General features: G+C 69.4%; 119 protein-coding genes, 2 tRNA genes and 1 other RNA gene (2 of these 122 cut by a window edge). 55 read left to right on the top strand and 67 right to left on the bottom strand.

The window, feature by feature from the left end:
- Nucleotides 1–97 carry the end of an MFS transporter gene (locus ESP70_RS18490; protein WP_149690752.1) on the top strand. Its footprint begins 1,136 nt before the window's first position, so 97 of the gene's 1,233 nt are visible here — the last part of the coding sequence; the start codon falls outside the window, past its left edge; it ends in the stop codon at nucleotides 95–97.
- Here ESP70_RS18490 and ESP70_RS18485 read toward each other — a convergent pair.
- On the bottom strand, nucleotides 58–630 hold the full coding sequence (locus ESP70_RS18485) for a helix-turn-helix domain-containing protein (protein WP_149690751.1): 573 nt from the start codon (nucleotides 628–630) through the stop codon (nucleotides 58–60). The two genes, ESP70_RS18490 and ESP70_RS18485, sit on opposite strands and share 40 nt — an antisense overlap.
- A 23-nt stretch (nucleotides 631–653) precedes the next feature.
- Here ESP70_RS18485 and ESP70_RS18480 point away from each other — a divergent pair, with 23 nt between their 5' ends.
- Nucleotides 654–1,151, top strand: coding sequence for a GNAT family N-acetyltransferase (locus ESP70_RS18480; protein WP_149690750.1), 498 nt, complete (start codon nucleotides 654–656; stop codon nucleotides 1,149–1,151).
- Between the two features lie 21 nt (nucleotides 1,152–1,172).
- Here the strand turns inward: ESP70_RS18480 and ESP70_RS18475 are convergent, their stop codons facing one another.
- The 3 genes from ESP70_RS18475 to ESP70_RS18465 form a co-directional block, all read right to left on the bottom strand.
- Nucleotides 1,173–2,639, bottom strand: a complete 1,467-nt coding sequence (locus ESP70_RS18475; protein ID WP_149690749.1) for a N5-glutamine methyltransferase family protein — start codon at nucleotides 2,637–2,639, stop codon at nucleotides 1,173–1,175.
- Nucleotides 2,640–2,715: 76 nt separating this feature from the next.
- Nucleotides 2,716–5,121, bottom strand: coding sequence for a sodium-translocating pyrophosphatase (locus tag ESP70_RS18470; protein WP_149690748.1), 2,406 nt, complete (start codon nucleotides 5,119–5,121; stop codon nucleotides 2,716–2,718).
- Between the two features lie 101 nt (nucleotides 5,122–5,222).
- Nucleotides 5,223–5,567: an STAS domain-containing protein gene (locus tag ESP70_RS18465; RefSeq protein ID WP_149690747.1), complete on the bottom strand. Its 345-nt coding sequence runs from the start codon at nucleotides 5,565–5,567 to the stop codon at nucleotides 5,223–5,225.
- A gap of 91 nt (nucleotides 5,568–5,658) precedes the next feature.
- Here ESP70_RS18465 and ESP70_RS18460 point away from each other — a divergent pair, with 91 nt between their 5' ends.
- From ESP70_RS18460 to ESP70_RS18450, 3 genes are read left to right on the top strand one after another with little or no spacing between them, the layout of a single operon-like run.
- On the top strand, nucleotides 5,659–7,971 hold the full coding sequence (locus tag ESP70_RS18460; protein ID WP_246162082.1) for a DEAD/DEAH box helicase: 2,313 nt from the start codon (nucleotides 5,659–5,661) through the stop codon (nucleotides 7,969–7,971).
- Between the two features lie 54 nt (nucleotides 7,972–8,025).
- On the top strand, nucleotides 8,026–8,610 hold the full coding sequence (locus tag ESP70_RS18455; RefSeq protein ID WP_149690745.1) for an ArsR/SmtB family transcription factor: 585 nt from the start codon (nucleotides 8,026–8,028) through the stop codon (nucleotides 8,608–8,610).
- Nucleotides 8,607–9,878, top strand: coding sequence for an MFS transporter (locus tag ESP70_RS18450; RefSeq protein ID WP_188110699.1), 1,272 nt, complete (start codon nucleotides 8,607–8,609; stop codon nucleotides 9,876–9,878). Before ESP70_RS18455 ends, ESP70_RS18450 begins: the two co-directional genes overlap by 4 nt.
- Here ESP70_RS18450 and ESP70_RS18445 read toward each other — a convergent pair.
- From ESP70_RS18445 to ssd, 8 genes are all read right to left on the bottom strand, one after another.
- Entirely contained in the window at nucleotides 9,863–10,222 is a 360-nt protein-coding gene (locus tag ESP70_RS18445) for an Rv3654c family TadE-like protein (RefSeq protein ID WP_149690743.1), read from the bottom strand. The genes ESP70_RS18450 and ESP70_RS18445 overlap by 16 nt on opposite strands.
- Entirely contained in the window at nucleotides 10,219–10,569 is a 351-nt protein-coding gene (locus ESP70_RS18440) for a TadE family type IV pilus minor pilin (RefSeq protein WP_149690742.1), read from the bottom strand. Before ESP70_RS18440 ends, ESP70_RS18445 begins: the two co-directional genes overlap by 4 nt.
- A complete protein-coding gene (locus ESP70_RS18435; protein WP_149690741.1) occupies nucleotides 10,569–10,781 on the bottom strand; it encodes a DUF4244 domain-containing protein in 213 nt (70 codons plus the stop codon). The genes ESP70_RS18440 and ESP70_RS18435 overlap by 1 nt, the downstream gene beginning before the upstream one ends.
- Before the next feature lie 58 nt (nucleotides 10,782–10,839).
- Complete coding sequence (locus ESP70_RS18430) at nucleotides 10,840–11,016, bottom strand: DUF4244 domain-containing protein (protein ID WP_149690740.1); 177 nt, start codon at nucleotides 11,014–11,016, stop codon at nucleotides 10,840–10,842.
- Nucleotides 11,017–11,131: 115 nt separating this feature from the next.
- On the bottom strand, nucleotides 11,132–11,710 hold the full coding sequence (locus ESP70_RS18425) for a type II secretion system F family protein (protein WP_188110698.1): 579 nt from the start codon (nucleotides 11,708–11,710) through the stop codon (nucleotides 11,132–11,134).
- Between the two features lie 116 nt (nucleotides 11,711–11,826).
- Nucleotides 11,827–12,627, bottom strand: coding sequence for a type II secretion system F family protein (locus tag ESP70_RS18420; RefSeq protein WP_149690738.1), 801 nt, complete (start codon nucleotides 12,625–12,627; stop codon nucleotides 11,827–11,829).
- Nucleotides 12,624–13,766, bottom strand: coding sequence for a TadA family conjugal transfer-associated ATPase (locus ESP70_RS18415; protein WP_149690737.1), 1,143 nt, complete (start codon nucleotides 13,764–13,766; stop codon nucleotides 12,624–12,626). Before ESP70_RS18415 ends, ESP70_RS18420 begins: the two co-directional genes overlap by 4 nt.
- Nucleotides 13,763–14,803 (bottom strand): septum site-determining protein Ssd, encoded by a 1,041-nt coding sequence (gene ssd, locus ESP70_RS18410; protein ID WP_149690736.1) that lies wholly within the window; start codon nucleotides 14,801–14,803, stop codon nucleotides 13,763–13,765. Before ssd ends, ESP70_RS18415 begins: the two co-directional genes overlap by 4 nt.
- 105 nt (nucleotides 14,804–14,908) lie before the next feature.
- Between ssd and ESP70_RS18405 the strand changes: the two genes are divergently transcribed.
- The gene (locus ESP70_RS18405; protein WP_149690735.1) at nucleotides 14,909–15,718 is read left to right on the top strand and encodes an HAD family hydrolase; all 810 of its coding nucleotides are present in this window, start codon (nucleotides 14,909–14,911) and stop codon (nucleotides 15,716–15,718) included.
- 275 nt (nucleotides 15,719–15,993) lie between these two features.
- Here ESP70_RS18405 and ESP70_RS18400 read toward each other — a convergent pair whose 3' ends face one another.
- Nucleotides 15,994–16,926 (bottom strand): lysophospholipid acyltransferase family protein, encoded by a 933-nt coding sequence (locus ESP70_RS18400; protein WP_149690734.1) that lies wholly within the window; start codon nucleotides 16,924–16,926, stop codon nucleotides 15,994–15,996.
- 111 nt (nucleotides 16,927–17,037) lie between these two features.
- Here ESP70_RS18400 and ESP70_RS18395 point away from each other — a divergent pair, with 111 nt between their 5' ends.
- Entirely contained in the window at nucleotides 17,038–17,895 is an 858-nt protein-coding gene (locus tag ESP70_RS18395; protein ID WP_223148770.1) for a TylF/MycF/NovP-related O-methyltransferase, read from the top strand.
- 9 nt (nucleotides 17,896–17,904) lie between these two features.
- On the opposite strand, the gene ESP70_RS18390 is transcribed toward ESP70_RS18395, so the two are convergent.
- From ESP70_RS18390 to ESP70_RS18380, 3 genes are all read right to left on the bottom strand, one after another.
- On the bottom strand, nucleotides 17,905–18,537 hold the full coding sequence (locus tag ESP70_RS18390) for a CatB-related O-acetyltransferase (RefSeq protein ID WP_149690733.1): 633 nt from the start codon (nucleotides 18,535–18,537) through the stop codon (nucleotides 17,905–17,907).
- 14 nt (nucleotides 18,538–18,551) lie between these two features.
- A complete protein-coding gene (locus ESP70_RS18385; RefSeq protein WP_149690732.1) occupies nucleotides 18,552–19,847 on the bottom strand; it encodes an MATE family efflux transporter in 1,296 nt (431 codons plus the stop codon).
- Between the two features lie 70 nt (nucleotides 19,848–19,917).
- A complete protein-coding gene (locus tag ESP70_RS18380; RefSeq protein ID WP_149690731.1) occupies nucleotides 19,918–21,111 on the bottom strand; it encodes a hypothetical protein in 1,194 nt (397 codons plus the stop codon).
- A gap of 131 nt (nucleotides 21,112–21,242) precedes the next feature.
- On the opposite strand from ESP70_RS18380, the gene ESP70_RS18375 reads away from it, so the two are divergent.
- Nucleotides 21,243–22,214, top strand: a complete 972-nt coding sequence (locus ESP70_RS18375; protein ID WP_149690730.1) for a glycosyltransferase family protein — start codon at nucleotides 21,243–21,245, stop codon at nucleotides 22,212–22,214.
- Between the two features lie 8 nt (nucleotides 22,215–22,222).
- On the opposite strand, the gene ESP70_RS18370 is transcribed toward ESP70_RS18375, so the two are convergent.
- Nucleotides 22,223–22,939, bottom strand: a complete 717-nt coding sequence (locus ESP70_RS18370; protein WP_149690729.1) for a Fic family protein — start codon at nucleotides 22,937–22,939, stop codon at nucleotides 22,223–22,225.
- A gap of 49 nt (nucleotides 22,940–22,988) precedes the next feature.
- On the opposite strand from ESP70_RS18370, the gene ESP70_RS18365 reads away from it, so the two are divergent.
- The 3 genes from ESP70_RS18365 (at nucleotide 22,989) to ESP70_RS18360 (ending at nucleotide 25,397) form a co-directional block, all read left to right on the top strand.
- A complete protein-coding gene (locus ESP70_RS18365; protein WP_188110697.1) occupies nucleotides 22,989–23,669 on the top strand; it encodes a class I SAM-dependent methyltransferase in 681 nt (226 codons plus the stop codon).
- A 71-nt stretch (nucleotides 23,670–23,740) separates the two neighbouring features.
- Nucleotides 23,741–23,905 carry a hypothetical protein gene (locus tag ESP70_RS20230; RefSeq protein WP_188110696.1) on the top strand — a complete coding sequence of 55 codons (165 nt, stop codon included), beginning with the start codon at nucleotides 23,741–23,743 and terminating at the stop codon, nucleotides 23,903–23,905.
- Between the two features lie 34 nt (nucleotides 23,906–23,939).
- Complete coding sequence (locus ESP70_RS18360) at nucleotides 23,940–25,397, top strand: GuaB1 family IMP dehydrogenase-related protein (protein WP_149690727.1); 1,458 nt, start codon at nucleotides 23,940–23,942, stop codon at nucleotides 25,395–25,397.
- 43 nt (nucleotides 25,398–25,440) lie between these two features.
- Here the strand turns inward: ESP70_RS18360 and ESP70_RS18355 are convergent, their stop codons facing one another.
- The 3 genes from ESP70_RS18355 to ESP70_RS18345 form a co-directional block, all read right to left on the bottom strand.
- Complete coding sequence (locus tag ESP70_RS18355; protein ID WP_188110695.1) at nucleotides 25,441–26,277, bottom strand: FkbM family methyltransferase; 837 nt, start codon at nucleotides 26,275–26,277, stop codon at nucleotides 25,441–25,443.
- 138 nt (nucleotides 26,278–26,415) lie between these two features.
- The gene (locus ESP70_RS18350) at nucleotides 26,416–27,774 is read right to left on the bottom strand and encodes an O-antigen ligase family protein (protein WP_149690725.1); all 1,359 of its coding nucleotides are present in this window, start codon (nucleotides 27,772–27,774) and stop codon (nucleotides 26,416–26,418) included.
- Nucleotides 27,775–27,829: 55 nt separating this feature from the next.
- Entirely contained in the window at nucleotides 27,830–29,302 is a 1,473-nt protein-coding gene (locus ESP70_RS18345; RefSeq protein WP_149690724.1) for a tyrosine-protein kinase domain-containing protein, read from the bottom strand.
- Nucleotides 29,303–29,547: 245 nt separating this feature from the next.
- On the opposite strand from ESP70_RS18345, the gene ESP70_RS18340 reads away from it, so the two are divergent.
- Nucleotides 29,548–30,225 carry a class I SAM-dependent methyltransferase gene (locus ESP70_RS18340; RefSeq protein ID WP_149690723.1) on the top strand — a complete coding sequence of 226 codons (678 nt, stop codon included), beginning with the start codon at nucleotides 29,548–29,550 and terminating at the stop codon, nucleotides 30,223–30,225.
- 2 nt (nucleotides 30,226–30,227) lie between these two features.
- Here ESP70_RS18340 and ESP70_RS18335 read toward each other — a convergent pair whose 3' ends face one another.
- Both ESP70_RS18335 and ESP70_RS18330 read right to left on the bottom strand, forming a co-directional pair.
- The gene (locus ESP70_RS18335; RefSeq protein WP_149690722.1) at nucleotides 30,228–31,298 is read right to left on the bottom strand and encodes a glycosyltransferase family 4 protein; all 1,071 of its coding nucleotides are present in this window, start codon (nucleotides 31,296–31,298) and stop codon (nucleotides 30,228–30,230) included.
- Complete coding sequence (locus ESP70_RS18330) at nucleotides 31,295–31,990, bottom strand: class I SAM-dependent methyltransferase (protein ID WP_223148769.1); 696 nt, start codon at nucleotides 31,988–31,990, stop codon at nucleotides 31,295–31,297. The genes ESP70_RS18335 and ESP70_RS18330 overlap by 4 nt, the downstream gene beginning before the upstream one ends.
- 343 nt (nucleotides 31,991–32,333) lie before the next feature.
- On the opposite strand from ESP70_RS18330, the gene ESP70_RS18325 reads away from it, so the two are divergent.
- Nucleotides 32,334–33,299 (top strand): NAD-dependent epimerase/dehydratase family protein, encoded by a 966-nt coding sequence (locus tag ESP70_RS18325; protein WP_149690720.1) that lies wholly within the window; start codon nucleotides 32,334–32,336, stop codon nucleotides 33,297–33,299.
- 8 nt (nucleotides 33,300–33,307) lie between these two features.
- Nucleotides 33,308–34,534 (top strand): glycosyltransferase family 4 protein, encoded by a 1,227-nt coding sequence (locus tag ESP70_RS18320; RefSeq protein ID WP_149690719.1) that lies wholly within the window; start codon nucleotides 33,308–33,310, stop codon nucleotides 34,532–34,534.
- Here ESP70_RS18320 and ESP70_RS18315 read toward each other — a convergent pair whose 3' ends face one another.
- Together ESP70_RS18315 and gmd are read right to left on the bottom strand one after the other, a co-directional pair.
- Nucleotides 34,535–35,542 (bottom strand): GDP-mannose 4,6-dehydratase, encoded by a 1,008-nt coding sequence (locus tag ESP70_RS18315; RefSeq protein WP_149690718.1) that lies wholly within the window; start codon nucleotides 35,540–35,542, stop codon nucleotides 34,535–34,537.
- On the bottom strand, nucleotides 35,542–36,528 hold the full coding sequence (gene gmd / locus ESP70_RS18310) for a GDP-mannose 4,6-dehydratase (RefSeq protein ID WP_149690717.1): 987 nt from the start codon (nucleotides 36,526–36,528) through the stop codon (nucleotides 35,542–35,544). The genes ESP70_RS18315 and gmd overlap by 1 nt, the downstream gene beginning before the upstream one ends.
- A gap of 155 nt (nucleotides 36,529–36,683) precedes the next feature.
- Here gmd and ESP70_RS18305 point away from each other — a divergent pair, with 155 nt between their 5' ends.
- On the top strand, nucleotides 36,684–37,181 hold the full coding sequence (locus tag ESP70_RS18305; protein ID WP_188110694.1) for an acyltransferase: 498 nt from the start codon (nucleotides 36,684–36,686) through the stop codon (nucleotides 37,179–37,181).
- A 7-nt stretch (nucleotides 37,182–37,188) separates the two neighbouring features.
- On the opposite strand, the gene ESP70_RS18300 is transcribed toward ESP70_RS18305, so the two are convergent.
- Nucleotides 37,189–37,761, bottom strand: a complete 573-nt coding sequence (locus tag ESP70_RS18300) for a TetR/AcrR family transcriptional regulator C-terminal domain-containing protein (RefSeq protein WP_149690715.1) — start codon at nucleotides 37,759–37,761, stop codon at nucleotides 37,189–37,191.
- A gap of 95 nt (nucleotides 37,762–37,856) precedes the next feature.
- Here ESP70_RS18300 and ESP70_RS18295 point away from each other — a divergent pair, with 95 nt between their 5' ends.
- From ESP70_RS18295 to ESP70_RS18285, 3 genes are read left to right on the top strand one after another with little or no spacing between them, the layout of a single operon-like run.
- Nucleotides 37,857–38,447 carry a biotin transporter BioY gene (locus ESP70_RS18295; protein WP_149690714.1) on the top strand — a complete coding sequence of 197 codons (591 nt, stop codon included), beginning with the start codon at nucleotides 37,857–37,859 and terminating at the stop codon, nucleotides 38,445–38,447.
- Between the two features lie 9 nt (nucleotides 38,448–38,456).
- On the top strand, nucleotides 38,457–39,155 hold the full coding sequence (locus tag ESP70_RS18290; protein ID WP_246162081.1) for an energy-coupling factor ABC transporter ATP-binding protein: 699 nt from the start codon (nucleotides 38,457–38,459) through the stop codon (nucleotides 39,153–39,155).
- Nucleotides 39,152–39,766, top strand: coding sequence for an energy-coupling factor transporter transmembrane component T family protein (locus ESP70_RS18285; protein ID WP_149690713.1), 615 nt, complete (start codon nucleotides 39,152–39,154; stop codon nucleotides 39,764–39,766). The genes ESP70_RS18290 and ESP70_RS18285 overlap by 4 nt, the downstream gene beginning before the upstream one ends.
- Here the strand turns inward: ESP70_RS18285 and bsaP are convergent.
- Together bsaP and bioB are read right to left on the bottom strand one after the other, a co-directional pair.
- The gene (gene bsaP / locus ESP70_RS20720) at nucleotides 39,763–39,942 is read right to left on the bottom strand and encodes a biotin synthase auxiliary protein BsaP (protein ID WP_149690712.1); all 180 of its coding nucleotides are present in this window, start codon (nucleotides 39,940–39,942) and stop codon (nucleotides 39,763–39,765) included. The genes ESP70_RS18285 and bsaP overlap by 4 nt on opposite strands.
- Nucleotides 39,942–40,937: a biotin synthase BioB gene (gene bioB, locus ESP70_RS18275; protein WP_149690711.1), complete on the bottom strand. Its 996-nt coding sequence runs from the start codon at nucleotides 40,935–40,937 to the stop codon at nucleotides 39,942–39,944. The genes bsaP and bioB overlap by 1 nt, the downstream gene beginning before the upstream one ends.
- 67 nt (nucleotides 40,938–41,004) lie before the next feature.
- On the opposite strand from bioB, the gene ESP70_RS18270 reads away from it, so the two are divergent.
- The 10 genes from ESP70_RS18270 (at nucleotide 41,005) to acs (ending at nucleotide 52,203) form a co-directional block, all read left to right on the top strand.
- Nucleotides 41,005–42,279, top strand: coding sequence for an adenosylmethionine--8-amino-7-oxononanoate transaminase (locus ESP70_RS18270; protein ID WP_149690710.1), 1,275 nt, complete (start codon nucleotides 41,005–41,007; stop codon nucleotides 42,277–42,279).
- The gene (locus ESP70_RS18265; protein ID WP_149690709.1) at nucleotides 42,276–43,391 is read left to right on the top strand and encodes an 8-amino-7-oxononanoate synthase; all 1,116 of its coding nucleotides are present in this window, start codon (nucleotides 42,276–42,278) and stop codon (nucleotides 43,389–43,391) included. Before ESP70_RS18270 ends, ESP70_RS18265 begins: the two co-directional genes overlap by 4 nt.
- On the top strand, nucleotides 43,388–44,062 hold the full coding sequence (gene bioD, locus ESP70_RS18260) for a dethiobiotin synthase (RefSeq protein ID WP_188110693.1): 675 nt from the start codon (nucleotides 43,388–43,390) through the stop codon (nucleotides 44,060–44,062). The genes ESP70_RS18265 and bioD overlap by 4 nt, the downstream gene beginning before the upstream one ends.
- A gap of 16 nt (nucleotides 44,063–44,078) precedes the next feature.
- On the top strand, nucleotides 44,079–45,203 hold the full coding sequence (locus tag ESP70_RS18255) for a sensor histidine kinase (RefSeq protein WP_149690708.1): 1,125 nt from the start codon (nucleotides 44,079–44,081) through the stop codon (nucleotides 45,201–45,203).
- A 46-nt stretch (nucleotides 45,204–45,249) separates the two neighbouring features.
- Nucleotides 45,250–45,984 carry a LytR/AlgR family response regulator transcription factor gene (locus ESP70_RS18250; protein WP_149690707.1) on the top strand — a complete coding sequence of 245 codons (735 nt, stop codon included), beginning with the start codon at nucleotides 45,250–45,252 and terminating at the stop codon, nucleotides 45,982–45,984.
- Nucleotides 45,981–46,373 carry a DUF485 domain-containing protein gene (locus ESP70_RS18245; protein WP_149690706.1) on the top strand — a complete coding sequence of 131 codons (393 nt, stop codon included), beginning with the start codon at nucleotides 45,981–45,983 and terminating at the stop codon, nucleotides 46,371–46,373. Before ESP70_RS18250 ends, ESP70_RS18245 begins: the two co-directional genes overlap by 4 nt.
- Nucleotides 46,370–47,860: a sodium/solute symporter gene (locus ESP70_RS18240; RefSeq protein ID WP_149690705.1), complete on the top strand. Its 1,491-nt coding sequence runs from the start codon at nucleotides 46,370–46,372 to the stop codon at nucleotides 47,858–47,860. The genes ESP70_RS18245 and ESP70_RS18240 overlap by 4 nt, the downstream gene beginning before the upstream one ends.
- 180 nt (nucleotides 47,861–48,040) lie before the next feature.
- Nucleotides 48,041–48,379, top strand: coding sequence for a DUF485 domain-containing protein (locus ESP70_RS18235; RefSeq protein WP_223148768.1), 339 nt, complete (start codon nucleotides 48,041–48,043; stop codon nucleotides 48,377–48,379).
- Nucleotides 48,376–50,034, top strand: a complete 1,659-nt coding sequence (locus tag ESP70_RS18230) for a solute symporter family protein (protein WP_149690704.1) — start codon at nucleotides 48,376–48,378, stop codon at nucleotides 50,032–50,034. The genes ESP70_RS18235 and ESP70_RS18230 overlap by 4 nt, the downstream gene beginning before the upstream one ends.
- Nucleotides 50,035–50,244: 210 nt before the next feature.
- Entirely contained in the window at nucleotides 50,245–52,203 is a 1,959-nt protein-coding gene (gene acs, locus ESP70_RS18225; protein ID WP_149690703.1) for an acetate--CoA ligase, read from the top strand.
- On the opposite strand, the gene ESP70_RS18220 is transcribed toward acs, so the two are convergent.
- Genes ESP70_RS18220 through ESP70_RS18185 form a run of 8 tightly spaced genes read right to left on the bottom strand, consistent with a single transcriptional unit; the run spans nucleotide 52,200 to nucleotide 60,596 of the window.
- Complete coding sequence (locus tag ESP70_RS18220) at nucleotides 52,200–52,853, bottom strand: class II aldolase/adducin family protein (RefSeq protein ID WP_149690702.1); 654 nt, start codon at nucleotides 52,851–52,853, stop codon at nucleotides 52,200–52,202. The two genes, acs and ESP70_RS18220, sit on opposite strands and share 4 nt — an antisense overlap.
- Nucleotides 52,850–54,121, bottom strand: coding sequence for a 3-oxo-tetronate kinase (gene otnK, locus ESP70_RS18215; RefSeq protein WP_149690701.1), 1,272 nt, complete (start codon nucleotides 54,119–54,121; stop codon nucleotides 52,850–52,852). The genes ESP70_RS18220 and otnK overlap by 4 nt, the downstream gene beginning before the upstream one ends.
- Nucleotides 54,108–55,049: a cyclase family protein gene (locus tag ESP70_RS18210; RefSeq protein WP_149690700.1), complete on the bottom strand. Its 942-nt coding sequence runs from the start codon at nucleotides 55,047–55,049 to the stop codon at nucleotides 54,108–54,110. The genes otnK and ESP70_RS18210 overlap by 14 nt, the downstream gene beginning before the upstream one ends.
- On the bottom strand, nucleotides 55,046–55,843 hold the full coding sequence (locus ESP70_RS18205) for a FadR/GntR family transcriptional regulator (protein WP_149690699.1): 798 nt from the start codon (nucleotides 55,841–55,843) through the stop codon (nucleotides 55,046–55,048). Before ESP70_RS18205 ends, ESP70_RS18210 begins: the two co-directional genes overlap by 4 nt.
- Nucleotides 55,844–55,867: 24 nt before the next feature.
- On the bottom strand, nucleotides 55,868–56,803 hold the full coding sequence (locus ESP70_RS18200; protein WP_188110692.1) for a 3-hydroxyacyl-CoA dehydrogenase family protein: 936 nt from the start codon (nucleotides 56,801–56,803) through the stop codon (nucleotides 55,868–55,870).
- A 48-nt stretch (nucleotides 56,804–56,851) separates the two neighbouring features.
- Complete coding sequence (locus ESP70_RS18195; protein ID WP_188110691.1) at nucleotides 56,852–57,847, bottom strand: ABC transporter permease; 996 nt, start codon at nucleotides 57,845–57,847, stop codon at nucleotides 56,852–56,854.
- Entirely contained in the window at nucleotides 57,831–59,381 is a 1,551-nt protein-coding gene (locus ESP70_RS18190) for a sugar ABC transporter ATP-binding protein (RefSeq protein WP_149690696.1), read from the bottom strand. Before ESP70_RS18190 ends, ESP70_RS18195 begins: the two co-directional genes overlap by 17 nt.
- 15 nt (nucleotides 59,382–59,396) lie before the next feature.
- The gene (locus ESP70_RS18185; protein WP_188110690.1) at nucleotides 59,397–60,596 is read right to left on the bottom strand and encodes a substrate-binding domain-containing protein; all 1,200 of its coding nucleotides are present in this window, start codon (nucleotides 60,594–60,596) and stop codon (nucleotides 59,397–59,399) included.
- Between the two features lie 285 nt (nucleotides 60,597–60,881).
- Between ESP70_RS18185 and ESP70_RS20225 the strand changes: the two genes are divergently transcribed.
- Nucleotides 60,882–61,040, top strand: coding sequence for a hypothetical protein (locus ESP70_RS20225; RefSeq protein ID WP_188110689.1), 159 nt, complete (start codon nucleotides 60,882–60,884; stop codon nucleotides 61,038–61,040).
- A gap of 38 nt (nucleotides 61,041–61,078) precedes the next feature.
- Nucleotides 61,079–61,468 (top strand): phage holin family protein, encoded by a 390-nt coding sequence (locus ESP70_RS18180; protein WP_056210146.1) that lies wholly within the window; start codon nucleotides 61,079–61,081, stop codon nucleotides 61,466–61,468.
- Here the strand turns inward: ESP70_RS18180 and ESP70_RS18175 are convergent.
- From ESP70_RS18175 to nth, 5 genes are read right to left on the bottom strand one after another with little or no spacing between them, the layout of a single operon-like run.
- Nucleotides 61,465–62,292 carry a hypothetical protein gene (locus ESP70_RS18175; RefSeq protein WP_149690694.1) on the bottom strand — a complete coding sequence of 276 codons (828 nt, stop codon included), beginning with the start codon at nucleotides 62,290–62,292 and terminating at the stop codon, nucleotides 61,465–61,467. The genes ESP70_RS18180 and ESP70_RS18175 overlap by 4 nt on opposite strands.
- A complete protein-coding gene (locus ESP70_RS18170) occupies nucleotides 62,292–63,464 on the bottom strand; it encodes a MarP family serine protease (protein ID WP_149690693.1) in 1,173 nt (390 codons plus the stop codon). Before ESP70_RS18170 ends, ESP70_RS18175 begins: the two co-directional genes overlap by 1 nt.
- Before the next feature lie 2 nt (nucleotides 63,465–63,466).
- The gene (locus tag ESP70_RS18165) at nucleotides 63,467–64,108 is read right to left on the bottom strand and encodes an NUDIX hydrolase (RefSeq protein WP_149690692.1); all 642 of its coding nucleotides are present in this window, start codon (nucleotides 64,106–64,108) and stop codon (nucleotides 63,467–63,469) included.
- Nucleotides 64,105–64,719: a TlpA family protein disulfide reductase gene (locus tag ESP70_RS18160; RefSeq protein WP_188110688.1), complete on the bottom strand. Its 615-nt coding sequence runs from the start codon at nucleotides 64,717–64,719 to the stop codon at nucleotides 64,105–64,107. Before ESP70_RS18160 ends, ESP70_RS18165 begins: the two co-directional genes overlap by 4 nt.
- Nucleotides 64,716–65,435 (bottom strand): endonuclease III, encoded by a 720-nt coding sequence (gene nth, locus ESP70_RS18155; protein ID WP_342780196.1) that lies wholly within the window; start codon nucleotides 65,433–65,435, stop codon nucleotides 64,716–64,718. The genes ESP70_RS18160 and nth overlap by 4 nt, the downstream gene beginning before the upstream one ends.
- 179 nt (nucleotides 65,436–65,614) lie before the next feature.
- Here nth and ESP70_RS18150 point away from each other — a divergent pair, with 179 nt between their 5' ends.
- A complete protein-coding gene (locus tag ESP70_RS18150; RefSeq protein ID WP_056210156.1) occupies nucleotides 65,615–66,292 on the top strand; it encodes a Crp/Fnr family transcriptional regulator in 678 nt (225 codons plus the stop codon).
- A 72-nt stretch (nucleotides 66,293–66,364) separates the two neighbouring features.
- Here ESP70_RS18150 and ESP70_RS18145 read toward each other — a convergent pair whose 3' ends face one another.
- From ESP70_RS18145 to sp36, 5 genes are all read right to left on the bottom strand, one after another.
- Nucleotides 66,365–67,138 (bottom strand): DUF559 domain-containing protein, encoded by a 774-nt coding sequence (locus ESP70_RS18145; protein WP_246162093.1) that lies wholly within the window; start codon nucleotides 67,136–67,138, stop codon nucleotides 66,365–66,367.
- Nucleotides 67,139–67,434: 296 nt separating this feature from the next.
- A complete protein-coding gene (locus tag ESP70_RS18140; RefSeq protein WP_149690688.1) occupies nucleotides 67,435–68,196 on the bottom strand; it encodes an MBL fold metallo-hydrolase in 762 nt (253 codons plus the stop codon).
- Nucleotides 68,193–69,011 (bottom strand): NUDIX hydrolase, encoded by an 819-nt coding sequence (locus ESP70_RS18135; protein WP_149690687.1) that lies wholly within the window; start codon nucleotides 69,009–69,011, stop codon nucleotides 68,193–68,195. The genes ESP70_RS18140 and ESP70_RS18135 overlap by 4 nt, the downstream gene beginning before the upstream one ends.
- 3 nt (nucleotides 69,012–69,014) lie before the next feature.
- On the bottom strand, nucleotides 69,015–69,473 hold the full coding sequence (locus ESP70_RS18130; RefSeq protein ID WP_149690686.1) for a RidA family protein: 459 nt from the start codon (nucleotides 69,471–69,473) through the stop codon (nucleotides 69,015–69,017).
- A 76-nt stretch (nucleotides 69,474–69,549) separates the two neighbouring features.
- The gene (sp36, locus tag ESP70_RS18125) at nucleotides 69,550–69,705 is read right to left on the bottom strand and encodes a Sp36 family protein (RefSeq protein WP_149690685.1); all 156 of its coding nucleotides are present in this window, start codon (nucleotides 69,703–69,705) and stop codon (nucleotides 69,550–69,552) included.
- Nucleotides 69,706–69,760: 55 nt separating this feature from the next.
- On the opposite strand from sp36, the gene bagA reads away from it, so the two are divergent.
- Together bagA and bagB are read left to right on the top strand one after the other, a co-directional pair.
- On the top strand, nucleotides 69,761–70,720 hold the full coding sequence (bagA, locus tag ESP70_RS18120) for an ATPase BagA (RefSeq protein WP_149690684.1): 960 nt from the start codon (nucleotides 69,761–69,763) through the stop codon (nucleotides 70,718–70,720).
- Complete coding sequence (bagB, locus tag ESP70_RS18115; protein WP_149690683.1) at nucleotides 70,717–71,937, top strand: ArsA family ATPase; 1,221 nt, start codon at nucleotides 70,717–70,719, stop codon at nucleotides 71,935–71,937. The genes bagA and bagB overlap by 4 nt, the downstream gene beginning before the upstream one ends.
- On the opposite strand, the gene ESP70_RS18110 is transcribed toward bagB, so the two are convergent.
- The gene (locus ESP70_RS18110; RefSeq protein ID WP_056210166.1) at nucleotides 71,934–72,191 is read right to left on the bottom strand and encodes a WhiB family transcriptional regulator; all 258 of its coding nucleotides are present in this window, start codon (nucleotides 72,189–72,191) and stop codon (nucleotides 71,934–71,936) included. The genes bagB and ESP70_RS18110 overlap by 4 nt on opposite strands.
- Nucleotides 72,192–72,369: 178 nt before the next feature.
- On the opposite strand from ESP70_RS18110, the gene ESP70_RS18105 reads away from it, so the two are divergent.
- Nucleotides 72,370–74,586, top strand: a complete 2,217-nt coding sequence (locus ESP70_RS18105) for a transglycosylase domain-containing protein (protein ID WP_149690682.1) — start codon at nucleotides 72,370–72,372, stop codon at nucleotides 74,584–74,586.
- Between the two features lie 3 nt (nucleotides 74,587–74,589).
- Here the strand turns inward: ESP70_RS18105 and ESP70_RS18100 are convergent, their stop codons facing one another.
- Nucleotides 74,590–75,051 carry a GatB/YqeY domain-containing protein gene (locus ESP70_RS18100; RefSeq protein ID WP_149690681.1) on the bottom strand — a complete coding sequence of 154 codons (462 nt, stop codon included), beginning with the start codon at nucleotides 75,049–75,051 and terminating at the stop codon, nucleotides 74,590–74,592.
- Between the two features lie 43 nt (nucleotides 75,052–75,094).
- Here ESP70_RS18100 and ESP70_RS18095 point away from each other — a divergent pair, with 43 nt between their 5' ends.
- From ESP70_RS18095 to ESP70_RS18085, 3 genes are all read left to right on the top strand, one after another.
- Nucleotides 75,095–76,507, top strand: a complete 1,413-nt coding sequence (locus tag ESP70_RS18095; protein ID WP_149690680.1) for an FUSC family protein — start codon at nucleotides 75,095–75,097, stop codon at nucleotides 76,505–76,507.
- Nucleotides 76,508–76,521: 14 nt separating this feature from the next.
- Nucleotides 76,522–77,427, top strand: coding sequence for a metallophosphoesterase (locus ESP70_RS18090; protein ID WP_149690679.1), 906 nt, complete (start codon nucleotides 76,522–76,524; stop codon nucleotides 77,425–77,427).
- Nucleotides 77,428–77,435: 8 nt separating this feature from the next.
- Nucleotides 77,436–77,512, top strand: a tRNA-Pro gene (locus ESP70_RS18085).
- A 43-nt stretch (nucleotides 77,513–77,555) separates the two neighbouring features.
- Here the strand turns inward: ESP70_RS18085 and ESP70_RS20600 are convergent.
- The gene (locus ESP70_RS20600; protein WP_281287346.1) at nucleotides 77,556–77,684 is read right to left on the bottom strand and encodes a hypothetical protein; all 129 of its coding nucleotides are present in this window, start codon (nucleotides 77,682–77,684) and stop codon (nucleotides 77,556–77,558) included.
- A 172-nt stretch (nucleotides 77,685–77,856) separates the two neighbouring features.
- Between ESP70_RS20600 and ESP70_RS18080 the strand changes: the two genes are divergently transcribed.
- Together ESP70_RS18080 and ESP70_RS18075 are read left to right on the top strand one after the other, a co-directional pair.
- Nucleotides 77,857–78,591, top strand: a complete 735-nt coding sequence (locus ESP70_RS18080; protein WP_149690678.1) for a hypothetical protein — start codon at nucleotides 77,857–77,859, stop codon at nucleotides 78,589–78,591.
- Nucleotides 78,588–80,528 carry an acetoacetate--CoA ligase gene (locus tag ESP70_RS18075; RefSeq protein WP_149690677.1) on the top strand — a complete coding sequence of 647 codons (1,941 nt, stop codon included), beginning with the start codon at nucleotides 78,588–78,590 and terminating at the stop codon, nucleotides 80,526–80,528. The genes ESP70_RS18080 and ESP70_RS18075 overlap by 4 nt, the downstream gene beginning before the upstream one ends.
- Before the next feature lie 98 nt (nucleotides 80,529–80,626).
- On the opposite strand, the gene ESP70_RS18070 is transcribed toward ESP70_RS18075, so the two are convergent.
- From ESP70_RS18070 to ESP70_RS18045, 6 genes are all read right to left on the bottom strand, one after another.
- Entirely contained in the window at nucleotides 80,627–81,649 is a 1,023-nt protein-coding gene (locus tag ESP70_RS18070; RefSeq protein WP_149690676.1) for an aspartate-semialdehyde dehydrogenase, read from the bottom strand.
- Nucleotides 81,646–82,926 (bottom strand): aspartate kinase, encoded by a 1,281-nt coding sequence (locus ESP70_RS18065; RefSeq protein ID WP_149690675.1) that lies wholly within the window; start codon nucleotides 82,924–82,926, stop codon nucleotides 81,646–81,648. The genes ESP70_RS18070 and ESP70_RS18065 overlap by 4 nt, the downstream gene beginning before the upstream one ends.
- Before the next feature lie 115 nt (nucleotides 82,927–83,041).
- Complete coding sequence (gene recR / locus ESP70_RS18060) at nucleotides 83,042–83,656, bottom strand: recombination mediator RecR (protein ID WP_149690674.1); 615 nt, start codon at nucleotides 83,654–83,656, stop codon at nucleotides 83,042–83,044.
- 6 nt (nucleotides 83,657–83,662) lie between these two features.
- Nucleotides 83,663–86,359: a chorismate-binding protein gene (locus tag ESP70_RS20710; RefSeq protein ID WP_188110686.1), complete on the bottom strand. Its 2,697-nt coding sequence runs from the start codon at nucleotides 86,357–86,359 to the stop codon at nucleotides 83,663–83,665.
- The gene (locus tag ESP70_RS18050; protein WP_149690673.1) at nucleotides 86,337–88,304 is read right to left on the bottom strand and encodes a DNA polymerase III subunit gamma and tau; all 1,968 of its coding nucleotides are present in this window, start codon (nucleotides 88,302–88,304) and stop codon (nucleotides 86,337–86,339) included. The genes ESP70_RS20710 and ESP70_RS18050 overlap by 23 nt, the downstream gene beginning before the upstream one ends.
- 77 nt (nucleotides 88,305–88,381) lie before the next feature.
- Nucleotides 88,382–89,365: an alpha/beta hydrolase gene (locus ESP70_RS18045; protein WP_149690672.1), complete on the bottom strand. Its 984-nt coding sequence runs from the start codon at nucleotides 89,363–89,365 to the stop codon at nucleotides 88,382–88,384.
- A gap of 49 nt (nucleotides 89,366–89,414) precedes the next feature.
- On the opposite strand from ESP70_RS18045, the gene ESP70_RS18040 reads away from it, so the two are divergent.
- The 3 genes from ESP70_RS18040 (at nucleotide 89,415) to ESP70_RS18030 (ending at nucleotide 93,151) form a co-directional block, all read left to right on the top strand.
- Nucleotides 89,415–90,749 carry a threonine/serine exporter family protein gene (locus ESP70_RS18040; RefSeq protein ID WP_149690671.1) on the top strand — a complete coding sequence of 445 codons (1,335 nt, stop codon included), beginning with the start codon at nucleotides 89,415–89,417 and terminating at the stop codon, nucleotides 90,747–90,749.
- A 64-nt stretch (nucleotides 90,750–90,813) separates the two neighbouring features.
- Nucleotides 90,814–91,992, top strand: a complete 1,179-nt coding sequence (locus ESP70_RS18035) for an acyl-CoA dehydrogenase family protein (protein WP_149690670.1) — start codon at nucleotides 90,814–90,816, stop codon at nucleotides 91,990–91,992.
- Nucleotide 91,993: 1 nt separating this feature from the next.
- The gene (locus ESP70_RS18030; protein WP_149690669.1) at nucleotides 91,994–93,151 is read left to right on the top strand and encodes an acyl-CoA dehydrogenase family protein; all 1,158 of its coding nucleotides are present in this window, start codon (nucleotides 91,994–91,996) and stop codon (nucleotides 93,149–93,151) included.
- A gap of 89 nt (nucleotides 93,152–93,240) precedes the next feature.
- Here the strand turns inward: ESP70_RS18030 and ESP70_RS18025 are convergent, their stop codons facing one another.
- The gene (locus tag ESP70_RS18025) at nucleotides 93,241–93,906 is read right to left on the bottom strand and encodes a TetR family transcriptional regulator (protein ID WP_188110685.1); all 666 of its coding nucleotides are present in this window, start codon (nucleotides 93,904–93,906) and stop codon (nucleotides 93,241–93,243) included.
- Nucleotides 93,907–93,971: 65 nt separating this feature from the next.
- On the opposite strand from ESP70_RS18025, the gene ESP70_RS18020 reads away from it, so the two are divergent.
- Nucleotides 93,972–95,393, top strand: a complete 1,422-nt coding sequence (locus ESP70_RS18020; RefSeq protein ID WP_149690667.1) for an MFS transporter — start codon at nucleotides 93,972–93,974, stop codon at nucleotides 95,391–95,393.
- Between the two features lie 59 nt (nucleotides 95,394–95,452).
- Here the strand turns inward: ESP70_RS18020 and ffs are convergent.
- Nucleotides 95,453–95,549, bottom strand: an RNA gene (gene ffs, locus ESP70_RS18015) — signal recognition particle sRNA small type.
- A 157-nt stretch (nucleotides 95,550–95,706) separates the two neighbouring features.
- On the opposite strand from ffs, the gene ESP70_RS18010 reads away from it, so the two are divergent.
- The 6 genes from ESP70_RS18010 (at nucleotide 95,707) to ESP70_RS17985 (ending at nucleotide 99,017) form a co-directional block, all read left to right on the top strand.
- Nucleotides 95,707–95,791 (top strand) — tRNA-Ser (locus tag ESP70_RS18010).
- A 251-nt stretch (nucleotides 95,792–96,042) separates the two neighbouring features.
- A complete protein-coding gene (locus ESP70_RS18005) occupies nucleotides 96,043–96,390 on the top strand; it encodes a YciI family protein (protein WP_149690666.1) in 348 nt (115 codons plus the stop codon).
- Between the two features lie 91 nt (nucleotides 96,391–96,481).
- Entirely contained in the window at nucleotides 96,482–96,829 is a 348-nt protein-coding gene (locus ESP70_RS18000) for a YciI family protein (RefSeq protein ID WP_149690665.1), read from the top strand.
- Complete coding sequence (locus ESP70_RS17995; RefSeq protein WP_149690664.1) at nucleotides 96,826–98,073, top strand: RNA polymerase sigma factor; 1,248 nt, start codon at nucleotides 96,826–96,828, stop codon at nucleotides 98,071–98,073. The genes ESP70_RS18000 and ESP70_RS17995 overlap by 4 nt, the downstream gene beginning before the upstream one ends.
- A 99-nt stretch (nucleotides 98,074–98,172) precedes the next feature.
- On the top strand, nucleotides 98,173–98,601 hold the full coding sequence (locus ESP70_RS17990; RefSeq protein ID WP_149690663.1) for a DUF6069 family protein: 429 nt from the start codon (nucleotides 98,173–98,175) through the stop codon (nucleotides 98,599–98,601).
- A 77-nt stretch (nucleotides 98,602–98,678) separates the two neighbouring features.
- Nucleotides 98,679–99,017 (top strand): helix-turn-helix domain-containing protein, encoded by a 339-nt coding sequence (locus ESP70_RS17985; protein ID WP_149690662.1) that lies wholly within the window; start codon nucleotides 98,679–98,681, stop codon nucleotides 99,015–99,017.
- Here ESP70_RS17985 and ESP70_RS17980 read toward each other — a convergent pair.
- On the bottom strand, nucleotides 99,014–99,445 hold the full coding sequence (locus ESP70_RS17980; protein ID WP_149690661.1) for a MarR family winged helix-turn-helix transcriptional regulator: 432 nt from the start codon (nucleotides 99,443–99,445) through the stop codon (nucleotides 99,014–99,016). The genes ESP70_RS17985 and ESP70_RS17980 overlap by 4 nt on opposite strands.
- A 68-nt stretch (nucleotides 99,446–99,513) precedes the next feature.
- Here ESP70_RS17980 and ESP70_RS17975 point away from each other — a divergent pair, with 68 nt between their 5' ends.
- Nucleotides 99,514–99,957: a DUF1579 domain-containing protein gene (locus tag ESP70_RS17975; RefSeq protein ID WP_149690660.1), complete on the top strand. Its 444-nt coding sequence runs from the start codon at nucleotides 99,514–99,516 to the stop codon at nucleotides 99,955–99,957.
- Here ESP70_RS17975 and ESP70_RS17970 read toward each other — a convergent pair.
- The 4 genes from ESP70_RS17970 to ESP70_RS17955 all read right to left on the bottom strand — a co-directional run bounded on the left by ESP70_RS17970 (nucleotide 99,954) and on the right by ESP70_RS17955 (nucleotide 102,894).
- Nucleotides 99,954–100,556: a ClpP family protease gene (locus ESP70_RS17970; protein ID WP_149690659.1), complete on the bottom strand. Its 603-nt coding sequence runs from the start codon at nucleotides 100,554–100,556 to the stop codon at nucleotides 99,954–99,956. The genes ESP70_RS17975 and ESP70_RS17970 overlap by 4 nt on opposite strands.
- Nucleotides 100,557–100,635: 79 nt before the next feature.
- Nucleotides 100,636–101,247, bottom strand: a complete 612-nt coding sequence (locus ESP70_RS17965) for a ClpP family protease (RefSeq protein ID WP_149690658.1) — start codon at nucleotides 101,245–101,247, stop codon at nucleotides 100,636–100,638.
- Nucleotides 101,248–101,318: 71 nt separating this feature from the next.
- Nucleotides 101,319–102,077, bottom strand: coding sequence for a 2-phosphosulfolactate phosphatase (locus tag ESP70_RS17960; protein ID WP_149690657.1), 759 nt, complete (start codon nucleotides 102,075–102,077; stop codon nucleotides 101,319–101,321).
- 13 nt (nucleotides 102,078–102,090) lie between these two features.
- The gene (locus tag ESP70_RS17955; RefSeq protein WP_149690656.1) at nucleotides 102,091–102,894 is read right to left on the bottom strand and encodes a phosphatase PAP2 family protein; all 804 of its coding nucleotides are present in this window, start codon (nucleotides 102,892–102,894) and stop codon (nucleotides 102,091–102,093) included.
- A gap of 336 nt (nucleotides 102,895–103,230) precedes the next feature.
- Between ESP70_RS17955 and ESP70_RS17950 the strand changes: the two genes are divergently transcribed.
- The gene (locus ESP70_RS17950; protein ID WP_056210233.1) at nucleotides 103,231–103,533 is read left to right on the top strand and encodes a type II toxin-antitoxin system VapB family antitoxin; all 303 of its coding nucleotides are present in this window, start codon (nucleotides 103,231–103,233) and stop codon (nucleotides 103,531–103,533) included.
- Nucleotides 103,530–104,045, top strand: a complete 516-nt coding sequence (locus ESP70_RS17945; RefSeq protein ID WP_149690655.1) for a LytR C-terminal domain-containing protein — start codon at nucleotides 103,530–103,532, stop codon at nucleotides 104,043–104,045. Before ESP70_RS17950 ends, ESP70_RS17945 begins: the two co-directional genes overlap by 4 nt.
- 3 nt (nucleotides 104,046–104,048) lie before the next feature.
- On the opposite strand, the gene ESP70_RS17940 is transcribed toward ESP70_RS17945, so the two are convergent.
- Nucleotides 104,049–105,536 carry a potassium/proton antiporter gene (locus ESP70_RS17940; RefSeq protein ID WP_149690654.1) on the bottom strand — a complete coding sequence of 496 codons (1,488 nt, stop codon included), beginning with the start codon at nucleotides 105,534–105,536 and terminating at the stop codon, nucleotides 104,049–104,051.
- Between the two features lie 98 nt (nucleotides 105,537–105,634).
- Between ESP70_RS17940 and ESP70_RS17935 the strand changes: the two genes are divergently transcribed.
- On the top strand, nucleotides 105,635–106,369 hold the full coding sequence (locus tag ESP70_RS17935; protein ID WP_246162080.1) for an alpha/beta hydrolase family protein: 735 nt from the start codon (nucleotides 105,635–105,637) through the stop codon (nucleotides 106,367–106,369).
- 135 nt (nucleotides 106,370–106,504) lie between these two features.
- Here the strand turns inward: ESP70_RS17935 and ESP70_RS17930 are convergent, their stop codons facing one another.
- From ESP70_RS17930 to ESP70_RS17915, 4 genes are read right to left on the bottom strand one after another with little or no spacing between them, the layout of a single operon-like run.
- The gene (locus ESP70_RS17930) at nucleotides 106,505–106,678 is read right to left on the bottom strand and encodes a CsbD family protein (RefSeq protein ID WP_149690652.1); all 174 of its coding nucleotides are present in this window, start codon (nucleotides 106,676–106,678) and stop codon (nucleotides 106,505–106,507) included.
- 59 nt (nucleotides 106,679–106,737) lie between these two features.
- A complete protein-coding gene (locus tag ESP70_RS17925; protein ID WP_149690651.1) occupies nucleotides 106,738–107,169 on the bottom strand; it encodes a hypothetical protein in 432 nt (143 codons plus the stop codon).
- A gap of 52 nt (nucleotides 107,170–107,221) precedes the next feature.
- A complete protein-coding gene (locus ESP70_RS17920; protein WP_149690650.1) occupies nucleotides 107,222–108,352 on the bottom strand; it encodes a MalY/PatB family protein in 1,131 nt (376 codons plus the stop codon).
- 32 nt (nucleotides 108,353–108,384) lie between these two features.
- Nucleotides 108,385–109,248 carry an aldo/keto reductase gene (locus tag ESP70_RS17915; RefSeq protein ID WP_149690649.1) on the bottom strand — a complete coding sequence of 288 codons (864 nt, stop codon included), beginning with the start codon at nucleotides 109,246–109,248 and terminating at the stop codon, nucleotides 108,385–108,387.
- 86 nt (nucleotides 109,249–109,334) lie between these two features.
- Here ESP70_RS17915 and ESP70_RS17910 point away from each other — a divergent pair, with 86 nt between their 5' ends.
- Entirely contained in the window at nucleotides 109,335–110,129 is a 795-nt protein-coding gene (locus ESP70_RS17910; RefSeq protein ID WP_149690648.1) for an SDR family NAD(P)-dependent oxidoreductase, read from the top strand.
- A 10-nt stretch (nucleotides 110,130–110,139) separates the two neighbouring features.
- On the opposite strand, the gene ESP70_RS17905 is transcribed toward ESP70_RS17910, so the two are convergent.
- Nucleotides 110,140–110,577, bottom strand: coding sequence for a nitroreductase family deazaflavin-dependent oxidoreductase (locus ESP70_RS17905; protein ID WP_149690647.1), 438 nt, complete (start codon nucleotides 110,575–110,577; stop codon nucleotides 110,140–110,142).
- Between the two features lie 56 nt (nucleotides 110,578–110,633).
- Between ESP70_RS17905 and ESP70_RS17900 the strand changes: the two genes are divergently transcribed.
- Nucleotides 110,634–110,774, top strand: partial view of an aldo/keto reductase gene (locus ESP70_RS17900; protein WP_149690646.1) — the 5' end (the start) only. Its footprint extends 837 nt past the window's final position; 141 of the gene's 978 nt are visible here — the first part of the coding sequence; it begins with the start codon at nucleotides 110,634–110,636; its stop codon lies beyond the right edge, outside the window.

The raw sequence follows: 110,774 nt of genomic DNA, 5'->3' as shown, positions 1-110,774 counted from the left end.
GGTCATCGCGCTCGCCTGCTGGGGCGGTCAGCTGATCCCGGCGTTCCGGCCGGTCAACTACGTGTCGGTCGACGACGAGAACACCGTCACCACATAACGCACGTCGTGCGGTGAGGCGTTGCGATAGACGACCGGGGCGGGATCACCCATCCGCAACCGGTCCCCGGCCGCGAGCTCGTGGGTCGTGTCGCCCACGACGAACGTCAGGACACCCTCGACGACCCACACGACGTGCATCCCGAAGTCGTACGACTCGGCCGGCACCGCGACCTCCTTGCCGGGCGGCATGACGATCTCGGTGATGTCGCCGGCAGGCGTCGTGATGACCTGCCGGCGGCGATAGCCGGTGTCCGGGTCGACCCACAGCTCCTGGTCGTCGCGCGCCAGGACCCTCGTGCCCCGAGGCTCGCCCCGGGCGATCAGGGTCGACACCGTGAGGCCGAACGCGCCCGAGAGCTTGCCGAGCAGCGTCGCGGTCGGGCTGCTCTCACCGCGTTCAACCTTGTGGATCATGGCGCGCGACACCCCGGAGCGCTCCGCCAGCTCGCTGAGCGACCAGCCCCTCAGCTCCCGCTCGAGGGCGACCCGCTTGCCGATCCGCGCGCTGATGTCGTCTACTATGATGGACATATCGCCACTATAAGGGAGACTCGATGATCATCCGCGACGCCGTGCACGACGACCTCCCGGCGATCCTCGAGATCCACAACGACGCGATCCGCACGACCACGGCGATCTGGGACGAGACGGAGGTCGGCCTCGACGACCGGCGCGCCTGGTTCGACGGACGACGTGCAGCGGGGCTGCCGGTCCTGGTCGCCGAGCGCGACGGCGGGGTCGCCGGCTTCGCGACGTACGGGCCGTGGCGGCCCAAGACCGGCTACCGGTTCACCGTCGAGAACTCGGTCTACGTCCACCCGGACCACCGCCGTCGTGGCATCGCCAACGCGCTGATGCCGGAGCTGATCGACCGGGCCCGGGCCGGCGACGTGCACTCGATCGTCGCCGGCATCGAGGCCACCAACGCCGGGTCGATCGCCCTGCACGAGCGGTTCGGCTTCCGCCGGGTCGCGCTGCTGCCCGAGGTCGGCTTCAAGTTCGGTCGCTGGCTCGACCTGACCTATCTCCAGCTCTCGCTCCAGTCCCGCTGAGCGTGTCCCTCGCAAACGGGTTCAGGTCAGGAAGCCCTCGGCGACGAGGTCGCGCACTGAGCCGGCATACGTACGCCTGAGGTCGGCGGCGTCCCGGTCGAGCAGCGACGCAAGGGCGTCGAGGATCTGCCCGGCGGACAGGTCACCCTCGCTGGCGCTGACCAGCCCGGCCTCGACGGTGTCGACCTGGCGCGCGCGGCGTACGCCCTGCTGGAGGCGCAGCACGATCGACTCCGGATGCTCCGCGCCGGCCGGTCCTCGCGTCTCCTCGACCAGGTCGGGGGCGTGCCGGAACGCGTGCCCGAGCAGCGCCTCGTCGTCGAGCCCGCGCAGCAGCTCGGTGCGCCGTCCCCACGCCGCCACGGCCGGACCCACCGGCGGAGCGACCTCGCCGGTCCACTCCTCGAGGCGGCGGACCGGCGTCTCGGGGGTCTTGCGCATGCTCAGCCAGCCGAAGCCGACCGCCTCGATGCCGACCTCGGCGAACCAGTCGAGCCACGCGTCGTAGCGGCTCACGTAGTCAGGGGTCGACGCGAGGCCGGCATCCGCGAGCCACATCTCGACGTACTCCGAGGGGTCGACGAGCTCGCGCTGCACGACCCAGGCGTCGAGCGGCTGTCCGGCGAACCACTCCTCGAGACCGTCCTGCCACACAGTGCCCTTGCGGTGCGCCCAGTTGGCGAGGATCTGGCACCAGCCGCCGTCGTAGAGGTGCGCCGCGGCGTTCTCGACGAGGTGGCGCACGACGTTGTCGCCGGGCATGCCCGAGTCGCGGTAGACCAGGACCTCGCTGCCGGGCGGCGAGATGACGAACGGCGGGTTCGTCGCGATGAGATCGAAGGTCTCGCCCGCGACCGGGTCGAAGAGGCTGCCGTCGCGGACGTCCATGTCGACCTCGTTGAGCTCGGCCGTGAGGCGGGCCATCGCCAGCGCCCGCGGGTTGACGTCGGTGGCCACGACCTCGCGGGCGTGCTGCGCCAGGTGCAGCGCCTGCACGCCACACCCCGTGCCCAGGTCGAGGGCCCGGCCGACGGGTTCACGGATCGTCAGCTGCGCCAACGACGACGACGCCTCGCTGATGCCGAGGACGTACTCAGGGCTCATCGGCGCCTGGCGGACGTCGAGGCCCGGGGTCGGGTCGCACACGACCCACCAGTCGTGGGCCTCGTCGCCGTACGGGCGCACGTCGACCAGGGCGCGCACCTCACCACCGGAAGCCTGGAGCATCCCCGCGGCGAGAAGGGGATCGACGAGTCCTGGCAGCGCGGCGTCGGCGCGTTCGCGGTCGACGGCGACCTGCAGGGCAAAGAGCCGCACCAGCGTGGCGAGGTCACCGCGGCCGGCAGTGGCCCGCCTGGCCGGCACCGTCTGGTTGCGGCCGAGCGCCCGATGGGCGTCCTCACCCAGCAGCGCGAACACCGCGTCGACCGTGAAGTCGGCCCGGGTCAGTGCCCGGCGGAGGTCCTGGACGTACGCGCCTTCGATCATCCGCCCAGCCTGTCAGACGCCCCGGGACGCACGAACGGCGCAGACCCGGAGGTCTGCGCCGTTCGAGGTGGTGCGACTAGACGACCGGAACGTTCTCCGGCTCGGGCTCGTCGACGATGCCTGCCTCGAGCGCGATCGGGCGACGCTTCGAGATGTAGACCGCGAGCGCGATGATCACCGCAGCGGCGCCGGCGATCGAGTAGCGGACCCACTCGTTCGCGTCGTTGCCGTAGGTGTACTTGATGACCAACGGCACGATCAGCAGCGCCACGAGGTTCATGACCTTGAGGAGCGGGTTGATCGCCGGTCCGGCGGTGTCCTTGAACGGGTCACCGACGGTGTCGCCGATGATCGTCGCCTCGTGGGCCGGCGATCCCTTGCCACCGTGGTTGCCGTCCTCGACGAGCTTCTTCGCGTTGTCCCACGCGCCACCGGAGTTGGCGAGGAACACCGCCATCAGCGTGCCGGTCGCGATCGCGCCGGCGAGGTAGGCGCCGAGCGGACCGACGCCGAGGCCGAAGCCGACGGCGATCGGGGCGAAGATCGCGAGGATGCCCGGCGTCGCGAGCTCGCGCAACGAGTCGCGCGTGCAGATGTCGACGACCTTGCCGTACTCGGGACGACCGGTGCCCTCCATGATGCCCGGGATCTCCTTGAACTGGCGGCGCACCTCGTAGACCACAGCGCCGGCCGCCCGACCGACGGCGTTGATCGCCAGACCGGAGAACAGGAACACGACAGCGGAGCCGATGAGCAGACCGACGAGGTTCTGCGGGTTGGCGACGTTGAGCACGCCCTGCAGGACCTGCGAATCACTGAGCGACAGGTTCTGGAGGAACTCCCCCTTGCCGGCGTTGCCCGAGATGTCGTTGAGGACCACGACGAGCTGGTCCCTGATGTTGTCGGTGAAGGCACCGAACAGCGCGGTCGCGGCCAGGACGGCCGTGGCGATCGCGATGCCCTTGGTGATGGCCTTCGTGGTGTTGCCGACGGCGTCGAGCTCCGTGAGGATCTTGGCGCCTTCCTCGTCGACGTCACCCGACATCTCGGCGATGCCCTGAGCGTTGTCGCTGACCGGGCCGAACGTGTCCATCGCGACGATGACACCGACGGTCGTGAGCAGACCACAACCGGCGAGCGAGACCGCGAACAGCGACACGATGATCGATCCACTGCCCAGCAGGAACGCACCGAAGACGGCCGCACCGATGACCAGCGCGGTGTAGACCGCCGACTCGAAGCCGACCGAGAGTCCGGACAGGATGACCGTGGCCGCACCGGTCAGCGAGGTCTTGCCGACGTCCTTGACCGGACGCGTCTCCGTGCCGGTGAAGTAGCCCGTGAGGGCCAGGATCAAAGCCGCGAGCACGATACCGATGAGGACTGCGACCCAGGCGATCGTGCGCGGGCCCCAGCCGTCGTATCCGGCGAGCGGGTTGCCGAACAGCTGGCCGGCCAGACCGGTCGCCTTGGGGATGTGCAGCTCGCCGAACGTCTTCGGCAGGTAGATGTACGACACCGCGACGGACGCGACCGCCGAGATGACCGCCGAGATGTAGAACGAGCGGTTGATCGCCGCGAGTCCGTTCTCGCCGACGCGCGCCCGGGTGATGTAGACACCGAGGATCGCGGTGACGGCGCCGATGGCGGGAATGATGAGCGGGAAGACGAGGCCTTCCTGACCGAACGCGACCGAGCCGAGGATCAGCGCGGCGACGAGCGTCACGGCGTACGACTCGAAGAGGTCGGCGGCCATGCCGGCGCAGTCGCCGACGTTGTCGCCGACGTTGTCCGCGATCGTCGCGGCGTTGCGCGGGTCGTCCTCGGGAATGTTCTGCTCGACCTTGCCGACGAGGTCGGCGCCGACGTCAGCGGCCTTGGTGAAGATGCCACCGCCGACTCGCATGAACATCGCGAGAAGGGCTGCGCCGAAGCCGAAGCCCTCGAGGACGTCGGGGGCGTCGCCCTGGTAGATCAGGACGACACTCGACGCGCCGACGAGGCCGAGGCCCACCGTCAGCATGCCGACCGTGCCGCCCGTGCGGAACGCGATGCGCATGGCCTTCTCGCGCCCCTCGTTCTGCGCGGCCGCAGCGACGCGGATGTTGGCGCGCGTCGCGAGCCACATGCCGAGGTAGCCGATCAGCGCGGAGAAGCCGGCACCGATCAGGAAGAACAGCGAACGGCCGATCCTGATCTCGGCATCGCCGGGCAGCAGGAACAGCAGCCCGAAGGCCAGGACCGCGAAGACCGCGAGGGTCTTGAACATGCGGCCGAGGTATGCCGAGGCACCCTCCTGGACCGCCTGTCCGATCTCCTGCATCTTCTCGGTGCCTTCTGAGGCGTTGAGTACTTCGGCGCGGAAAACCGCCGCCATGATCAGCGCAATGACGCCGATAGCCGCAACGACCGACACGATGATCGTGTTGTCGTTGGAGAGATCGAGGTCACTGGCTGCCGCAACGAGTGTCGCGTTCGCCATGAAATTCCTCCAGATGTAAGGCAGGACGTAAAACGGGTCTGGTGAGACCAGACCGCGTGACGCAGGTTACATGGAGGGCCTGTGAAGCGGTGCGACCGGGATCACAGTGGCTGGGTCGTACGCGCTTCGTCGATCGAGGTGTGCAGACCGAAGACCTTGTCCAGGCCGGTGATCTCGAAGATCTTGAGGATGCGCTCCTGGGTGCACACGATGTCGAGTGAGCCGCCGTCGGCGCGTACGCGCTTGAGGGCGCCCACGAGGACGCCGAGCCCGGTGGAGTCGAGGAAGTCGACCTTCTGGACGTCGATGATGAGCCGGGTGTGACCGGCGTCGACGGCCGCGACGATCGCCTCACGGAGCTTGGGCGCGGTGTAGACATCGATCTCGCCGCCGACCTCGATGATCTCGAAGTCACCGTCAGTGCGCGACGTCAGCGACAGCTCCATGTCCACTCCTCTCTCCGCCTGCATTCAATCACGATCCAGGGGCGACCGCCGATGCGCGAGACGCTGCGGACCCGTCTGGGAGAATCACACGGTGGACCCCGCCGACCTCGTGCTGCGCTACGGCGACCGGGTGACCCACGTCGAGCGGGTCCCCGAGCGAGAAGCGGTCGTCGAGCCGTGGCCCGGCTGGGTCGACCCGGCCGTACGGGCGATGTACGAGGCCGAGGGCATCACCGCACTCTGGGGCCATCAGGCCGAGGCACTGCACCACGTGCACGAGGGCCGGCACGTCGTGATCGCCACCGGCACGGCGTCGGGCAAGTCACTCGCCTTCCAGGCGCCGGCGCTCACGGGCCTCGCCGAGGGCCGGAACGGCAGTGCGCTGCGGGGCAACCGGCTGCCGGCAGTGCTCTATCTGGCGCCGACCAAGGCGCTCGCCGCCGACCAGCTGCGCCGGCTGTCCGGCGCGCGCGAGTTCGCCCGGCCCGCGACGGTCGATGGTGACAACTCGCGCGAGGAACGCGTCTGGGCGCGCGACCACGCCAACTACCTGCTGACCAACCCCGACACGCTGCACCACTCGATCCTCCCGGCGCACGCCCGCTGGGCCCGGGTGCTCGGCGGGTTGAGCCATGTCGTCGTCGACGAGTGTCACCACTACCGCGGCGTGTTCGGCGCTCACGTCGCCCATGTCCTGCGACGCCTGCGCCGGGTCTGCGCCCACTACGGCGCCGAGCCCACGTTCGTCCTCTCGTCGGCGACCGTCGCCGAGCCCGAGGTGTTCGCCGGCCGGCTCACGGGGCTCGAGGTCGTACCCGTCACCGATGATGCATCGCCCCACGCGGCCCGGACGATCGCACTCTGGGAGCCGCCCCTCCTGCCAGGTCGTGACCCGATCTCGGGCGACGCGACCGAAGGAGTCGTACGCCGCGCTGCCACGACCGAGGCCGGCGAGCTGCTCACGGACCTCGTGATCGGCAAGGTCCGCACCCTGGCGTTCGTACGCTCGCGACGCGGTGCGGAGTCCGTCGCCGCGACCGCGCAGCGCCGGCTCGCGGAGGTCGACCCTGAGCTCGTCGCCCGGGTCGCGACGTACCGCGGCGGCTACCTGCCCGAGGAACGCCGCGAGCTCGAGCAACGGCTGCGCAGCGGCGACCTGCTCGGCCTGGCCAGCACCAACGCGCTCGAGCTCGGCATCGACGTGGCGGGGCTCGACGCCGTCATCAGCGTCGGGTTCCCGGGCACGCGGGCGGCCCTGCAGCAGCAGTTCGGGCGCGCCGGGCGGTCGGGCCGTGACTCGATCGGCATCCTCGTCGCCCGCGACGACCCGCTCGACACCTTTCTCGTCCATCATCCGGAGGCTCTGCTCGGCGCGCCGGTCGAGGCGTCGGTGTTCGACCCCGACAATCCGTACGTCCTGGGCCCGCACCTGGCGGCAGCAGCGCAGGAGCTCCCGCTGACTGAGGACGACTTCGCGCTGTTCGGCCCGCGTACGGCAGAGGGCGTGCAAGCCCTCGAAGCCGCCGGTTGGCTGCGCAAGCGCCCCGCCGGCTGGTTCTGGACCAAGCGCGAGCGGGCCAGCGACCTCGCCGACATCAGGTCGAGTGGCGGCGCACCCGTGCAGATCGTCGACGCCGTCACCGGCCGCCTGATCGGCACGGTCGACGCCGGCTCTGCCGACTCGGCAGTCCACGAGGGCGCGGTCTACGTCCACCAGGGCGACGTCCACATCGTCGATGACTACGACGTCGAGCACGGCGTCGCGGTCGTCCACCGCGACGACCCCGACTACTCGACGATGGCGCGATCGGTCACCGAGATCTCCGTGACCGAGACCGAGCGGACGACGCCGTGGGGCAAGGCGGCGATGTCGTTCGGGTCGGTCGACGTCGTCAACCAGGTCGTGTCCTACATGAAGCGCAGCACGACAGGCGGCGGCGTCCTCGGCGAGGAGCTGCTCGACCTGCCCGCTCGCACCCTCCAGACCAAGGCCGTGTGGTGGACCCTCGAGCCCGACGCCGTCGCCGCGACGTTCGAGAGCGGCGACGTGCCGGGCGCTGCCCATGCCGCCGAGCACGCGGCGATCGGACTGCTGCCGCTGCTGGCGACCTGCGACCGCTGGGACATCGGCGGCGTCTCGACGGCACTGCACGCGGACACTGGGACCATGACGGTGTTCGTCTATGACGGCTATCCCGGCGGTGCGGGCTTCGCCGAGCGGGGCTACGAGCTGGCCGCCCGCTGGTTGCGGGTGACCCGCGACGCGATCGTCGCCTGCGAGTGTGCGGCCGGCTGCCCGTCGTGCGTCTACTCGCCCAAGTGCGGCAACGGCAACGAGCCGCTCGACAAGGCTGGCGCCGTACGCCTGCTCGAGGCCTTGTTGAACGACGCGCCAGCAGCTTGAACATATTCCACAAGAGTTCTTGTACAACTGCTCTTGTGGGGTTATCGTGATGGCATGAACCACGCCGACACCCCTCAGCCCGGCATCCGCCGCGTCACCGAGGCCGCAGTGCTGAGCGCGATGGCCCACCCGTTCCGCGCTCGCCTGATCGACGCGCTCAAGGTCGACGGGCCCTCCACCGCCTCAGCACTGTCGCAGCGGACCGGCCAAGCCGTCGGCAGCGTCAGCCATCACCTCAAGGTGCTCGCCGAGGTGAAGCTCGTCGAGGAGGTGCCCGAGCTCGCCCGCGATCGGCGTGAACGCTGGTGGCGTCTCGTCGACGCAGGCTGGAAGTGGACGACGTCAGACTTCGCCGACGATCCCGTCGCCGCCACAGTCGCCGCCGCCGCCGAGTCGGCCCACTTCAACCGCCAGGTCGCACGTACGCACGAGTGGCTCGACAACCACGACGAGGCGGGCGAGTGGGTCGACGCGGCGTTCGCCACCCAGAACTGGCTGCACCTCACCCCGACCGAGCTGAGTGAGCTGAGCGTAGAGATCGTCGCCCTGCTGCAGCGATGGCACGATCGACCGACCGACGACGGCGTCGAGCGACAACCCGTGCTCGTCTACAGCCGGGGATTCCCGAGCCAGCCATGACCACGACTCCGACACCGGTCGTCCCAGCAGCCCCGCTGAGACAGAACCGGAACTTCAGCCTGCTCTGGCTCGGCGAGGGCGTCAGCCTGTTGGGCAATGCCACCACCGCAGTGCTCCTGCCCCTGCTCGCCGTCGTCGACTTCGGCGCAGGTGCCGGCTGGATGGGCGCCCTCACGGCAGCGGCCTGGCTGCCGTGGCTCGTCATCGGGCTGCCGGCCGGCGCCTGGGTCGACCGCATGCCGCCACGGCGGGTCATGATCATCGCCGACCTGGTCGCGGCTGTGGCGCTGGCGAGCGTGCCCGTCGCCTGGCTCGCCGGCGCACTGACCCTCCCGCACCTCGTGGTGGTCGCCCTGGCCAACGGCACCTGCACGGTGTTCTTCCGCACGGCGTACGGCAGGCTCATCCCCGGCATCGTCGAGACCCATCACCTCGAGCAGGCCAACGGGCGGATGTTCGGCACCGAGTCGGCGATGCAGGTCGTGGGTCCCGGCGCCGGCGGCTTGATGGCGCAGTTCCTCAGCGCCGCCGGCGGCCTCGCGGTCGATGCGGTCAGCTACGTCGTCTCGGCAGTGTGCCTCTGGCGCATCCGACCGAACGGAGAGAGTCACAGGCCGACCTCGGACGTCGAGCCACTTGCGACCCGGATCCGCGAAGGCATTGCGTATGTCGCCCATGACCCCTATCTCCGGCCCCTGACCCTCATCGGCGGGTTGTCCAACTTGGGGCTCACGGGATTCACGACGCTCCTCGTGCTGTTCATGGTCGACGACCTGGCGCTGTCGCCGTCCGCCGTTGGCCTGGTCATGATGACCGGCAGCATCGGTGGACTGCTCGGCGCCACCTTCGCTCGCCGGCTGTCGCAGCGCCTCGGCTCGGGTCGGGCATCGACGTGGTTGCTGCTCTGCTCCGGACCGACAACGCTCCTGCTGCCGCTCTCTCGTCCCGGTTGGCAGATCGTGTGGCTGATCGCGGGGCTGTTCCTGGTCGGCTTGTTCGTCGTGTCCGGCAACGTCATCCGCAACGCGTGGCGGCAGCGCTATGTGCCGGGCCACCTCATGGGCCGGGCCATCACGACGAGTCAGGTCGTCAATTTCGGCACCATGCCCGTGGCCGCGGCGGTCGCCGGCGTGCTCGGGGAGCACCTCGGGCTCCGTCCGACGATCGCCCTCATGGCCGGGATCCACCTGCTGGCCTGCCTCGCGATCCTGCGCACCTCTCTTGCCCGCCTGCGCGACCTGCCCAGCACACTTCACTCCCCCAGGTAGAAGTCCGGAGCGGCGCGCGCCTTCTGCTCGACGGCCCAACGGTGGCCCCACCACGTGTGGCTGGTCGCCCGGGTGGTGACGGTCGCGACGTCGAAGTCCATGCGGCAATTCAGCACCTCGGCATCATTGCGATCCGCGATGCGGCTGGCTGCCGCGCATCCGTCTTCGCCCGTGACGCTGGCCTGCGTCGCGGCCAACGCCGCGAGGTCAGCCGCCGCAGCGACCCGGTGACGAAGCCGCACGAGTCCGGCCATCTCCGTGATGACCAGGGCCGCCACCAGGAGCATGACGGCGATGACGGCGGCGTGGACCGTCACCGCTCCGCGCTCGTACCGACGGATCACGGTGACTCCACGGCGGCCACCGAGGCAGAGTCCATCGTCTGCGAGCCGACTGTGGAGAAGTTGGGCAACGGCATCCGTGACCGGGCGGTGACGGTGACCGTGACGAGCCCCGACTCGGTGTCGACGGACACCTTGGCGCCGTCCGGCGCGTGGGTGCGAGCCACCTTGGTCGCGGCCTCGACCCCCTCACCGCGGGCGATCATGCGGGCGGCCTCCCGGGAGGCATCGGCGATGCGGATCTGCGTCAGACCCAATGAGATGACCCACAGCAGCAGGAACGCGAACGCGACCCCGAACGGGACGATCGTGGCCAGCTCCGCGGTGACCATGCCGCGTTCGCGCCTCATCAGAACCGGACGCCGAATCGTGGGACCCCGTCGAAGGCATCGCGCAGCGTGCCCCAGCCGAGCGCGCGCTCGATGATGTCCTTGAAGGTCTGCATCCACGGGTTGTCGTCGAGGACACCGAACTTGTAGAGCGTGAAGGCGAGGCAGACGGCGCCCAGCGTGCCGACGGTGTATTCCGCGGTCGCCATGCCGCGGTCATCGTGGTGAGACATGTGAAGCCTTTCGGTGGACGGGCCCGGGGCGGTGCCACACCGCCCCGGACCGGACGGATCAGAACGGAAGCAGGTCGGGAATCTGCCCGATCAGGTCCTTGACGAGATCGCCGAACCACGGGGACTGCCCGATCTTGACGAGCACGCCGCCGATCGTGCAGGCACCGAGCGTGCCGACGGTGTATTCGGCGGTCGTCATGCCCCGCTCGGCACGGCGCAGGAGCTGCTGGTTCATGTGGAGTCCTTTCGATGAATGAAACGGTCGAAAGGAAGATGCGACCGGTGGACCGCGATCTGCGGACCCGGCGTCACGGCTGGGGACAGGATTCGCGGAGCCGGCCGGCTGTGGATCACAGGCTGAACGAGCGAAACGTGGCGATGATCGTCGGCACGATCCCGATGAGGAAGAACGCCGGCAGGAAGCACGCGCCCAGCGGGGCCGCCGTGCGGACGGCGACCTTGCGACTCCGCTCACGCCGGGCCGCCCGGCGTTCGCGACGCAGCTCGTCGGCCACACCCGAGACCACGTGCGCCACCGGCATGCCGGACGCCGCTGCCCGACGGAACGCCCGGCCCACTGGCGCGAGCGACGGGTCGAGGGCCAGTGAACGCCACACCGCTTCGGAATCGCCAGCGATCGCCAATCGCCCTGCCACCAGGCTGAGGTCCACGCCCAGCGGGTCCGCAGTCGCCGCGGCCGCCAGCTCGAACGCCGTCACCGGCGGGCGCCCGACCTCCAGCGCCGCGACCATGAGGTCGAGTGCGGTGGGCAGCTGCGCGGTCAGCTGAGCACTTCTGCGTCGTGCCGACGCCGTCTCGAGCCGGCTCATCGACCGATGGACGACCGGGGCGAGGGCCACACCGAGCAAGGGCCCGAGCGGGAGTCCCAGCACCACGAACGCAGCAACGGGAGTCAGCGCGGCGGCCATGACCGCCGGATCGATCCGACTGCCCGAGGTCGGCCGACCGAACAGCTCCTGTCTCCTGGCCGTCGTCGAGCTCGGAATCAGGCACCAGATAGCGAGCCCCGCGAGCCATGCCGGTATCACGTCTCTGCCTCCGCGCTCGACGCGATGCGCTCGACCCACGCCACTCCGACGCACGCGAGCGCACATCCCGCGGCAAGGCACAGCACCCCCGGGTAGGTGCCCGTGAGGATGGCGACCGGATCGCCACCCATGCCAGAGCCCAGCGCCAGGCCGAAGACCGGCAGCACCGCCATCAACCGACCGGTGGCGCGAGCGGGCGCGAGCCCGGACTCGACCTCGCGCTCGGTCTCGAGATCACCTCGGGCCGACTCCTCGAGCCGGTCGAGCACCCGCGACAGCGGAGCTCCAGCGCGTTCAGCGACGAGCCAGGCGCCCGACAGCTCGGCAAGCAGCTCGGCGCCCGTCTCGTCCGCCGCCGCCCGCAGTGCGGCGGGCACGTCACCGCCCAGGTCGGCAGAGCGCGCGGCGGGCGCCAGGAAGTCGAACTCAGGAGCCAGTCCCTGGAGGGCGCGCTGCGGCAGGATGCCGGCCCGCAGCTCGGCCGACATCAGTCCGATCGCCTCCGAGACCTGACGGCGCCGCACACCGAGTCGTTTGCGCTGCACCCCACGACGCCACTGCCGCATGCCGAACGCGCCGACGCCCGCAGCGGTGGCGACGAGGATGACATGGGGGCCGGAGGCATCGGCCCGCCCGGCACCCCAGGCCACCACCATCAGGGTGCCGACCCCGAGGGTCCAAGGAGGCACCCGCGGTCCTGGCAGGTCGAGGCGCAACCGATGGCGTACGACCCAGGTACCGGGCGGGCGCCACAGCCAGACCGAGGTCGCTGCGAGCAGCGCGGTCAGCGTCGTCAACCCAGCACCTGCTCGAGACGCGCAGCACCGGGTCCCTCCTCGACGCCGTCAGGACCGACGGACACGGCGGGGACGCACCGGACGAGGCCGTCATGCTCGCGTTCGAGGACGGCGATCTGCTGGACTCGGCGTATGCCATCAGGTCCGCGGGCGAGGTGTACGACGAGCTCGAGGCTCGCGGCCAGCTGGCTGTGCACGGCCTCGCGGGGCAGCCCCGCCGCCACCCCCAGCGCCTCGAAGCGTGCCGGAACGTCGATCGTGGAGTTGGCATGCAGCGTGCCGCACCCACCCTCGTGACCGGTGTTGAGGGCGGCCAGCAGGTCGACGACCTCGGCCCCACGCACCTCACCGACCACGAGCCGGTCGGGACGCATGCGGAGTGCCTGTCGTACGAGGTCACGGACCGTGACCAGGCCGGCGCCCTCGACGTTGGCCGGGCGCGCCTCGAGACCGACGACGTGGGAGTGGTCCGGTCGCAGCTCGGTCGCATCCTCGACGACGACGAGCCGCTCATCAGGGTGCACCTCGGCGAGCAGGGCCGAGAGCAGTGTGGTCTTGCCCGAACCCGTGCCGCCCGTCACGACGAACGCGACTCGCGAGGCGACGACTCGCCGCAGGATGTCGGCGGTCTCGTCGGTGAGGGAGCCCGCAGCCCTCAGCTCCGCCAACGAGAAGCTCCGCCGGGCCGGCACCCGCATCGAGATCAGCGTGCCGGGCCGCGCCAGCGGCGCCAGCACCGCGTGCAGGCGGGTGCCGTCCGCGAGACGGGCATCGACCCACGGACTTGCATCGTCCAGGCGCCGCCCGGCCTGGGCCGCGAGGCGCTGGGCCAGTCTGCGGACGGCGTCCTCGTCTGCGAACCGCACGGACGACCTCTCGAGGCCGCGACCGCGATCGAGGTAGACGCCGTCGGGACCGTTGACCAGGACGTCGGTGACGCCCGGGGTCGCCAACAACGGGTCGAGCAACCCTGCACCCCTGGTCTCGCTGCGGAGCTGGTCGACCAGGGCCAGGACCGTGCCGCTGCCGGCCACGTGGTGCTCGGCGCGCAGCGCCGCGGCGACGCTGGCCGGGGTCGCCTCCGCGGTGCCGGCCGCCAGTCGCCTCCGCACCCGCTCCAGGATCGGCACCTCAGTCATGCAGCCTCCAGGCCCAGGGTGTCCAGCAGAGCCATCGCGGTACGCCTGGCCGCGCGTGATCGTCCGGGCCCCATCCCCCGGTCGACGGCGGCACGTACGCGACGATCGACGCGGTGACGGGCGAGCACCGGCAGACCCAGTGCATCGGAGACCGCTGCCGGTCCGATGCCTCCGGGCCGACCGGCAGTGACCACGACGATCGACGACGCCACCTGTTGCAGGCGGTCGAGGACATGCCTGGCCGCACCGACCCCGCAGATGTCCTCGGCGACGACCAGCACGGTGAGGACCGATCTGCCAACGATGTCGGCGCCCGGCTCGTCGAGGTGACGCGGCACGTCGGCGACGACCAGGTCGAATCCGCGCACGGCCGCCGTGAGGACGGAGGGGACCGCTGCCGGCAGGACCGTCGTGCCCGACCGATCCCACGACAGCGTCGAGACACCGTGGTGCACCGGCAGCACGTCGGCGAGCGAACCGGCGCTCAGCCGGCCGTGCGTCGCGTCGAAGTCGTGCCACCGCAGCCCCTCGGCCCGCTCGGCACCCATCAGCAGCTCGAGTCCGCCGCCGAGTGGATCCGCGTCGAACAGCAGTGACCTCAGCCCACGACGCTGTGCCGCAAGGCCGAGCGCGACGGCCAGCGTCGAGGCGCCGACGCCGCCCGATCCACCGACCATGCTGACGAGGCAGGCCTCGCCCCGTCCGTCGAGCGCCGCGGCCAGCGCCTCGAGGATGCGGTCCTCCTGGTGCGGGCCGCACACCGCCACAGCTCCCAGTGCAACCGCATCCGGCCACCACTGCGACGGCTCCCTCGCCAGCAGGACCACATGCTCCCGCCGCGGCAGCGCGGCTCGAGCCAGGTCGCCGGCCAGGTCCTCACCCACGATCACGGCCGAGGCCTGCCGCCACGACCGACGAGTCGCCGTGAGGTCCGGCGCGACGTCGGGCACCGCGCCGACCGCGGCACACCACCGGAGCGCATCGTCCAGCAGGAGCTCGTCGGCGGTGGCGATCAACGGGGCGGCGAGGTCGGGCATACGTACGACTGTCGCCGCCCCGGCCGCCCACCGGAACCGACACCCGAGCGCCTGTGGACAGCCGATCCCGGACCCGCCGGGTGTGGACCCGCCTATCCTGAACAGGTGAGCCCCACGAGGTCAGCCGCATTCTTCGACCTGGACAAGACGATCATCGCCAAGTCGAGCACGCTTGCCTTCAGCAAGCCGTTCTTCCAGGGCGGTCTGCTCAGCCGCCGGGCGGTGCTCCGCAGCGCCTACGCCAACTTCATGTTCGCGCTCAACGGCGCCGACCACGACAAGCTCGAGAAGATGCGCGCCTACCTCACCCAGATGGTCACCGGGTGGGACGTCGAGGTCGTACGCCAGTCAGTCGCCGAGACGCTGCACTCGATCATCGACCCGCTCGTCTACGAAGAGGCCGTCGACCTCATCGAGGAGCACCAGGCCGCTGGCCGCGACGTCGTGATCGTCTCGGCATCGGGCACCGAGGTGGTCGAGCCCATCGGCGAGATGCTGGGCGTCGACCACGTCATCGCCACGACGCTGTACGTCGAGAACGGCCGTTACACCGGTGACGTCGACTTCTACGCGTACGGGCCCAACAAGGCGGTCGCGATGGAGCAGCTCGCCGCCGAGCGCGGCTACGACCTCACCGCGTCGTACGCCTACTCCGACTCCGAGACCGACGCACCGATGCTCCAGGCGGTCGGTCATCCATACGCGGTCAACCCCGACAAGGCGCTGCGCCGCATCGCCGAGGAGAACGGCTGGCCGATCCTCGCCTTTCGCCGGCCCGTCGCCCTGCGCCGCCGCCTGGGCCTGCACACCAAGGTCGGCAAGGCTGCCGCCGTCACGGTCGTCGCCAGCGCGGTCGGCGCGATCACCGTCGCACTGGTGTCACGCCGCAAGCACCGCGTCCCGGCGAGATTGTGAAGCAAAGCGCACAACGTTACGACCCAGTAGGTCTCGCGTCGCCCGGCCCGGTGGCGTAGACAAGGAACCAAGAACTCCACAAACTCCACAGCGGCAAAGCAGCTCAGTACCCACGCGGCGATCACCCGTCTCAATGGGAACGTTGCTCGTGGACTCCGTCCCACTCAGGGATTCAGGCGGGGCCCCGACGACTCCGATCCAGCACGCTTGGTAGCCGAGCTCGCTTGCCAGGCGGCGCCATTCCCCCGGGGATCGGCGCCGCCGCTCTGTGTGGGCTAGGCGCCCTCCGGCTCGACCGGCTTCCAGCACACCATCGGGATGTAGGCGGCATCGGGCCAGGCCAGCAGCGGGCCTTCGTGGCGCCGCACCAGCTCGGCGAGCAGCAGCTCGACCGAGTCGAAGTCTCGCGGGTGCAGAGGCTCGGACAGCTCGAGGTGGGTCGTGCCGTCGGCCGCCCGGTGGCTCGTCATGACGACGACGGGCGATCCGGCGAGGAACGCGGCGCGCGCCGGGCCTGACGAACAACGGACCTGGCGGCCGGCGAACGTGGCGACGCTGCCGCCGGGCACGTCGATCGCGGCGGCCACGACGTGCCCCTTGCGGAGCTCGTCGGCAATGCCGCTCGTGCCGGCCTCGGCCGACATCAGCGCACCACCCTGGCCGACGACGTGCAGGTGCTGCAGCAGGTTGGGACCCGCGGTCCGCATGGCGCGGGCGCCCACCAGCACGTGGACGGGGACACCAGCGCGGGAGACCGAGGCGAACGCACCGTCGAAGTGCGCATGGTGCACGAAGCTCAGGAAGACACCGTGCCCCTCGCTCCGGGCCGCCAGCAGATGCTCGATGCCCTCGACCCTCTGCCGGTTGACCGACCGGGGGTGCCAGCGCAGCTCGTGGCACCAGGCCCAGTGCTCGACGTAGCCGCGACTTGCCGCCTCGACCTCCGACGACCGGCCGACAGCACCCAGCAGGTGCTCCATGTGGTCGCGGGCATTGCTCACGGTCGCGGGATCGGCGAGGGCACGACGGATCTTGCGCTCCACGAACGGCCGGACCAGGACCAGGGGAAGCCGCGGGCGTACGAGCCACAGAGCCCGCGACACGACGCGCCGCGCCAAGGCCTTGGTGGACGCCGCCAAGGGGACCGGCTGGGGGGATGACTGCCGTGTGTCGATCGACACGTTCTGGGGCACTGCCTCGTCTTCCATCGCCCGAAACGCTACCGCACACGCATCCCGCCGGCGGAGATTCCGTGACAACTGGGGACGACCTTCCGGGTGTGGGCCACGAGCGCCGCGCGCGGCTGATAATCTCGCCGCGTGCCCGAGAAGACGCTCACCGCCGATGACATCCGCGACCTCTACCTGGACATCGTCAAGCGCAGCTTGACTGGTGCCTTGATGGAGGACAATGACTCGATCCTGGGCGGCGTCCGCATGCTCGGTGCCAAGTCGTTCAAGAAGCGCGCGGCCAACACCGTCGCCAGGCTCGCCGGCAAGCTCGACCTCGAGATCGCCTACAAGAAGCCGTACGACCCCGAGGCCCGCGAGTCCGGTCTGGACTGGCCCGCCCGCGCCGAGTCGATGATCGGCCTCAAGCGCATGACCAACATCCAGGACTGCATCGCGTCGATCATCAAGGACGACGTCCCGGGTGACCTGATCGAGACCGGCGTGTGGCGTGGTGGCGCCACGATCTTCATGAAGGCCAACCTCAACGCGTGGGGCGACACGACCCGCAAGGTCTGGGTCGCCGACTCGTTCGAGGGGCTTCCGGCACCCGACGCGTCCCGCTACCCCGCCGACACCGGCGACGAGCTGCACACCCAGACGGGCCTCGCGGTCGGCCTCGAGACCGTCAAGAAGAACTTCACCCGCTACGGCGTGCTCGACGACCGCGTCGAGTTCCTCGTCGGCTGGTTCAAGGACACCCTGCCCGTGGCGCCGATCGAGCAGCTCTCGCTCATGCGCCTCGACGGCGACATGTACGAGTCGACGATCCAGGCCATCGAGGTGCTCTACCCCAAGCTGTCGTCCGGCGGATTCTGCATCATCGACGACTTCGGCAGCCATGCGTCACAGGCCGGCCAGGCGATCCACGACTACCGCAAGGAGCACGGGATCACCGACGAGATCGTCCAGATCGATCCCTACGGCGCCTTCTGGCGCAAGAGCTGACCCAGCCCTCTACGACGCGGTGGCGCCCTTCTTGCTCCGCGCATAGTCGATGAAGGCGTCGATGTCGGGCTGCGCCAGCATCGGCACGGCCTCACGGACCTCCTCGAGCGGCCAGTCCCACCACTTGATCTCGAGCAGCGCCTCGATCTGCTCCGGCGTGAAGCGGTAGCGGATCAGCTTGGCCGGGTTGCCGCCCACGATCGCGTACGGCGGCACGTCGCGCGTCACGACGGAACCCGCCGCGATGATCGCGCCGTCACCGATCGTGATGCCGCTCATCATGAACGAGCCGGCGCACGTCCATACGTCGGAGCCGACGTGCGTGTCGCCGGTCGGCGTCGGGTAACCGTCGGTGCCCATCCCCTCCATGCCGAAGTTGATGCGGTGCGGATAGGTCGTGACGTTCTCGACCGAGTGCTTGCCGCCGAGCAGGTATGTGCCGCCCAACGACGAGTAGTTGCCGACCAGGAGCCGCTCGGTGCCCAGGTAGTAGGTGAGGACGGCCGGGATGCCGTACGTCTGAGGGCCCTGGACGACCCGGCCGCTCTTGACCAAGCGCTTCCAGGTGTAGTTGTCCGGCCCGACCAGCATGCTGTGGACTCGGCGATAGGTGTAGAGCAGACGGCGGAGCAGATTCTTCAAGGTCTTCCTCTCGGTCAGTCCGTGGCCAGGGTGGAGTCGTGCTCGGCCGGGGCATGGGCGACGTCGTCCGGGATCTCGACGTCAGGCTGGTTGAGCTGATAGGCGAGCGCCGCCCACCAGATCGCGGCGCCCAAACCGTGGCCCAGGGCGACTGCCCACATGCCGCCGAGCGCACCATTGATGATCACGCCGACGACCGTCAGCACGACGATCAGGACGGTCTTGACGATGTCGATGCGCAGGGCCAGCTTGACCGCGCGGAGCCCGAGCAGGCCGCTGCGGGCGCCGCTCATGGCGCCCATCATGGCGATCTGCACGGCTGCGGGCCACAGGAGCGTCTGCGACGCGTCCCAGGTGTCGCCGAGCAGCGCCTCGCCGAGCCGGTCCGGGATCAGCAGCAGCACAGCGCCGTTGACGACGGCCACGATCGTGGTCAGCAGGCTGATCCGCGTGCCCATCCGCAGGACCGTGAGGCGGTCCTTGGCGGAACGGGAGACGTCGACGACACCACTGGCCATCGAAGCGACCTGGAACACGACGAACGGTCGTTGCAGGAGGAGTGCGCCCTGCACCGCGCCCATCGCCTTGGCGCCGGCGATCGCCGTGGTCAGGACGGCCGTCGCGAGGGCGCTGCCCTGGGCCGAGGTGTAGGAGGCGAGATAGCGCCAGGAGTCGGACCACGTCTCGCGCAGCCACCGCAGGCTCAGCTTGATGCGGGTGGTGCGGTGCTGCCAGAACACCATCAACCCGGCGACCGACCCGGAGGCGCCCCAGGCGGCGATGAAGATCCACAGGCTGTCGGTGTCGGTCACGATGAGGACGCTCGTCGCCGCGACGACGAGCACGAGCCACACGACGTCGAGGGCGAGCGACCAGGCGGGCCGCCGCATGGCGAAGCCGAGGTAGCGGCCGAGGTCCTGGAGCACCAGGAACGGGATGCACACCGCGAGAGCCAGGAAGGCGTCGCCGAGCCGGCCGTCCCAGATGTGGGAGACGAGCCCGCCCACGAGCACCAGGACGCCGAGACCGAGACCGAGAAGCGCGGAGGTGCCGATCGCGTCACCGGCTCGCTCCTCCACCTCGGAGGAGTGCATCAGCAGCGGGTCACCGACCAGGGCCCGCGCGGCGCCCTGCACCATCCCGTAGCTCAGGAACACGATCGAGAAGAGGCCGAACGACGCGACGTCGAGGAGCTGGGCCGCGAGCAGGGTGATGAGGATGTTGGACGCACCGGAGATGGCCTGGTCGATCGTGAGTACGCCGAGCCGGCGTCCCGCCGACTGCTCGGTGGACTTCACCTGGTGCCTCACTCATCACTCGTGCCACTGGTCGATGGCAGCCTAATCGTTGTTGCGTGCATCCGGCCGCTGTTCGGCGAGGTCAGCCCCACATGCCGTCGCCACCGGAGAACTTCGAGCTCATCCGGCCGGCCAGCTTCGGGAACCGCTTGCGCACCCGGTCGTACTCCTCGGGCAGCAGCCAGCGAGCCGTCTTGGCGGTGTCGCCGACGAACGACTTCGAGACGCTCTTCCACGCGCTGCGGCGCCACTCGTCGTACGCCACGGCCTCGGCCGCGACGAACGGGGACGGCAGCTCGTGACCGCGTGTCGGCAGCTCCTGCCGGTACGCCCTGCGGAGGCGCCGGCTGATGTGCCGCCCGCGCGAGTCGTTGGCGTACGGATAGGGCGGCGGCGCCGGGAGACTGCGCTCGTGCGCTGACAGGATCTCGGCGTACTCGGCGCACAGCGCGCGGATGGCGCTGTCCTCGGCGAGGTCGTCACGGCTGGAATGCTCGAAGCGCATCGACAGCTTCTCGGGATGCCGCGAGTCGAAGGCGTGGAAGTGGAACAGGCGCAGGCGCTCACCGTTGGACGAGTTGTAGTAGCCGTCGGCGTCGGCCGCGAGCGGGCGTTCGGGGAGGTTGCCGACCCCGACGTTGTAGCCCGTGTGTCGCAGGCTGCGGGCGGCGAACAGGGTGCTGCCGATGTCGACCCACTTCTGGTCGACGAAGAGCCCGGCCAGCGGCTCGTAGAGGCACTCGAGGCTGAGGTGACCCCACCACCAGTCGAGGAAGTCGATCGCGCGCCGGTCGACGGCGCAGAAGCCGAGGTTGAAGATGCCGACCGCGAGCATGTGCGACTCGCCCATCTTGGCGTCGGGCCGCTCGGGCTTGAGGAAGTGCGGCGTCAGGAGGATGCCGCCCTCGCTGGCCTCGAGCTCCGGCAGCAGCTCCACCATGGGCGACGTGAGATAGGTGTCGGGGTCGAGGTAGACCGCGGCCTCGGTCGTGTCCAGCAGGTGCTTGAGCAGCAGCGGCTTGACCGCGGTGGCGAGCTCGACCAGCTCGTAGATCATCGCGAGCTGCTGCACCTCCCGGGCGCTCAGGCCCAGCGACGCCGTGCTGACGCACTCCACGCCCTCGACGTCGGGGAGGTCCTCGTCACGAGCCACGTCGGAGAACAGGACCTTGAGCCCGGCACCGTTCTCGTGGCGGCGCAGACTGTCCGCCAGCGTCATCGCCTTGGGCAGGTAGTTCGTGGTCAGGATCGTGCAGTAGGTGACGGTAGCGGTCATCCCGGGATGTCCATCCTCTCGACCGAGCAGGGCAAGCACGCCTCACGCGGCGCGACCACGGCGACTATATCCGGCCGAGCAGGCGTCCCTGCCCGCAGTGTCGGGCAGATCTGCTCGTGTACATTTCACACATGGTTGCGCCTGTCGTGCTGATCTCCTTCAACCGGCCGGAGCAGACCCGGCGCACGCTGGATCGCATCCGCGAGGCGGCCCCTGAGGAGCTCTTCCTCATCGTGGATGCCCCCCGTGCGACGCACCCGGCCGATGCCGAGAAATGCGCTGCCGTACGCGCCGAGCTGGACAACATCGACTGGCCCTGCAAGGTCCACCGACGCTACGCCGAGACCAATCTCGGTTGTGCCGCAAGCATCGAGCTGGGCCTCGACTGGGTGTTCAGCCAGGTGCCGGCCGCGATCGTGCTCGAGGACGACTGCCTCGCCGACCTGACGTTCTTCGAATTCTGCACCGAGCTGCTCGAGCGCCATGCCGGTGACGACCGGTTCGGCTACATCGGCGGCGCCGCCCCCGAGATGCCCGACGAGGTGTTCGCGGGCAAGAGCTACGCCTACACCGCGTTCGCCTCCATCTGGGGCTGGGCGACCTGGGCCGACGCCTGGCAGCAGCACCGCGCGCTCTACCCGCGTACGCACGCCGACGGCGACACGGCGTCGCGCCGCACCCAGCCGATCGACTGGAGCAACACGCTGCTCGTGACCCCGGCGGGCCGGCGCTTCTTCCGCACCGCCGGGCAGGCGATCGACAAGCAGAGCTCGACGTGGGCGATCCACTGGGTCCTGTCGGTCCTCGCGACCCGCAAGCTGGCCATCACGGGGTCGACGGTCCTGGTGCAGAACGTCGGGCTCGGCTCCGAAGGCACCCACACCCAGTCGTCGTCGCGCGAGATGCCGGAGACCCAGCCGCTCGACTTCCCCCTGCGCCACCCCGAGGTCATCACGGTCAACGAGACGGTCGAGGCGGCGTACGAGAAGGTCGTCGCCCGCGAGCTCGGCCTGCTGGCGCGGGTCGCCCGTGCTGTCCTGCCTGCGGGCCCGGTGCGTGCCTTGGCGCAGCGCATCCACTACCGCCGCACGGCGACGACCTAGTCCTGACGTCAGCCGGCCAACGGTGACGCCTCGGCGCCGCGGGTGAACGCCTGCGACGCGTACATCAACCACTGGTGCACACCCGTCGGATCGCCGCCGGCGTATGCCGTCAGGGCCGACCGGTAGCCGTCCGGCTCGGCAGCGTGCCCGGCCTCCGGCACCGTGACGGACGCCGGGTCGACCCCCTTGGCCACGAGCACGAGGCGCTCGGCGGCCCGCCCGACCACGGCGTTGTGGGTCGCGAACGCGCCCGCCGCCGCGATCTCGGCGTGCACGAGTGCCGCGACGACCAGTCCGGGCGCCTCGGTCGGCTCGCCCAGCATCGCGGCGAGGGCGGTCAGCCGGGCCACACCCTCCGGGTGCACCGGCCGGCCGAGGTCCGCGTCGTCGACCGACCCGGCAGCGGCGAGGGCGTGCATGCGGGCGAGCGCCTGGACCGGCGAGTGGCTCCACACCGGCAGCAGGCCGAGCAGCTCCGTCGACAGCCGGACGGCTCCGCGCGCGACAGCGTCGCCGCCGCCGGACGCGAGCACCTCGACGTCGTACGCACTGCCCTCGAGTGCGGCGGTGGCGGTGGCACCCAGCAGGAGCGAGCGGGCCGTGTCGTCGGGCGTGCTGCGACGCAGGCCGCGGTCACGCAGGATCCCGTCGATGCCGTCGCGGGTCCCGGCGTACGTCGAAGGGATGCCCTCGAGCAGGGCGGCCGAGATGAACGGATCGGACACGCCCGAAGCGTACCGGCCGCCCCTCGCGCCGACCGGTAGCCTGAGGAAGATGAACGACTCCCCCGAAGATCGCACCGCCAAGTGGCTGGTCGGGGACCGTCTGGCGTGCGTCCTGCACATCGGCGACACATCACTCGCCTACCAGCTGGCCGAGCAGGGCCATGAGGTCGTCGTCGCGGGGGACGACGTCACCGCGAGCCGTCACGAGGACATCCAGTACGTCCGCAGCCGCGGCGAGCGCCTGCCGTTCCTCGCCAGCGCGTTCGACGTCGTGATCGCTCCGGAGCTGCGCGACGCGCCCACAGCGCTCGCCGAGTATGCCCGGGTCCTGCGGCCCGACGGGTTGCTGTCGACGATCTCGCAGCGCTACGACGACGCGATCCCGTGGATGCGCAAGCTCCGCGAGATCACCGGCGACCGTGGCGCCGCGGCCACCCCGGTCGACACGTTCAGCGCGTCCGGGCTGTTCCACGAGCCCGAGACCCACGAGTTCGGCACGTGGGAGAAGCTCGACCTGCCCGGCCTCATGCGTTTCGCCGAGTCGACGCGACACCCGTCGGTCCCAGAGTCCGCGCTGGCCCAGGTGCGCGACCTGTTCCTGAGCTACGGCGCCCAGACCGGCTTCCTGCGGCTGCGCCACGAGACGTTCTGCGTACGCGCCAAGGTCGACAAGTCCAGCATGGAGCAGGAGATGGAGCCGCCAGACACGCTGCTGCTCGACTTCCGGTGACGAAACGCCCTCTGGTCGCCGAAATCGTCCGACCCGGTTCCTATCGTGGGGAATGACGGAAGGAGAGCGACATGAGGCGTTCCTTGGCACTCATCGGTCTCGCCATGGTGTGCGAGGCGTGCGAGGGCGAGATCGACCTGCCCGAAGACCTCGAAGCGGGCACCGGCATGTGCCGTCAGTGCGGCATCGCATTCCTGGTCGATGCTCCCTACGAGGCGGGCCGCCGCAGCGGGTGAGCGCGGATGCCCACGGGGCACCTAGAATTGTGCGGTGAAGTTCCTCAACAACCTGCTGCCCACGTACGACCTGACCTACAACGACGTGTTCATGGTCCCGGGTCGCTCCGACGTGACGAGCCGCTTCGACGTCGACCTGTCGACGGCTGACGGTGTCGGCACCACGCTGCCGCTCGTCGTCGCCAACATGACCGCGATCTCGGGCAAGCGGATGGCCGAGACGATCGCCCGGCGCGGCGGGATCGCGATCATCCCGCAGGACATCCCGCTCGACATCGTGGCGGCCACGGTGCGGCGCGTGAAGGCCGCGCACACGGTCTACGACACCCCCGTGACGGTCAACCCGTCGACCACGGTCGGCGAGGCCATGAGCCTGATCCCCAAGCGTGCCCACGGCGCCGTCGTGGTGGTCGAGGACGGCAAGGTGCTCGGCATCGTCACCGAGCGCGACGGCACCGAGATCGACCGCTTCGCCCAGGTCCGTGAGGTCATGACGTCCGACATCCTGACGTTCGACGCGGGCACGGATCCGCAGACGTCCTTCAACGAGATGTCGGCGCGGCACATCGACTTCGCCCCCGTCCTCGACGGTGGGCAGCTCGTCGGCGTCCTGACCCGCAAGGGTGCCTTGCGCTCGACGATCTACCAGCCGGCGGTCGACGCGTCAGGTGCGCTCGTGATCGGCGCCGCGGTCGGCATCAACGGCGACGTGTCCGGCAAGGCCGCCGACCTTCTGGCGATGGGCATCGACGTGCTCGTGGTCGACACCGCCCACGGTCACCAGGAGAAGATGCTCGAGGCGCTGCCGCTCGTCGTCGCGGCCCGTGACGCGTACGAGTCGACCTCGGGGCACCGCGTCCCGATCGCCGCGGGCAACGTGGTGTCCGCCGACGGCGTACGCGACCTGGTCGCCGCCGGAGCCGACATCGTCAAGGTCGGCGTGGGGCCCGGCGCGATGTGCACGACCCGCATGATGACCGGCGTCGGCCGGCCGCAGTTCTCCGCCGTCCTGGAGTGCGCCGATGCTGCCCGCGAGCTCGGCGCGCACGTATGGGCCGACGGCGGCGTCCGCTATCCCCGTGACGTCGCCCTGGCACTCGCGGCCGGTGCGGCCAGCGTCATGATCGGCTCGTGGTTCGCCGGGACGCTCGAGAGCCCCGGCGACCTCAAGGTCGGCCCCGACGGTCGGCCCTACAAGGAGTCGTTCGGCATGGCCTCGGCCCGCGCGGTGTCCAACCGCACGCGCGACGCCGCCGGGTTCGAGCGTGCCCGCATGGCGCTGTTCGAGGAGGGCATCTCGTCGTCGCGCATGTTCCTCGACCCCGACCGCCCTAGCGTCGAGGACCTCGTCGACGCGATCACCGCCGGCGTACGGTCGAGCGCAACCTACGCCGGTGCCCGGTCGCTCGCGGAGTTCCACGAGCGCGCGATCGTCGGCCTGCAGAGCTCCGCCGGCTACGACGAGGGTCGCCCGCTGCACGCCAGCTGGTAGGCGGGGGGCGGACTCGTTCCTCGTCCGCTCGTTCCGCCGCTCGTTATGGCTGGGTGACGGGCACCAGCTGGTTGATTGCGGCGAGGCCGACGGCGTCCTCGCCGTGGACCACCGCGACGTCCCAGTAGCGGTGCGCCACCTCGCCGTCGGTGACGTCGAGCACGGCCGTGTGCTGGGCGATCTCGTCGACGGCCCACTGGTCCACGGGCTGCCCGGAGTTGTCCCACGCGGCCACGCGCGTGTAGCCGAGCTCCGCGAGCTCGGGCCACAGAGCCAGCGGGTCGTTGCCGGCGAGCCGTGACAGCGCGTGGTCGTACTCGAGGAACAGGACCGGGCGCGAGTGGGCCCAGGTGCGCGCAATGGCCGGGATGAGCTCGACGTCGTAGCCGTCGGTGTCCGACTTCGCGAGCCGCAGGTCGGCGAACTCGGGGTGGCGCTCACGGAGCACCGCGGTCGTGACGGTGGGCGCGGTGACCTCGGAGGCGCCCGGCTCGAAGCGGGTCGTGCCACCGACGCGTACGGGCGACATCGCGACGTCATCGGCCGACGCCGACAGCAGCGACGCCTCGATCGCGACCCGGTCGTCGTTGCCGACGTTGCGCTCGAGGTAGTTGACGAAGAAGCCGTCCGCCTCGACACACAGGACCCGCGCGTCGGTGGCCTCGAGGATCTGCATCGTCGAGTCGCCAATGTTGGCGCCGACGTCGAGGACCGTCAGTGGACGGTTGCCCTCGGCCAGGAGTGCCGCGAGGCGGATGAGGTTCTGGCCGTAGTCCGGCGCAACGCGCGCATAGTCGGGCAGCCGGTGTGACCAGGGAAGATGCATGCGTACGCCCTGCACCTCACGGACCACGTCGCGGTCCGGCCACCTGTCGCGCACGAACCAGCGCGCCCGTCGCCACAGACGGCGTGTGACGCTTTCAGCCGCAACGGACCGACCCCACATCGTGATCTCCTTCGTTTCAGGTCGTAGTCTACGAGCGCCCCGCGCCACCGAGCGGTCCGCCCGCCCGACACATCAGAACGATCGCGAGGACAGCTGCAGCGGCGGCCGCGTCATCGCCGAACCGAGCGGTTCGGCATCTGGTCTCTCGGCCTGCTCCTTGGCCTCCGCCTCCATCGCGTCCTCCGCGAGCATCCGGGCCGCGAGGATCATCGACAGGACGATCCAGACGAAGCGGTCCCACAGGTTGGTCGACAGCGCGCCGAAGCCGGCGTAGGCCAGCGCGGCGTAGGCCATGAGCCCATAGGGGCGCGGGGCGAAGAAGAGCGGCTGGACGGCCGACCACAGCAGCGTCAGCATGAACGCGAGACCGATCACACCGACCGCCACGGCGACACCCAGATAGATGTTGTGGAAGTCGATGACGTCGACGAAGCCACGGCCGGTGATCGGCCGCTCGTTGAACTGCTTCCACCCAAGCGCAAGCGCATTGGTGCGCTCGCGGTCGGAGTTGACCGACGCGTCGCCGCCGAACAGTCGGCCCAGCGCGCTCCTCGAATCGGCGTTCTCGATGCGCGAGAGGAACAAGAGCCCAACAGTGCCGGTGAACGCGCCGAGCCAGGCGACCTTGCCCGAACGTTCGAGGAGCGGGAACAACAGCGCCACGAGACCGACCATGAGCAGGGCCGCGCGGCTGCCGCTCGTCCACACGCCCCACGCGCAGATCAGGCCGGCGAGCCAGGTGAACCCCCGCAGCCGGCTCGGCAGCTGCGTCCAGATGAACGGGAGCAGGCACATCGCCAGCAGCGAGGCGAGACCGAAGTTGTTGACGTGCGTCGTGAGCCCGTAGGCGCGCTGGACCTGGGCGGGGTCGATCAACGAGTAGAAGACGCTGATGATCTCGCCGCACACGTAGCCGCTCGCCATGATCACGAGCAGGCGCAGATTGGGCCGCCACCACATGAAGATCACCGGCAGGACGATCGCCGCGATCACGAGCCGCGACATCAACAGGAGACTCAGCAGGGGCGTGCCGCTGACCAGCGACGCCACGATGCCGAAGCTCACCAGGCCGGCGGCTCCCACCACGTAGGGGGCCGGCAGCTTCAGGGGCTTGCGCATGATGCTGGGCAGCAGGAGCCCCATGCCGACGAGGAACAGCACGTCCGACGCGGTGATCGACGCAGTGCCGGCGACGGCTCGTACGTTGTTCATCGGCGCGAAGAACACCGCGAGGATCATCAGCAGGGTCCCGCATCGTTCGAACCCCAGGGCGAGGAACACGACCAGGAAGACCGCAGCACCGATGGCCGGGAACGGCAGGATGGTCGACGCGGCGACGAGCAGGAACAGCATGAGGACGCAGCCGACCACCAGCATCGTGGAGGCGAGCCGGCCGAACGACGCGCGGCGTCGACCTAGCAAGCCGCGCATGTGGCCACCACGGCCGAGCGGACCGCGCTGTCGAGCCGGCAGCGACCAGGACGGGTCATGACCGGGTCGAGGACTTCTCGCGGCGCCGGTTGTTGCTCGCGGCACGCTTTTCCTTGGCCTTCGCCGCGGCACGATCACGGCGCTTGGAGCCGCTCGACTTCTTGGGCGTCACTTCCCCGTAGCCGTAGCCATATCCGTAGCCATAGCCGTACGTGCCGAAGCGGCGCTTGGGGATCATGTTGAGCACGACACCCGCGATGCGGCCGCCGGCGAGCTCGACGCGCTCAGCAGCGAGGCGCAGCTGCTCGCGTCGCGTCTGTCCGTGCGCGGCGACGAGCAGCACACAGTCGGCCTGGCTCGCCAGGATCGTCGCGTCGGCGACCGGCAGCAGCGGCGGCGCATCGATGAGCACGACGTCGAAGCGATTGCGCGCCTCGACGAGGAGCTCACGCATGGCCTGCGTCTGCAGGACCTCGGCAGGGTTGGGGGGTACGCGACCGGTCGCGAGGAAGTAGAAGCCGCTGTCGTGCGTCTGGATCGCCTCGGGGAGCCCGCTGCGGCCGAGCAGGACCGTGGACAGCCCGACGGACTGCTCGAGGCCCAGGAGCAGGGGCATCTGCGGGTTGCGGAAGTCGCAGTCGATGAGCAGGACGGACTGACCGTTCTGCGCCATCGAGACGGCGAGGTTGGCGGCCGAGAGCGTCTTGCCCTCGTTGGCCAGCGCGCTCGAGACGACGATGCAGCGCATCTCGGAGTCGACGTTGACGAACTGCAGGTTGGTCCTGAGGACGCGGAACGCCTCAGAAATCTCGCGACTGCCGAGCTCGTCGCTGATGAGGGGGTGCTTGCTGACGATGGGATCGAGCGGCACCGTCACGAGCACCGTCGAGCTTGCGGACTCCACCGCCTGCTCGACGGACGTCACCGACGTGTCGAGGAGCTCTCGGAGGACCGCACCACCGAGGCCGATCAGCAGGCCGAGGATGCCGCCGACGACGACGTTGAGGGGGATGTTGGGGCTGATCGGGGAGTCACTGAAGCTCGGCTTGCCGACGACCCTCGCCACCACCGGCGCCTGAGCTGCCGGGTTGTCGGGTCGCTCGAGACGGGCCACGAGCTTGGTGATCTCGTCACCGACGGTCTCGGCCAGGAGACGCGCCTCGTCGACGTTGTCCGCCTTGGCGGTGATCGCGATGACGACCGTGTTGGTGTCGACCGTGGCGGTGACCTGCTTGGACAGCTCTTCGGGGGTCTCGTCGAGGCTCAGGCGGCTGATGACCTTGGTCAGGACCGACTCGTCGCTCGCCAGTTGGGCGTAGGACGTCACGCGCTGGATCGAGAAGATGCTGGCCTGATAGGCGTCCGCTGTCGTGCTGGACTGCGTCGAGATGAAGACTCGCGAGGTCGCGGAGTAGACCGGCGCCGCACTGGCGGACAGCCAGCCCGCCAGGACCACCCCGATGATCAGGAATGCCGTGACGAACTTCCATCGACGCGCAATCGTGTTGAGGAATTGACGCAGCTCCACTGCAGTCCTCGCTCTCGTCTTCCTCGTTCGACACCGTTGTCGTGTGCCCGCTGCACCATGTACGACCCTCAGCCGGTATGACCCTCAGCCGCAGCCGATTCTACGCACATCTGGATCGACTCACCGGACGGGCACACAGTGACGCTCATCATTCCATGAGCAGCCTCGGTGCTGGTCGCCCTTCCAGCGTGCGCTCCGCGTACGATACTGCCGAGCCATCGGCCACACCCTAGAGGAGAAACGTCATGACGTCTGAGGTCACCGCCTCGTCGAACGCCCCAGCTCCGTCGACCACGGGCATCCGTGTCAATCTGGGCTGCGGCATCGTCGCGCTGCCCGGCTGGGAGAACTACGACAAGTCGCCGGTCATGCTGCTGCGTCGGGTCCCGTTCCTGCGCAGCCTCCTCGTGAAGCTCAAGATCCTGACGCCCGGCCACATCCAGACCTGGCCCGACAACGTCCAGCGTCGCGACCTCACCAAGCCGCTCCCCCAGGCAGACGGCACGGTCGAGGCGATCTACTCCTCGCACATGCTCGAGCACATCTACCTGCAGGAGGCGCGCGAGCTCGTCAAGGAGGCCTACCGCGTCATGGCGCCCGGTGGCATCCTCCGGCTCGCGCTGCCTGACGGCGAGCTGTGGGCTCGTCAGCTCCTGGAGGGCCAGGGCGGCGAGCACTTCAACGAGCGCATCAACGCCTACCCCGTTGCGCGTCCCAAGGGCCGCCGGCAGATCACGTTCATGCTGGGTGGCAGCGCGCACAAGTGGCAGCCGACCCGCGACCTGGTCAAGGCCATGGTCGAGGACGCCGGCTTCACGAACTTCCGCGAGCTCGCCTATCAGGAGGGCGACCTCCCGCAGGTCACCGAGGTCGAGGTACGGCCCGAGAGCATGTTCTTCGAGGCGGTCCGCCCGGCCGCCTGAGGTCAGGCCCGGCCCGCCATCGCGGCGAGGGCCGCGCGGGTCTGGGCGACCGTGCGGTCCCACGTGAACGCGTTGCCGTGCTGCCGTGCGGCCTCTCGCTGCTCCGGCGTCTGCCGGCCGGCTGCCTCGACGGCGTCGGCCAGAGCCTCCGCAGTCCAGTCGCGCATCACGTATGCGTGACCGCCGGCGATCTCGGTCGTCGCCCTTTCGGGGCCGATCACGACCGGGGTGCCCAGCTGCATCGCCTCGACGACCGGCAGGCCGAAACCCTCGAAGTCCGACGGGAACACGACCAGCTGCGCCGCGGCCATGACGCGCTGGAACTCGTCGTCGGGCAGGAACGGCGCGAGGCGTACGTGATCGCCGAGGCCGCGCCGCGCGATGGCTTCTGCCAGGGCGTCGCGGTGACTCCCGACGCCCAGCATGAGCAGCGGTGGCACCTCGCCACCGCGGTCGACCAGGCTCCGCCAGCCGTCGAGCACGAGGTCGGGGTTCTTGTTGGTGTGGTGCGCGAACGTCACCGCCGGTCCGACCGAGTCGGCTCGGGGCCAGGCCCTGACGTGATCGGCGCCGAGGTAGGTCACGGTCGCCGGGACGTCACGGAGGCGCGGGTGCAGCTCGTGGAGGTCGTCGAGGCTGCGCTGCGAGATCGACAGGAAGTGATCGGCGAGGCGGTACGTGCGTCCGTATGAGATCTTCCGCAGGATCTTGGTGCGGCGGCTGAACTGCTCGGGCCGCAGCTCGTGGCGCAGGTCCAGGATCACGACGGCCATCGGGGCGCCGGGGCGGATGACGGTCGTCGTGGGCGCCGTCGCGATGACGGCATCGGCGCCGACCCGGCGCGCCAGCCGACGCATCGTCGCGGTCTGCGCCCAGGGCCGGCCGATCTCGCGCGGACGGCGGACCCGCAGCTCGTGACGGACATGCCCCGCAGTCGGCAGGCTCATGCCCTCGGGCACCAGCACGTGCAGCTCGTCCTCGGGGTGGACCTCGTGCCATCGGCCGAGGAGATGTTCCACGTACGTACGGATGCCGCCGAACTCGGCGCACATCGCGTCGACGACGATCCTCACCCCGCGGCCGCGCCGCTCTTCTGCACGAACACCATGAGGGTCGGCGCGAGGCCCGGCGGGGTCAGGCGGGCAAACGTCGCGGCCAGCCGCCACGCCGCGACCGACTTCCCGAAGTAGGCCGGCTCGCTGGTGTGCCCGTAGACGTAGGGGTGGTGCCGGGCGAACAGCCGGCGCAGGTGCTTGCGGGTGTTCATCTGGTAGCGGACCGGGAAGACGTCCTCCGGCTTGCGATCGGGCTGGAGCCGCTTGAGCATGCGCACGTGCAGCCGGTTGGGAACGATGCGCGCGCCGATGCCGGTCGTACCCCACTTGTTGGGCGTGCGGGCGGCGAGCCAGCCGCCGGGCTTGAGGACGCGCATGATCTCGTCGGCGACATCCTGCGCGTCGCCGGCGTCGACGTGCTCCAGCACGTAGTCCGCGATCACCAGGTCGAACGTCTCGTCGGCGAAGGGCAGCGGCTCACCGATCGGCACGACGTGGGACTCGTCGAGTGTGTCGTTGGTCGCAACCGCGGCGTCGACGTCGGTGCCGACCACCCGGGCGACCCGCCCCTTGAGCCGGCGGAGCCGGCGGGACATCTCCGGCATCGGCTCGACCGCCCACAGGCCGCGGCCGGCGCCGAAGTCGAGCACGTGGCTCTTCTCGTCGACCAGCGCGTTGATGCGCGTGTAGAACTCGATCTGACCGTCCACCCGCGAAAAACCGCCCACCGCGGCCTCGGGGTACAGACGCTCGAGAGTGGGGTTCGGAACGAACGACTCCTCGGACACCACAGCTCCTCATCACAGGGATCGACAGGTCACCACCCGGATCGTGCCGTGGATGGTGACAGCGCCAGCATCCCACAACAGGCGAGGCCACCGATGGGCGAACACGCCTGAAAGTCGTCTCACCAGCGCGACGACGCCAGTACGATGAGGAGCCTCGACCGCGTGCGCGACGGAACTTCTGTTGCGAGCGGTCGTTGTGACTCACGGTTCGCGCTCGTGATCCAATGGGCGACATCACCAACACACATGCGGAGGTCTGCGGACGATGACGGTACTCGTGACCGGAGCTGGAGGATTTATCGGTGGGCACCTGGTTGCCGACCTCCTCAACCAGGGCAAGGACGTCCGCGCCGTGGACATCAAGCCCCAGGACGAGTGGTACCAGGTCCACGCCGACGCGGAGAACGTCGTCGCCGACTGCGCCGACATGGGCGACGCGCACAAGATCGCCGTCGGCACCGAGGAGATCTACAACCTCGCGGCCGACATGGGCGGCATGGGCTTCATCGAGAACAACAAGGCCGAGTGCATGCTGTCGGTGCTCACGAGCACCAACGTGCTGGTCGCCGCCCGCGACGCGGGCACGCAGCGCTACTTCTACAGCAGCTCGGCCTGCGTCTACGCCGGCGACAAGCAGACCGACCCCAACGTGACGGCCCTCAAGGAGTCCGACGCCTACCCGGCCGACCCCGAGGACGGCTACGGCTGGGAGAAGCTCTTCAGCGAGCGCATGGCCCGCCACTTCCGCGAGGACTTCGGCATCGAGACCCGCATCGCCCGCTACCACAACGTCTACGGCCCCGAGGGTACGTTCGAGGGTGGCCGCGAGAAGGCTCCCGCCGCGCTGTCGCGCAAGATCGCGCAGGCCAAGCTCAGCGGTGACCACACGATCGAGGTCTGGGGCGACGGCGAGCAGAGCCGCAGCTTCATGTACATCGACGACTGCGTCCGTGGCTCGCAGGAGATCCTCGCGGGCGACAACGTCGAGCCGGTGAACCTCGGCTCCTCCGAGCTCGTGACGATCAACCAGATGATCGGCATCCTCGAGGACATCGCCGGCATCACGGTGACCAAGAACCACGACCTCTCGGCGCCCCAGGGCGTACGCGGCCGCAACTCCGACAACACGATGTTCCACGAGATCTACGGCTGGGAGCCGTCGATCTCGCTGCGTGACGGGCTGGAGAAGACCTACAGCTGGATCTACGACCAGCTCAAGTCCCGAGGCTAGACCCGGCGATGGAGGTCATCGTCCACGACTTCTCCGGCCACCCGTTCCAGGCCGAGCTGTCGCGCAAGCTCGCCGGACGCGGGCACACCGTGGAGCACGTCTCGGCGGAGCAGTACGTCAGCGGCAAGGGTCACCTGGAGCACCAGGACGACGACCCGGACTCGCTGACGTTCAGCTCGATCAAGCTCGACCTGCCGTTCAAGAAGTACGCGCCGTTCTCCCGGCTCCGCTGGGAGCGGGCGTACGCCCACGAGTGGATCGCGCAGCTGCGCTCGTGGTCTCCCGATGTCGTCATTGCGTGCAACCTGCCTCTGATCACGCTGTTCCTCTTCTCCCGCCACGCCAAGCGCCGCAAGCTGGCGTGGGTGCTGTGGCACCAGGACATCTACAGCTTCGCTCTCGCTGACGAGCTGCGCCGCAAGCTGCCACGCCCGCTGGCGTGGCTCGGTGGCAAGGTGCTCGTGGGGCTGGAGGCACGTTGCGCCCGGCGGGCGGCTCACGTCGTCGCGATCGGTGATGCGTTCGAGGGCGTCTACCGCGACTGGAACGTCCCGACGGACCACGTGTCGGTGATCCCCAACTGGGCGCCGCTCGACAAGATCTATCCGGTCGAGCGCGACAACGCGCGTACGGCCGACCTGTTCGATGCCGGCACCGAGCTTCGGCTCGTCTATGCCGGCACGCTCGGCCGCAAGCACAACCCCCGGCTCCTGATCGACCTGCTGACGACGGTGCGTTCCAAGGGCATCGACGCCGAGATCGCGGTGATCTCCGAGGGCGAGGCTGCCGACGACCTGGCGACGATCGCCCGCGACGAGAAGCTGCCGGTGCGGGTCCTGCCGTTCCAGCCGGCTGCCGATCTGCCGAACGTGCTGGGCACGGCCGACGTCCTCGTCGCGCTGCTCGAGCCGGACGCCACGAAGTTCTCGATCCCCAGCAAGGTGCTGTCCTACATGGCGGCCGGCCGGCCGATCCTCGGACTCATGCCGGCCGACAACCCGGCCGCCGCCGACATCGTCGCCACGGGTGGACACGTCGGTCTGCCGTCGACGGCCGGCGCCCTGGCCTCCGTCGAGTGGCTCGTGACGCTTGAGGCCGATCCCGAGCTGGTCGCCACGATCGGCAAGCGCTCCCGCGAGGTCGCCGAGCAGAAGTTCGACGTCGACAAGGTCGCCGCGGAGTTCGAGACGATCCTCACCGACGTCACCGCGGCGCGGTCCAGCTCGACGGTCTGATCAGGCGGTGGGCTGCGAGAGGTAGGTGACGTCCTCCTCGACGCCGCTTCGCACCCGCCTGCGGTCGACCTCGACCATCTCCTGGATCACCTGGGCGAACGACGTCGTCGGCGACCAGCCCAGCAGCTTCTCCGCACGCCGCGCGTCGCCCGCGAGGCCCGGTGAGTCCGCGGACCTGAGGAGTGCGGGGTCCTGCTCGACGTACGACCACGGATCCGCCACGCCGGCCGCCTCGAACGCCACCTCGAGCAGGTCCCCGAGCGAGTGCAGCTGCCCGGTCGCGATGACGTAGTCCTGCGGCTCGTCGTGCTGCAGGGCACGATGCATCGCGACGACGTAGTCGCGCGCGGCTCCCCAGTCGCGCGACACCGTCAGGTTGCCGAGCACGACCGAGTCGCGGCGGCCCTCGGCGATCTCCGCAGCGGCGCGCGTGATCTTGCGGGTCACGAAGCCGGCGCCCCGGAGCTGGCTCTCGTGGTTGTAGAGGATCCCGACGCTGGCGAAGAGGCCGTCGTGGTCACGCCGCTGCGTGACCGCGGCCTGGGCCCGACTCTTGGACTCCGCGTACGGATTGCGGGGAGCGTGCGGCGTCGACTCGTCCTGGGGGTTGGTCGCCGACGGCCCGTAGACCTCAGAGCTCGAGGCCTGGAAGAACCTCGGGACCTTGCCTCCCGCGCCGAACCGGATCACCGAGTCGAGCATGCGTTCCACTGCCACGGCGTTGACGTCCGCGACCAGCTCGGCCTGCGACCAGCTCGCCGCCACCGACGTGAACCCGGCGAGGTTGTAGATCTCGTCGGGCCGGTGCTGCTCCAGCAACTGCTCGAAGCCGGCCTGGTCGCGGACGTCGTGCTCGACGACATCGACGTCCACGAGGTAGGCGTTCAGCGGTGCGACCGCCCCGGGCTGCACCGTGCCGACGACGCGGTAGCCCTGGGCCAGCAGGTGACGGGCGAGCAGGACGCCGTCCTGTCCCCCGGCGCCGGTGACCAGCGCCGTCGGCGCCATCAACTGTCGGACGAGCCCAGCAACGCGATGTCCGCGTCGACCATGAGCCGGGCGAGCTCGGCGGTTCCGGTGGCGGCCTTCCAGCCCAGCAGGTCGTTAGCCTTGGACGGATCACCGAGGAGCGCGTCCACCTCGGTCGGCCGTTCGTAGCGCTCGTCGTGGGTGACGTAGTCGCGCCAGTCGAGACCGACGTGGGAGAACGCGAGCTCGCAGAACTCACGCACGGTCGTACCGGTGCCAGTGGCCAGCACGAAGTCCGTGGGCTCGTCGTGCTGCAGCATGCGCCACATGCCCTCGACGTACTCCTTGGCGTAGCCCCAGTCACGGATCGAGTCGATGTTGCCGAGCACGAGATCCTTCTGGGTGCCGGCCTGGATGCGCGCCACGGCCCGGGTGATCTTGCGGGTCACGAACGTCTCGCCGCGTCGGGGTGACTCGTGGTTGAACAAGATGCCCGACACCGTGAACATGTCGTAGGCCTCGCGGTAGTTGACCGTGACCCAGTGCGCGTAGAGCTTGGCCGCTCCGTAGGGCGAGCGGGGGTAGAACTTGGTGTCCTCGTTCTGCGGCGGCGGCGTCGCGCCGAACATCTCCGACGTCGAGGCCTGGTAGAACTTGGTCTCGAGCTTGGCCGCACGGATCGCCTCGAGCAGGCGGATCGTGCCGATCCCGTCGGCTGACGCGGTGTATTCGGGCATCTCGAACGACACCTTGACGTGACTCTGGGCAGCCAGGTTGTAGACCTCGTCGGGGCGGATCTCCCGGATGAGGTTGACCAGGCTGACCCCGTCGGTCATGTCGCCGTAGTGCAGGTGCAGTCGCTCGGCCGCTACGGGATCGTTCTGCCAGATCGGGTCGATGCGGCCGCGGTTGAACGACGACGAGCGGCGTACGAGGCCGTGGACGTCATAGCCCTTGGACAACAGCAGCTCGGCGAGATAGGAACCGTCCTGGCCGGTGATACCGGTGATGAACGCGCGCTTCATGACCTGCCTTGATGTCGTGGGAGAGTCTCGTGGTGGGCGACAAGCCTCGGGGCTTCTCGCTCGGACCAGCATAGGGGAGCGCCGACGCCGTACGAGAGCGATCCGGCGTGATGGGCACGTCATTCACCGCCAGCGCCGTTGATAGTCTCTGGGCCGTGAAGACCGTGCTCCGAGTTGCCGCCCGGGCGTTCATCAACTCGGTGGTCGCGGCCCAGCTGATGCCCCGCTCGATCCGCCGCATCATCCTGCGGGCCTGGGGCGTCGACACGAAGACCAAGGAGATCCATCCGCGGTTCGTGTTCAGCAGCCCCAACGTCTCGATCGGCGAGCGGACCGTCATCAACTGGTGCGTGTTCTTCGAGTCCGCCGCGCGCATCACGATCGGCCGCGACTGTGGCATCGGCTTCTTCTCACAGCTCATCACCACGACGCACGACGTGGGCCCGTCGACCCGGCGCATGGGTCCGGCGAAGTCCTTGCCCATCACGATCGGTGACGGCACCTGGATCGGGGTGAACGTCATCGTGCAGCCCGGCGTCACGATCGGCGAGGGCTGCATCATCGGCGCCGGCTCGGTCGTCACCGGCGACTGCGAGCCCAACGGGTTCTATGCCGGCACGCCCGCGCGACGGATCCGCGACCTGCCGGTCTGAGCTGCGCTCAGGCCTCGACGCCCTGACGCTGGCGGATGCCGTCGAGGATCAGGGTGAGACCGAGCTCGAACGAGTCGGCGCCCGCGCGATCGAGCGGCTCGTCGTCGATCGCGCCGACACTGTTGGCCTGCAGGTGGGTCTGCTCGTCCGAGACGTGGCCGAACACGAAGTAGAGGATCGTCGTGGCAGCAGACCGCGCGAACGCGTCGTCGAAGCCGCCCGCGGAGATCGCGCCGGCCAGCCGGCTGTTGAGCGACACCGCCCCGAGCCCGAATGCGTGGACCGTCGCGATCAGCTCGGCGCCGTCGCGGTAGGCGAGCATCCCGTCGCGCAGCTCGCGGCTGACCGCGACAACCTGCACGTCCCACGGCTCATCCGTCGGCACGGGTCGCGCGCCGCGCACCAGCAGCTCGTCAGCGACCGCCGCCAGCAGCACCTGCTTGTTGGCGAAGTGGTGGTAGAGCGCGCTCGGCTGCAGCCCCAGCTCGGAGGCGATCCGCCGCATCGACATGTCGGGCAGACCGTACATGTCGAGAATTCCGACCGCACGTTCGACGATGTCGGAACGGTGATAGCGCACGTGGCCTCCGGGTCGAATGGACGGTCTCACCAGCCTATACGCTAGCCTGAACGCCGTTCACCTGAGCATCGTTCAGGTACGTCCTCAGGAGACCCATGACCAGCACCGATTCGTCGCGCGCCACGACCGTCTCGACCACCGACCTCGCCCTCATCGCCACGTTCGCCGCCCTGATCGCGGTGTGTGCGGTGTCGGCAGCCCTCCCGTTCGGCGTCAACGGCGTGCCCGTGACCCTGCAGCTGTTCGGCATCTTCCTCGCCGGCGCCGTGCTCGGCGCCAAGCGCGGCTTCTTCACCGTGGTGCTCTATCTCGTCGTGGGCGCGGCGGGCCTGCCGATCTTCGCCGGCGGCAGCTCCGGAATCGCGCAGTTCAGTGGCGTCACCGGCGGCTATCTCTTCGCGTTCCCCTTCGCCGCGCTGATCGTCGGGCTGGCGGTCGAGCGCGCACATCGCCGCAACGTCGCGATCACGGCGGGCGTCGTGGTGGTCGGCGGCCTCGTGGCCGAGACCGTGGTCTGGCTGGTCGGCGCGACCGGCATCTCCCTGTACGCCGACACCCCGCTCTGGGCCACGATCAAGAGCTCGTTCGCGTACGTCCCCGCCGACCTCGCCAAGCTCGCTGCGGCGGCCGTCGTGGCCGCGGCCGTGCACCGCGCGTTCCCCGCGCTCCTGACCCGGGGTCGGTAGCCTTCGGCCGTGGCCGGCATCTCGTTCGACGACGTCACCGTCACCGCCGAGGCGGCCGGCGGCGACGTCGTCATCCTGCGCCACGTGTCGGCCGAGCTCACCGAGCGTCGCGTGGCCCTGATCGGTGGCAACGGGTCGGGCAAGTCGACGCTCGCGAGACTGATCAACGGGCTCGTGTCCGCGTCCTCGGGCGTCGTGACGGTCGACGGCCTCGACGTCAGTGACGAGGGCCCGGCCGTACGCCGCCGGGTCGGGTTCGTGTTCACCCAACCGGCAGCCCAGCTCGTGATGCCGACCGTCGCCGAGGACATCGCCCTTTCATTGCGCCGCCTCGTTCCCGACAAGCACGAGCGCCAGCAGCGCGTCCTGTCGATCCTCGACTCGTACGGGTTGGCCCATCTGGCCGCCACCAGCGTCCACGCCCTCTCCGGGGGGCAGCAGCAGCTGCTCGCCCTGGCCGGCGTCCTGGCGACCGAGCCGTCGATCGTCGTGGCCGACGAGCCGACCACGCTGCTCGACCTGCGCAACAGCGTCATCGTCGCCGACCGCCTGTTCGCCCTGGAGCAGCAGCTCGTGCTGGTCACCCACGACCTGGATCTGGCGCTGCGCTGCGAACGCGTGCTGGTGATCGAGGACGGCGCCATCGCGTTCGACGGTGAGCCCGCCGCCGCGGTCGACCACTACCGGCGAAGCGTGGCGACGCCGTGAGGCGGTCACTGCCGCTCGGGATCTATCGACCCGGCTCGACGATCTGGCACCGGATCCCGGCCGGACCCAAGCTCGGCCTCGTGGTCCTGGCCAGCATCGCGGTCGTGGCGCTGCGCGGGCCATGGCCGTGCGTGGCGGCGCTGGGCGTGGCCCTGGGCATTTCGTTGTGGGCACGCGTACCGCCCCAGGTGGTGTGGCGGGGACTTCGGCCGTTCCTGCTCGTCGTGGCGATCCTGGGTGCGTTCCAGTGGTGGCAGCGCGGCTGGCCGGTCGCGGTCGAGGTCGTCGCGACGACGGTCGCACTCGTCGTGGTCGCCACGACGTTCACGGCGACCACCCCGACTGACCGCCTGCTCGACGCGATCGTCCGCGGCCTCGGACCCTTCAGGCGGATCGGCGTACGTCCGGAGAAGGTCGCTCTGGCGTTCTCCCTCATGATCACCGCGATCCCCGCGATCTTCGAGATCGCGCACGAGACCCGCGAAGCGGCCAAGGCACGGGGCCTCGAGCGCAGCGTCCGGGCGAACCTCTCGCCCATGGCGATTCGCACGGTCGCGCATGCGTACGAGACCGGGGCCGCCCTGCACGCCCGTGGCATCGGAGACGACTAGCCGCTGAGGTCGCCGTGCTCGACGCAGCGTACCGACCAGCCGGCCGGCGTGACTTGGACGACCATGCGCCTGCGGCACTGGGTGCAGAAGCGTGGCGGCTCCATCCGCAAGAGCTCCGCGCATCGCGCGTGGTCGCGTGCGTCGACCGCCTCGCCGCAGTGACCGCAGTACGCCATCAGAGCGTCTTCTGGAGTTCCTTGATCGGCATGCCGAGCTCGGCCAGCAGGTCGATGTCCTCGTTGGCGTCACGGCCGAGGGTCGTCAGGTAGTTGCCGACGATGACGGCGTTGACCCCACCGAGCAGTCCCTCGCGGGTGCCGAGGTCACCGAGGGTCAGCTCGCGGCCGCCTGCGTACCGCAGGATCGTGTGCGGCATCGCGAGGCGGAACGCGGCGATCGTCCGCAGGGCGTCCTGTGAGCTCATGAGCTCCTGGCCGCCGAACGGCGTGCCGGGTCGCGGGTTGAGGAAGTTGAGCGGCACCTCGTGCGGTCGCAGCTCGGCGAGCTGGGCCGCGAGCTCGGCGCGCTGCTCGATCGACTCGCCCATGCCGACGAGCCCGCCGCAGCACAGCTCCATGCCGGCCTCGCGGACCATGAGGCAGGTGTCCCAGCGCTCCTCGTACGAGTGCGTCGACACGACCTGCGGGAAGTACGACTTCGCCGCCTCGAGGTTGTGGTTGTAGCGGTGCACGCCCATCTCGACGAACTCGTCGACCTGCGCCTGGGTCAGCATCCCGAGCGAGCAGGCGATGTTGATGTCGACCTCGGCCTGGATCGCCTTGATGCCCTCGCGGACCTGGTCCATCAGGCGCTGGTCGGGCCCACGGACGGCGGCGACGATGCAGAACTCGGAGGCACCCGTCTTCGCCGTCTCCTTGGCGGCCTCGACCAGCTCGGGGATGTTGAGCCAGACCGCCCGGACCGGCGACTGGAACTGGCCCGACTGGCTGCAGAAGTGGCAGTCCTCGGGACATCCGCCGGTCTTGAGGGACACGATGCCCTCGACCTCGACCTCGGGGCCGCACCACGTCATGCGCACCTCGTGGGCCAGCTCCAGGAGCTCGGGGATGCGCTCGTCCGGGAGCCGCAGCACCTCGACGAGCAGCTCTTCGGAGAGCCCGAGGCCCTGCTCGAGGACGTGGGCGCGGGCGACCTGCAGTACGTCAGTCATGAGGAGGAATGTATCCTGAACACCGTTCAGGTCAAACCTCGACCGCTCGAGATCCTGATCACCTGCCATGGATGACCTCATCGATTTCGACCGCGCCCACGTCTGGCACCCGTATGCCCCGATGGACTCCCCGGCCACGCCGCTGCTGGTCGCCAGCGCCGCGGGCAACCGCCTGACGCTGGCCGACGGGCGCGAGCCGATCGACGCGATGTCGTCGTGGTGGGCGGCGATCCACGGCTATCGTCACCCCCGCCTCGACGCGGCCCTGCATCGTCAGGCCGACTCGATGTCACACGTCATGTTCGGCGGCCTGACGCACGAGCCCGCGATCGAGCTGGCCCGCCGGCTGCTCGACCTCGCGCCGGCCGGGCTCGACAAGGTGTTCTTCGCGGACTCCGGCTCGGTCTCGGTCGAGGTCGCCCTCAAGATGGCGCTGCAGCTCCAGCGTGGCAACGGCCATCCGGGGCGTACGCAGCTCCTGACCCTTCGGGGCGGCTACCACGGCGACACGTTCGGGGCCATGAGCGTGTGCGATCCCGTCGGCGGCATGCACCAGATGTTCACCGACGTGCTCGCCGAGCAGGTGTTCCTGCCCCGCCCGCCGGCCGGGTTCGACGCCGACCTCGAGCCGTGGGTCGCCGAGGCGCAGGCCGTCGTCGATGCCCTCGACGACACCGTCGCCGCAGTCATCGTCGAGCCTGTGCTCCAGGGCGCCGGCGGGATGCGGGTCTATCCGCCGGCCGTCCTGCGCTGGCTGCGCGACCAGTGCGACGCGCACGGCTGGCTGCTGATCCTCGACGAGATCGCGACCGGCTTCGCGCGTACGGGCGAGATGTTCGGGGCCGACCACGCGGGCATCAGCCCCGACATCATGTGCGTCGGCAAGGCGTTGACCGGCGGCTACCTGACTCTCGCCGCCGTGCTCTGCACCGCCGACGTCGCGGCCGGGATCGACGCGTCGGAGTCGGGCGCCCTGATGCACGGTCCGACGTACATGGCGAACCCCCTCGCGTGCGCCGTCGCCGCGGCCTCGCTCGACGTGCTGACCGAGTCCGACTGGCGGCGGGACATCGCGCGGATCAACACGGCCCTGGCCACTGGCCTGGCGCCCGCGCGCGAGCTCGGCGGCGTCGCCGACGTCCGTACGCTCGGCGCCGTCGGGGTGATCCAGCTCGACCATCCCATCGAGGTCGCGGCGGCCAGCGCTGTGGCCCTCGAGCACGGCGTCTGGATCCGGCCGTTCCGCGACCTGATCTACACGATGCCGCCCTACATCAGCACCGATGAGGACCTGGCCACGATCACCGGTGCCCTCGTCGCCGCGGCCAGGAGGCCCCGATGACGCTGCACACCTGGCTCGAGGAGCAGGCCCGGCAACGCGAGCGCGACGGGCTCGTCCGGTCGCTGACGACGCGCACGGGCGACGACGACCTGATCGACCTCGCCGGCAACGACTATCTCGGGCTCTGCCGCGACGAGCGGGTGACCGCAGCCGCCGCCGAAGCCGCCCTGCGCTGGGGGGCCGGCGCCAGCGCGTCGCGCCTGGTCACCGGCACCCTGCCGGTGCACACGGCGCTCGAGTCGGCGCTCGCCGCGCGGCTCGGCCACGAGGCCGCGCTGGTGCACTCGACGGGCTATCACGCGAACCTCTCCGTCGTGACCGCTCTCTCGGACCGCGACACCCTGCTCGTCTCGGACGCCCACGTGCACGCTTCGCTCGTCGACGCCTGCCGGCTCTCGCGCGGGACGCTTGCGGTCGTCGGCCACAACGACCTCTCCGCCGTCGAGGACCAGCTGTCAGGACGTACGCAGACCCGCGCCCTCGTGCTCGTCGAGTCGATCTACTCCGTGCTCGGCGACGCCGCGCCGCTGGTCGAGCTCGTCGAGCTGTGCGAACGCCACGACGCGACGCTCGTCGTCGACGAGGCCCACGGCATCGGCGTCGCGGGCGACGGCGGCGGCCTCGTGCGCGAGCTCGGCCTGGCGGGGCGACCCTCGGTGATCGTCACGATGACGTTGTCCAAGGCGCTCGGCAGCCAGGGCGGCGCGGTGCTGGGCAGCCACGCCGTCATCGATCACCTGGTCAACCGCTCGCGGCCGTTCATCTACGACACCGGCCTCGCACCGGCAGCCGCCGCGGCCGCCGTCGAGGCCCTGCGGATCGTCGACGCCGAGCCCGAGCGCGTCGCCCGGCTCCATCACGTCGCCGCCACCCTCGCGGACGCCGCAGGGGCGGCCCGCGTGGCCGGAGCAGTCCTCTCGGTCGAGATGCCGGGCCCGGCCGAGGCGCTCGCGGCGCAGGCTCAGTGCGCGGCCGACGGCGTACGTGTCGGCTGCTTCCGGCCGCCCTCGACACCCGACGGCATCAGCCGGCTGCGACTCACCGCATCGGCCGGGGTCGACGACGACCAGCTCGCGCACGCCGCCAAGCTCATCAGCACCGTGGTGCCATGACCCGCTTCGTCGTGGTCACCGGGACCGACACGGGCGTCGGCAAGACCGTCGTGACGGCTGCCCTGGCGGTCGCCCTGGCCGCCCGCGGCCTCGAGGTCGCGGCGGTCAAGCCCGTGCAGACCGGCGTCGGACCCGACGAGCCCGGCGACGCCGACGAGGTCGTACGCCTCACGGGATCGTCGGCCGTGCACGAGCTGGCGCGGCTGCGCGACCCCCTGGCACCCGAGACCGCGGCCCGACTCCAGGGCGTACCGCTCCCACTCATCGCCGAGGTGGCGCAGCAGATCCGTGGCCTCGACGCCGACGTCGTGCTGGTCGAGGGTGCCGGCGGCCTGCTGGTGCGGCTCGACCTCGACGGCGGCACCGTGATCGACCTCGCCCGAGCCCTCGACGCCGAGGTCGTCGTCGTCGCACGCGAAGGACTGGGCACGCTCAACCACGCCGGACTGACCGTCGACCGGCTGGGCTCAGAAGGCCTGACGCCACGCCTCGTGCTGGGCTCCTGCGCCGCCGAGCCCGGCCTCGCCGAGCTCAACAACCGCAGTGACCTGCCCCGACTGACAGGCCTGCCGATCGACGGGCTCATCCCGGCCGGCGCGGGATCGCTCGAGCGTACGGAGTTCTGTGGGCAGGCGCCGAGCTGGTTCACCGCGCTCCCCGGAGTCGTCTAGGCGGTAGCGTCCCGGGATGGACAACATCAGGACGGCCGCGATCGTGATCGCCGCGCTCGTCGCCGCCGCGGTGTTCGTCCGGTGGCGGCTGCTGACGCGTCGGCGGGTGCTCGGCTCACCGGCCGACCGGGCGACGTACGAGACGCTGCATACCGCCTCGCTGGCCGCGCCGGCACTGCGCCGGGGCCTCGACGCCGAGAGCGCGGCGCTGGCCCTCCCCCACGTGCGTACGCTGCTGGGCGGCCCCATCGTCGCGATCACCGACCTGCACGACCGGCTCGCCGGCGATGCCCCGGACGTCACCGAGCTCACGGCCGACGCCCTGGCCAGCGGGCGCACGCAGGCGTCGGACCGCGCGATCGTCGCGCCGCTGTCGGTCGAAGGGCGCGTGGTCGGCAGCATCGCCGTCGTCACCGAAGAGGCGTCGGCCGGCCTGGCGCGCGCAACGACAGAGGTCGCCCGGTGGATGTCGAGCCAGCTCGAGCTCGCCGAGCTGTCGGAGTCGCGTACCGCACTGATGGAGGCCGAGCTGCGGGCGCTGCGGGCCCAGATCTCGCCGCACTTCATCTACAACTCGCTCGGCGCGATCGCGTCGTTCGTGCGCACAGACCCCGAGCGCGCTCGCGAGCTGTTGCTCGAGTTCGCCGACTTCACCCGCTACTCGTTCCGCGAGCACGGCGAGTTCACGACGCTCGCCGAGGAGCTGCGGTCGATCGAGCGCTACCTCGTGCTGGAGAAGGCGCGCTTCGGCGACCGGCTGCGCGTCGTCACGCGGGTGGCACCGGAGGTGCTCAGCGTGACGTTGCCGTTCCTCGCGATCCAGCCGCTGGTCGAGAACGCCGTGCGCCACGGACTCGAGGCCAAGGACGGCGACGGGACCGTCACGGTCGTGGCGCTCGACGAGGGCGTCGAGTGCGTCATCACGATCGAGGACGACGGTGTCGGGGTCGAGCCGGAGACCGTACGCGATGCGCTGTCGGGCCACACCACCAGCGCGTCGGTCGGGCTCGGCAACGTCGATGAGCGCCTGCGTACGGTCTACGGCGACGAGTACGGCATCGTCGTCGAGACCGCGCCGGGGCACGGCACCAAGGTCACCGTCCGGCTGCCGAAGTTCCATCCCGGAGCCGAGTCGGCGTGATCGCTCCCCTGTTGTGGTGCCGCCGACATCTCGGCATGATCACCGCATGACGACCGCGTTGCGTGCCCTCGTGGTGGACGACGAGCAGCCCGTGCTCGACGAGCTCGTGTGGTTGCTGGGCCGCGACGACCGCATCGCGTCCGTACGCGCGGCCCGCTCGGGCGCCGAGGCGCTGCGGGTGCTCGACGAGGGTGACATCGAGCTGGTGTTCCTCGACGTCGCGATGCCGGGACTGAGCGGCCTGGAGATCGCCCGGCTGCTCGGCCGGTTCCGCACGCCGCCCCGCATCGTGTTCGTGACGGCGCACGACGCGCACGCCGTCGAGGCGTTCGAGATGAACGCGGTGGACTACCTGCTCAAGCCCATCCGCGAGGAGCGACTCAGCGAGAGCGTGCGGCGCGCCTGTGCCGACGCCGAGTCCGCGCCGCCGGCGAGCGACGACCGGATCGCCGTCGAGCTCGGCGGGGTCACCCGGTTCGTGTCGCGGGCATCGGTGTCGTACGTCGAGGCGCAGGGCGACTACGTACGCCTGCACGTCGTCGACGGCGGCAGCCACCTGATCCGTATGCCGCTGACGACGCTCGCCGACGAGTGGGAGGAGGCCGGATTCGCGCGAGTCCACCGCAGTCACGTCGTCAACCTCGCCCACCTGCGCGAGCTCCGTGTCCAGGCCGGGCGCTCCAGCGTGCTCGTGCCGGCCGGCGACGAGCTGGTCGAGATCCAGGTCGCCCGCCGCCACGCCCGCGCGCTGCGAGAGCTGATCCACGAGCGGGCACTGTGACGGAGAAGCAGTACACCGGGCGGGTGCGCGTCACCAGCCCACTGACGACCGCGCCGGCACACGTACGGCGCAGCGTCCGGCAGGAGATCGACGAGTCGACCGGCATCGGCGAGGTCTACATGCGCTCGCTGATCCGGGCGCAGCTCCGCGCGGCGCTGACCGTCGCGGCGACGCTCATGCTGTCGATCGGCGCTCTGCCCCTGATCTTCCTGGCGTTCGACAGCGTCACCGAGATGCACGTCCTCGGCGTGCCCGTGCCCTGGTGGATCCTCGGGGTGCTGGTCTATCCCGGCCTCTTCGCGCTCGGCTGGGTCTACATCCGCCAGGTCGAGCGCGCCGAACGCGACTTCACCGAGCTCGTGGAGCCGCACCGCCCGGACCCACAGTGAACTCCACGTACGGCGTCGTCGCCGTCGCGCTGGTCGCCATCGCGACGCTCGGCATCGGGGCCTTCGGCCTGCGGATGAGCCGTACGACCAGCGACTTCTACGTCGCGTCCCGCTCGGTCAGCCCGGTCTGGAACAGCTCGGCGATCGGCGGCGAATACCTCTCCGCGGCCTCGTTCCTCGGCGTGGCCGGGCTCGTGCTCACACACGGTGCGGACATGCTCTGGTACCCCATCGGCTGGACCACGGGCTACCTCCTGTTGCTGGTGTTCGTCGCGGCGCCGCTGCGGCGCTCCGGGGCGTACACGATCCCCGACTTCGCCCAGGTCCGGCTGCAGTCGTTGGGCGTACGCCGGGTCGCGAGCGCGCTGGTCGTCGCGGTCGGCTGGCTCTACCTCATGCCACAGTTCCAGGGCGCCGGTCTCACGCTCCGCACGGTCACGGGTGCGCCCAACTGGGTCGGCACGGTCGTCGTCGCGGTGATCGTCGTCGTCAACGTGGTGTCCGGCGGCATGCGCAGCATCACGTTCGTGCAGGCGTTCCAGTACTGGCTCAAGCTCACCGCACTGCTGATCCCGGTGTTCTTCCTGCTGCACGCGTGGACCGGTGACGGCCGACCCTCTCCCGTCGCGCCCGAGGAGTGGTTCCAACCGTTCAGCCAGGCGGACGGGCCGGGCCTCTACCTGACGTACTCGGTCATGATCGCGACCTTTCTCGGCACGATGGGCCTGCCGCACGTGGTGGTGCGGTTCTACACCAACCCCGACGGGCACGCCGCGCGCCGGACGACCCTGATCGTGCTGGCGCTGCTCGGCACGTTCTACCTGCTGCCGACGATCTACGGCGTGCTGGGCCGCGTCTACGCGCGCGACCTGCTGGACTCGGGGCGGGCTGACACCGTCGTCCTGGAGCTGCCGTCGCGCGTGATCGGCGGCAGTACGGGCGAGCTGCTCGCGGCGCTGCTCACGGCGGGCGCGTTCGCCGCGTTCCTCTCGACCTCCTCGGGCCTGACGATGTCGGTCGCCGGAGTCGTCGGGCAGGGCCTGGCGCGCGGGCGCATCTCGACGATCACGGCGCTGCGCATCGCGGCGGCCGGCTGCGTCGTGGTCCCGCTCCTGCTGGCCCTGTCGGCCGAGCGGATCGCGGTCGCGAGCTCGGTGACCTTCGCGTTCGCGCTGGCCGCCTCGACCTTCTGTCCGCTCTTGGTGCTCGGCATCTGGTGGCGCGGGCTGACGGCGCGGGGCGCGATCGCCGGACTCATCGGCGGCGGCCTCGGCGCCGGCGTCGCGGCCGTCGTGACGATCGCCGTACGCCCCGACGGCTGGTTCGGCGTCGTCATGAGCCAGCCGGCGGCCTGGTCGGTGCCGATCGGCTTCGCCCTGATGATCGGCGTCTCGCTCGCCAATCGGTCGGACGTACCGGCGAACGTCTCGCGCACGATGGTGCGGCTGCACACCCCCGAGCGCCTGGACGTCGACAGGCGCTTCTGACGCCACCGTTCGACCGGCGAAACCCACCGTTCGTCGCACGCGGGCGACCGCACGTCGCAGGCCCGTCGGCTTCCAACGCATACCCCGTGAAGTGATCTGGCTCACAGGAAACGGGGTACCTAGGTTCAGAGCGGCGACACGCACCCGTGCCGTCCTGCCTTCACGGAAGAGGTGATCCCGGTGGCCGAGAGAATCCCGCCCGAGGCCCACGCGGCCTATCAACGCATCCATGCGACGGACGAGTTCGCTGAGCTGAAGCGCTCCTATCTTCGGTTCGTCGTACCGCTGACCGTTGCGTTCATGACCTGGTACCTGCTGTACGTCCTCATGTCGAACTATGCGGGCGACTTCATGGCGCACAAGGTCGCCGGCAACATCAACGTCGCGCTGATCTTCGGCCTGCTGCAGTTCGTCTCGACGTTCGCCATCGCGATCTGGTACGCCCGGTTCGCCGCGCGCCGCATGGACCCGATCGCGGACCGCCTCCGCGCTGAGTACGACGAGGAGATCAAGCGATGAGCACCACGGCCACACTCCTGCGCGCCGCCGAGGACAACGACCACCAGGCCCTCACCGGCTCCCTGTTCATCCTGGTCGTCCTGATCACGGTCGCCATCACGTTCTGGGCGAGCCGCAACACCAAGACCGCCGCCGACTATTACGCCGGCGGTCGCAGCTTCTCGGGTGCCCAGAACGGCTTCGCGGTCGCCGGTGACTACATGTCGGCAGCGTCGTTCCTCGGCATCTCGGGCGCGATCGCGCTGGCCGGCTACGACGGCTTCCTCTACTCGATCGGCTTCCTGGTCGCCTGGCTCGTCGCCCTGCTGCTGGTCGCCGAGCTGTTGCGCAACTCCGGGCGGTTCACGATGGCCGACCAGCTGGCGTTCCGCATGCGGCAACGGCCCGTACGCACGGCGGCGGCGACGTCGACCGTCGTCGTGTCGATCTTCTACCTGCTCGCGCAGATGGTCGGCGCCGGCGCTCTCGTGGCGCTGCTGCTGGGCGTCGAGAACGAGGGCCTCACCAAGAACCTGACGATCGTCGGCGTCGGTGCGCTGATGATCTTCTACGTCACGGTCGGCGGCATGAAGGGCACCACCTGGGTGCAGATCGTCAAGGCCGTCTTGCTGATGGCCGGCACGATCCTCATCACGGTGCTGGTGCTGGCGAAGTTCGACTTCAACATTAGCGACATGCTCGGCACCGCGGCCGAGAACAGCGGCAAGGGTTCGGCATTCCTCGAGCCCGGTCTCAAGTACGGCGTCACGACCACCAGCAAGATCGACTTCATCTCGCTGGGCCTGGCCCTCGTGCTCGGCACCGCCGGTCTGCCGCACATCCTGATCCGCTTCTACACCGTCCCGACGGCCAGACAGGCCCGCAAGTCGGTGCTGTGGGCCATCGGGCTGATCGGCTCGTTCTACCTCATGACCCTGGTCCTCGGCTTCGGTGCCGCGGCGCTGGTCAAGGGCGACGAGAAGGAACAGATCGCGGCCTCCGGCGGCAACCTGGCCTCACCACTGCTCGCAGAAGCCGTCGGTGGAGGATCCGGATCGACGGGAGGCGCGGTCCTGCTGGCGATCATCTCGGCGGTCGCGTTCGCGACGATCCTCGCCGTGGTCGCCGGCCTGACGCTGACCTCGGCGTCGTCCGTCGCGCACGACCTCTACGCGCAGGTGTGGAAGCGTGGCGAGGTCACCGAGAAGCAGGAGGTGGCGACCGCCAAGATCGCGGCCTTCGTGATCGGCGGCATCGCAATCCTGTTGGCCATCCCGGCGCAGAAGCTCAACATCGCCTTCCTGGTGGCGTTGGCGTTCGCCGTCGCGGCATCGGCCAACCTGCCGGCGCTGCTCTACAACCTGTTCTGGAAGCGGTTCAACACCAGCGGAGCAGTGTGGAGCATCTATGGCGGCCTCATCTCGTCGGTGGGACTGGTGATCTTCTCGCCGGTCGTCTCCGGCAAGGGTGAGGACCCCACGGGCAAGAACCTCTCGCTGCTGCCGACCAGCATCGACATCAGCTGGTTCCCGCTCGAGAACCCGGGCATCGTCTCGATCCCGATCGGCTTCCTGTGTGGGTTCATCGGCACGATGCTGGCCAAGGATCGCGACGCGGAGGAGCACTACACCGAGCTCGACGTACGTGCGATGACTGGCGCCGGCGCCATCCAGTAGGGCCCGCGGCTTCGCCCAGGTGCCTGCCTCGCTCCGTTCGCAACCATCGGCCGAGCGAAGCGAGGCAGGGCGCCCGGGCGGAGCCCGGCCGCTGCGAGGCACGAGCAGCGGGAGCGGCGAAGCCGCGCGCCGCAACTCAGGCGCAACCCCCTGCGCGGCATCTTGTGGGCTGCGCCACAATCGAACTAGAACCCCGGACGAGGAGCAACCGTGACCGAGCAGAACATCAGCAACCTGTCGCACGAAGACCGCGTGTTCGAGCCGCCGGCCGACCTGGCCGCCAACGCCAACGTCAAGGCCGAGGTCTACGAGCAGGCCGCCGCCGACCGGGTGAAGTTCTGGGGCGAGCAGGCCGACCGGCTGACCTGGGGCACGCCGTTCACCGAGGTGCTCGACTGGTCCAACCCGCCGTTCGCCAAGTGGTACGTCGGCGGCAAGCTCAACGCGTCCTACAACTGCGTCGACCGGCACGTCGAGGCCGGCAACGGTGACAAGGTCGCGCTGCACTTCGTCGGCGAGCCCGAGGACGACACCCGCGACATCACGTACGCCGAGCTCAAGGACCTCGTGTCCCAGGCCGCCAACGCGCTGATCGACCTCGGCGTCAAGGCCGGCGACCGCATCGCGATCTACCTGCCGATGATCCCCGAGGCCGTCATCGCGATGCTCGCCTGCGCGCGTCTGGGCGCCCCTCACACCGTCGTGTTCGGCGGCTTTTCCGCCGACGCGCTCTCCAGCCGCATCCTCGACTGCGAGGCCAAGGTCGTCATCACCGCCGACGGCGGCTACCGCCGAGGCGCCCCGTCCGCACTCAAGCCCGCCGTCGACGAGGCGCTGCAGAAGTGCCCCGACGTGACCGGCGTGCTGGTCGTACGCCGCACGGGCCAGGACGTGGAGTGGACCGAGGGACGCGACGTCTGGTGGCACGACGCCGTCGACACGGCGTCCAAGGACCACACGCCGGAGATGTTCGACGCCGAGCACCCGCTCTACGTCATGTACACCTCGGGCACGACCGGCAAGCCCAAGGGCATCCTGCACACCACGGGCGGCTACATGGTGCAGTCGACCTACACGTTCTGGGGCGTCTTCGACTACAAGCCTGAGGACGTCTACTGGTGCACCGCCGACGTCGGCTGGGTCACCGGGCACTCCTACATCGTCTACGGGCCGCTCGCCAACGGCGCGACCCAGGTGCTCTACGAGGGCACACCCGACACCCCGCACAAGGGCCGTTGGTGGGAGATCATCGAGAAGTACAAGGTCACGCTGTTCTACACCGCACCGACTGCGATTCGTACGTTCATGAAGTGGGGCGAGCAGATCCCCGCCGAGCACGACCTCTCGTCGCTGCGCATCCTCGGCTCGGTCGGTGAGTCGATCAACCCCGAGGCGTACGTCTGGTACCGCGAGAACATCGGCGGCGGCAAGACCCCGATCGTCGACACGTGGTGGCAGACCGAGACCGGCGCGCACATGATCAGCCCGCTGCCCGGCGTCACCAAGGGCAAGCCGGGATCGGCGATGACCGCGATCCCCGGCATCGCCGCCGAGGTCGTCGACGACGCCGGCGAGCCGGTCGAGCACGGCGAGGGCGGCTACCTCGTCATCACCGAGCCGTGGCCGTCGATGCTGCGCACGATCTGGGGCGACGACGACCGCTACAAGGAGACCTACTGGTCCCGCTGGCCCGGGTTCTACTTCGCCGGTGACGGCGCCCGCAAGGACGACGACGGCGCGATCTGGCTGCTCGGCCGTGTCGACGACGTCATGAACGTCTCGGGCCACCGCCTGTCGACGACCGAGATCGAGTCCGCGCTCGTGTCACACCCCAAGGTCGCCGAAGCCGCCGTCGTCGGCGCCACCGACGAGACCACAGGTCAGGCCGTCGTTGCGTTCGTCATCCTGCGCGAATCCGCAGGCGACGGCGGCGAGGAGATCGTCCAAGAGCTCCGCAACCACGTCGGCAAGGAGATCGGCGCGATCGCCAAGCCCCGCCAGATCATGATCGTCCCCGAGCTGCCCAAGACCCGTTCCGGCAAGATCATGCGGAGGTTGTTGAGAGACGTCGCCGAGAACCGCGAGGTCGGCGACGCCACGACCCTGGCCGACAGCGGCATCATGGACAAGATCACCGCTGGCATGAAGACCGCCAAGGACGACGACTAGCCGGTCTGCCGGTACGGATATCGGTCGCGGAGGTCCGCCACCTCGTCGTCGGTGAGGCGGCGGACCTCCCGGCCGGCGGTCAACAGCATGATGGCGGCTGCCTGCTCGAGCTCGATCGTGGCCGTCACGGCGTCGCCGACGGTTGCGCCACCGACCAGGGTGCCGTGGTTGGCGAGCAGGATGCCGCGGTGACCCGCACGTGACGCATCCGCGATGAGCGGCGCGATGTCGCGGTCACCCGGCGCCCGGTAGTCGACCACGGCGATGGGACCGGCCTTCATCGTCAGGTACGGCGTGAGCGGCACGATCGCATCCACCGGATCGAGACCGGCGAGGCACGAGACGGCCGTCGCGCGGGTCGCGTGCGTGTGCACGATCGCACCGACACCGGGATCCGCCGCATACATCGCGAGGTGCATGAAGGTCTCCTTCGTCGCGCGCGGCCCGGAGACGTGCGAACCGTCGGCGGCGATGACGCTCAGGTTGCTCGGGTCCAGTGCACCGAGGTCGGCGCCCGTCGGTGTGCAGACGACGTGCTCGCCGACCCGGACACTGACGTTGCCGGTGGTTCCCGGTGACAGTCCCGCTCGCGAGAGATCCGCGCCGGCCGTCACGATCGCGGCGCCGGCATCGACCAGCACGGAGCTCATGCCCAAGCCTCCGCGATCGTGAAGAACTCCTCAGTCCCGAAGTTGCCGGACTTCAGCAGCAGCGCGATCGGGTCGTCGTCGGTCGTGACGGTCCACGGGACGCCGGGTGCCACCTCGGGACCGATCCAGATGCCGGCCGGTCCGAGGGCCTGGACGACGGCACCCGACGTCTCCCCTCCGGCCACCACGACCCGGCGGATGCCACGGGCAACCATCGCCCGCGCGGTCTCGGCCATCGCCGTCTCGACGAGATGCGCCGCCGTCGCGGGGCCGAGGTCTCGCTGGATGGCGGTGAGCTCGTGAAGGCTGGTCGTCGAGTAGACGAGAGGCGGATCGGCCTTCGCCAGCGCCTCGTCGAGGTAACGCTCGATGTCGCCGATGCGCTGTTCGCCGGTTGCCAGCGCCTTGGCGTCCACGTAGAGACCCGCATGCCTCTCGAGGAAGTGGTGGACCTGGCCCCGGGTCGCGGCCGAGGCGCTGCCCGACAAGAACCCGACGGGACCGGACGGCAGCGGCACGGACAGGTCGGACCTGCTCGAACCCGAGTGGGCCCTGGCCATCGCGGCGGCCAGTCCTGCCGAGCCGGTCGACAGTGGCTGTTCGAGCGCAACGCCTGCCCAGACGTCGAGGTCGGCATCCGAGACAGCGTCCGCGACGACGTGTACGAGGGGACCCTCGAACGCGCCAACGGTCCGGCGTACGGCGTCAGCACCCTGTGCGACGACTGCCAGCGGCACCGCCTCAACCGGGGTGGCTGACTGCTCGGCCATCAGAACCCGAAGGTCCGACTTGTGCATCGGATTGAGCGGGTGGTCCTTGAGCGGCGATTCCTCCAAGAGCTGGTCATGGACGAAGAGGCGGCTCTGATAGACCGTTCGCCCGTTCTCAGGCGCACTCGGCGCGATCACCACGCGGGACGCCCCGCGTTCGGCGGCAAGGGCATCTGCCACGGGCCCGATGTTGCCGGCCGGCGTCGAGTCGAACGTGGAGCAGTACTTGAAGTAGACGTGCTCGACCCCGAGTCGCTCGAGCCAACGCGCCGCCTCCAGCGACTGCTTGACCGCCTCGTCGGCGGGCACACTTCGCGTCTTGAGGGCGACCACGACGCAATCGGCGTCGACGCTCGTGAGTCCTTCGGGGACCCCGAAGAACTGAATCGTGGCCGAGCCGGTGCGTGTGACGTACGCCGCGACATCGGTCGCCCCGGTGATGTCGTCGGCGACGATGCCGAGCCATGGGTGCTGCGAGCTGCGGTCAGACGATGGCAACGGGACGCACCATGCTTCCGGTCGCTCCGCGGACGCGAAGCGGCAGGCAGATGAAGAGGAACTCCGTGACACCGTCGCGCGCCAGGTCGCCCAGCCAGGCGAGCTCGAGGAGATGGATGCCCTGCTCGATCATGAGCCGGATGTGCACAGGGTGCGGGTTGACCGGATCGGGCGAGGGGTCGGCCTCGACCGTCTCGGTGTCGGAGCCCACGAGGACGACGCCCAGGTCGGCCAGTCGGTCGGCGACGTCGATGCCGATCCCGGCACCCTTGTGCCGACTGACGACCGACGGGTCCTGGGTCCAGATCTGGAGGTATCCGGTGTTGACCAGGACGGCGTCGCCCTCGCGGATCGTGGTCCCGCTCGCCTCGAGCACGGCGGAGAACTCGTCCCACCCGATCACGTGTCCGGCGGGAAGCGGTTGACCGCCGTGCGACCGAGTCATGTCCGCCAGGACACCGCGCGTGATGATCGGCGCGATCGAGGAGGCCTCGGCGCGGCGCGGGCCGAAGTCGGTCAGCTCGGCGTCGGAGGTGAACCCGCCGAACCACTCGTTGTCGTCGCCGCACGTCGTGTGGCACAGGGCGTCGAGGTGGGTCCCCGTGTGCATGGTTCCGGACATCAGCTCCGTGGTGAAGCCCATGTGCACGTCGTTGCGCCCGCGCCACTCATCCATGTCACCCGCGAGGTCCTGGCCGTGTGCCGTCCGGTAACGGAGCACCTGAAATGCCGGGTGTCCGGCGAACAGGGGCATGCCGGGCCAGCGCCCGGAGTCCAGGTCGTACACCGTGCCTCCGGTCCCGAGCTGGAGAGCTGACGCGACCTGACTCGAGCTGAGGTCGGCCACCCGACCCAGTTCGGAGTCGAGGTAGCTGACTCCGGGGAGGGTCCCCCGGCGCGTGGAGTCCCACGCCCGGTCGTCGCTCATTGCTGCTCCTTCGAGTCGTTGCCGGCCCGTCCCGACTGCACGACGTACGTGCTGGGGTCGTCCTTGAGGGTGGTTCTCAGGCGCCGCTCGGCCTGGCTGAGGTGGCGGCGCATCGCCGCTCGAGCGCCACGGGAGTCCTTGTCGCGGATCGCCTCGAACACCACCTCGTGCTCCTGAAAGGACGACCTGGTCTCACCCGCAGCACTGATCGATCGGGCCATCCACGCCCGGAGCAGTCCCGTGATGCTGGTGAGGACGTCGCGGAGCGCACCGTTGCGCGCCACCTCGGCGATCATGAAGTGGAACTCGATGTCGGCCTCGATGAAGGCCTCTGACGAGATGTCGGGGTCCCGCATGAGCTCGATCAGCTCGGCGAGCCGGTCGACTTCCTCCTGCGTCCGCCGGGTGGCGGCGAACCCGGCGAGGATGATCTCGAGCTGCTGCCGGGCCTCGACGAGGTCGAACAGCCGCTTCTCGCCCAGGAACAGGCCCCATTCGATGACAGCCGGTAGGAAGTTCGATCCGGTGCCACGCAAGTAGGTGCCGTCACCCTGCCGGATGTCGAGGATGCCGAGCAGCCCGAGGGACTGGATCGCATCACGTACCGCCGAGCGGCTCACGCCCAGCGACTCACTCAGCTGTCGCTCTGACGGCAGCCGATGGCCCGGCAGCAGTCCTCCGGAGAAGAACGACTGCGTGAGCGCCTTGATGACCTCCTGCGACACCGAAGATCGATCGATGTCGATAGGCCGCAGCTCTGGTTGCGGCTGCGGGTTCTTCGGTGGGCGACCCATCGCCGACCTCCTTCGGTGGTTGTGTCAGTCGTCTGACGACTCGAGTGAATCACGCAGCGTCGCGAGTGCGACGTACGAACGGTCGCGACGCTCCGTCATGGCGGCGGACTCCTCAGCGGTCAGGCCGAGGTAGCCACCTCCGGTCTTGATCCCGAGATCGCCGGTGTCGACCCGAGACCGGAGCGACGGCGGGCAGGTGAACCGTGGCCCCAGCTGAGCCTCGAGCGTGGTGTACGAGTTGGCGTAGACGTCGAGACCGGCCATGTCGGCGATCGCGAAGGGCCCGAAGAATGGCAGCCGGAATCCGAACGACGAGCGGACCACACCATCGATCCGTTCAGCCGTCGCGGTCCCCTCCTCGACCATCAGCGCCGCCTCCTTGAACAACGCGAACTGCAGTCGGTTGCAGATGAAGCCCGGGGTGTCGGCCACGACGACCGGCGCCTTTCCAGAGGCGACGAGCAGCTCCGTGACGGGCGCTAGCAGCGATTCGTCGGACTCGCTGCCCAGGATCACCTCGATCGCCGGAAGGTACGGCGCCGGATTGAACCAGTGCACCCCGAAGAACCGTTGCGGGCGGCGCAGCACGGCGGCGAGGTCCGAGACCGGGATCGCCGACGTGTTCGTCGTGATGACGGTGTCATCACCGGTCGCCTCCTCGATGACCTTGAGGACCGCGTGCTTGACGGCGATGTCCTCGAACACCGCCTCGACGACGAGATCCGCCCCGGCGACGGCAGCCTCGATCGATGCGCCTGCTGTCGAACCGGCCCGGACCTGGTCGACCGAACCGGCGGGGACGAGACCCCGGTCCTCGGCGACCCGGACGTCCTCGATCATGGCCTCGAGCGCCGCAGCAGCGATGTCCGGCTCTCGGTCAGCCAGGGTCACGACGGCGCCGCCGCGAGCCAGGGTGTGGGCGATGCCCTTGCCCATGTAGCCGGATCCGACGACCGTCACGCGAAGTGGCGAGGTGTTCATGTTGACCTTTCAGTGGTGGGGAAGATGTCACACACGGCTGGCTCGCTCGCGGTGGAGCTTGGCGGCGTACACCGACAGGCCGACCGCGAGGACGAGGATCCCGCCGTTGAAGAAGTACTCGACGAAGAAGGGCGCACCGAGCTGCTGCACGCCGGAGAAGAGGAACGCCAGCGTGAGGACGGCAATGACGGTGCCGACAACGTTGAAGCGGCCCGGCTTGATCGAGGTGGCGCCCAACATGGCGCCGGCGAAGGCCGGCAACAGGTACTCCGGGCCGACCGATGCCGTGCCCGTGCGCAGGTTGGCGCCGAGGATGATGCCGCCGAGCGCTGCCATGGCTCCCGAGGTCACGAATGCCGTCGTGACCGTGCGTGACACGGAGACACCCGTGAGCTCGGCGGCGCGGCGCGACGAACCGACGACGAACAACGACCGGCCAGCGACCGTACGCTCGAAGTAGATGTGAAGCACGATGCCGACCGCCGCCACGAGGAGCGCGAAGTACGGCACCCATCCGATCGACCCGGTGAGGTCGATGAACGACGTGGAGAGCTTGGTCCCGACGATCTGCTGACCGTTGGTGAACCAGTTCGTGATGCCGAACAGCACCATCCCTGAGCCCAGGGTCGCGATGAACGAGCTGATGCCGAATCTGGTGACCAGGACACCGTTGACCAGGCCGACGACACAGCCGGCAACGATGATCGCAGCGGCGGCGATGGGCCAGGACCAGTCGTGCTTCTCCTGCAACCCAATGATGAGGACCTGCGCCATGCCGGCGTGATAGCCGACGCTGAGGTCGAACTCCCCCGTCGCCAGCGGCACCATGACGGCGAACGCGAGGAGCATCGTCACCGATTGCGCCGTGAGCAGGTTCTGGACGTTGCCGGTGCTCAGGTAGGTGTCCGGCCGCAGGGCGGAGAACACCACCAGGACAAGGACGAACGCCAGCACCAGCGCGTAGCGCTGGACGATCTCGCCGTTGACGATGATCCGAGGTCGTGCCTCAGTCTGCGTGGACATGGGAAGGTTTCCTTTCGGTTGCGGCATGCGCGCCAGCGACGACCGGCGCCGATGATGCGAGGACGATGAGGTTCTCCTCGGAGATCTGGTCACCTGTCGCCTCGGCGTCGATGCCGCCATTGACGACGACCAGGACACGGGTGCACAGCTGGGTGATCTCCTCGACATCGCTGGAGATGACGACGACCCCGGTCCCGGCGGCAGCCGCCGCCCGGATGAAGGCGTGGATCTCGAACTTCGATCCCACGTCGACACCCGCCGTCGGCTCCTCGAGGATCACGACGCGCTGGTCCTGGCCGAGAACCCGGGCGACACAGACCTTCTGCTGGTTGCCGCCGCTGAATTGGTCGATCGGCAGGTCAGCCAGCGCCGGGCGTACGTCGAACTCCGAGATCGTGGCCACGGTGCGGGACGACTCGGTGCGCCGTCCGATCCAGCGTGAGCCGTTGGACCGGTTGCGGGGGCCCGGGAACAGGTTCTCCGCGACCGACATGCCCGGGAACGTCGACTCACGCTGACGATCCGCGGGGAGGAGGGCGATGCCGGCGCGCATGCGTGCCGATATCCCGGACTCGTGGACGGCCCTGCCGTCGAGCCGCACCGACCCGGCCGCTGTCGGGTCGACCCCGGCAATGGCGCGACCGATGGCCTCCTGGCCGGCGCCGCGCAGCCCCATGATGCCGACGACCTCGCCTGCGTGCACCGAGAACGACACGGGAGGTGCTCCTCTTACGGCCAGCCCGTCCACGCCGAGGATCTCGGTCCCGTCGAGCGCTGCCGGACCCGTTGCCGGGACGCTGTCGATGCTGCGGCCGAGCATCGCCTCGACCACGCGGTCGACGCCGAACTCGGCCATGGGTCCCGCGGCAACCAGCTGACCGCCGCGGAGGATCGTGACGCTGTCGGCGACCTCGTAGAGCTCTTGGAGCCGGTGCGTGACGTAGAGGATCGCCGTGCCCGATGCCTTGAGGGACCTCAGCGCGTCGAGAAGGAACGCGACATCGGGTGCGGGCAGCGATGCCGTCGGCTCGTCGAGCACGGCGACCTTGGCGTCCTTGGCCAACGCGCGGACGATGCCGAGCAGGGCCTTCTCGGCGGCAGACAGCCGGCCGACGAGCTGGCGCGGCGACGGTGGGACGAGGTTCATCCGCTCGTAGGCCTCGACGGCCCGGTCCCACACCTGGCTCCAGGTGATGAGACCGCTGGCCCGGGGGAAGCCCGATGCGAAGGCGATGTTCTCGCCGATCGTCAGCTCGTCGACCAGCCCGAGATCCTGGTGGACGAACGCGATGGACGTCCGGTCACTGGTCGGCGACAGCTGCTGCCCGTCGACCTCGATGGCGCCGTCGTCCGGGACGTAGATCCCGGCGAGCATCTTGATCAGCGTCGACTTGCCGGCTCCGTTCTCGCCGACGAGGCCGCGCACCTCGCCGGGCGCCAGCTCCAGATCGACGTGATCCAGAGCCAGCTGCCCGGCGAAGCGCTTGGTGAGTCCCGAGAGACGGAGCGCGGGCGCCGTCATGTTCTCAGTCATGTGCAGGCGCGCCGATCAGGGCTTCGCCGTGCAGGCGTCATCCTGGCCGAGCCACACGTTGGCGTAGTGACACGCGAAGTTGTTGCTGGGGATGTACTGGTCCTTGTCCCCGCCCTCCTGGTCGACGTTGTCCTTGGTCACGAGGTAGGTCGGCTGGATGAACTTCGCCGGCTCCTGGCCGGCCTGTGCCCGGACGATCGCATCGACGGCCTGGTAGCCGAACAGGGTGCTCGGCTCGGGGACCGTCGCGACCTCGTACTGACCCTTGCGGATCATGTCGTACGCCGAGGGCGATCCGTCAGCGCCGACCAGCTTGACCTCGTCGGGCTTGACGTTCGACGACCGCAGGGCTGAGGCAACGTAGGGGTAGAAGTTGTCGCAGCACGTCGTGATCCAGACATTGGCCTTGCCGTACTTGGAGAGCAGGGCCGAGACCGCCGACGGGATGCGATTGGCCTGGTCGGCCACCGGGATGTTGATCTCCTCGAGGAATGTCGCGGTCGACAGGTTCTTGACCGGCTCGGTCGCGGCCTTGGCCTTGAAGCGGGCGATCGCGTAGCTGTTGTCCAGCATGTGCGCCAGCTTGGCCGTGCCGTTCGACTCGGCCACCACGTACGCGGCCTGGGTGCGGCCGATCTCGGCCGGATCGCTCGCGATGTTGTCGAAGAGGTTGAGCTGGGGGTCGGGCCCCGGGAACGCGCTCGCGTGGATGCCGATGACGGGGATCTTCTTGGTGACGGCCTGGGCGATCGGCGCCTGCAGGGCGCTGGCGTCGGCCGAGGTCACGATCGCGACCGGGTCGGAGGCGACGGCCTGCTGCATCGCACTGAGGTTGCCGCTGACGGTCCCCTTGCCGTCGAAGACATGGACGCTCCAGCCGAGCTTCGCGGCGGCATCCTTCACACCGTCTCCCCAGTTGACGTACGACACGTACGACTGGTCGGACGAGACATAGGCGATCGCCTGCTTCGCCTTGACCGCCTTGGGTCCACTGGTCGGGCCGGTCCACTCCGTGGTGGGCTTCGTCGCGGTGGCCACGATCTTGGCGGCCTCGTCGACCGTCATCGAGCTGTTGACGGTCGGTTGCTTCCAAGCCTTGAACGGCTTCGCCACGGTCTTGGACTCGTCGGCCCCGGCTCCGGACGAGCAGGCGGACAGCCCGCCGGCGAGCACCAGCACGGTCGCGGCCAGGGCGGCCAGCTTCTTCGGGTTCATCAATGGCTCCTTGTCAGGTCGCAGCTCGTATGGGTGCTGCGCGTCACAGATTGACACAGCGTTCTTCATTCGTCAACCGGTTATTGGTTTACCAATTTAGAGACCTGACCTTGCGATTCCAGTGGTTGAATGCGACATCGATGGCCTTAAGCACATCTCAAAGACGCTCTGACCTGCGGCGGAGCGACGGCGCCCGGACCATCGTTTCGCCGGGTTGACAGGCTCAGGACGGGCTCCGTTCAGTTTCGTCTCATCTCCACGGGAAATGTTGTGGGTATGCAATCCATGACGAGGACCACGAACGACGAGCGACCGACCCCGGCCACCCGCCGCGTCAGCACGGATCTGGTGATCGGGCTGTCCCTCCTCGGGGCCGTCATCGCCGGCCGCCTGCTCTGGGCGCTCTCGGACGGCAGCATCCTCACGGCCATCGGCACACGCTGACCTGCGCGACCCGGTGAGTCACTTGTAGGCTCGCCGGTATGAACAGAGCTGATGATCCGACCATCGGTCGGCTGGTTGCCGACGCCAGCCGCGACATCTCCGCGCTGGTGCAGTCGGAGATCAAGCTCGCCAAGAGCGAGCTGAAGTTCAGTGTCAAGGCCGGCGGCATCGGTGCGGGCCTGCTCGCGGTCGCGGCCTTCTTCGGCCTGCTGATCGTCGTCATGCTGTCGATCTCCGGCGCGTACTTCCTGACGATGACCGGGCTCGACCCCGCGTGGGCGTTTCTCATCGTCGCCGGCGTCTACGTCGTGCTGACGATCCTCGCGATCATCCTGGGCATCGTGCTGCTCAAGAAGGTCCGCGCACCCGAGCGCACGATCGCCACCGCCAAGGAGATCCCGGCCGCTCTCAAGGGTCGCCCGAGCTAAGCCACGCGTCGGCCGACTGCGGCGCGGCCCACGAGGCCGGCGACGGCGACGATGCCACCGCCGATCGCCAGGACCACGAGCCACGCGTCGAGCGAGCTGGCGGCGCGATCGACGATGAGCTTCTGCAGCGTACGGGCGAACTCCGAGGGTGCCTCGGTGTGATCGAGGATGTTCTGCGTGACGGGGCCGCTCGTCAGCCAGAGCAGCCCGGCCACCGCCAGGGTGCCGCCACCGAGCCAGGCGACAGCGGTCGACGTACGCCTCGCAGCGGCGATGCACCCCACAGCACCGATCGCGGCGACGATGCCGGCGATGCGGCCGAGGTCCGTCGACTGCTTGACGCGGTCGACCATCTTGCGGTCACTCGCGTCGGTCACGACGGGCACGACGAGACCCTTGGGCACGGTGATCGTGATGGGCAGGTTGCCGCTGACCTGCTTCGCGACGAACGTGGCCATGGGGCCGACGTCGACGCCCAGGGTCGTGGGCATCGGGTCGGCGAACGCCTCACTGTGGGAGCTGCGCTGCGTTGCCTCCCACGCCTCGACGAAGCCGGCCTGGTTGCTCGAGCGCTCGACGGCGTTCGAGAGCGCGGCGGCGGCGGGCGCCTTGAGGGCCTCAGGGATGACGCCTCGGGCCGACAGCTCGTCGGTGAGGTAGGCCGAGAACGCGCTCTGCAGCTCGGTGTCCTGGGCCAGCGTGCTGCTGAACGCGACGTAGCCGTCCTCGTCGACGATGTGGGTCGACAGCCACAGCAGCGGGACGGCCGCCAGCAGGGCGATCAGCGCCACGGCGCCGCAGACGAACGAGACGACGGTGCGCATCAGGCACACCCTCCGGTCGAGACCGTGGAGGTCGCGGCGATGCCGGCGCGCGCGTCATCGGCCACCTGCGACGCGGTGAGCGCATAGCCGGTCGACTTGTCGGTGATCGACGCGGCGAAGATGACGCCGAGCACGTCGCCGTCCTTGGAGACCAGAGGGCCCCCGGAGTTGCCGGAGCGTACGAGCCCACGCACCGAGAACGTCTGGCGCACGACCTGCCCCTTGTCGTAGATGTCGGGGCTGCGCAGCCGGATCTCGCTGCGGATGCGGGCGGCGCGGGCGTCGAACGGCCCGTTCTCGGGGAAGCCGAGGATCGCCGCATCCTCGCCCGCCTCGCCGGTGGTGTCGAACTTCAGGGTCGGCACGCTCGTCCCGTCGACTGCGAGCACGGCGACGTCGAGCTTGCGGTCGAACAGCACGACGCGGGCGGTCGTACGTTGTCCGTTGATCACGACCGACGGGTTCTCGACCCCCGCGACGACGTGCGCGTTGGTCATGATGCGGCCGTCGGCGTACGCGAAGCCGGACCCCTCGATGCCACGTTGGCAGCTGGCCTGGCCGAGGATCTTGACGACGCTGCGGGACGCCTGCTGCACGCCTGGGCTGTTGAGCGTGGCGGTGTCGGGCGGCCCGACGGGCTTGATGTTCTCGCTCTCGAACGGGTCGATGTAGCGCGGGAACAGGTTGGCGTCGAGCACCTCGTTGAACGACCGGAGCACCGACGTCGCACGCGCCGGCATGACCGAGTCGACCCGGTCGAGGATCACCGAGTCGCGGGACGCGGTCGAGAGGTAGGGGATCGTCGTGCCGCTGACCGAATAGCCCAGGGCCCAGCCGGCACACAGCACGGCGACCATGCTCAGCACGCTGCCGCCGACCGCGTCGACCCAGCGCAGCGGCTTCCACTTGAGGCCGTTGCGCAGGTCCGTGCCGACGTACGTGCCGACGCCCTGGCCGATCGCGGCCGCGCCCACGACGAGGCCGAGCGCCAGCAGTGACGAGCTCAGGGTCGCGGTGTTTCCCGACAGGAACTTGGGCACGATCGCCAGCGCCAACAGGCCGCCGATCAGCAGGCCGATCGTGGCGATGAGATTGACCACGAAGCCCTGCACGTAGCCCGACACGGCGTACGCCAGCAGGATGACGATGAGGATGAGGTCGAGGGAGTTCACGGTCAGAAGTCCGGGAGGGGTCGGGTGACGCTGTCGTCCCAGGGTTGTTCCCACCCGAGCCGTTCGAACAACCGTGACACGACGCCCGCGGTGAAGCCCCACAGCGGTACACCCGAGCCGACCTCGAACGCCGGACCGCGCCAGCCGGACGGATGCTCGACGCTGAACCGGTTGGCCGGGTCGAGCAGGCGGCGGATCGGCTGGTGGATGATCGCGCCCACCTCCTCGGCGCTGACCGGCATGAGCGGCACGGGCTCGCGCCAGTAGCCCAGCACGGGGGTCACCGCGAAATTGCTGGGCGGCAGCCAGAGTGTCGGGAGGGTGCCGAAGACGTCGACCGTCTCGGGGTCGAGTCCGACCTCCTCCTGCGCCTCACGCAGCGCAGTGGCCACAGCGTCCGCGTCGCCGGGATCCATCGCGCCGCCGGGGAACGAGATCTGGCCGGCGTGGTTGCGCATCTTCGCGGCCCGCTCGGTGAGCAGCAGCTCGGGCCCGTTGTCGCCGTCGGCGAACAGCATCAGGACCGCGGCCGGGCGGGCATCGGCGGGGGCGTGCGGGAACCGCGGCGCCAGCTGCTCGGCCTCGACGGAGCCGGCGAGCTCGGCGAGTGGTTGCAGCCACTCCGGGAGGTGCTCCCAGCTCATGGCGACACCCCCAGGTGCTTCTCGATCGCGGCCGTCAGGTCGGCATACGAACGGAACGCGACGCGCTCCGTGGCGACCATTGTTCCTTGTGCGTCCACGAACACCGTCTGCGGCAGACCGATGACCTTGAGTGGAGCCTTGGTCGTGGAGTCCGGATCCGACAACAGCGGGTACGTCACGCCGGACCGCTCGGCGAGCTCGACCGCCGCATCGGGCGCCGCGTCGGCGAAGTCGACGCCGACGACCCGGACCTTGTCGCCGTACTTCTGGTGGACCTCGGCCAGCAGGGGTAGCTCCTCGCGGCACGGGGCGCACCAGCTGGCCCAGAAGTTGATGATCGTCGGCGTGCCCGACAGGCCCGACAGTCGTACGGGCGAGCCGCCGCCGAGGCAGTCCAGTGTCAGGTCGGGCAGACCGTCATCGGCCGGTGCGGTGCCGTCAGCGACCGGGCACTCCTCGATCCCGGCCTGCTTCTTCGCCGCTGCGAGCTGTCCCGCGTCGGTCGTGGGAGCTGTGCCGCCGCCGAATGTCGGCTGGTCGTCGTCCGAGCCGGGGCCGCCACATGCCGCGAGGAAGAGTGCGAGTCCGGCCAGGATCACCCGCGCCCTCACGCAGGCCCTTGCGTCGTGATCAGCGCGGCAGCCTCGGCCGGATCGATCGGACCGGTGCCGTAGGACGGGCACCAGTGCGCGACCGGGCACGCACCGCACGCGGGCTTCTTGGCGTGGCAGCAGCGCCGGCCGTGCCAGATCAGGCGGTGGCTCAGCATCGTCCAGTCCTTGGACGGGAAGATCGCGCCGACCGCGTGCTCAGTCTTGACCGGGTCCTTGACGATCTCGTCGGGCACCCACTGGAACCGGCGCACGAGGCGCGCGAAGTGCGTGTCGACGGTGATGCCCGGCACGTCGAACGCGTTGCCGAGCACGACGTTGGCGGTCTTGCGGCCGACTCCATGCAGGGTGACGAGGTCCTTGAGCCGACCCGGGACCTCGCCGTCGTACCGCTCGACGAGGTCGGCCGACAGCCGTAGCAGGCTCTCGGTCTTGGCGCGGAAGAAGCCGGTCGGCCGGATGAGCTCCTCGAGCGCAGCCCGGTCGGCCGCGGCCATGGCCCGGGCGTCGGGATAGGCGGCGAACAACGCGGGGGTGATGGCGTTGACCCGCCGATCGGTCGTCTGAGCCGACAGAACGGTGGCGATCAGGAGCTCGAACGGCGTACGGAAGTCAAGCTCACAACCCGCATCGGGATAGGTCTCGGCGAGCACACGATTGATCTTGCGGGCCCGGCGAACCAGAGTCGTGTCTGGTCGGGTCGCGTCGCTCGGCACGGGGTCCAGCGTACGTGTTGCAGCGCAAATGGCCCCTCTGATGGTCGACCGGCGAGCACGCGCGCTGGGCGAGCGGCGTACCAGCATCGGCGCGTATTCGGCATCGGCCGTCCCGATGTGGGAAACTGCGATCGGTGCACACACTGTGACCAGTGCAACATGAGTGATAGGGAAGACCCGTGACCGACGACGTTCTCCGCCAGGCCCCGCTGTTCTCCGGCCTCGACGACGAAGTAGCTGCCTCGCTCGAGTCGTCGATGTCCTCGGCGTCGCTGCGCCGCGGAGAGATCCTCTTCAACGAGGGCGATGACGGCAATCAGCTCTATGTGGTCACCGAGGGCAAGATCAAGCTCGGCCGCACCTCCCCCGACGGCCGCGAGAACCTGCTGGCGATCCTCGGCCCCGGCCAGATGTTCGGCGAGCTGTCGTTCTTCGATCCCGGGCCCCGCTCGGCGACCGCGACCGCCGTCACCGATGTCGAGCTCAAGAGCCTCGGCCACGAAGCGCTGAGCCCCGTGCTCAACTCGCACCCCGACGTCGCGCACGCGCTGCTCAACCAGCTGGCCGGCCGCCTGCGTCGCACCAACGAGGTCGTCGGTGACCTGGTGTTCTCCGACGTTCCCGGCCGCGTCGCCAAGGCGCTCCTCGACCTTGCCTCACGCTTCGGCCGCCGCGCCGACGACGGCGTGCACGTCAACCACGACCTCACGCAGGAAGAGCTGGCGCAGCTCGTCGGCGCCTCCCGCGAGACGGTCAACAAGGCGCTCGCCGACTTCGCCTCGCGCGGCTGGCTCCGCCTCGAGCCCCGCAGCGTCGTCATTCTCGACCTCGAACGCCTCCAACGCCGCGCCCGCTGAGTCCCCCAGATGTGGATCGAGTTGCACCACGCTGGTCGTCGGCGTGGTGCAGAAGCATCCACATCTCGGCGGTCAGCTCGGGTAGCCGCGTGACATCAGGGCACGGGCGACTCTCGCAGCGACGGACTTGGGTGCGCGCATGTCGGCGGTCGTCACGACGATGACCACCCATCCGGCTGCTTCCAGAGCTTCCCGCCGGAGATGGTCCTTCTGTCGCTGCCAAGCATCACGTTCGTGGTGCCACCCGTCGTACTCGACGAGGACCTTCCAACGCCGATAGACCAGGTCGCCGCGTGCCAGGAAGCGGCCGCGGTCGTCGAAGATGTCGGTGTTGAGCTCCGGCTCTGCGAGGCCACTCCCGACCAGGGCAAGCCGCACATCGGTCTCGCGCGGGGACTCGACTCCGTCGCGTACGAGCTCGGCGGCACGGCGCGCCCGCTGCACGCCGTCCAGGTGGGATGTCATGACGTACGCCCTCAAGGTGGCCGGGTCGGTGTGCTTCTGCGCGACCAGCCAGTCACCGACTCTCACGAGCTCCGTGGTCGAGAGCAGGGTGCCGCAGTCGACGAACGTACGGTCTGGACCGAGGAGCGGCACGCCGCGGACGAACGTTGAACTGAGCCGGCCCTGATAGCGATGGAGAACGAGATCTTCGCGGAATCGTCGCAACGGTCTCGCCGTGGCGAAATGGAGCGGGAACATCGGGCCTGCCTCGAAGCCCAGCCACCGAAGGATGCTGATGTGGCTGAGTGCGGCGTCGTCGGGCAGCGCGCTCCAAGCCGCCTCGACAGCCGCGTCGAACGGAACCTCGGTGTCGGCGAACCGGTAGTAGCCGGGACGCTCCATCACAAAACGGCGGCCTTGCAGCACTCGGCGGGAGAGGCCATGGACGGCAGCTTCACCGACCGTGAACACGCGACCCGCCAGAGCTGGCGGGAGGGGGGTGGGCGACGGCACCCTGCGACGATGCTCAATCCCACACCGGCGCGCCGCGAGAATCCGTACGCCTGTGGACGACGCCGCCGGCAAGTCCACCCTGTGGACCGAGATGTGGATTCTCATGCACCACCAGCACGGCGCGCGTGGTGCAACGGAATCCAAATCTCGGGGACCGGGCTCGGGGACCGGGCCTGGGGAGTGGGCTAGTCCTTCAGGTAGTCGAGCTGGGCGGCGACGCTGAGCTCGGCGGCGCCCCAGAGCACGGGGTCGACGTCCTTGTAGACCTGCTCGACGACCTCGCGCGCGGTCGTGGCGCCGGTGTCTACGGCGGCGCGTACCTGGTCGAGGCGCTCCGCCCGGTGCTCGAGGTAGTAGTCGACGACGGCGAGCGGATCGTCGATCACCGGACCGTGGCCGGGCAGGATGCGGGTGACGAGGCCTTCCTCGACGAGCTCACGGATGTGCGCCATCGAGTCGAGGTAGGGCCCGAGCACGCCGTCGGGATGCGCGATCACTGTCGTGCCACGGCCGAGGATCGTGTCGCCGCTGAGCAGCGAACCGTCGCCGACGAGGCGGAAGCAGGTCGAGTCGGTCGTGTGCCCCGGCGTCGCGATGACCTCGATCTCGAGACCGTCGACGATGATCGTCTCGCCGTCGACCAACGGCTCCGCGTCGCGGGTGAACTCGGGATCGGTCGACCGCGTGGGCGCGCCCGTCAGCTCGACGAACCGCCCGAGCGCCTCGGTGTGGTCGAAGTGGCGGTGCGTGAACAGCACAAGCCCCACGGACCCTGCGGCGTCGAGCACGGCTCGAAGGTGCGTCTCGTCGACAGGTCCGGGATCGACCACGACCGACTGCGAGGCACCGGGCTCGCGCAGGATCCAGGTGTTGGTCCCGTCGAGCGTCATGATGCCCGGGTTGGCGGCCAGGACGTACGACGCACGGTCGGTGACGGTCGTGCTCATGAGAGGTCTCCCAGGTCGGTCTCGAGGAACAGGTCGCCGTCGATCTCGACGAGCTGGGGCACGATCGTGCGGATCGTACGTTCGGCAGCCGCGGCCAGGATCGTGCCGGCGGAGTGCTCGGCGACCTCGCGGCACGCGACCACGGTCGGCGGCATCATCGCCGCCTCCCCGGCCTCGACGCGGGCGAGCACGTCGCGCAACGGCGCCCAGCTCGCATGGTCGGCCTCGCGGCTCATCTCGCCGACTCGCTGACCCTCAGGCAGGGCTGCGACGAAGAACCGGGTGTCATAGCGCCGCGGCTCGAACGTCGGCGTGATCCAGTGCGCCCACGCGCCGATCAGGTCCGACCGCAGCACCAGGCGATGGCCGATGAGGAACTCGGCGAACGTCAGCTCGCCGGCCTCCAGCGTCGCGCGCGCAGCCTGCATGTCGACGCTGCTCGTGTCGGAGAGCACCGTGTCCGGGTCGGGACCGGCGAGCAGGACCCCGGTCTCCTCGAACGTCTCGCGCACCGCAGCGACGACGAGCCCGCGCGCCAGCGACACGTCGCAGTCCAGCCGTTGAGCCCACTCGGACGGGGACGGCCCCGCCCACGGCACCTCGCCCGTGACGTCGCTGGGGTGCATGCCGCCGCCCGGGAAGACGTACATGCCTGCAGCGAACGCCATGCTGGTCTGGCGCCGCATGAGGTAGGCCTCGATGCCCTCGGCCCCGTCGCGCACGACGATGATCGTCGACGCGTGCCGCGGCTCGGCCACCGTGCCGTTGTAGCCCTGCGCATGATCGCGCAGTCGCTCGGGCAGGGGTACGCGCACGGGTCAGCCGACCTCGACGATGAGCTCGACCTCGACGGGCGCGTCGAGCGGGAGGACGGGTACGCCGACCGCGCTGCGGGCATGCGTGCCTGCGTCACCGAAGGCCGCGCCGAACAGCTCACTGGCGCCGTTGGCGACGCCCGGCTGCCCGGTGAAGTCCGGTGTGCTCGCGACGAACACGGTCGCCTTGACGACCCGCACGACCGCGTCGAGGTCGACCTGCGAGCTCACGGCGGCGATCGCGTTGAGCGCACACTGGCGGGCACAGTCGTATGCCTCCTCGGCCGACACCTCGCCACCGACCTTGCCGGTCAGGATGAGCTGTCCGTCACGCAGCGGCAGCTGGCCCGACGTGTAGACGTACGAGCCGGTGCGCACCGCGGGCACGTAGACCGCGACGGGCGCCGGCACCGGTGGAACCTTCAGCCCGATCTCGGCCAGCCGATCATCGACGCGGCTCATGCCTCGTCCCCCGTCAAAAGGCAACGGTACGGAGACCGCGGCATGACTGACGTGATCGTTCGCTCGCTGCGCTCGCTCATGCGATCGGCCGCTTGAAGTAGGCGACGAGGTTCTCCGGGTTCATGCCGGGCACGATCTGCACGAGCTCCCAGCCGTCCTGGCCGAAGTTGTCGAGGATCTGCTTGGTGGCGTGCACCAGGACAGGGGCGGTGAGGTACTCCCATTGCGTCATGGCACGACTGTAACGGTCAGCCTGCGGTTCCGGCCGGGCGAAGTAGGCTCGTCGCGTGGCCCTCTCGACCCAGCTCCATGTCGTCACCGGCAAGGGCGGCACCGGCAAGACGACGGTCGCCGCGGCACTCGCGATGTCGCTCGCCGACAAGGGCAAGCGCGTCCTGCTCTGCGAGGTCGAGGGCAGGCAGGGCATCGCCCAGCTGTTCGACGTACCGCCGCTGCCCTACGAGGAGCGCAAGATCGCGGTCGGACTCGGCGGCGGCGAGGTGTACGCCTTGGCGATCGATCCCGAGTCGGCGCTGCTGGAATACCTCGCGATGTACTACCGCCTCGGCCGCGCCGGCAAGGCGCTCGACCGGTTCGGCATCATCGACTTCGCCACGACGATCGCGCCGGGCGTACGCGACGTCCTGCTGACCGGCAAGGTCTACGAGGCCGCGCGGCGGCGCAACGGCAAGGGCTTCGCCTACGACGCCGTCATCATGGACGCCCCGCCGACCGGACGCATCACCCGGTTCCTCAACGTCAACGCCGAGGTCGCCGGGCTGGCGAAGGTCGGGCCCATCCGGCGCCAGGCCGACTCGATCATGCAGATGATGCGCTCCAGCGACACCCACGTGCACCTCGTCACGGTGCTCGAGGAGATGCCGGTGCAGGAGACGATCGACGGCATCGCCGAGCTGCAGTCCGAACGCCTGCCGGTCGGCCGGGTCATCCTCAATCTCGTACGCCCGCCGCTGCTGTCGGCCGGCACCCGCGAGGCGCTGGAGGCCGGCACGCTGACGACGAGCAAGGTCGTGCAGTCACTCGCGAAGGCATCGCTCGAGCCAGCCGCGGCGCCGGCGCTGATCGCCGGCGGCGAGGCGCACCTCGAGCGTCAGCGACTGCAGGACGGGCAGCGCGAGATCCTCGAGGACTGCGGACAGCCTCTTGTCGAGCTGCCCGCGCTGACCGACGGGATCGACCTCGGCGCGCTGTTCGAGCTCGCCGAGAAGCTGAAGGACTCCGCATGACCGGCCGCGCTCGTACGTCGCCGTCGGCGCGCAAGGACCGCACCTCGCCGCGCGGCGCCCCCGGCGGACCGCCCGCCGGATCGCTCGACGTCGACGCGCTGCTCGCGGACCGGACGACCGAGATCATCGTCTGTTGCGGCTCGGGCGGCGTTGGCAAGACCACGACCGCTGCAGCGCTTGCCCTTCGCGCCGCCGAGCAGGGCCGCAACGTCTGCGTGCTGACGATCGACCCGGCCCGCCGGCTCGCCCAGGCGATGGGGCTGACGGAGCTCGACAACACCCCGCGGCCGGTCAAGGACGTCGGCGCCGACGGCGGCACGCTCGACGCCATGATGCTCGACATGAAGCGCACGTTCGACGAGGTCGTCGAGGCGCATGCGACGCCCGAGAAGGCGCAGCAGATCCTGGCCAACCCGTTCTATGTCGCGCTGTCGAGCTCGTTCGCCGGCACGCAGGAATACATGGCCATGGAGAAGTTGGGACAGCTCCATGCCGAGGCCGTCGACGAGGAGCGCCGTTGGGACCTCATCGTCGTCGACACTCCTCCGTCGCGGTCGGCGCTCGACTTCCTCGACGCGCCGGACCGGCTCTCCTCGATGCTCGACGGTCGTTTCATCAAGCTGCTGCTGGCCCCGGCGAAGGGCCCCGCCCGGCTCCTGAGTGCGGGCTTCGGCATCGTCACGAGCGCACTCAACAAGGTCCTCGGCGCACAGGTGCTGACCGACATGCAGACGTTCGTCGCGGCGTTCGACACGCTCTTCGGTGGGTTCCGGCAGCGGGCCGAGAGCACCTACGCCCTGCTGCAGGCGCGGGAGACCGCGTTCGTCGTGGTGGCAGCGCCGGAGCCGGCCGCGATGCGCGAGGCGTCCTACTTCGTCGAACGACTCGCGGGTGAGCAGATGCCGCTCGCCGGCCTGGTCGTCAACCGGGTCCACGAGAACGGTGCCGACGGCATCTCCGGAGCCGACGCGGAGTCAGCGGGTCGCAAGCTCGAGCAAGGCACCGCCACCGACCGGATGACGGCAGACCTCCTGGCCCTGCACGGCGAACGCATGCGGGTCGCGGCTCGCGAGTCCCGGCTCAAGCGCAGCTTCAGCGCCGCGCACCCGGGCGTGCCGACGGCATCGGTCGCAGCGCTCGCTGGCGACGTGCACGACCTCGACGGGTTGCGCGAGATCGGTGAGCTGCTGGCGGGACAGGCCCGACCGACCAGCTAGACCGCGACGGAGAGGATGCTGCGCCACGCCGTGACGTTGGGCCGGCGGCGCAGCAGGGCACGGCGCTCACGCTCGGTCATACCGCCCCAGACACCCCACTCGATGCGGTTGTCCAGCGCTTCGGCCAGGCACTCGGCCCGTACATGGCAGGTGCCGCAGACCTGCTTGGCGCGATTCTGCTCAGCGCCCTTGACGAACAGTGCGTCGGACTTGCCACGACACGCGGCTTCAGCCGCCCAGTTTTCATTCCACATGATTCAAGAACCTCCCCGAGACCGATCCCCTGATGGACCGAAGTTGGTTGTTGAGATCAATCTAAGAATTTCGGCCGAGGACCGTCAGAGCGATTGTGACCATCTTTCTCTAGTCCTGATGAACTAGACACGTTGTCGCCACTGAGGCGTTCTCGGCATCGTCACGTAACCTGACTCCATGTCTTGGGAAGAGCTCCGCGCGTCGCTGCGCCAGACCGCACAGCGCGAGAAGCGCCACGACGGACCCCTGTCGATCATCGGCACCATGGCATTGCTGTCAGCCGTGGCCGGCATCCTCGTGGCGGCGATCTTCATTCCCGGCACCGCCTTGTTCGCGTCGACGGCCAACAACGTGAGCAACGACATCGTCAACCTCCCGCTCGAGCTCAACGACCAGCCGAGCGCCCAGACCACACGCCTCCTGGCCTCCAACGGCGACCTCATCGCCTACTTCTACGAGGAGAACCGGCAGGACATCCCGCTGGCCAAGATCTCGCCGCTCATGCAGGAAGCGATCCTCTCGATCGAGGACGCCCGGTTCTACGAGCACGGCGCGCTCGACCTCAAGGGCACGCTCCGCGCACTCGTCAACAACGCGTCGGAGGGCCAGACCCAGGGTGGCTCCTCGATCACGCAGCAGCTCGTCAAGCTGACGCTCGTCTCGCAGGCCACGACCAAGAAGCAGCGGATGGCCGCGATCAAGAAGTCCACGGCCCGCAAGATCCGTGAGCTCAAGCTCGCGATCCAGTACGAGGAGACGCACACCAAGAAGGAGATCCTCGAGCGCTACCTCAACCTCGCCTACTTCGGCGACAGCGCGTACGGCATCAGTGCCGCGTCCTACCACTACTTCTCCGTGAGCCCGGCGAAGCTCAACGTACGCCAGGCCGCGACGCTGGCCGGCCTGGTCAAGAACCCGGTCCAGTTCGACCCCCGCATCTATCCCGAGAAGGCGCTCGCGCGTCGCAACACGGTCCTCGCCGTCATGGCGCGGCTCGGCAAGATCTCGGAGGCCGACGCCAAGCGCTACCAGGCAGCTCCGCTGGGCCTCAAGGTCACCAAGTTCCCCAACGGCTGCGTCTCGACCGTCGCCGAGTTCTCGTGCGACTACGTACGCCGCTATCTGCTCCGCACGTCAGCGCTCGGCGCCACGGTCGCTGACCGCCAGCGTGCGCTCGAGCGCGGCGGCCTGACGATCAAGTCAAACATCGACGTCCGCATGCAGAAGGCCGTCAACAAGGCCGTCTCCGAGACCGTGGCACCCAAGGACGGGGCGATCGGTGCGATGGCGCTGCTCGAGCCCGGCACGGGCAAGGTCAAGGGTCTGGCCCAGTCCAAGCCGATGGGCAACAACAAGAAGAAGGGTCAGTCCTTCATCAACTTCACCGTGCCGAAGGCCTACGGCGACTCCGGCGGGTTCCCGGCCGGCTCGACGTTCAAGATGTTCACCGACGCCGCGGCGCTCAAGCAGGGCATCGACGTCGGCCAGACGTTCAAGTCGCCGGGCAAGATCACCATGCGGCCCGGCAGCTACTTCGCCTGCAACGGCGGCGGCACTCAGGTCTGGGAGCCGGAGAACTCCACCGGCAACGGCACGTTCAACATGTACACCGGCACCCGGCTCTCGGTGAACACCTACTTCGCCCAGCTCGAGAAGAAGGCCGGCCTCTGCAACGTCGTACGCGCGGCGGAGTCGATGGGCATCAAGGTCCCCGACCGTGACCAGGTCGGCCCGTTCACCCTTGGCGTCACCAACGTCAGCCCGCTCGACATGGCAGCGGCCTACGCCGTGCCGGCCTCCGGCGGGATGTACTGCAAGCCGCTGCCGATCGACTCGATCGTCGACGCCAACGGCAAGACGATCCGCAAGTTCCGGCCCAACTGCGAGCGCGTCATGAGCAAGGACGACGCCGCCCAGATCAACGACATCCTGCGCGGTGTCCAGGAGCCCGGCGGCTTCGGCTACGACCTCGGCGGCACCGGCCTGAGCATTCCTTCAGCCGCCAAGACCGGAACGGCCCAGGACAACCAGTCGGTCTGGTACGCCGGCTACACGCCCAAGCTCGCGGCGATGGCGATGATCGCCGGCGTCAAGAAGAACGGCAGCCCGAAGTCACTCGCAGGCGTCACGATCAACGGCCGGTTCCTCGACTTCCACACCGTCGGCGGCAGCTCGCTGGCCGGCCCGATGTGGGCCAAGGCGATGCACGTCATCGAGGACTTCCTGCCGTCGGTCCAGTTCGACACCCCGCCCAAGACCAAGCCCACGGCGCCCAAGAAGGAGAAGAAGAGGCCGGCGAACAATGACACCGGCACGACGACAGATGGCGCAGGCACCGGGACCAACGGGCCGGGCAACGGCACGGATGGTCCCGGCAACGGGACCGACGGCTGAGCGTCAGGCGCCCAGCTGGCGCTTGACCTCGGCTGCGACGGCACCGCCGTCGGCCTTGCCCTTGACCTGCGGTGACACGATGCCCATGACCTTGCCCATCGCCTTCATGCCCTCGCCCGCGGCACCGACCGACTCGACGGCAGCGGACACGATCACGGCGATCTCTTCAGCGGACAGCTGAGCCGGCAGGTACTCGGCGAGGATCTCCGCCTCGGCGCGCTCCTTGTCGGCGAGCTCGGGGCGATTGCCCTCGGCGAACGCCTCGGCAGCCTCGCGGCGCTTCTTGGCCTCCGAGCCCAGCACCGTGATGATGTCCTCGTCGCTCAGCTCCCTGACCTCCTTGCCGGCGACCTCGGCGTTGGTGATCGCCGTGAGCACCATCCGCAGGGTCGACGTGCGCAACGCGTCGCGCGCCTTCATCGAGGTGGTGAGGTCGTCGTGAAGCTGGTCCTTGAGTCCTGACATACGTCACATTGTCGCAGGACCGAGCACCGGTAGCGTCGCGGCCATGAGGGACCCGCGACCCGCCCGCGCGGTGCGGTGGCGGCCCTCGACCGACCTGGTCAGCGCGACCGTCACGATGACTGCCGTGCTCGGCACGTTCGGCACGACGTTGGCGCTGAGCAAGGTCGCGGACTTCGGTGCCACCCTCACCGTCCTCTCGGTCGTCCTCTCGCTGACCCTCGGACGGCTGGAGGGACACGGGTCCTGGCGGAGCCGCGGCGTGCGGCTGGCGACGCTCGTCGTCGTGGCGATCGCGGCCCGGTACGTCGCCGAGATCATGTTCCACCACGACGTGCTCGGCGGTGCCCTGCTGGCCGTGGGCCTCAGCGCTCCCATCCTGCTGCGCCGGCTCGGAACCGTCGCGAGCCGACTCGGCAGCCTCATGTCGTTGCCGTTCGTGGCCGTACTGACGACCCCGGCCGTTGCCGGCCCGGCCGACCACGACGCATGGTGGGCTCCGGTGATCGCCGTCGTGGCGTACGCATGGGTCGTCGCTGCGACGACGGTCGCGCACCTCCTCGGTCTGCTGCACGAAGCTCCGCCGTCGCCGGTACGACCGCCGACCGGCCGTGTGCTCGACGCCAGCGCTCGCATGGCGATCCAGATGCTGGTCTCGCTGAGCCTCGCGCTGCTCGTCGGTCACGTCGCCTTCGACGAGCACTGGCCCTGGGTCGTCATCACGGCATTCGTCGTCAACAGCGGCAACCGCGGTCGCGGCGACGTGCTCGCCAAGAGCGTGCTGCGTGTCCTCGGCGCCCTCGTCGGCACGACGGCGGCGACCCTGATCGCCGGCCGGGTCACACCTGGATCGCACGCCTCCGTGGTCGCGATCTTCGTCGTGCTGGCGATCGGCACCTGGCTGCGGCCGCGCGGATACGCGTACTGGGCCGGGTGCGTCACCGCCGTGCTGGCACTGCTCTACGGCTACTACGGCACCGGACAGGACAGCCAGCTGGAGGTGCGCCTGCTCGCCATCGTGATCGGCGGTGTCATCGCGGTCGTGGTCTCGTGGTTCCTGCTGCCGATCAGGACGCGAGATGTCGCTCGGCGTCGCGTGGCCGGCGTGCTCGCTGCTGTCCAAGACGTCGTGTCGGCTCGCCTTGCGGGCGATGAGCCAGACGTCACCGCCCTCCGTGCGTCGCGGCGCGACCTCGAGCTCATCCGGCCCACCTGGCACCTGCACAGCAGACTCGGTCGGGCGACGACGGCCCCGGCGCACGCGCTCGACGCCGTCCTGGCAGTCGCCGACGCGGCGGCCGAGCTGGGGCCGGCCCCGCGCCGTGCGCCTCTCGGCCAGGCCGCCCGCGACCTGGGGAGCGTACGCCGCCTGCTGCGGGGCTCCGACCACGTCACCGGGCTGACTCCCGACCTCGTCGCCATCGCCGCGCGACTCCGTGAGGCGAGTGCCCAGGCGTAAGGGAGACTGGTGGCGTGCGTCCCTTGCTCTGGCCCATCGCGGCAGCCGCGGCCGGACTGGCGTACGCCTCGGTGTACGAGGTCCGCGCGTTCACCCTGCGCAAGGTCACGGTGCCGGTGCTCGCGCCCGGGTCCGAGCCGTTGCGCGTGCTGCACCTGTCCGACACCCACATGACTCCGAGCCAGCACAAGAAGCAGGAGTGGCTGCGCGGCCTCGCCGACCTGCAGCCCGACCTGGTCGTCAACACCGGCGACAACCTGGCCCACCTCGATGCCGTGCCGTCGGTCCTGCGGGCGTACGGGGACCTGCTCGACCTGCCGGGTGCGTTCGTGTTCGGGTCCAACGACTACTTCTCGCCCGTCGCGAAGAACCCGGTCAACTACCTCCGTGGCGGCACGGGTGGCGACTGGCGGCGCACCCGCGACCTGCCGTTCGACCAGCTACGTCATGCGTTCGAGCAGCGCGGCTGGGTCGACCTGAGCAACCGGCACGCGTCGTTCGTCGCCGGTGGTCGGCGGCTCTCGTTCGTCGGGGTCGACGACCCGCACCTCAACTACGACGTCCTCGATGACGTCCCGGCCGACACCACGGCCGACCTCGCGATCGGCGTGGCGCACGCTCCCTACCTGCGGGTGCTCGACCGCTGGAACTCGCTCGGCTATCCCCTGATCATGGCCGGCCACACGCATGGCGGCCAGCTCCGGCTCCCGTTCTACGGAGCCCTCGTGACCAACTGCGACCTCGATCGGGCCCGGGCTCGCGGGCTGCACCGGCACCAGGTCGAGGGTCACGACCCCTCGTGGCTGCACGTCTCGGCAGGGCTCGGCACCTCGCCCTACACGCCGGTACGTTTTGCCTGCCGCCCCGAGGCGACGTTGCTCACCCTGACTGGGATAGACTCTTCCGGTTCCCTCATCTAGGGAGCATTCGGGCTGTGGCGCAGCTTGGTAGCGCGCGTCGTTCGGGACGACGAGGCCGCAGGTTCAAATCCTGTCAGCCCGACCATGTGAATGGCCGAACCCCCAGGGGTTCGGCCATTCGCGTTCGGTCACCAGCGCGGGCTGAACGTCATGACCGGCACCGACCCGCCCTCGTGCCGGCGCGGCTCGGGGGTCACCGGGCCCCAGCCCGTCGCGATGAGGACCAGCTTCGTCAGGTTCGTCAGGAATGCGTACATCGGACTGCCTCTCGTCGTGTGCCGCCTGTCGGAGCGGCATCTGCACGTACGACGAACGGGCACCGCCCGAATCCGACATCACGGACGCCGACCTCGTCCTGAGCGCGAAACTCAACCTGATCGCAACGTTCGGCCGACGGTGGCGCGACACCCCCTGTGAAAGACTCAGCGCATGGTTGACGAGCAGCAGCCCGCCAAGAAGGTGGTCAAGCGCGTCGTCAAGAAGACCGTCGTCCGCCCGGCGTCACCGCCGCCGGCCGAGACCGTCCGCTACGGTCGGCCGGTCCCCACGACTCGCGCCAGACCGCAGGCCAAGGTCGCCAGCCGTCCGGGTGCCAAGCCTGCCGGCACGACGAAGACCCGGCCCAGGGTCAAGGTCGGAGCGGCGGGCAAGGCCCTGACCTCACGCGGTGCGGGTGTCGCATCGGGGGTTGCCGGCGCCACGGGCTCGGCCGCACGAGCCACCAGCGATTTCGTCGCCGACCGGTTCCATGCCCTCATGGACTGGCGGGTCCCGCACATCGATCCCCGGCTGGCCGCGCCCATCACGGGTCTCATCGTGGGCCTGGTGTCGGTGGGCCTCGGCCTCGTCGCGCTCGAGATCTTCAACGACGTACGCGGCGTGGCCTCCGGCGGCAAGCAGTGGGGATCCCTGACGTTCGTGGTCGTCACGTTCATAGCGATGCTCCTCGGCGACGTGCTGCTCAGGGCATTCGGCGCGACGCGAGCCGGGCTGATCAGCTTCCTCGCCGTCGTCCTCACGATCGTCGCGATCCTGGGCCTGTTCCTCGAGATGGCCGACGACCAGCGGGCGTTCGTGCTGGTCCCGGTGCTCGGCGCGGTGACCTATTTCGTGTCCCACTGGCTCATCACGGTGGCCGAGAGCAGTCCTACACTTCCCGAGTGACCGACATCCTCTGGAGTCCGCCCCTCGACGGCACCTCGAGGCTCGAGCGGTTCATGCAGGGCCTCGACCGGTCGTTCGCCGACTACCACGCGCTGTGGGCCTGGTCGGTCGAGCAGCCCAACGACTTCTGGCGCGCTGCGTGGCACCACTTCGACATCCCCGCTGACGGAGACCCGACGATCGCCCTCGCCGACGCGTCGATGCCGGGGGCGGTGTGGTTCCCGGACGTACGACTGAACTACGCCGAGGCGATGCTCCGGATGCCCGGACGGCGCGATGACGACGTCGTGGTGGTGGCCGCCTCGCAGAGCCGCGACGACGTACGCCTGACCGCCCGCGAGCTGCGTGACCAGGTCTCGCGGGCGCGCGCCGGCCTCCAGCGCGCCGGGGTGGAGGCGGGCGACCGGGTCGCGGCATACTCCCCCAACATCCCCGAGACCCTCGTGCTGCTGCTCGCCGCCGCGAGTCTCGGCGCGGTGTTCTCCTCGTGCGCCCCGGAGTTCGGCACGCAGAGCGTCGTCGACCGGTGGCGACAGATCGAGCCGACCGTCCTGCTGGCGGTCGACGGCTATCGCTACGGCGGCAAGGGGGTCGATCGCCGGGCCGAGGTCGAGGCGATCACCAGCAGCCTGCCGAGCCTGCGCACCGTCGTGTGGCTGCCCTACCTCGATCCCGCTGCACCTGCGCCTGAAGGTGCGATCACATGGGGCGAGCTCACCGCCGAGGCCGGTCCGTTGGAGTTCGTACGCCTACCGTTCGCGGCGCCGCTCTACGTGCTGTTCTCCTCCGGCACGACCGGACTGCCGAAGCCGATCGTGCATGGCCACGGCGGCATCACGATCGAGCACCTCAAGTCCTTGGCGTTCCACCACGACCTCGGCCCGGCCGACCGGTTCTTCTGGTTCTCGACGACCGGGTGGATGATGTGGAACCTGCTGATCTCGGGGCTTGCGGTCGGCGCGACGATCGTCATGTTCGACGGCAACCCGGCGCATCCCGACCTCGCCATGCTGTGGCAGCTCGCCGAGCGCCTCGAGATGACGTACTTCGGCACCAGTGCACCCTTCCTGCTGCAGTGCCGCAAGGAAGGTCTCGTGCCGCGCGAGGTCGCCGACCTGTCGCGGCTGCGTGGCGTCGGCTCGACCGGGGCGCCTCTGCCGGCCGAAGGATACCGCTGGGTCTACGACGCGGTCAGCCCCACTGCGCAGCTCGGCTCGATCTCGGGCGGCACGGACGTCTGCTCAGGATTCGTGGGCGCTGCGCCGATCGTCCCGGTCTACGCGGGGGAGATCTCGTGCCGCCTGCTCGGCTGCGCCGTCGAGGCGTACGACGACGATCGTCACGCGGTGATCGGATCGCTCGGTGAGCTCGTCATCACGCAGCCGATGCCGTCGATGCCGGTCGGCTTCTGGGGCGACGCCGACGGGTCGCGCTACCGGGCGGCCTACTTCGAGGACATCCCCGGCGTCTGGCGCCATGGCGACTGGCTCACGATCACCGAGCGGGGCACCTGCGTCATCACGGGGCGCAGCGACGCGACGCTCAACCGCGGCGGCGTACGCCTCGGGACTGCCGAGTTCTACACCGTCGTCGAGGCCTTGCCCGAGGTCGCCGACAGCCTCGTCGTGCACCTCGAGGACGATGAGGGCGGTGCCGGTCAGCTGCTGCTGTTCGTCGTGCTGGTCGAAGGGCTCGACCTCGACGAGGCGCTGCACCAGCGCATCGCGATCGCCCTGCGCACGCAGCTCTCGCCGCGCCACGTGCCCGACGCGATCCGCCAGGTCGCTGCGCTCCCCCGCACACTGTCGGGCAAGAAGCTCGAGGTGCCGGTCAAGAAGATCCTGCAGGGCGCGTCGATCGAGGACGCCGCCGCCAAGGGCGCGCTGACCGACCCAGCATCCCTCGACGCATTCGTCACGATCCGCGAGTCGCTCTGACCCGCGGGCGGTGACTTGGTCGCCCATCAACGTGCGTGAAAGGCGACTCGCCCACCGCCGGTTGCGGCGATGGGCGAGCAGGTCACCGCTCCAACGGGTCAGACCAGCAGCTCGGCGATCTGGATCGTGTTGAGGGCCGCACCCTTGCGGAGGTTGTCGCCGCTCACGAACAGCACGAGGCCGCGCTGGTCGTCGACGCTCTGGTCCTGACGGATGCGGCCGACCAGACTCGGGTCGGTGCCGGCCGCCTGCAGCGGGGTCGGGACGTCGACGAGCTTGACACCCGCAGCACCCGAGAGCAGCTCCATGGCGCGTTCAGGCGTGATCGACCGGGCGAACTCGGCGTTGATCGACAGCGAGTGACCCGTGAACACCGGAACGCGTACGCAGGTGCCCGCGACCTTGAGGTCGGGGAGGTGCAGGATCTTGCGGCTCTCGTTGCGGAGCTTCTGCTCCTCGTCGGTCTCGTACGAGCCGTCGTCGACGACCGAGCCGGCCATCGGCAGGACGTTGAACGCGATGGGCGCGACGTACTTGACGGGGGCCGGGAACGTGACGGCACTGCCGTCGTAGGCCAGCTCGTTGGCCTTGTCGACCACCGCGAGCGCCTGCCCGTGCAGCTCCTGGACGCCGGCGATGCCGGAGCCCGAGACCGCCTGATAGCTGCTGACCACGAGTCGTACGAGCTGGGCCTCGTCGTGCAGCGGCTTGAGGACCGGCATCGCGGCCATCGTGGTGCAGTTGGGGTTGGCGATGATGTTCTGGGTCGCCTTGGCGACGTCCTCGGGGTTGACCTCGCTGACGATCAGCGGGATCTCGGGGTCCTTGCGGAACGCCGAGGAGTTGTCGATGACCATCGCGCCGGCGGCGGCGAAACGGGGCGCCTGCGCCTTGGAGGTCGTGGCCCCAGCGGAGAACAGCGCGATGTCGAGCCCGGACGGGTCGGCGGTCGCGGCGTCCTCGATGACGATCTCGCCGCCCTTCCAGGGCAGCGTCTTGCCGGCCGAGCGCGAGGACGCGAAGAACCGCACCTCGTCGGCGGGGAAGTTGCGCTCCTCGAGGATGCTGCGCATGGCGACGCCGACCTGCCCGGTCGCGCCGACGATTCCGATGCTGGTCATCGCCCGGTTCCTCCGTAGACCACGGCCTCGACCTCGTCGGTGCCGAGGTCGAAGGCGGCGTGCGCGGCGTTGACGGCCGCGTCGATCTGGTTCTCGGTCACGACGACGGAGATGCGGATCTCCGAGGTCGAGATCATCTCGATGTTGACCCCCGCGTCGGCAAGCGCGCGGAAGAAGCGGGCCGTGATGCCCGGTGACGACCGCATGCCGGCGCCGACGATCGACACCTTGCCGACGCTGTCGTCGTACTGCAGCTGCTCGAAGCCGACCTGGTCCTTGAGCCGGGCCAGCGCCGTCATCGCGGTCTGGCCGTCAGCACGGGGCAACGTGAACGAGATGTCGGTCAGTGAGGTGGTGGCGGCCGAGACGTTCTGCACGATCATGTCGATGTTGATCTGCGCATCCGCGAGCGCCTGCAGGATCGTGGCGGCCTCGCCGACCTTGTCGGGCACGCCGACGACGGTGATCTTGGCCTCGCTGCGGTCGTGCGCGACGCCGGAAATGATGGCTTGTTCCATGGAGTGCCCCTCTTGGATGACGTCCTCGGTCTTGACGACCCAGGTGCCGGTCTTGTCGGAGAACGACGAACGTACGTGAATCGGCATGTCGTTGCGGCGGGCGTACTCGACGCACCGCAGGTGCAGGATCTTGGCGCCGTTGGCCGCCATCTCGAGCATCTCCTCGTACGAGATGCGAGGGATCTGGCGGGCGTTGGGCACGATGCGCGGGTCGGCGGTGAAGATGCCGTCGACGTCGGTGTAGATCTCACAGACGTCGGCGTCGAGCGCCGCGGCGAGGGCGACTGCCGTGGTGTCGGAGCCACCACGGCCCAGCGTCGTGATGTCCTTGGTGGTCTGCGAGACGCCTTGGAACCCGGCGACGATCGCGATCGCGCCCTCGGCGAGCGCGGCCTCGATGCGGCCGGGGGTCACGTCGATGATCTTGGCCCGGCCGTGCTCGGAGTCGGTGATGACGCCGGCCTGCGAACCCGTGAACGAGCGCGCCTCCTGACCGAGCGTGCCGATCGACATTGCGAGGACCGCCATGCTGATGCGCTCACCGGCGGTCAGCAGCATGTCGAGCTCGCGGCCCGGGGGCAGCGGCGCGACCTGGCTCGCGAGGTCGATGAGCTCATCGGTCGTGTCGCCCATGGCGGAGACGACGACAACGACGTCGTGACCGGCCTTCTTGGTCGCGACGATGCGCTGGGCGACCCTCTTGATGCTGGTTGCGTCGGCAACCGAGGAGCCGCCGTACTTCTGGACGACAATGCCCACGATTGTTCCTTGGAGCTGGGAAACGTACGGATTGCGCGACGCTGCGCGCGTCAAGTCTACCGGTTCGCCCGGAGTGGCAGGTGTCGTGATCCTGCCGATGGACAGCGAGAAGCCGTCAGCCTCCGACGGCGGCGTTGCCGATCGTCGTTCGACCCTCGAATGCACGACCGAGGGTGAGCTCGTCGGCGTACTCGAGGTCGCCGCCGACGGGCAGTCCGCTCGCGAGCTTGCTGACCCGGAGGCCGAGCGGCGTCAGCATGCGGATGAGGTAGGTCGCGGTCGCCTCGCCCTCGAGGTTGGGGTCGGTCGCGATGATGACCTCGGTGACGACGCCGTCCTGCAGCCGCTGGAGCAGCTCCTTGATGCGCAGCTGGTCGGGGCCGATGCCGGCGATCGGCGAGATCGCCCCGCCGAGCACGTGATAGCGGCCGCGGAACTCCCGCGTGCGTTCGATCGCGACGACGTCCTTGGACTCCTCGACGACGCAGATCACGCTCAGGTCGCGGCGCGGGTCGGCGCACACGCGGCACTCGGTATCGACCGTGACGTTGCCGCAGATCGAGCAGAAGTGGACCTTGGCCTTGACCTCGACGAGCGTCGCGGCGAACCGGCGTACGTCTTCGGGGTCGGCGTCGAGCAGGTGGAACGCGATGCGTTGCGCGCTCTTGGGACCGATGCCGGGGAGTTGCCCGAGCTCATCGATCAGATCTTGAATCACGCCGTCATACATATGCGTTCAGTCTATGGGGGCGAGGAAGGACTGGAGCATCTCGTGGCCGCGCGCCGTGAGGATGGATTCGGGATGCATCTGCACGCCTTCAACGGGGTGGCTGCGGTGGCGTACGCCCATGACGATGCCGGACGCGGTGTGGGCCGTCGCTTCGAGCTCGTCGGGCAGCGTCGCGGGATCGATCACGAGCGAGTGGTAGCGGGCGCAGACCAGCGGCGTCGGCAGTCCGGCGTAGACGCCCCGGCCGTCGTGGTGCACCAGCGAGGGCTTGCCGTGGACGACCTCCGGCGCGCGAACGACCGCGGCACCGTACGCCTCGCCGATCGCCTGGTGGCCGAGGCACACCCCGAGGATCGGCGTCGTCGGACCGAGCCGGCGGATCGCCTCGATGCTGACGCCGGCGTCGGACGGCGTGCCGGGGCCCGGCGAGACGATGAGGTGGGTGAAGTCGCCGCGCTCACGAGCCGCGACGAGCTCGTCGACCGTGACGGCGTCGTTGCGGATGACCTCTGCCTGCGCGCCGAGCTCGCCGGCGTACTGGACGAGGTTGTAGACGAACGAGTCGTAGTTGTCGATGAACAGGACCGTGGCCTGGGTGGGCGGTGGGTCAGCGTCCACCGGAACCCTCGTCGTGGACGCCAGGTCACCGCTCCCGTCAGGGTCGGACCAGAAGCGGCGGAGCTCGTCGCGGAGCCAGGTGGTCGTACGCCCGACCGGCCACGTCCCGACGTCGTCGCACGCGATGACCGGCACGACGCCGCGGAGCGAGTTGCTGACGAACACCTCGGTCGCCGCCGTCAGGTCGTCGATCGTGAGCCGGCGTTGGAACACCGGCACGGAGGCCTCGCGCAGGATCTCGATGACCCGCGCCCTGGCGGTGCCGGGCAGGATGCGTCCGTCGCTCGGCGGCGTGTGGACCCCGTCGTCGTGCACGACGAAGATGTTGGCGCGAGCGGTCTCGAGGATCGCGCCGTCCTCGGCGAGCAGGAGCAAGTCGCGGTCCGGGGCGCCGTGCCACGACAGTGCTCGCCGGTCGGCCCACTTGTGCTGGCCGAAGCCGCCCTCGAGGGTCCGCGGGGTCAGCGTCCACACGTCGGCGTCGTCGTCGATGACCCGGCTGCTCATCGTCACCACGACGCCGTCGTCACGCGGCACGGCGTCGATGCGCATGCGCTGGCGACCCGTGAGCCGCGCTGTCCTGCGCAGCACGGCATCGTCGAGGCCGGCGCGGATCGTCGTGCCGTAGACCGCCCGCACGCTGGCGTCGAGCCGCGCGAGGTGCGCCTCGAGGTCGGCGACACGTCCGTCCTCGACCAGCAACGTGTCGTAGATGCCGAGCGACTCGTCGACCGTCGCGTCGGGCACCGCGGCTCTCGCGGACGGTGGCTCGTCGGTTCCCGGGGCATCCGCGGTGAGCTCGAGCGCCCCTCCGATCGCGTCGATCAACGGTCGCGCCTTGACGAGGCACTCGGCGTACTCGCCGTCGGGCGTGGAGTCCGCCACGACACCGCCGCCGACGCCGAGCCAGACTCTTTCTGGCGCTTGTCCTTGGCTTGTCGAAGGGAACTCGAACGTCCGGATGACGACGTTGAGCTCGAGACCTGCAGCGGCACTGACGTGCCCGATCGCGCCGGTGTAGGCCTCACGCCCGGTGGCCTCGAGGTCGTTGATGATCTCCATCGCTCGCACCTTGGGGGCGCCGGTGACCGAGCCGGGCGGGAACGTCGCCCGCAGCAGCTCGGAGTCGCGTACGCCGTGGGCGACGTGGCCGACGACGTCGGAGACGAGGTGCCAGACCGCGTGGCGCTCGGCGCGGGTGATGGCCGGGACGCGGACCGAGCCGGGCACGCTGACGCGGCCCAGGTCGTTGCGCATCAGGTCGACGATCATGATGTTCTCGGCGCGGTTCTTGGCCGAGGCGACGAGCTCGTCAGGGTCGGTGTCGAGCGGCGCGGTGCCCTTGATCGGCGAGCTCAGCACCTCGTCGCCCGTGCGGCGCAGGAACAGCTCGGGCGAGAAGCTCACCAGCGCGCCTTCAGGGCTCGAGACGTATGCGGCGTAGGCCGGGTGCAGCGCCTCGACGCCGGTGCAGAACACATCGAGAGGATCGCCCCTGAACGGCGCCTCGAGCCGGGTACACAGGTTGGCCTGGAAGATGTCGCCCGCGGCGATGTGTTCGAGCACGGTGGCCAGCGCGGCCCGGTGTGCCTCGGGCGTCGGCGTCATCTCGAACGTACCGACCTCGTACGCCTGGGCGGCGGCGCTCCCCCGCAGGATGTCGATGATCCGGGCATCGCGCTCGGCGTCGGGCTTGAGCGATTCGAGCCACCAGGTGCCGTCGGTGCGCCGCAGGACGTGGTCGTAGAACGCAATGCGGTGATCAGGCTGCTCGATCGGGCGGCCCGGGGCCGGCGGCAGGTCCTCGATGAGACGGCCGAGCTGATAGCCCCAGGCACCGATCCAGCCGCCGCCGAAGCCGCCGACGTCGGAAGGCAGCGGTTCGAGGTCGATGCCGGTGAAGGGGTCGCCGTCGAGCACCGTGGCGGGGTCGAACGCGATGAGCGCCTCGCCGTGGTGCCAGGCGCCGAGCAGCGCGACGAGCCGATCGCGGCCGCGGAACAGCCGCAGGACGTCGAGCGGGTCGAGGTCGAGGTCGAGCCGGGTGCGGCCGAGGCCGTGGTCAGTCGTGGCGGGACTCGTCAATGACGTGCGCCCCCAGCTCCCGGCTCAGGAGGTCCTCGGGGTCGATCTCCTCGTGGTCCACGACCGGGTCGTCGCGGGTGGCCGAGGCATCGGGGTCCTCGCGGGCCTCTGGGGTGACCGGGTCTCGGAGCGCCTCGCGTACGGACTCGGGCGCCGAGACCCCCTTGCGGGGGGCTGCGGGCGCTGGGTCCGGGGACTCCGGCTCGTCGGAGCTGCCCGCGCCGGGACGGGCGGTCGGGTCGACGATCGCCTCGATCTTCCAGCTGACCCCGAGCACGGCGTGCAGCGCCTGCTGGACGTACTCCTCGGACCGGCTGTTGATGAACGAGTCGCGGGCGCCGGCGTTGACGAGCGCGATCGTCAACGTGGTGCCGTCGAGACCGGTGACCTGGGCGTTCTGGCTGAGCATGACCCAGGCGAAGCGCCGCAGGTCGCGGATCTTGTCGAGGATCTCGGGCCACAACCGGCGTACGTCGGCGATCGTGAGGTTGCCGGTGGCCGGCTGGGGTGCGGACTGCGCAACCGCTGGGCCTGACGTTTCTGCTGGTTGCTCGCGGCGAGTCGCAGCAGGAACGTCAGGCTCAGCGGGTTCCTCGATGACGGGCGGGGTGATGGTTGCGGGTACGACCGCCTCGGGTTCGGCCACGGGGGCCGGCTCCTCGGCGACGGGCTCGGCGACGGGGGCGGGCGTCGTTTCGACGGGTTCAACGACCCGTGGACGGGTTGCGACCGGGGGCGCTGCAGCCACCGGAGCAGCCGGCGCGGGGGCACCGCCGTCGATCGAGAGCCGGCGCTCGAGCCGGTCGAGCCGGGCCTGGAACCCCTGGGCCGAGTTGTCGGACCCGGGCACGAGGATCCGGGCGCACATCAGCTCGAGCAGCAGACGTGGCGCCGTGGCACCGCGGAACTCGATCAGCGCGGCGTTGACGATGTCGGCGGCACGGGTGAGCTCGGAGGGGCCGAAGTTGCTGGCCTGGCTCAGCAGGCGCTCCGCACGGTCGCCCGGGACGTCGAGCAGACCCTTGGACAGCGCATCGGGAACCGCAGCGACGATCACCAGATCGCGCAGCCGCTGGAGCAGGTCCTCGGCGAACCGGCGCGGGTCCTGGCCCGACTCGATGACCTTGTCGACGACGCCGAACACCGTGGAGCCGTCGCTCGCGGCGAACGCGTCGACGACCTCGTCGAGCAACGAGTCAGGGGTGTAGCCGAGCAGCTGCACCGCGAGGTCGTAGGTCACGCCCTCCGGACCGGCGCCGCCGAGCAGCTGGTCGAGCACGCTGAGGGTGTCTCGCACCGAACCCTGGCCGGCGCGTACGACCAGCGGCAACGCGTTGGGCTGGAGCGCGACGTGCTCGGACTCGCACAGCTGCAGGAGGTAGTCGCCCAGGGTCTTGGGCGGCACCAGTCGGAACGGGTAGTGGTGCGTGCGCGAGCGGATCGTGCCGATGACCTTGTCGGGCTCGGTCGTGGCGAAGATGAACCGCAGGTGCGGCGGCGGCTCCTCGACGAGCTTGAGCAGCGCGTTGAAGCCCTGCGGCGAGACCATGTGCGCCTCGTCGATGATGTAGACCTTGTAGCGGCTGTTGACCGGAGCGAAGAACGCCCGCTCGCGCAGGTCACGCGCATCGTCGACGCCGCCGTGGCTGGCCGCGTCGATCTCGATGACATCGATGCTGCCGGGCCCGCCGCGCGCCAGGTCACGGCAGCTCTGGCACTCGCCGCACGGATCGGCGATCGGCGCCTTCTCGCAGTTGAGGGCACGCGCCAGGATGCGGGCGCTGGTCGTCTTGCCGCAGCCTCGCGGACCGGAGAACAGGTAGGCGTGATTGACCCGGTTGGCGGCCAGCGCGTGGCGCAGCGGCTCGGTCACGTGATCCTGCCCGATCACCTCGGCGAACGTCTCCGGCCGGTAGCGGCGATAGAGGGCAAGGGGGGCATCCACGGAGTGAACTCTATAGACCCGGTCCGACGCTGACGAGGCCGTCGACCCGAGCCCGACCAGATCGGGTCAGCCGGCGACTAGCTGACGAGCTGCTTGATCCGCAGCCAGTCGTCCACTGCGGCGTATGCCGCCTTGCGCGGCTCCTCCCGCGAGATGAACACGTCGTGCTTGGCACCCTCGATCGGCACGACCGTGACCTGGTCGCCGAGGCAACCCGACCATCTGGCGATCTGCTTGACGTCGAGGACCGCATCGGCCGTCGCCACGTCCTCGTTGTAGGTCCGAGCAAACCGCGTGCGGGTCGAGCGCAGCACCAGCGACGGCACGCCGACGTCGAGCCCCTTGTGGAGCTTGGCGTGCGCACGACGGATCGCGGTCAGCCAGCCGTACGAGACGGGGAATCCCTCGAGCGGCTTGAACGCCGTGTTGAAGTCCCACTCCCCGTGGGCGCTGACGTGCAGGCTGCTGCCGTACGCGTCGGTGTGCGGCAGCTTGATCATCGACTTGGGCTTGACCCGGGCCACCGCCGCGATCGCCTTGGTGCCGACCGTGCGCATCCACGCCGCACCCTGCAGGTCGAACCACGGGCTGTTGAGCACGAGTCCGGCGATGCCGGCGCCCGTGCTGCCACCAGGCTGCTTGTTGAGCCGGTCGAGCCACAGCGCCAGGACCAGGCCGCCCGTGGAGTGAGCCGACAGCACGACCGGCTTGCCGCCGGTCTCCTCGCGGATGATCGCGAGCGCCTGATCGAGCTCCGCGTCGTAGAGCGCGAGGTCGGAGACGTAGTGACCCGTCTGGCCCTCGCGTCGGGAGCGGCCGCACTTGCGCAGGTCGAGGGCGTAGAACGCGAATCCCCGCTCGGCGAAGAACTCGGCGAGCTCGCGCTGGAAGAAGTAGTCGCTGAACCCATGGACGTAGAGCACCGCCGACTCGTACGCCTCGGCGGGCACGCGGCGGACCAACGTCGCCTCGACCTGCCCCTCACCGTCGGGATCGGCGCCAAGCGGGATCGTGTGCTGCTGGTAGCCCTCGCCCAGCTCGTCGGGGATCCACTCGGTCATTCATCGCTCCTCGTTTGGACACGGACGTCGGGTCCAACAGTATGGGACGGTGACCGAGACACGTGAGATCCAGCGCACGCTCGACATCGCCCTGCGCGTCGGCGACATGCTCCTGGCCAACGGCGCCGGCGCGGCCGACGTCACCGCCACGATGTCCTCGATCGCGCACCAGCTGGGCCTGCGGCAGGCGCTCGTCGACGTCACGTTCACGACGGTGCACATCAGCTATCAGTCGGGTCCGGACGAGCCGGCCGTCGCGGCGACGCGCCACGTCAAGCAGCGCGAGACCGACTTCGACGACCTGACGCGGGTCGACCATCTCGTACGCGACCTGCTGTCGGACGAGATCGACCTCGACGAGGCTCGCATCCGGCTGGCGCAGATCGCCTCGACGGGTCACCGCACCCCACGCTGGGCCGTCACGCTCAGCTGGGGTGCGATCGGCGCCGGGGTCGCGATGCTGATCGGTGGCGACTGGATCGTCACCCTGATCGCCGCTGTCGCCGCGATCTGCCTCGAGATCCTGCAGCGCTGGTTGTCGCGGCTGCGGCTGCCGTTCTTCTACGCCCAGGTCGCCGGCGGGCTGTTCGCCTCGCTGCTGGCGGTCGGCGCCTCGGCGGCCCACATCTCCACCGATCCGTCGCTCGTCATCACCGCCAGCATCGTCATGCTGCTCGCCGGGCTCGGGTTCATCGGCGCGATCCAGGACGCGCTGACCGACTTCTACGTCACCGCCGTCGCCCGCATCCTCGAGGTCATGATCTCGACGGTCGGCGTGATCGTCGGGGTCAGCGGCGGCCTCACGGTCGGCAGGCTCGTCGGCGTCGACATCAACCTCGACCCCGGTGCGGCCGGGCTCTCGCACCTCCCGCTGGTGGTCGCCGGTGGCGCCCTCAGCGCCGCCGCGTTCGCCTTCGCCGCGTACGCCCCGAGCCGGGTGCTGCTGCCGATCGCCGCGATCGCCGGCGTCGCGTCGGGGATCTACCTCGTGCTGTCCGAGAACGACCTCGGCCGCGCCTGGCCGGCTGCGATCGCGGCGATCTTCATCGGCCTGGTCAGCTACACCGTCGCCAGCCGGGCTCAGGTGCCGCCACTCGTGATCGTCGTGTCCGGCATCGTGCCGCTGCTGCCCGGCCTCTCGATCTATCGCGGTCTATCACTCCTCGGCGCCGACGACTACACCGGCATCCTGCAGATGATCACGGCTGCGGCGATCGCGATCTCACTGGCCGCCGGAGTCATCCTCGGTGAGTACGTCGCACAGCCGCTGCGTCGTGAGGCCCACCGCCTCGAGCAGCGCCTCGCCGGCCCCCGTCTCGTCGGTCCGCTGCGGGCTCGCGCGGTCCGCAAGGCGAGCAAACGAGGAAACATGCACTCGATGTGAATAAAGTTCTCGGCCGCACTAGACTCGCGGTGCGCCGCGTGGCGCGATCGCCGAGGAGTCACACATGAAGCTTCAGCTGTCAGACGAGGACGCAGCCTTCCGCGAGGAGATGCACACCTTCTTCACGACGCAGATCCCGCAGGACGTCCGCGACACCGTCGCCGCCCGCCGCGAGCTCAGCAAGGAGCAGATCGTCGCGTCGGTGCAGGCCATGAACGCCGCCGGGATCGCCGTGCCCAACTGGCCGGTCGAGTGGGGCGGCAAGGACTGGACCCCGCTGCAGCGTCACATCTGGCACGAGGAGATGCAGCTCGCGAACGTACCGCCGCCGCTGCCGTTCAACGCCTCGATGGTCGGCCCGGTCATCGCCGCGTTCGGCTCGCAGGAGATCAAGGAACGCTTCCTGCCCAAGACCGCCAACCTCGACATCTGGTGGTCGCAGGGGTTCTCCGAGCCCGACGCCGGCTCCGACCTCGCGTCGCTGCGCACGACCGCGGTGCGCGATGGCGACGACTACCTCGTCAACGGCCAAAAGACGTGGACCACGCTCGGCCAGTACGGCGACTGGATCTTCACGCTGGTCCGCACGGATCCTTCGGTCAAGAAGCAGGCCGGCATCTCGTTCCTGCTGATCGACATGTCCTCCCCCGGCGTCACGGTCCGCCCGATCGAGCTCATCGACGGCGGACACGAGGTCAATGAGGTGTGGTTCGAGAACGTACGCGTGCCCGCCGAGAACCTCGTCGGTGAGGAGAACAAGGGCTGGGACTACGCCAAGTTCCTGCTCGGCAACGAACGCGTCGGCGTCGCTCCGGTCGGCTCGACCAAGCGCACGCTGTCGCAGGCCAAGGAGTTCGCCAAGACCGCCGGCCCCGGTGGCACGTCGCTGCTCGACGACCCGCTGGTCGCCGCCCAGGTCGCCGATCTCGAGAACGAGATCCTGGCGCTCGAGCTGACCGCCCTGCGTGTCGTCGCCAACTCCGCCGACGGCAAGCCGCACCCCGCCTCGTCAGTGCTCAAGCTGCGCGGCACCGAGCTGCAGCAGGCCGTCACCGAGCTGTTCGTCGACCTCGCCGGTCCCCTGGCGCTGGCCTCCGGCGCGGGCGACGGATCCGACGTACCCGACCTGGCACGGGTCGCGACGCCCAACTACCTCAACTTCCGCAAGGCGTCGATCTACGGCGGCTCCAACGAGGTGCAACGACAGATCATCGCCGGCACGATCCTGGGACTGAGGGGCTGACATGGACTTCCAACTGGACTCCGAGCAAGAGGCCTTGCGCGACGCCGTACGCGGCCTCCTGTCCAAGGCGTACGACACGTCCGAGACCCGCCGTGAGGTGACGAAGCAGGACCCGGGCTGGGGCGACAAGACCTGGCAGCAGCTCGCCGAGATGGGCGTGTTGGGTCTGCCGTTCGCCGAGGAGGACGGCGGCATGGGCGCCGGTCCCGCCGAGGTGTCGATCGTCGCCGAGGAGATCGGGCGAGTCATCGCACCCGAGCCGTTCGTCGAGGCTGTCGTGCTTGCCGGTGGCCTGGTGGCCGCAGCGGGTACGCCCGAGCAGCGCGCTGAGATCCTGGGCGCGCTGGCCGAGGGCGGCCTCGTGCCGGCGTTCGCGCACACCGAGCCGGCGTCCCGCTACGAGCTCGCTGCCACGGGTGTCACGGCCTCCTCCGCCGATGGCGGCTGGACGCTCACCGGCGTCAAGGAGCCGGTGCTCGGCGGCGCGCGGGCCGACCTGTTGATCGTCAGCGCGGCGGTCGACGGCGGCACCGGGCTCTTCCTCGTCAAGCCCGACGCCGACGGCCTCACGCGCACGGGCTACGCGACGTTCGACGGCGGTCGCGCGGCCCACGTCGGCTTCGACAACACCCCGGCGACGCCGTTGGGTGAGCCGGGCGCCGACCAGTCCGACGTCATCGCTGCGACCGTCGCCCGGGCCCAGATCGCATACGGGCACGAGTCGCTCGGCGCGATGGAGACCGCGCTGCGGACGACGACGGAGTACCTCAAGACGCGCAAGCAGTTCGGCGTACCGCTCATGACGTTCCAGGCGCTGACGTTCCGGGCGGCCGACATGTACGTCTCGCTGGAGCTCGCGCGCAGCACCGTGACGTGGGCAACGCTCGTGCTGCTCGACGCTTCGTCAGGCTCAACGAGCGCAGATGAAGTCATCGAGGCGGCGTCTCGCGCCAAGCTGCAGGTCAGCAAGGCGGGCCGGCACATCGGCCAGGAGGCGATCCAGCTGCACGGTGGCATCGGCATGACCGCGGAGTACAGCGTCGGGCACTACATGAGCCGGCTCACCGCGATCGACCACGCCCTCGGCGATGGCCGCCACCACCTCAACCGGCTCGTGGCCACGCTCGACGACCACACCGTCGTCGATCCCCTGCCCTGACGCTGCGGCGGTGAGTTGGCGTCCACTGCGACCCATGCACGGTGAGTTGGCGTCCACTTCCGTATGCAGAGTGGACGCCAGGTCACCGCTCAGGCTTGGGCGAGGGCTCGCGCGTCGGCCATGACGCCGGCGACGAAGATCGCGATGCCGTCGGCGTAGTACTCGTCCGTGTTGGGGCACTCGATCATCGCGTCCGCGGCCGCGCGGAGGCGCGGGTAACGGTCCTCGGGAAGCGACGCCAGGCTGGCCCGTTTGCGCTCCAGCACCGCCTCGCGGTCCTCGGGCTTGAAGGCCAGCTCGGCGCCGGGCTCCCGGCTGACGAGTGTCATCGCGATCTGCATCGCGTAGTGCGCCACTGCCGACGACCGCTCGACGTCGAACCCGGCGATCGCCAGCTTGTCGAGGAACCGCTCGGTCAGGTCTCGGCCGACCTCGGCCTGCATGATCTGCTGCGCCACCAGCGGACAGGCGCTGGGGTGCGCGCGCATGACGTCGACGAGTGAGGTCATCGCCTCACGGAGGTAGTGCTCGAGCGGCAGGCCCTCGTCAGGGACCCGGAGCGACGACACCACCGCGTCGCCGACGGCGGCCAACAGGGCCTCCTTGTTGGCGAAGTGCCAGTAGAGCGCCATGGGCGTCACGCCGAACGCGTCGGCGACCTTGCGCACCGTCAGCCCGTCGAGGCCCTCGGCGTCGACGATCTCGAGAGCGCGGTCGACGACCAAGGTCGGGTTGAGCGAGTTCTTCGACTTCACAGTTGACAACTATACGGCATACATGATTCCTTTACGACGTACATTTACAACGTAAAGGAGTGGTCATGAACGACCGCAGGAACATCTGGGCTCTCGTGGCCGTCGCCCTCGCGACGTTCATGACGTACCTCGACAACAACATCATCAACGTGGCGATCCCGGTCATCGAGCGGGACCTGCACCTGACGACGTCGGGCATGGAATGGATCGTCAGCTCGTACATCCTCACGTTCGCCGGGCTCATGCTCATGGGCGGACGACTGGCCGACCTGTTCGGCCGTCGGCGCCTGTTCCTCATCGGCCTCGGGGTGTTCACGCTCGCCTCGTTCGCCGCGGGACTCTCCGGCGATGTCGGCACGCTGATCGCCAGTCGCGCGGTGCAGGGAGTCGGCGCGGCGCTGCTCACCCCGACGACGCTCGCGATCATCTCAGCCACCTTCACCGACAAGCGTGAACGCAACGTCGCAGTCGGCATCTGGGGTGCCGTCGGCGCCCTGGCCCTCGCCGCCGGTCCCCTGCTCGGCGGAGTGCTGAGCGAGCACGTCGCCTGGGAGTGGATCTTCTTCATCAACGTCCCGCTCGGGCTGATCACCGCGGGCATCGCCGTGTGGGCGATCGACGAGTCGCGTGACCCCGTCACCCGTCGTCTCGACCTCTCAGGCCTCGTCGCCTCGACCATCGCGCTGTCCACGCTGACGTATGCGCTGATTGAGGGCATCTCGCGCGGCTGGAACTCGACGCCGATCCTGTTGGCGTTCACGGTGGCCGCGGTCGCGGCGCTGGCGTTCATCGCGATCGAGCGCACGGCCGTCGATCCGATGGTCGATCTGGCCCTGTTCCGCGATCGGGTCTTCACCGGCGCGATCGTGTCGCTCATGCTGTGGGCGTTCGGGCTGTTCGGGATCTATTTCTTCACGTCGCTCTACCTGCAGGGCGTGCTGGGCTTCTCCCCCACCCGCGCCGGTATGACGTTCGTGCCGATGGCCCTGTTCATGGCCACTGCGGCCGCGTCGTCAGAAGGCGTTGCCCGGCGGTTCGGCGCACACCGCTCCGTGACGTTCGGCATGGCGCTGATGGGTACGGCGATCGCCTCCCTGGCGTTCCTCGGAGCCGACGCGACGGCCATCGACCTGATGCCGAGCTTCGTCGCGATCGGCATCGGCGGCGGTCTGACGATCCCGCTGACCGCGACGGTGCTCGGCGTCATGCCGGCTGATCAGGCCGGTGTTGCCTCGGGTGTCTTCAACACCTCGCGGGAGCTCGCGGGGCTGCTGGGCATCACCGTGATCGGCGTGATCCTGAGCAGTCGTGAGGACTCGCTCATCGCCTCGGGACACACGCCCGTCGATGCCTACCTCGGCGGCTACCGCTTCGGCCTGGTGATCGCCGGCCTGCTGGTCGTCGCCGGTGCGGCAGCCGCGTGGGCGGCCCTTCGCACGGCGGAGGACGAGCCGGTCATCAACGAGGACGTGCTCGTCGGCGTCTGATCACTGAGCTGCGACGCCCCGCCACCATCCCTCCGGTGGCGGGGCGTCGCGCTGCGGGCATGAAGGACCCCTCGCGCACCCGACAGAGCTCACTGACCCTTGCTGCCTTCCGGCCCTGGGGGAGTTGGGTGATGTGTCGCCGCGCGAGGGGCTGTCGTCCATCATACGGAGCGCCCTCGTACGCCCTCAAGTCGGGCGCTCGGGTGACGAAAGAATCGGGTTTTGTCCGCGTATAGGCGGACAGAACCCGATTTTCTCGTCCCACGGCGTACCGATTCGTCGGCAACCATGCCGGACCGGTAACCTCGTCCGCGGAGGATTCGCATAGTGGCCTAGTGCGCTCGCTTGGAAAGCGGGTTGAGTGAAAGCTCTCAGGGGTTCGAATCCCCTATCCTCCGCTGCCACGCCAGGAGCCAGCGCAAACTCGACCAGCGTCGAGTGTCGTGCTGGTTCTTGTGCGTCCGGGCCCTGGAGGAGGCGAAGCCGCCGCCGCCCGTGAGATCCAAGGCATGCTCAGCCCACTCGTGCCGGCCCCTCATGGCCTGGTTCTTCTGCTTCGTGACCCGGCGGAGGCTTGCCTCCCGAAAGCTGAACAGCGCACCCAAACCCACCTCTGGCATCTCGCGTCGATATCCGACAGGCTGACGGCATGACCCAGTACCTGCTTGCCGTGCACTCCGGCGCCGCCGACTACGACCGCTCCCTCGACGAGATGCAGCCCGTCTTCGAGGCCGTCGACCGGTTCAACCAGAAGCTCGTCGCCGACGGCATCTGGGTCTTCGGCGGCGGGCTCGAGCGCATCGAGGCGGCGACAACGGTCGACGGCACCAACGGGCAGACGCTCGTGACCGACGGACCGTACCTGGAGACCAAGGAGTACCTCGGCGGCTTCTGGGTCATCGAGGCACCCGACCTCGACGCCGCACACAAGATCGCGCTCGAGGCTTCGGAGGCGTGCGGCAACAAGGTCGAGGTGCGCCCGTTCCAGGCAGAGTGACCATTTCCGGCAAAGGTGTCGTATGCGGCCCCTGTCGTTCGTGGAGAGGGTAGAGGCGGCCGACCGGCTGCCATCGACGAAGGGAAAGACCATGACTCAGTACCTGCTTTCGGTGCACGGCCCATCCGAGGTCTGGGACACACCGCTCGAGGAAGCCCAGCCGAAGTACGAGGCGACCGGACGGTTCAACGATCAGCTCAAGACGACCGACGCGTGGGTCTTCGTCGGCGGACTTGAGCGCCCCGAGACCGCCACGACGGTCGACGCCACCGGCAACGACGTGATCGTCACGGACGGCCCCTACGCCGAGACCAAGGAATACCTCGGTGGCTTCTGGGTCATCGAGGCACCCGACCTCGACGCCGCGCTCAAGATCGCCTCCGAGGCGTCCAAGGCGTGTGGCGGCAAGGTCGAGGTCCGACCGTTCGCAGGCGAGTGACCCAGAGCTCGGACCTGCGCGCGGAGATCGACCGGATCTACCGCGAGGAGTACGGCCGGGTCGTGGCTTCGCTCGCCCGTCGCTTCGGTGATCTCGACATCGCCGAGGACGCGGCGGCTGAGGCTCTCCTCACGGCGCTCGAACGCTGGCCCACCGACGGCATACCGCCCAACCCGGGCGGTTGGCTGACGACGACGGCCGGCAACCGCGCCATCGACCGGCTCCGCCGCGAGTCCCTGCGTGACACCAAGCACCAGGCGGCCATGATGATCACCCACGACACCCCCCACGAACCGACCGGACCGGTCGAGGACGACCGCCTCCGACTGGTCTTCACCTGCTGCCACCCGGCCCTCGCCCCTGAGGCCCGCGTGGCCCTGACCCTGCGCCTGCTCGGCGGCCTCACGGTCGAAGAGATCGCGCGGGCGTTCCTCGTGGCCGAGACCACGATGGCGCAGCGCATCACGCGCGCCAAGGCCAAGATCAAGGCCGCGCACATCCCTTATCGCGTGCCCGAGCGTGACGACGTCACCGATCGCCTTGGCGCTGTGCTCGCGGTCATCTACCTCGTGTTCAACGAGGGTTACCTGTCCAGCGCCGGCGACGATCCCGTACGCACTGAGCTGACCGCCGAGGCCATCCGGCTGGGCCGGATCCTCCGGCAGCTCCTGCCCGAGGAGGGCGAGGTGGCCGGCCTGCTCGCGCTCATGCTGCTCAGCGAGGCGCGGCGCACCGCACGGTTCGCCGGCGGCGAGCTCGTGACACTCGACGAGCAGGATCGCAGCGGCTGGGACCGCTCCCTCATCGCCGAGGGCCATGCGCTCGTACGCGAGTGCCTGGCCCGCGTGGCCTCGGGCTCGGCGGCCCCCGGGGCGTACCAGATCATGGCGGCGATCAACGCGGTCCACACCGACACCCACGACCACCGCGACACCGACTGGTCGCAGATCGTGGCGCTCTACGACCAGCTGTACGCCGTCAGCCCGACGCCGATCATCGCGCTCAACCGTGCCGTTGCTGTCGCCGAGCTCGACGGGCCCGACGTCGCGCTGGCGATCGTCGATTCGCTCGACCTCGGCGGCTATCACGCGTGGCACGCCGCCCGCGCCGACCTGCTGCGACGACTGGGCCGCAGTGCCGAGGCGCGCGCCGAGTACGACGCTGCGATCGCCGCGACGCAGAATGCCGCAGAGACGGCATACCTGTCCCGCCGGCGTGCACATCTCGTCGATCCCAGCATCTGACGGCAAGAAACTTCTCGCCGACCTGTCGTATCCGCCGAGAACCGTTCGTGGAACTGGTGAGAGGCAGCAACGGGCTGCTTCACCAGCCAGGAGCTCGACATGACCATCACCACCGCTTCCTCCGTCCGTACGCCCACCTCGACCACCACCCCGATCTGGCGTCCCGCAGCCGCCGCCGGCGTCGCGGCAGCAGCTGCCACGGCAGCGGTCGCGGCCGTCGCCCACGCCGCCGGCGTCCCGCTGACCCTCGACGGGGAGCCGGTCCCCCCGTCAGGCTTCGCGGTCATGACGCTGGTGTGCACCGCCGTCGGCTTCGGGATCGCCGTCGCGATGCGCCGCTGGGCCCGCCGCCCGCAGCGTACGTTCGTCCGCACGGCAGTCGCCCTCACCGCACTGTCGTTCCTCCCCGACCTGCTGGTGCCCGCGGCCTCGGCCGACACCCGGATCACGCTCATGGCGACGCACGTCGTGGCCGCCGCGATCGTCATCCCCGTGATCGCCGCCCGGCTCAACCGGTCGCGCCGCTGATCGCGCACGGGGGCCCGGCGGAATCTGCTCAGAGCAGAATTCCGCCGGGTTCTCGGGCTTTGTGCCTAGGCTGAAGCATGACCGAGATCGTCCGACTGCACGCCGTCCCGAACCAGCGCGTCATGGATCCGGAGCCACTCTGGCGAGAGGTCCTGGGCCAGCGGCTTCGCGCTCTGCGCTCCCGTCGGGGCGAGACGCTGACCGAGACGGCCGAGCGCGCGGGCATCTCGCCGCAATACCTCTCGGAGATCGAGCGCGGCCTCAAGGACCCGTCGAGCGAGGTCCTCGCCGCTGTCGCCGGGGCCCTCGGTGCGACCCTGATCGACCTGACGTCCCAGGTCACCGGCGACCTGCGCTCGTACGCGTTCGGTGCCCCACAGATCTCCGGCCACCAAGCGCTCCTGCTGGCTGCCTAGGCCTCCAGGATCGCGCGCAGGTCGGCGTGCAGCGCCGCCCTGCGACGTTCGCTGAGCGGGGCGAGCAGGTCGTCGGAGATCGTGGCCGCGATGTCCTGCAGACGGCCGAACTCCGTCGTGCCCCGACTCGTCACCGCGATGAGCTTGCGGCGCCGGTCGGAGGGATCGACGCTGCGCTTCACGAGCTTCAGGTCCTCGAGGTCGTCGATCGTCGAGGTGACGTCGCTCGGATCCAGACCGAGGTTGGTGGCAAGCGACAGCTGACTCGTCGAGCCGTTGTCGGTGAGCCACGCGAGCACAAGCATGTGGCGCAACCGCATGCCGCGCTCCTGGAGCTCAGCGTCGAGCTGCCGCTTGGCGATCTTGGCGGTCTGGGACAGCAGGTACGTCGTCAGAGTCAGCAGCGACGACGGATGGGACGCAGGCATGCCCTCATGCTAGACCCGTACCAATGTTAGGCTTTGCCTATTATTGGCACGCACCAAGGAATATGCTCATGACCATCAGCAACGACATGTCCTTCCTGGTCGGGACAGCGAGCGGCACCGAGACCGTCGCTGCTTCCGCCTGGAGCCCCGCCAAGCAGGGCCGAAGCACGGTCACCGCGGCGGCCGAGGCCGACGGCGTCGTGCTCGTGCAGCGCGTCGACGACGAGTTCGACGACGGATCGCACTTCGCCGGGCTCAACGTGTTCACGCTGGACCCCGAGACAGCGGAGATCCTCTGCTACGGCTTCGACATGTACGGCTTCCCGCCGGATCCGCCCGCACGCGGCTCGTGGCAGGACGGTGAGCTGGTGCTGGAACGCACCACCCCGCGAGGTTCCGCGCGGATCGTCTTCGGCCCGACTGCGACCGGCTACACGTGGCGCAAGGACTTCCGGCCCGACGTCGAGCACGAGTGGCAGCCTGTGGCGGCAGCGGACCTCCAGCGCACCTAGGCGGCCACCGCCGTACGCCGCTGCAGCACCTCGTCCGCCAGCCCGTACGCGATCGCGGCGTCCGCGGCGAACACCCGGTCCCGATCGGTGTCAGCGCGCAACGCCTCCACGCTCTGGCCAGTGTGGGACGACAGGATCGACTCGATCGCGGCACGGATGCGTACGACCTCGTCAGCCTGCAGGATCAGGTCAGGGATCGCGCCGCGACCTTGGACTGCCGGCTGGTGCAGCACGACGCGGCTGTGCGGCAGCACCGACCGCCGGCCCGGCTCACCCGCGGCAAGCAGCACCGCACCGGCCGCGATCGCCTGGCCGACGCACGTGGTGGCGACCGGCGCCTGGATGAACTGCATCGTGTCGTAGATCGCCAGCATCGCGGTCTCGTCGCCACCCTCGCAGTTGATGTAGAGGTTGATCTCCTGTCCAGGGCTGTCGGCCTCGAGGTGCAGGAGCTGGGCGATCAGCGCATTGGCGACGCCCGAGTCGATACCGGTGCCGAGGTAGATGATGCGCTCGGCCAGCAGGTGCGAGTAGACGTCCATGACCCGCTCCCCTCGCGGGTGCTGCGCGATGACGTTGGGGATCGTGTACGTGCTCATGCCACCGCCTCCGAGAAGAGCCCACGATACGGAGGCGTCGGCATGATTGCTGCCACATGATTCGCTCGCTGGCGCTCGCTCATGCGCCCACTCCCATCGCGAGGTGCTTCTTGGTGGGCATGACCTGCTCGAAGTTGTCGACGATCGCATCGACGAAGCCGTAGTCGACGGCCTCCTGCGCGGTGTACCAGCGATCCCGCAGCGAGTCCTCGAAGATCCGCTCGATCGGTTGCCCGGTGTCGTCGGCGATGATCCCGAGCACCGTGTCGCGGGTGTAGCGCAGGTCCTCGGCCTGCAGCTCGACGTCGACCGCAGATCCGCCGATGCCGGCCGAGCCCTGGTGCATCAGGATCCGGGAGTGCGGCAGGGCGTACCGCTTGCCCTTGGTGCCCGACGACAGCAGGAACTGCCCGGCGCTGCACGCGAGGCCGAGGGCGAGGGTCGCGACGTCGCAGGGGACGAGCCTCATGACGTCGCGGATCGCCAGCATCGACGGCACGGAGCCGCCCGGCGAGTGGATCCAGAGGACCGCGTCGGCGACCGGGTCCTCCGCGGCCAGCGTCAGCAGCTGGGTCGCGAGCAGGGTGCCGTTGTCGTCGTCGAGCGGTCCGTCGAGGACGAGGACGCGCCGGTGCAGGAGCTGCTGGCGCATCTGCCCGGAGAACAGGGTGGTCTTGTCGTTGTCAGCCATACCTCCATCGTGCGCACGCCTCACGCCGCACAGAAGGCCTTGCTGCTGCAGGCGGATCAGCCCAGAGCGGATCAGGGCGCGGCGATGAAGCCGCGGTCGCTGAGCAGCGGCACCGTCATGCTCGTGCCGACCTCGGCGGCGACCGCGACGTCCTCGGCGAACCCGGCATCGACCAGCTCGCGACCGCTGGCGCACGCCATGAGGTGCGACTCCTCGCGTCCGGCGATCAGTCGGTAGGCATCGGCAGCCATCGCGGCTTCGGGCGACAGTCCTGGCCAGTCGTGGTCCTCGAGGGCGGCGAGCACTGCACCGGCGCCCCAGAGGTCCTCGATCGCCGGGCGCAGCGAGCCGTCGGGCCAGCGCTCGCCGGCGGCCACGATCGCGATCGAGGCGCTCTCGGCGTCGTGCTCGCGGGCGATCCAGTCGGCGACGGCCCGGGCATTGCGCAACGCCGCACCCACGACCGTCGTGACGGCCGCTGCGAGCTGCACCGAGATCGCCGAGCCGTTGGGCGACGGGAGGACCAGCCGCTCCATCGGATCGGCAGCTCGTACGCTCACCGGCGACAGGCTCACCTCACCGGGGCCCGCGACGCTCCGGCCGAGGGCCAGCACGGCACGATGCTGTGCGGCGTAGGTCGCGGCGTCCTCGGCCTCCCACGGATAAGGCAGCACGACGATGCCGAGGTCGGCGGCGACGCTGAGCGAGGTCGAGAACGACAGGACGTCGACCACGACGGCCACGTCCGCGCCCTCGGCGATCGCCCCACCACCGACGGCGCCCCAGTCGAACCTGACCGCGTGTGCGGCCTGGTGCAGGACAGAGTTCACAGGACTGACTGTGTCAGAGCGTGAGCGCGGCGTCCTCGTGGGTCACGACCGGACTGCGTCTCTCCCACGCGATGACGCCGCCGAACGCAGCGAGAACCACGAGCCAGCCGACGATCGCGTCGAGCACCCAGTGGTTGCCGGTGCCGACGATCACGATCGTCATGATGCCGGCATAGGCGAGACCCAAGGCCTGGATGATCCTGGGCACGCTGGCGCGGATCAGCACGATCGCGACCCAGAGCGCCCATCCGGCGTGCAGCGACGGAAAGGCTGCGAGCTCGTTGGTCATGCCGCCGAGCCCCTTGGGCGCCGAGGCGTCGGCTCCCCACCAGCCCGCGGCGGAGTGCAGGCTGAGCACATCGACGTACATGCCGCTGATCAGGCGCGGCGGCGCCGTCGGCATCACGAGGTAGAACGAGAGCCCCATGATCGTGGCGAACACGAGGGCGCGTCGGGCGGTCACGTATTCGGACACGCTGCGTCGATAGATCCAGATCAGGACGATGGCGGTCACGATGTAGTGCGTGGTGGCGTACCAGTAGCTGCCGAACAGGCCGAGCCAGTCGTACTGGACGAACTTGTCGTTGAGCCACGACTCGGCGTCGATGCGCCACGTCTGCTCGAAGGCCAGGATGTCGAGCGCCCGGCCGCGGGCCGGCGCGAAGTCGTTGGACGCGAGCAGCCGCGAGGCGCTGTAGCCGACATAGAGGATCGCGAGGAACGTCAGCTCGATCGCACCGCGCTTGAGGCCCAAGGGCACACCAGATCGGCGTACGACTTCGGTACGCCCTGTCTGCTGCTGTGACGACTGAGTCATCACGCCTCCTGCGCCTAGTACCGGGCCGGAGCCCGGCAGAAGGCGCCCAGGTGCGCCTTCCTGTTGCCACTCTGTATGCCGGCTGTTAACAGGGCAACCAGAGACAACCCTGATTTCTTCCCTGAGACTACCGTCCCTCACCGACGTTTTCGGAACAAGTTCTTGATCAGCTCACGGGCGAGGGGGCGGCTGGCCTCCCCGACGGCCCGGTCGACGGGCGACATCCTGCGGGATCGTGGCCGGCTCGGCGCCTTTTGCGGCTGCCGTGGCGTCGTCGCTCGTCGTCATGGCCATACGCTGCCGCCGGGCCTCAGGCAGCCTGTCTACACTGACCGGGTGATCTTCAGGAGGGTGAGCGAGGGACGCCCCTACCCGGACCACGGGCTGACTCCGAGCACGTGGGCCCAGATCTCCCCGTCCCAGGTGCGCCTCGACGACCTCACGACCACCAAGACCCAGCTCGACCTCGAGCACCTGCTCGACGACGACTCGACCTACTTCGGCGACCTGTTCGCCCACGTCGTGAGCTGGGATGGCGAGCTGTTCCTCGAGGACGGTCTGCACCGCGCTTTGCGCGCCGCCCTGCAGCAACGCAACATGCTGCACGCCCGCGTCCACTCGATTGAGAAGTCGGCATGACGAAGGGCTATCAGGCGCTGACGCTGGTGGTCGCTGCGGCAGTCTTCGCGTTCGGCGGCATCACCGGCTTCCGCTTGCTGACGTCGAAGGCCGACACCGCGGACCAGGCGGCCACCTGCACTCCCAAGACCGTCAAGAAGGGGCAGCGGCTCGACAGCAACCTCATCACGGTCAACGTCTTCAACGCGTCGAACCGGGCCGGCCTGGCCAACCGGGTGACGATCAATCTGCAGACCAACGGCTTCCTCGGCGGCACGATCAGCAACAGCGAGAGCGCGACCAAGCCGAGCCGTGTCGCGATCCTGACCGACGACCCTCGTGATCCGCGTGTACGCCTGGTGGCGAGGCAGTTCAAGGACAAGGTCGCCTATCGCAAGCCCGACATCACGGTCGACACAGGAGTGATCGTGATCGTGGGCGACGACTACTCGGGCCTGCGCAAGAAGGCGCCGACCCGCATCACGTCGGACCGCGACATCACGGCCTGCGTCGCCACCGTCCCGCTGCCGTAGCGGTCACCCATCCCGCCCCCAGCCGGCGAGGCGGCCGTGGCGACCGACCGCGCGCAGGCGGTCCTCGGCCCGCTCGCGTACGGCCCGGTCGGCCACGATCAGCAGGTCGTCGTGGATCGCGATGCGATCGGTGCGGTGGGGCACGAACGTCGCACCGTCGCGGACGACGAGCGACACGGACGCACCGACCGGCAGCCGCAGCTCGCCGACCTCGACGCCTGCGAGCCGTGAGCCCTTGGGCACGTGGATCTGCAGGAGGTCGGCAGACACCCGCTCGAGTGGTGCAGCCTCGACCTCGACGTCGCGCACCTCGTCATTGAGCACGCCGCACCAGGCCGCAAGACGGGCCAGCGGAGCCGCCTGGACGAGGGTGTAGATGACGACGGCCACGAACACGACGTTGAAGAGGTCGCGCGAACCCGGTACGTCAGCGGCCAGCGGAATCGTGGCGAGGACGATCGGCACCGCGCCGCGCAGCCCGGCCCAGCCGACGAACAGCTGCTCGCGGACGTCGCGCTTGAACCAGAGCGCACACACGGCCACCGAGAGCGGACGGGCGACGAACGTGAGGATCGCGCCGGCAGCAAGGCCGTGCCACACGTGCCACCAGCGCAGCTCGTCGGGACTCGCGAGCAGGCCGAGCATCACGAACAGGCCGATCTGGGCGAGCCAGCCGATGCCCTCGACGAACGACCGCGTCGCCACGCGGTGCGGCAGCTCGGTGTTGCCGAGCACGAGTGCCGCGACATAGACAGCGGCGAACCCGCTGGCGTGGACGGAGGCCGCCGAGCCGTACGCGAACACCGCGAAGGCGAACACGACGAGGGGATAGAGACCCGACGCCGGCAGGGCGACGCGACGCAGTCCGTACGCACCGAGCCACCCGATGGCGAACCCGATGGCACCGCCCGCGACCAGCTCGAACACGATCAGGCCGATCAGTGCCCAGATGCCGTGGTCGAGGGCGTCGCCGGCGCTGATCGCCACGACGAGCACGACGATCGGTGCGTCGTTGAGCCCGGACTCGGCCTCGAGGGTTCCGGTCACGGAGTGGCGGAGCGGCACCGCTCGCAGCACCGAGAAGACCGCCGCCGCGTCGGTCGGCGTCAGGACGGCGGCGAGCAGGATCGCGAGCTCCCAGTGGAGGTCGAGCAGGTAGTGCGCACCGGTGGCGACCACGGTGACGCTGACGATCGAGCCGAGGGTCGCCAGCAGGAGGCCGTAGCCGAGGTTGGGCCTGACGTGCTCCCACTTGGTGGTCAGACCGCCCTCGGCGAGGATCAGCACGAGGCCGCCGAACCCCAGTGCGTGCGCGACGTCGGCGTCGGCGAACTCGATGCCGAACCCGGAGCTGCCGAGGATCAGCCCGAGGAAGAGGTAGACGAGCAGCGACGGGAGGCCGGCCGTGACCGAGACGCGTACGGCGAGAACCGCCAGCACCAGGACGCCGGAGCCGATCAGGAGGAACTGGTCGAGCTGGTCGGCATCCACGAAGGCTCCTTCCATGGTGTCGACGGACCCTGATTCTATCGGTCGCTGAGCGTGCGCCTGACCGTATGCGTACGATGCCGACGGCACAGGAGGCTGGCGTGGACGTGATCCGCTACGGGGACGACCCGGCGCAGTTCGGCGAGCTCAGTCGACCCGACGGACCCTCCAAGGGCGTGGTCGTCGTGGTGCATGGCGGGTTCTGGCGAGCGATGTACGACCTCTCGCTCGGCCGACCGCTCGCGGCATCGCTCGTCGAGCACGGCTGGACGGCGTACAACCTGGAGTACCGCCGCGTCGGCAACGGCGGCGGCTACCCTCAGACACTCGACGACGTCGCCGCCGGCATCGACGCACTGGCCGTCGTGGACGGGCTCGACGCCTCTCACGTCGTGACGATGGGACACTCGGCCGGCGGCCACCTCGCCGTCTGGGCGGCCGGGCGGCCAGGGCTCGCCGGTACGCCGTGGGCGTCGCCCGCCGTGCCGGTGACCGCCGCGATCTCGCAGGCCGGCGTGCTCAACCTGCACACGGCGGTGCACCTCGGCAGCGGGGCGGCGCGAGCATTCATGGGCGAGCAGACCGATCTCACGTACGCCGACCCGAGCGCCCAGATACCCCTCGGCGTGCCGGTGCGCTGCGTGCACGCGACCGACGACGACACCGTGCCGATCAGCCAGTCGATCGAGTACGTCGACCGTACGAATGCGGCCGGCGGCGATGCGGAGCTCGTCGAGGTCGGCGGCGATCATTTCGTCGTGATCGACCCCGGATCACCGGCTTGGGCCCGGACGTTGGAGGTCCTCGAAGCGCTGCGCGGTGAAGTGGGGCGGTGACCTGCTCGCCCATCCGCCAGTCCGGCGGTGACCCTCTCGCCCATCCTGCGCCCTGATGGGCGACTGACCCACCGCCACCGGGCGCACGAAGAAGCGCCCCGACCGATGGTCGAGGCGCTCCCTGCTGGTGGACGCTCAGTGCTTGAAGGCGTCCTTGACGTTCTCGGCCGCGTCCTTGAGGTCGGACTTGGCCTGGTCGCCCTTGCCCTGGCGCTCCAGCTCGTCGTCGCCTGTGGCGCTGCCAACGGCTTCCTTCGCCTTGCCCTTGGCATCTTCGGCGGCATTGCTCAGCTTGTCATCCAGTCCCATGATGGGGCTCCTTTCGTTGGCTGGCCTCGACGTACCCGGTTCGCCGCGCCATAACCGTCTCAATCCGGAGTGGCCTCGTGGTGCCGACGACCGTGTGTGCGGCGGTCCTCCTTCATCTCCGCCTCGAACAGGTGCGTACGTCCGTCGGCGAGCGCCTCGCGCGCGGACCTCTCGTGCTCCTTGAACGCGGCGTAGTAGCCCGCGTCGTACTCCTCGACGACCTGGAACGTCCAGCGCCCCTCCAGCACGTTCCGGCCGATCAGCTCGGTCGAGATTCGGTCGGCGATCTCGTCGTGGCCGGCCCGGCGGAAGAGGTCGACGGCGTCGTCGAGCGCGAGATCGGCCTCCCCGGTGCGACGGTGGAACGTGTAGAGCAGCCCGCGGGCCTCCTCGATGACCTCGAGCGCCTCGCTCAGCTTGCCCAGTGCCTCGACCGTGACATCGTCGACGCCGTCGGGCCGGGTGTGCTCCGGCTTCGGTGACTCGCCCATGGACCCACGCTAGGTCGACTACGCAGGCTCGGCACGTCGAGACGTACGTCGCTCAGACGACGCGGCCCATGCGCTCCAGCGCTTCAGTCAGGACCTCGGGCGTCGTGCCGAAGTTGAGACGTACGTGCCCGGCGCCGCTGTGGAACGGGAGGCCGGAGTTGACCGCCACCCGGCCGCGCTCGAGGAACGCCACAGCCGGGTCGTCGCCGAGGCCCAGCTCGCGGCAGTCGATCCAGGCGAGAAACGTGCCCGGTCCCTCGGCCCACCGGGCGCCGGGCAGGTGTGCGGCGAGGAGCTCGGCCAGCAGCTTCCGGTTGTCGGCGAGGTCGGTGTGCAGGGCATCCAGCCAGTCGCCACCTTCGCGGAACGCCGTCGTGTGCGCGAGGTCGCCGAAGTGGCTGGGACCGTGACCGACGACCTCGGGGAGCCGTGCAAGGTCTGCGGCGGCATCCTCCCCCGCGACCAGCAGTGCCGCCTTCATGCCGGCGAGGTTCCACGCCTTGGTCGCCGACACCAGGCTGAACGCATTGGCGGTGCCCGGGACGCTGAGGTAGGGCACGAACCCCTCGACGACCAGCGGAGCGTGGATCTCGTCGACCACGACCCGCACGCCGTACGTCTGCGCGAGGGCCGCGACGCCGGCCAGCTCCGCGGCGGTGTGCACGACGGCGGTGGGATTCTGCGGGTTGCACAAGAGGTAGGTCGCCGGGCGCCCCTCGGCGCCGGCGTGGATGAACGCCGCCTCCAGCGCGTCGAGGTCGAGACGGCCTTGGTCGCCGAGCGGTGCCTCGACGACGGAGCGGCCGGCGTGCTCGACGTACCCGAAGAACGGCGGATAGACCGGAGGATTGACCACGACAGGGTCACCGGGTGAGGTGACCAGGCCCAGGGCCTCCACGATGCCGGTCATGACGTCCGCGACGAGCGCCGTGCGCGCCGGATCGACGGCCCATGACCATCGACCGGCGGCAAAGGCGGCGAACGCCTCGGCGTACCCCGTGCCGTGCGGATAGCCCGTGTCGCCCTCGGCCACCGCGCGGCTCACCGCACGAGCGATCGGCTCGGCGAGGCGTACGTCCATCTCGGCCACCCACAAGGGCAACACGTCCGGGTCGTACTCTCGCCACTTCACGCTCGTGCGGCGGCGCAGGTCCTCGAGGGTCAGGTCACGCAGCGGATGCATGTCCCCATCATGTCGGTCCACCGGGCGGTCGGTCAGACGGCGTCGGACAGCGCCTCGAACTGCTCGTCGGTCAGCTCGATCGCCGCGCCGCCGATGTTGTCCTCGAGGTGCGAGACGGTCGACGTGCCCGGGATCGGCAGCACGACCGGCGAACGCCTGAGCAGCCAGGCGAGCGCGAGCTGCGACGGAGTGGCGCCCTGCTCCTTGGCGATCTCGGCAAGCGGGCCACCGTCCTTGACCAGGCCACCCGTCGCAAGCGGGAACCACGGGATGAAGGCGATGCCCTCAGTCGTCACGTGGTCGAGCAACGCCTCGGCCGACCGGTTGGCCAGGTTGTAGAGGTTCTGCACCGACACGATCTCGGCGGTCTTCTGCGCCTCCTTGAGCTCGTCGACGCTGACCTCGCTGAGGCCGATGTGGCGCACCTTGCCCTGCTCCTGCAGCTCCTTGAACGCGCCGACCTGGTCCGCGACCGGGACCTCGGGATCAATGCGGTGCAGCTGGATCAGGTCGATGCGGTCGACGCCGAGGCGGCGCAGGCTGAGCTCGACCTGCTGCTTGAGGTAGGCCGGACGGCCGACGGGGATCCACTCGCCGGGACCCGTGCGCGTGAGGCCGGCCTTGGTGGCGACCACGACGTCGTCGGCGTACGGGTGCAGCGCCTCGCGGATGATCTCCTCGGACACGTTGGGGCCGTACGAGTCCGCGGTGTCGATGAACGTCACGCCGAGCTCGACCGCGCGGCGCAGGACCCTGACGGCCTCGTCACGGTCACGGGGCTCGCCCCAGACGCCGTCGCCGGTGATCTGCATCGCGCCGTATCCAAGGCGTACGACCGGGAGGTCGCCGCCGAGCTGGAAGGTGCCTGAGGTGGTTGCGGAAAGTGTGGAAGTCATACCGGGGTCAAGGAGTCGTGGCGCCGACTTTATTCCGAACGTCTGATCGCTCGGTGCCGTTGCCGGCGCGTGCCACAGTGGGTCGCATGCAGATCGACCTCCAAGGACGTACAGCCCTCGTGACGGGATCGACCCAAGGCATCGGCCTCGCCATAGCAACGGCTCTCGCCGGCGCAGGCGCCCGGGTGGGGGTCAATGGGCGCAGCGACGACTCTGTCTCGCGCGCCGCCGCCACGATCCGCACATCCGTGCCCGAAGCGGATCTCGTCGAGGTCGCCGCCGACGTCACGACGGACGACGGGGTGGCACGGGTCGTCTCGCTCCTGCCCGAGATCGACATCCTGACCAACAATCTCGGCATCTTCGAAGCCCGCCCAGCGCTCGAGATCACCGACGAGGAATGGCGCCGCTACTTCGACGTCAACGTCATGAGCGCGGTTCGCCTCATCCGTACCTACCTGCCCGGCATGATGACGAGGGGCTGGGGCCGCGTGCAGAACATCGCCAGTGACTCGGCCGTCGTCATCCCGGTCGAGATGGTGCACTACGGGATGTCCAAGACCGCCCTCCTCGCCGTGTCGCGTGGTTTTGCCAAGGAGGCGGCCGGCTCCGGTGTCACGGTCAACTCCGTCATCGCCGGACCGACACACACCGGAGGCGTTGAGGACTTCGTCCGGTCCTTGGTCGGCGACGAGCTGCCGTGGGACGAGGCACAGGCGGAGTTCATGCGCGTCCACCGGCCCCAGTCGCTGCTGCAGCGCCTGATCGAGCCGGAGGAGATCGGCAACCTGGTGGCGTACCTGAGCTCGCCCTTGGCGTCGGCGACGACAGGGGCGGCCGTACGTGTGGACGGCGGCTACGTCGACTCGATCGTGCCCTGACCTGGGCTGGTTACTCGACGGGCGTCAGCAGGAAGACCGGGATGATCCGGTCGGTCTTCTTCTGGTAGTCCTCGTAGGGCGGGTAGGCCTCGACCGCCCGCGCCCACCAGGTCTCCCGCTCCTCGCCGCTGAGCTCACGCGGAACATAGTCCTTGCGGACCGGGCCGTCCTGCAGCTCGACGAGGGGTGCGTCGACGACGTTGAAGTACCACTTGGGGTGCTTCGGCGCGCCGCCGAGCGATGCGACGACGGCGTACTGACCCTCGTGCTCGACCCGCATCAGCGCGGTCTTGCGGAGCTTGCCGCTCTGGGCGCCCAATGTGGTCAACAGGACGATCGGCCGGTTCATGATCGTGTTGCCCTCGGCGCCGTTCGTCCGTTCGAACAGCTCGGCCTGCTTGCGGGCCCAGTCGGACGTGCTCGGTGCATACTCTCCGGTCAATGGCATACCTCCAGCCTGCCAGACCTCCCAACCCCCGTGGCGAGGCACGGCATGATCGGGTCATGGACTGCGTGAAGCTGGGAACCAGTGACCTCGAGGTGTCGGGCATCATCCTCGGCTGCATGAGCTACGGCGACCCGGATCGCGGCACGCATCCGTGGTCGCTGCCCGAGGAGCAGAGCCGGCCGTTCATCCAGCAGGCC

It is taken from the genome of Aeromicrobium ginsengisoli (assembly GCF_004134905.2).
Lineage (GTDB): Bacteria > Actinomycetota > Actinomycetes > Propionibacteriales > Nocardioidaceae > Aeromicrobium > Aeromicrobium ginsengisoli.
This window is presented reverse-complemented; position numbering and strand designations above follow the sequence as displayed.

Coding starts and splice junctions, on each gene's coding strand:
- ESP70_RS18415 (WP_149690737.1), bottom strand. CDS start 13,766: ATGACTGAGGTGCCGATCCTGGAGCGGGTGCGGAGGCGACTGGCGGCC.
- ESP70_RS17930 (WP_149690652.1), bottom strand. CDS start 106,678: ATGGGACTGGATGACAAGCTGAGCAATGCCGCCGAAGATGCCAAGGGC.
- ESP70_RS18180 (WP_056210146.1), top strand. CDS start 61,079: ATGAACAGAGCTGATGATCCGACCATCGGTCGGCTGGTTGCCGACGCC.
- ESP70_RS18485 (WP_149690751.1), bottom strand. CDS start 630: ATGTCCATCATAGTAGACGACATCAGCGCGCGGATCGGCAAGCGGGTC.
- ESP70_RS18440 (WP_149690742.1), bottom strand. CDS start 10,569: ATGAGGCGCGAACGCGGCATGGTCACCGCGGAGCTGGCCACGATCGTC.
- ESP70_RS18380 (WP_149690731.1), bottom strand. CDS start 21,111: ATGACCGCTACCGTCACCTACTGCACGATCCTGACCACGAACTACCTG.
- ESP70_RS18400 (WP_149690734.1), bottom strand. CDS start 16,926: ATGGAAGACGAGGCAGTGCCCCAGAACGTGTCGATCGACACACGGCAG.
- ESP70_RS18095 (WP_149690680.1), top strand. CDS start 75,095: ATGAGGGACCCGCGACCCGCCCGCGCGGTGCGGTGGCGGCCCTCGACC.
- ESP70_RS17925 (WP_149690651.1), bottom strand. CDS start 107,169: ATGGGCGAGTCACCGAAGCCGGAGCACACCCGGCCCGACGGCGTCGAC.
- ESP70_RS20600 (WP_281287346.1), bottom strand. CDS start 77,684: ATGTACGCATTCCTGACGAACCTGACGAAGCTGGTCCTCATCGCGACG.
- ESP70_RS18045 (WP_149690672.1), bottom strand. CDS start 89,365: ATGACCGAGTGGATCCCCGACGAGCTGGGCGAGGGCTACCAGCAGCAC.
- ESP70_RS18110 (WP_056210166.1), bottom strand. CDS start 72,191: ATGTGGAATGAAAACTGGGCGGCTGAAGCCGCGTGTCGTGGCAAGTCC.
- ESP70_RS17945 (WP_149690655.1), top strand. CDS start 103,530: ATGACGAAGGGCTATCAGGCGCTGACGCTGGTGGTCGCTGCGGCAGTC.
- ESP70_RS17975 (WP_149690660.1), top strand. CDS start 99,514: ATGACCATCAGCAACGACATGTCCTTCCTGGTCGGGACAGCGAGCGGC.
- ESP70_RS18265 (WP_149690709.1), top strand. CDS start 42,276: ATGACGCTGCACACCTGGCTCGAGGAGCAGGCCCGGCAACGCGAGCGC.
- ESP70_RS18130 (WP_149690686.1), bottom strand. CDS start 69,473: ATGAGCCGCGTCGATGATCGGCTGGCCGAGATCGGGCTGAAGGTTCCA.
- gmd (WP_149690717.1), bottom strand. CDS start 36,528: ATGAAGCGCGCGTTCATCACCGGTATCACCGGCCAGGACGGTTCCTAT.
- ESP70_RS18465 (WP_149690747.1), bottom strand. CDS start 5,567: ATGGAGCTGTCGCTGACGTCGCGCACTGACGGTGACTTCGAGATCATC.
- ESP70_RS18255 (WP_149690708.1), top strand. CDS start 44,079: ATGGACAACATCAGGACGGCCGCGATCGTGATCGCCGCGCTCGTCGCC.
- ESP70_RS17905 (WP_149690647.1), bottom strand. CDS start 110,577: ATGCCATTGACCGGAGAGTATGCACCGAGCACGTCCGACTGGGCCCGC.
- ESP70_RS18105 (WP_149690682.1), top strand. CDS start 72,370: ATGTCTTGGGAAGAGCTCCGCGCGTCGCTGCGCCAGACCGCACAGCGC.
- bioB (WP_149690711.1), bottom strand. CDS start 40,937: ATGACTGACGTACTGCAGGTCGCCCGCGCCCACGTCCTCGAGCAGGGC.
- ESP70_RS17955 (WP_149690656.1), bottom strand. CDS start 102,894: ATGACTCAGTCGTCACAGCAGCAGACAGGGCGTACCGAAGTCGTACGC.
- ESP70_RS18340 (WP_149690723.1), top strand. CDS start 29,548: ATGACGTCTGAGGTCACCGCCTCGTCGAACGCCCCAGCTCCGTCGACC.
- ESP70_RS18005 (WP_149690666.1), top strand. CDS start 96,043: ATGACCCAGTACCTGCTTGCCGTGCACTCCGGCGCCGCCGACTACGAC.
- ESP70_RS18165 (WP_149690692.1), bottom strand. CDS start 64,108: ATGAGCTGGGAGCACCTCCCGGAGTGGCTGCAACCACTCGCCGAGCTC.
- ESP70_RS18190 (WP_149690696.1), bottom strand. CDS start 59,381: ATGACTGAGAACATGACGGCGCCCGCGCTCCGTCTCTCGGGACTCACC.
- ESP70_RS18220 (WP_149690702.1), bottom strand. CDS start 52,853: ATGAGCTCCGTGCTGGTCGATGCCGGCGCCGCGATCGTGACGGCCGGC.
- bioD (WP_188110693.1), top strand. CDS start 43,388: ATGACCCGCTTCGTCGTGGTCACCGGGACCGACACGGGCGTCGGCAAG.
- ESP70_RS17910 (WP_149690648.1), top strand. CDS start 109,335: ATGCAGATCGACCTCCAAGGACGTACAGCCCTCGTGACGGGATCGACC.
- bsaP (WP_149690712.1), bottom strand. CDS start 39,942: ATGGCGTACTGCGGTCACTGCGGCGAGGCGGTCGACGCACGCGACCAC.
- ESP70_RS18320 (WP_149690719.1), top strand. CDS start 33,308: ATGGAGGTCATCGTCCACGACTTCTCCGGCCACCCGTTCCAGGCCGAG.
- ESP70_RS18470 (WP_149690748.1), bottom strand. CDS start 5,121: ATGGCGAACGCGACACTCGTTGCGGCAGCCAGTGACCTCGATCTCTCC.
- ESP70_RS18430 (WP_149690740.1), bottom strand. CDS start 11,016: ATGAACCAGCAGCTCCTGCGCCGTGCCGAGCGGGGCATGACGACCGCC.
- ESP70_RS18325 (WP_149690720.1), top strand. CDS start 32,334: ATGACGGTACTCGTGACCGGAGCTGGAGGATTTATCGGTGGGCACCTG.
- ESP70_RS18480 (WP_149690750.1), top strand. CDS start 654: ATGATCATCCGCGACGCCGTGCACGACGACCTCCCGGCGATCCTCGAG.
- ESP70_RS18450 (WP_188110699.1), top strand. CDS start 8,607: ATGACCACGACTCCGACACCGGTCGTCCCAGCAGCCCCGCTGAGACAG.
- bagB (WP_149690683.1), top strand. CDS start 70,717: ATGACCGGCCGCGCTCGTACGTCGCCGTCGGCGCGCAAGGACCGCACC.
- ESP70_RS20225 (WP_188110689.1), top strand. CDS start 60,882: ATGACGAGGACCACGAACGACGAGCGACCGACCCCGGCCACCCGCCGC.
- ESP70_RS18425 (WP_188110698.1), bottom strand. CDS start 11,710: ATGGCCGCCGCGCTGACTCCCGTTGCTGCGTTCGTGGTGCTGGGACTC.
- ssd (WP_149690736.1), bottom strand. CDS start 14,803: ATGCCCGACCTCGCCGCCCCGTTGATCGCCACCGCCGACGAGCTCCTG.
- ESP70_RS18145 (WP_246162093.1), bottom strand. CDS start 67,138: ATGGAGCGTCCCGGCTACTACCGGTTCGCCGACACCGAGGTTCCGTTC.
- ESP70_RS18205 (WP_149690699.1), bottom strand. CDS start 55,843: ATGGGTCGCCCACCGAAGAACCCGCAGCCGCAACCAGAGCTGCGGCCT.
- ESP70_RS17990 (WP_149690663.1), top strand. CDS start 98,173: ATGACCATCACCACCGCTTCCTCCGTCCGTACGCCCACCTCGACCACC.
- ESP70_RS18210 (WP_149690700.1), bottom strand. CDS start 55,049: ATGAGCGACGACCGGGCGTGGGACTCCACGCGCCGGGGGACCCTCCCC.
- ESP70_RS18230 (WP_149690704.1), top strand. CDS start 48,376: ATGAGCACCACGGCCACACTCCTGCGCGCCGCCGAGGACAACGACCAC.
- ESP70_RS18185 (WP_188110690.1), bottom strand. CDS start 60,596: ATGAACCCGAAGAAGCTGGCCGCCCTGGCCGCGACCGTGCTGGTGCTC.
- ESP70_RS18350 (WP_149690725.1), bottom strand. CDS start 27,774: ATGCGCGGCTTGCTAGGTCGACGCCGCGCGTCGTTCGGCCGGCTCGCC.
- ESP70_RS18295 (WP_149690714.1), top strand. CDS start 37,857: ATGACCAGCACCGATTCGTCGCGCGCCACGACCGTCTCGACCACCGAC.
- ESP70_RS18435 (WP_149690741.1), bottom strand. CDS start 10,781: ATGTCTCACCACGATGACCGCGGCATGGCGACCGCGGAATACACCGTC.
- ESP70_RS18030 (WP_149690669.1), top strand. CDS start 91,994: ATGGACTTCCAACTGGACTCCGAGCAAGAGGCCTTGCGCGACGCCGTA.
- ESP70_RS18020 (WP_149690667.1), top strand. CDS start 93,972: ATGAACGACCGCAGGAACATCTGGGCTCTCGTGGCCGTCGCCCTCGCG.
- ESP70_RS17985 (WP_149690662.1), top strand. CDS start 98,679: ATGACCGAGATCGTCCGACTGCACGCCGTCCCGAACCAGCGCGTCATG.
- ESP70_RS18140 (WP_149690688.1), bottom strand. CDS start 68,196: ATGAGCACGACCGTCACCGACCGTGCGTCGTACGTCCTGGCCGCCAAC.
- ESP70_RS20230 (WP_188110696.1), top strand. CDS start 23,741: ATGAGGCGTTCCTTGGCACTCATCGGTCTCGCCATGGTGTGCGAGGCG.
- ESP70_RS17920 (WP_149690650.1), bottom strand. CDS start 108,352: ATGCATCCGCTGCGTGACCTGACCCTCGAGGACCTGCGCCGCCGCACG.
- ESP70_RS18000 (WP_149690665.1), top strand. CDS start 96,482: ATGACTCAGTACCTGCTTTCGGTGCACGGCCCATCCGAGGTCTGGGAC.
- ESP70_RS18270 (WP_149690710.1), top strand. CDS start 41,005: ATGGATGACCTCATCGATTTCGACCGCGCCCACGTCTGGCACCCGTAT.
- ESP70_RS18035 (WP_149690670.1), top strand. CDS start 90,814: ATGAAGCTTCAGCTGTCAGACGAGGACGCAGCCTTCCGCGAGGAGATG.
- ESP70_RS18100 (WP_149690681.1), bottom strand. CDS start 75,051: ATGTCAGGACTCAAGGACCAGCTTCACGACGACCTCACCACCTCGATG.
- ESP70_RS18475 (WP_149690749.1), bottom strand. CDS start 2,639: ATGATCGAAGGCGCGTACGTCCAGGACCTCCGCCGGGCACTGACCCGG.
- ESP70_RS18175 (WP_149690694.1), bottom strand. CDS start 62,292: ATGCGCACCGTCGTCTCGTTCGTCTGCGGCGCCGTGGCGCTGATCGCC.
- ESP70_RS18195 (WP_188110691.1), bottom strand. CDS start 57,847: ATGTCCACGCAGACTGAGGCACGACCTCGGATCATCGTCAACGGCGAG.
- ESP70_RS17980 (WP_149690661.1), bottom strand. CDS start 99,445: ATGCCTGCGTCCCATCCGTCGTCGCTGCTGACTCTGACGACGTACCTG.
- ESP70_RS18070 (WP_149690676.1), bottom strand. CDS start 81,649: ATGACCAGCATCGGAATCGTCGGCGCGACCGGGCAGGTCGGCGTCGCC.
- ESP70_RS17915 (WP_149690649.1), bottom strand. CDS start 109,248: ATGACTTCCACACTTTCCGCAACCACCTCAGGCACCTTCCAGCTCGGC.
- ESP70_RS18080 (WP_149690678.1), top strand. CDS start 77,857: ATGGTTGACGAGCAGCAGCCCGCCAAGAAGGTGGTCAAGCGCGTCGTC.
- ESP70_RS17965 (WP_149690658.1), bottom strand. CDS start 101,247: ATGGCTGACAACGACAAGACCACCCTGTTCTCCGGGCAGATGCGCCAG.
- recR (WP_149690674.1), bottom strand. CDS start 83,656: ATGTATGACGGCGTGATTCAAGATCTGATCGATGAGCTCGGGCAACTC.
- sp36 (WP_149690685.1), bottom strand. CDS start 69,705: ATGACGCAATGGGAGTACCTCACCGCCCCTGTCCTGGTGCACGCCACC.
- ESP70_RS18250 (WP_149690707.1), top strand. CDS start 45,250: ATGACGACCGCGTTGCGTGCCCTCGTGGTGGACGACGAGCAGCCCGTG.
- ESP70_RS18365 (WP_188110697.1), top strand. CDS start 22,989: ATGAACGACTCCCCCGAAGATCGCACCGCCAAGTGGCTGGTCGGGGAC.
- ESP70_RS18455 (WP_149690745.1), top strand. CDS start 8,026: ATGAACCACGCCGACACCCCTCAGCCCGGCATCCGCCGCGTCACCGAG.
- ESP70_RS18315 (WP_149690718.1), bottom strand. CDS start 35,542: ATGGCGCCGACGGCGCTGGTCACCGGCGCCGGGGGACAGGACGGCGTC.
- ESP70_RS18375 (WP_149690730.1), top strand. CDS start 21,243: ATGGTTGCGCCTGTCGTGCTGATCTCCTTCAACCGGCCGGAGCAGACC.
- ESP70_RS17970 (WP_149690659.1), bottom strand. CDS start 100,556: ATGAGCACGTACACGATCCCCAACGTCATCGCGCAGCACCCGCGAGGG.